A 115343-nucleotide genomic window follows, 5' to 3' on the forward strand; every position below is an offset into this window, starting at 1 on the left:
AGTTTTGCAAAGGAATTAAAAGTATCAAGGCAGACTATAAGTGCTATTGAAAACGGGAAGTATAATCCCTCTTTGGAACTTGCTTTTGAGATATCTCGTTTTTTCAATAAGACTATAGAAGAAATTTTTATATATGAGGAGGGAAAAAATAATGAAAAATAAATATCAGTACTGGTACATCGGGTATATTATTTCATTTATTTTATTTGTCACATTGATTATGACAGACTTTCCTAAAAGCGTGGATATGGGAATGATGATTTTATTTAGTGCTGTATTTGGTGTTTCTCATTTTCAAATTTGGCATAATAAAATGATAGAAAAAGACATTGATTATAAAAATGAAGTTATGGATGAAAGAAATATATTAATCAAAGAAAAAGCAGGTAATATTGCAAATATGATTACATTGATATTGCTTAGCATTGCAACAGTAGTATTTATTTGTTTAAATTTTGTTTTTCCTGCTATTATTACAGCCATGATTATTTTTATTCAGCCTATTATTCTTATTATTATTAGTAATAGCATTGAAAATAAAATGTAGAAAATCCATAGAGTTTTTACGTATTATTAATAAATTAAACTTTTATATATGAGGTTATGAAAAATGAAAAAGAGTAATTTAATTTATGGTGCTATATTTGTTTTGATTGGAATTTTGTTTATAATGCTTGCGGTATTTAAAGAAAGCAGACTGGGGAGTATCTTTATTGGTCTTGGGGGAGGCTTTTTGTTTAACGGTGTAATTAGCATATTTAGGTATTTTTATTATAGTAATGATAAAAACAAGGAAAAATATTTAAAGAAACTTGAAAATGAAAGAATAGAATTGCATGACGAATTAAAAGAAAGCCTTAGAAATAAAAGCGGAAGATATGCTTATATAATAAATTTGATTATACTTTGTATCAGTGCTTTTGTCTTTGCTTGTTTATCTATGATGGAAATTACAATAAGCATAACAGCGTTTATTATTTACTTGATTGTTTTAATTATTTTAAATTATGTTTTTGGGGTATATATTTATAAAAAATTACTAAACAAATACAAATAAAAAGCAGTGGTTAATATGCCACTGCTTGAATTTTTTCGCTTTCTTCATTTGGTTTGTCTTTTGTAAGGAAGTCGTAGAAGAATACATTTTCAAAGCCTGCTTCTTTTAAAGCTTCGTTTATTGTATTTACTGAGAAAATCCTTTGTTTATGTTCTACCTTACATAGTCTTTCTTTAGTGTTTGATATTATGATTGTAGTATTTAACCAGTTATCTTTTTTACTTCTTCTTACATCAAAGGTTAAACCTTCGTTTTCTAAAATTTCATTTTCCGGTTTATAATATTCGCTTATTATATCAAAAGTAAAACTACCGCCTTTATTTAGATATTTCTTTATGTTTTTAAAGGTCTTTAACAAATCATTTTCGCTTTGAAGATAATTTATGCTGTCGCATACGCTGTAAATAAAATCAAAGGTGATGTCTGAAACAAAGTCTTTCATATCTGCTTTCATAAAACGGAAGTCTTTTTCTTCATAGTAAGCATTTTCGTTTGCTTTTACAAGCATTTCACCGCTTATGTCTATTCCGTAAAAATCACCATTTAAAATATCGCTTAAAAAAAGCATCATATATCCGCTTCCACATCCAATATCTAAAATAGTGTTTGGATTATTTATGGTTGAAAGGTCCTTTATATAATCTGCCCACATTTCATAGTCTGCAAGAGCGATGTAATTATCATAGTATTCACTAAAATTTTTATAGCTGTTATTATTTTTCATTTAATAAATTCTCTCTTATAAAGTTTTCTACGCCGTTATCAAATACACTGTCGGTTATATACATAGCGTGTTTTTTTACCTCATCTGAAGCATTATCCACACAGACCGATACACCTGAATTTTCAAACATTGATACGTCTGTTATGCTGTCTCCAAAAGAAATAATGTTTTCTTTATCTATTTTTAAGTAGTCTTTTAAAAATAAAAGTGCGTTTCCTTTTGTTGACGGACCGAACTCAAAGGTTGTTGTAAATGATTTTGTGTAGTTTAATTTATCATGATTTTCTCCAAGTCTTTTTAGTGTATCATGGGTGTTTTTATCACCGACAAAATCAAATGTGCAAACTCTGGTTAGGGGAATATCAAAAGGCATATCCCTTAATTTATCTATTACGTGAAGTTTAAAACCCTCTACTATATTTTCTATTGGCGAGAAGAAGTTTATATTTTTATTTACAATTTCAGGATTATATTTGCTTTTTGTAATGTATAAATCCTCTCCTGATTCGATTAAATAAATTAAAGTATCCTTATATTTTAATGTATTTAATACGTCTTTTTTTGTTTCTTCTTCGATTAATATTTCCTTTAAGATATGTCTTTTTTGGTTTTCGTAGTCGTATTTTACTAGGCTTGCTCCGTTATCGCATATTATATAATCCGGTTTTAATTTATAAGCGAAGTTAAACGCTTGATAAAAGCCTCTTGCGGTTGCGAATGCAGTTATATAGCCCATATCCTTTAACTCATTAAAAAGACTTACATAATTTTCATCGATACTGAATTCATCTTTTAATAAAGTATGGTCAAGGTCAGTAATAATTAGTTTAATGTTTTTTAATTTTTCTTCCTTTTTCATATTTGTAAATTCCATTAATTTGTTATTAATATAATCGTAGTTTTCCTTTTTATGAGGCAGTAGGCAGTTTGAGCAATCCTTTATTCCGTTTTTTGTATAAGTGAAGTTTCCCATACATTTTTCTTCCATTAAATACAAAGGACAATAGCAGAAAAGACAGTTAAAATTATCCTTATCTTCTGTTTTATGGCAGGGGAAAAATTCACATTTGCTGTTATTTATAAATTTATAATTTTCCATAAAATTAATTTTAAATTAAAAACACCCTTTTTGCAAGGTGGTTTGATATAATATTTTATTGAAAAGAGGTAGTATGAAATATAAGAATATAGTTAAAGGAAAATTTATAGATAGACCAAACAGGTTTATAGCAAATTGTTTGATTGATGATAAGATAGAAAAAGTACATGTAAAAAATACGGGAAGATGCAGGGAGTTGCTTAAAGATAATGCAGATGTTTATCTTGAATATATAGATAGTGAGAGCAGAAAGACAAAGTATGATTTAATAAGCGTATATAAAAATGATGTGCTTTTTAACATGGACAGTCAAATGCCAAACAAGGTATTTAAAGAGGGAGTTTTAAATAAGGTTATTACCCTTGATGAAATGGGGGAAGTAACTTTTATTAAAGGCGAACAGAAATATAAAAATTCAAGGTTTGATTTTTATGTGGAAAGTGAGAATAAAAAGGGGTATGTGGAAGTAAAGGGAGTAACATTGGAAGAAGACAATGTAGCGATGTTTCCAGACGCTCCCACAACGAGAGGGATTAAACATGTATATGAACTTATAGAAGCAAAAAAAGAAGGCTATGAAGCTTATATCTGCTTTATAATTCAGTTTGCAGGGGCAAAGTATTTTACCCCAAATCCAGTGCATAAAGATTTTATCAAAGCTTTAAAACAAGCAAGGGATAATGGAGTAAATATTCTTTGTTATGAATGCAGTGTTATAAAAGATGAAATAAAAGCTAAGAATAAAATTCCTTTTATGCTTAAGTAAGTTTTTATTTTAGTAATATTTTGAATAATTTAAGCTTAAAATTATAAGTAGTGATTTTATTATTTTAATAAGAATAAATATATAAAAATTTAGTTAAATAATTTTATAAGCAGTATACTAAATCATTGTTTAAATTGAAAATAACAATATAGTATACAGATTTTATATAATTTTATATTAGGTTATGTTATGTAATATATTTATCATAAATTGTATATTATGTGAATAAAAAATAGTAAAATATTACATATAATTTTATGTTTTTATATAATATCGTGTAAATGATTAATAAATTTATTTACTAAAAAGGAAAATAAATTTATTTGAAAAAAGTATCTGTTTAGTTTTTAATAACTACATATTTTAAGAAAATTAATTTACGTTAAATAATTATTAAAATTTTATTTAACCTACTTTTATTTATATATTAATATGCTATAATACTAAAAGTAAAATTTATGTTATGGGAGTTTTCATGGTTATACAATTTACTTTTTTAAGTTTTATTTTAATGATAGTATCTTATTTATTAGGATGTATAAATGGTGCTTACATATTTTCCAAAAGTGTTAAAAAAGAAGATATAAGGACTTATGGCAGCGGTAATGCCGGAGCTACTAACGCACTTAGAACATATGGATTTTTCTCAGGGGCGTTGGTTTTTGTAATTGACTTTTTAAAGGGGCTTGTAACAGTACTTTTATGTTATCTGTTTAATCAAAGCTCTCTTGTAATTCTAATCTGTTCTCTTTTATGTGTTGCCGGTCATAACTGGCCTGTATTTATGGGATTCAGAGGAGGAAAGGGAGTTTCTGCAAGTGCGGGAATTCTTGTTATGGTTGATTATAAACTTGCACTTTTGGCAATACTTATTGGTGTGATACTTGCGCTTTTAACAAGAATGGTTTCGGTAGGTTCTTTAACTGCTTTAACACTTAGTGCGGTATTTTTTATAGTATTTAAAGTTGATATTTGTTATATAATTTTAGCTTGTATTTTATGTGTTTTAAGCATATATCAACATAGAAAGAATATAGTAAGAATAATAAACGGTAATGAAAATAAACTTACATTTGGTAAGAAAAATAAATAATTAAATTTGAGGATTGACCTATGAGAGAAAGTTCAAAGAAAAATTTAAAAATAATATGGATAGTCATAGTCGTATTCGGGCTTATAAGCGGAAGTACGTTGGTTTCTTTTGCATTGAAGCACAGCTTATGGCTGCTTCCTTTATGCCCTGTAATAGTCGTTTTAATGTATTATCTTTCATTGTTCTTTAGATATAAATCATATAGTATTTTATATGATAAAAAAGGTTATGACACATCTTTTATTTATATGGATCCTTTCTATATTTTATTTAAAGATCCCGATAAGAAGATTTTTGGAAGAGTGCATAATAAAAATTATTTTTCAATAGGTGAAATTGTTCCTAAATTTAATCTTCCTCAAAACAGGGAAGAGTTTGATAAGCTTAAGGCAGATTTTACTTTCACCGTATTTGAAAGCATAGCGGGTAGTTTTATACTTCTTGTACTTTCTTGTCTTGCAGTATATTTTATCTACGTATATGTTTTCTCTGAAGTACTTTTATTCTTCTTTGATGTTGCACTTATCTTTTTGATTTTGTTTTCATCAACTCAAATTTTATTTACTCTTCTTGAAGGGGAAATTTGCCTTGGTGTTCCAAATGATAAAATAGATACAGGTGAAGTTGACGAAGAAGGAAAACATATAATAAAACACGTTCTAACAGATGAACAATATGATTATCTTTTAGCTTGTAAACTTTTGATATACGGAAGTTATAATGAAAGAAACAAAGGTGTAAAAAGAACTTATCTTTTAAAAATCATATCAGATTATTTAAATAAAGAATTAACCATTGATGATGTTTCAAGAGATGATATTAAAATCGTTGATTATATATTAAGAGAATATCTTGATATGAAAATTACAAGATTAAATTCGGGTATTGAAAAATATATTAACTACTTATATTCTCATTTTGATACCATTGCGGTAGAAAAAACTTCAAGATTTAAAGACGATACAAAATCATATTTAACTATTTGTTCTCATATGGTTATGTATTATATTAAAAAAGGTGATACTTCAAAAGCTAAAGAATTATTTGATAAGTTATCAAATATTAATTTTGATGAAAAGAAAGATAAGGATTTAATTTATCTAAGAAGTAAGAATGCAGCCTTTTTAGGTTTGGATAATTATGATATTGATGAAGTTTTAAAAGAAGATAACATAGTTTATAACGGACTTGATGTATTCTCAAAATTCACTGAAGATTATATTGAGGTTGAAAAAGATTCTAAATTCTTCCTTGAAAGCATGGAAGACAGAGAACAAAGATTAAAAAGAAGAGAAGAAAGAAAAACTTTAAGAGAAGAAAAAGAAGAAAAGAAAAAAAATCATTTCTCTAAAAAAGATAAAAAGGATAAAAAAGACAAAAAACACAAAGATGATGAAAGTTTTGTTAAAGAAGAAGTTTCTTTAGAAAATGAATTTGAATATGAAGAAACAGAAGCAGAAACAAGCGAGATTATAGATGATGTAAAAGAAGAAATAAATGAGGATACAAAACTTAGTGAAGATATTTTAGATGAAAAAGATAATGACACAATAGTAAATATTGAAAATGAAGATTCCTATGAAGTCAGGGAAAGAGATACTAAATATGACACAAAAGCTTTCTGGGATGAAGCAGATGATATGTTAAAAAAGAATTTTTTATCTGATTAAAAAAGAGCTTATGCTCTTTTTTTATTGTTTTTATAAGATTAAAATGATAGTTTTGTATTTTAAATTTATAAATGCTATATATTAAATTTTTGTATATGATTTTTATTGTTAATTAGTTCTATTGGTTTTTATATAAACTTTTTTGGTATATTTCTTTTGGATTAATTTATGTTTTGAATGTTTTATTGTTGTATTTTTTTTAGATTTTATTATTTAATATTCTATAATATTTTGAAAAGTAATTGTTTTGTTGTTATAATATGTAATTATCTTATAATAAAAGGAGGAAATATGGGAGGATATTTGGATATAATAAAAGAGTCTATTTTTGCATTTCCTTTGATTGCTCTTTTGTTTACTCTTCCTTACATAATATATAATTACAACAAATATGGTTCTCTTTGGTCTGTCAGGATAGTTATAATATATTCTTTTATATTATATTTAATGACGGCTTATTTTCTTGTTATTCTGCCTCTACCGTCGTTTTCTGAGGTGGCATCTCTCACAACAAGATCGGCTCAGTTAGTTCCTTTTAATTTTATAAAGGATATTATAAGTCAGTACCATAATATGTCTTTAAGCTATAATAGCCCCATTACCTGTATTGTAAATAATAAAGCATTTTTACAGGTTTTATTTAATCTACTTATGACAGTGCCTTTTGGAATGTATTTAAGATATTATTTTAAATTCAGCTTAAAAAAGACAATTTTATTTTCATTTTTATTATCATTGTTTTTTGAGCTTACACAGTTAAGCGGGCTTTATTTCTTTTATCCGAGAAGTTACAGACTTTTTGATGTTGATGATTTATTCATAAATACCCTTGGGGGTGTTATTGGTTACTTCGTTATAAAACCATTTTATAAGGTTCTGCCGGATAGGGAAGAGATGGATGATGAAAGTTACAAAAGAGGAATTAAGGTTTCTTTTTTAAGAAAACTTATAGCTTTTATTATTGATATGCCTTTTATATGGGGATTATATTATATTGTAAGGCATATAAACATTGATTATGGCATAGATGATTATTATATATTTTCTCTTTCCGTGTTTATGTATTTCTTTGTTTTATGCGTATTCTTAAAGGGCAGAAGCATTGGAAAAGCCTTAATGAAACTTAGGATTGTGGCAGTAGGGAAAGAGGATATAAGAATTTATCAATATTTTATAAGGTATTTTTCTTTGTTTTTCGTATTGTTACTGCTTCCTTATGAAATAAATGAAATTTTAAATAATTGGTTTATAAATACAGATGCTTTTGTATTTTTAAATGCCATTTTAAGCGGAGTATATTTCTTTTATTTCTTCTTTGCCTGTATAATGATAATAATAAGAAGACCTTTGTTTTATGAAAAGCTATCAAAAAGCGAAATAATAAGCACAATAAAAAGAGAAGAACAAGAGGAATAATAAATAATTTTATTAGTTTAAATTGTTATTTATTTAATATTTGCTAGTTATGAAAATGTTAAAAGTGTATTTATATTTTACTAAATTTGAATAAATACATAGATAACATTTTCATGGAAAAAAATGAAAAAAGTAGTTGACATATTAGAAATTAAGTGTATAATAGATAAAGTATCAAGCGTTCCTCAGTAGCTCAATCGGTGGAGCAGTCGGCTGTTAACCGAAAGGTCGTAGGTTCAAGTCCTACCTGGGGAGCCATTTTTTTTTGCCAAAAATATTTTTTATAAAGACTTTGTATAAGTCTTTTTTTTGTTTGTAGACTTATTTTAATTTAAGTTTCTATTTGATTATTTTAAAGGACAGTTTATCAAGAAGAAATTTAATGTTACCTTTTATCTATTATTTTTATTCTAACATTAAAACTAATAAGTTATAGGATAGAGGCATTTTTGTTTTACTTTATATAGTAACATTTTATAGAACCTATATAAAAAATTTAAGAAAGAAGAATATATTTTTTTATATGTCATATAATAAATAAACACATGTTAACCTTTATTTAAAGGGGATACATCTTTATATAAAATTTTATTTGAAATATTTTTAATATAATGCTGGATTTTATAATCAAGTTAGAAAAATTTTTTCTAACTTGATTTTTTAGGCTGTTTTTCTTCATATTTCAATGATTTAATTGATTTAATGTTAGGAAATTGATGTAAGAATAGATGTTTATTATAAAAATAAAAGGATAAATGCCTAACCATATATTCTTATTCTTACTTTTACTCTTGTTATAAAAATAAAAAATAAAAATTAAAAATTTTTGTGGTATAATAAAATTAAAGAAATGGGTAAAATGTTCGTTCTAAGGAGATTTTGTTGTACATTATAAAATATCTACTAAATGCAAAAAAATCTTCACATAAGCGAAAATTTAAACAAATGTTCATATAATAGACCGTAGTAAAAAATATAAAATAGAGAAAAAAGGAAACTAATTTTATAAAAAACGTTAAAATTGTATTGACGATTATAATGCTATTAGTTCCTTGTTTATGACTTGCTTCTTTTGAATAGATCGTAAAAGAAGAAGCATTGCAGTAAGAAAGCATCAAGCAAGCTAAACTTCGGAGAAATATCTTCTTTAAAATCATCACATTCGCATAACTGGACACCACATGATGACACAAAATATAGGACTAAGACTTACACAGTATGTTATTGTAGATTACATAATATGGAGTTTAGCTCTTTTATAGTTACCAATGCTTATTATTTGTGCTATGTATGATGTAGGTTATTCGTGCGGATATAAGGCAGTGAAAAGAATAGGTATCGTATGAAGATATAGATAGACTACTACTATTACAGCTGTAGATATAAAAATATTATAAAGGAGTTGGAATAATTGGAATTTTTGAAAGTTTTGAAACAGAAATTTATAGAAGTTAATACTTCAATAAAGGAGCATTTAAGTGAAAATTATAGGAAACAATTTATAATAAAAAAGATCGTAGGTTGTGTATTGTTATTTTTATTTATGCCACCGATGATATATTTTCTTGAAAAACACTTTTTCCCTATTGTTTTTTTAGGAGCATATATTCCATACTTTGAGATTGAGATTACTTTATTATGGATTGCTCTTTCGTGGAGATTTTGGCACTATGCTTATTGGAATTATCAAGGAAAGTTTTTAGATAGATTTTTTAGTAGTTTGATAATCTTTGGTGGGATAATAACGCTTCCATTGAAGCTGATATTATGTAATACAATAATTCTTCTTTGGATTGCATTAATTGCTCCAATTACAGGAATTATGACTTGGAGAAAAGCTGTTAAATATGAAAAAGTCTTATTTATAAATAATGAAAAAAAAACGATGTTTGGGCATAACCTATCTTTATATTTCAACAAAAGGAGTATTTCGTAATGCTCCTTTTTTAATATATATTTTATTTAATGACTGCGAAAACGATCTATGTTTATTTCAGAGCAAAGTTTAAAAGAGAAGATTTTTAAAATAATTGCATTTTTTTGTTGACATTTTCTCAATAAAGTGTATAATAGATAAAGTACTAAGCGTTCCTCAGTAGCTCAATCGGTGGAGCAGTCGGCTGTTAACCGAAAGGTCGTAGGTTCAAGTCCTACCTGGGGAGCCATTTTTTTTTGCCAAAAATATTTTTTATAAAGACTTTGTATAAGTCTTTTTTTTGTTTGTAGACTTATTTTAATTTAAGTTTCTATTTGATTATTTTAAAGGACAGTTTATCAAGAAGAAATTTAATGTTACCTTTTATCTATTATTTTTATTCTAACATTAAAACTAATAAGTTATAGGATAGAGGCATTTTTGTTTTACTTTATGTAGTAACATTTTATAGAACTTATATAAAAATTTAAAATGAAGAATATAATTTTTTATATTTCAAATAATATATAAAGACATGTTAACCTTTATTTAAAGGGGATACATCTATATATAAAATTGTACCTAAAATATTTTTAATATAATTGCATTTTTTTGTTGACATTTTCTAAATAAAGTGTATAATATATAAAGTACTAAGCGTTCCTCAGTAGCTCAATCGGTGGAGCAGTCGGCTGTTAACCGAAAGGTCGTAGGTTCAAGTCCTACCTGGGGAGCCATTTTTTTTTGCTAAAAATATTATTTTTATAAGGACTCTTTAGAGTCTTTTTTTATTTGTAAAAACTTTTGAAAGATTTATTGTTAATTTAGTTTTCTATTTGATTATTTTAAATGTAAGTTTATAAAGAATAAATTTAATATTATCACTTATCTATTATTTAATTATATTGTTTTTCTTCTAAGCATTAAAACTAATAAATGATAGGATATGGGTATTTTATTTTTGTAAAATGCAAGTATCAATGTTTTATAAAACCTATATAAAAAATTTTAAAATGATAACTTCCATTTATTATGATGTTCTACTCCTACCATTAAGATTGATAAACGGTGGGGTAGAGGTAGCACTGCTTTGTAAAATTGGAGTAGCAATGTTGTATAAAATTTATATTAAAAGATAACTTATATCTATTATGATGTTCCACTCCAAACATTAAAGCTAATAAAGGGCTGGGTAGCTTTTCTGACAGTAAAACTCGGGTAGAGTTTTACGTAGGCATCGAAAAGCGTTATAAGCCATCACGGCGTTTGAGTGAAAGAATTTTGTCCAGTATTTTTTTCTTCGGAAAAATACTGGTCGCTCTTTAGAGCGAAACCCTAAAATGCCACGCCTAGTGGCGCCCTTTTATTCGACTTTTTTAGGCGAGTAAAAAAGTCGTGGGGTTTATAAGGGGCAACGCCCCTTAAGAAAGGGTTGTTAAGGGAGAATCCCTTAAAGGTGTTAGGGGTAACACCCTTAAATAATATTTTTGTTTAAAAAAATAAAATTTTATGTTATACTTATTTTGTTATATAAGGTAGAAATTATGGTAAATTTGGATATAAGATTAAAAGCGGTATATGACATGGTTGGGAAAAGCGAATCGGTTCTTGATGTTGGTTCTGATCATGGATATTTACCCATACAATTATTTAAAAATAATATGATAAAAAGAGCCGTTATAAGCGACGTAAACGAAGGACCTCTTTTAAATGCAAAAGAAAACTTCTCTAAGATGTTTAAAGAAGAAAAAGATGTTACTTTTGTTTTAAGCGACGGCATGAAAAATATAGATACAAATAATATTGAAACCCTTTGTATATGCGGAATGGGCGGAGAGCTTATTATCGATATACTAAATGATGATTTAGAAAAGACAAAAGGTTTTAAAAATATTATTCTTCAGCCTATGAACAGTGTTGATATGGTAAGGAAATATTTATATGATAATTCTTTTACCATTGTTGATGAAGATTTGATAAGAGACAGACATCATTTTTATAATGTTTTAAAGGTTTTACCTAAAAAAGATGATGAAAAATATGAAGATGTGTTCTTTGATTTAGGTTATAAACTATATGAAAAAGGGAATGAAAATTTTCTTGATTTTCTAAATTACAAAATAAAGGTAAATGAGAAAATCGTTGAAAATTGTAAAAATATAAATACTGAAAATGCAAAAGAAGCATTGAATAAAGCGAAAGATTATATAACTTTGCTGGAAAGGGTAAGAGAAAATTATGAAAGTAAAAGATATAATAAAGTACATTAACGTATTCGCAAATGAAAGTTTTCAGTACGAATGGGATAATTCCGGATTTCAACTTGGAAACAGACAAGCTCAGGTAAGGAGAATTTTGCTTGCTCTTGATATTACAAACGAAGTAATAGACGAAGCAATAAGAGAGCATTGTGATATGATAATATCTCATCATCCTTTATTTTTTAGTAAAACAATGAACATTGAACAATCAAGCATTAAAGGGGATATGATATTCAAACTTATTAAAAATAACATCAACGTATATTCTGCTCATACTCCTATGGATGTGTCTACAATCGGGCTAAATATGTTTATGGCTAAAAAACTTGGTTTAAGCGATATTAAACCACTTGAAAGAGTTGTAAGCGATAAATGTGAAGATGATACAAACCTATTTGGTCTTGGTGCTGTTGGTCTTCTTGATTCAAGAACTCCTATGAACATTGACGGTTTACTTAAAAAAGTAAAGAAAGCTTACAATACAAATGTTTTAAGAGTAACAAACAATTACAACACTCTTGGTATATTAAGTAAAGTTGCTTTATGTACCGGTGGTGGTAATGACTTAATAGATAAAGTTAAAGAAAAAAATGCCAAAGTATTTATTACATCTGATACAAAATATCATGAAATGCAAAACTACGTTGATAACGGCATTGTATTAATAGGTGTTGGACACTACAATGCAGAAATATGTTTCCTTGACATAATGTACGAACTTTTAAGACTTAAATTCCGTGAAATCGAAGTTATAAAATCAGAAGAAAAGAACGTGGAAAGTTTTGCATATTTCGTATAGAATATGTTAAAAAACAAGAAGATAACGGCATACATAACAGGGGTATTATATTCCTTTGTTTTTGGCACAACATTTGCTTTTACAAGAGAGGCTTTAACCGTTTTAAAGCCTCTTGATTTACCCGGGGTAAGATTTTTGTTTGCAGCCTTATTTATGACTATACTTTATTTTCTTAAAGTATTTAAGCTTGACTATAAGGAAAAAAACATAAAACTTCTTATTCCTCTTTGCATATGTCAGCCTTTAATGTATTTTATATGTGAGACTTACGGTGTAAGCCTTACAAATTCGGCACTTTCGGGAACGATGATTGCCACTATTCCCGTTGTTATGTGTGTTCTTGCAATATTTATTTTAAAAGAAAAGCCTACTATTAAGCAGTGGGCTTTTGTAGTTCTTTCCGTTCTTGGAGCCATAGCGGTTGTGTTTGGGTCTTATGTTTCTGATGTGGGATTTAATTTTGCGGGATTTTTATTTTTGTTTGGAGCAGTTTTTGCTTCAAGTATGTACGGTATTTTAGCAAGGAAATTATCAAAGGAATTTTCCGTTATGGAGATAACATTTTTCATGATGTGGTTTGCGTGTATATCCTTTGGAATTATATCTTTGATTACAAATCAAGGTTTTAGCGGATATATTCTCGCTTTTTCAAATACTAAAGTTTTACTGTGTATGATGTATCTTGGTTGTATTGCTTCTGTTATAGGATTTTTTGGCAATACTTACACAGTATCTCATCTCGATATAGCATCAGCTTCTGCCTTTTCAAATTTAACTACTGTTGTTTCGGTTCTTATAGGTATATTTGTTATGGCGGAACCTTTTAGCTTAATGCAGATTATTGGTGCTATTGTAATTATAATTGGAGTATTTGGGGTTAATTATTATGGAAATAGGGATTAAGGGGATACCCCTTAAGAACCCCATATTTAAGGGCTGTCTGCCCTTAACAACCCGAAATCAAGGGGCTTTGCCCCTTAAACCCCGTATTTAAGGGTTTTCAACCCTTAACAACCCGACCATATTTTTGCCAAAGCCCAAAAATATGGGAAAAAGGCTTTCACTCATACGCCGTGAAGGCTTATAACGTGGTCGGATTTTCTAAAAATCTCTACCCGAGATTTTTGAAACGACCACTACCGTTACCCCGACAGGTTTGTAAGTGTGGTGGTCATGGTGGTGAAATGTAGGGAGTGGTTTATATATTTTTATATTGTGAATATAATAAAAAAGGGAGCATATAAGCTCCTTTTTTTATAGAATTTCCGTTTTATAAATTGCATTCATTTGGTTTATGAAAGTTTCGCCGTTATTTGTAAATGTGGCACAGAGGTTTTTATCTACTTTTGTTTTAAAGCCTTCTTTATATGCTCCGTAAACCGTATTGAATACGCAAATGTCGGTACATACACCACATACTAACACTTCATCTACTCCGTTGTTTTTTAGCCTTTCGGCTAAATCTGTTTTATAAAAGGCATCGTACTCGCTTTTATCAAGCCATATTACATTATCTTTATTTTTATTTTCCTTATACCAGTCGTTTAAGCTACCATAAAGCTCTTGTCCCCATGTTCCTTTTACGTTATGTTTTGGCCATAGGTTGAAGTGCTTATCATTTTCTTCATGTGCGTCCATCGCAAAAACGATTATTTTATCTTTTTTATCAAATTCTTTTACTTTATTTAAAATGTTATCCACTATATCCTGTGCCGGTTTCCCTGCGGTTAGTCCGCCTTTATCGTGAACAAAGTCGTTACTCATATCTACTACAATTAGTGCGTCCATTGTTTTTCTCCTTTTTTTCTTATTATATCATAAAGTTAAAATTGTTATATTTATATCTTTATATTTAACTTAGATATTTTAAAAGGGGATTTTATGTAATAGGGATAACAAACATTTGGTTTTACATTATATTTTAAATATATTGTTTTATGTTCGATGGTTATTGAGGTGGTTTTGTGGTAAAATTGTTTTAATTAAGGGTTTTAAGGAGAATAAAGTATGTCAAAATTGAATATTGATCAACAAACGGTTAGAGAATTATTTGAAAATAAAAAATCAGATTTTCTTATTCCTGATTATCAAAGACCATATGCATGGAGTGAAGAAGAATGTGGAACTTTATGGGATGATATTTTCCTTTTTGCTTTTCCAAATGAAAATTGTGATGATTTTGATGAAAATAATGATGAATATTTTCTTGGTCCAATTGTAACATTTAAAAATAATAGTGATAAATTAGAAATTATTGATGGACAACAAAGACTTACAACTTTAATGATATTGCTTAGAGCGTTTTATTCTAGATTTGAAAATATAAAAGATAATCGTACAAAGAAGATTTTAGAAGATATTGCAAAATGTATATGGAAAACGGATGAATTTGGGACTCCAAATAAAAATAAACTTAAAATAAATTCAGAAGTTGCGACTGATGATGATAAAGAGGAATTTTTACATATTTTAAAAGAAGGAAGTGTTAATAATAGCCATAAAAGTAAATATGCAACGGTATTTCGTTTTTTTCAAAATAAAATTGATATTTTTGTAAAAGAATATCCGACTTATACTCCATATTTACCAGTTAGAATACTTAATAATTGTATTTTACTTCCTATTGAGGCAGAATCACAGGATACAGCTCTTAGAATTTTTTCTACTTTAAATGATAGGGGGAAACCTTTATCTGATACAGATATTTTTAAAGCACAGTTATATAAATTTTATTCTTTAAGAGATGAAAAGGAAGTATTTATTGATAGATGGAAAAAATTAGAGGAAATATGTGATGATATATTTAGGGTTTCATCAGGATCTCCTATGGATGAACTTTTTACTAGATATATGTATTATGAAAGAGCAAAGCAAGGAAATAAAAATACTACAACAGAAGCTTTAAGAAAGTTTTATGAAAAAGATAAATATGCACTTCTAAAAAAAGAAGAAACTTTAAATAATCTAGAGTCTCTAGCAAATTTTTGGAATGATGTTGAAAATCAAAATGAAAATGTATTTTCACAAAGAATTTTGAAAAAACTATTTGTTTTACATTATGCACCAAATAGTATGTGGACTTATCTTGTATCTGTTTATTTTTTACATTATAAAGATAAAGATTGTATGTTGAATGAAGATAACTTTTATTTATTCTTAGATAAAATTACGGCTTATATTTTAGGGTATGCTTTTGTAAATCCGGGTGTTAATGCATTAAGAACACCTGCTTATCCTGAAATGATAAAAATAGTAAATAATTTACCAGTAGATTTTTCAAAAAATAAGATTGAAAAAAATAGATTGCGAAAAATTATTGAGGATTATAGCTTTACAAATGTAAAACCAATAACAAAATCTATTCTAGCATGGTGGATGTATTACAAAAAAGAACAAGATTTAATCAACCTAGAAACAAGGTTTGAAATAGAGCATATTTATGCAAAAAAAAAGACAAGAAGTTGAAAGTAGCTCGATAGATAAAAAGAAGTTGGATGCGATTGGAAACAAAGCTTTTTTAGAAAAATATGTAAATATAAGAGCTGCAGATTATAGATTTTCCGATAAGAAAAGATATTATAGGGGTTTTACAAGTAATAATGGAAAAGAAAAAAAAGGAACTCAAAATAAAGAATTATTGGATTTAGCTGATATAACTCTTGATTTTAACGAAAATAACATAGATGATAGAACAAATGTAATTATAACAAATTTTATAAAGTATTTGGATGAAAACAATTTATTTGAATAATATTTAATTTTACACAAAGGAGAAAAAATGCAAGGTAATTTTTTTGATGATATAAGAGAAGAACAGGTGAAAAGTAAGGCTCCTTTAGCGGTTAGGATGAGACCTGAGAGTTTAGAGGAGTTTTACGGTCAGGAGCATATTGTATCAAAGGGTAAGTTATTAAACAGAATGATTGAAGCTGACAGAATAAGTTCCATAATACTGTTTGGTCCTGCCGGGTGCGGTAAAACTACCCTTGCGAAGATAATCGCAAATAAGACCAGTTCTTATTTTTATTCTCTTAATGCAGTAACCTGCGGAGTAAAGGATGTAAGGGAGATAATCGAAAAGGCAAAGAATAATCTTGGGTTAGAAAAGAGAAAGAGCATTCTTTTTATAGACGAGATACATCGTTTTAACAAATCACAACAAGATGCACTTCTTCCAAGCGTTGAGGACGGAACGATTATTCTAATTGGTGCTACAACGGAAAATCCTTTCTTTGAAATAAATTCTCCTTTGATTTCACGTTCTACTTTATTTAAGCTTAAGAAGATTGACAAGGACGATGTAAGAAAGATTATAGAAAATGCACTTTCAAACAAAGAAAGAGGACTTGGGAATTATGAAATAAACATAACGAATGAGGCTATGGACTATTTATGCACTATGTGCAGTGGGGACGCAAGGGTATCACTTAACGCATTGGAGCTTGCTTATCTTACAACTCCAAAGGATGAAAAAGGGGTAATAAACATAGACCTTGATGTGATAATAGAATGTATGCAAAAGAAAAAAGTTACATACGACAAAGGGGACAACGAGCACTACGACACAATAAGTGCATTCATAAAAAGCATGAGAGGTTCTGATCCTGACGCAGCGATTTATTATCTTGCAAAGATGATATATGCCGGAGAAGATCCAAAATTTATAGCAAGAAGAATGATTATTTTTGCTTCTGAAGATATAGGAAACGCAAATATAAAAGCTTTGGAACTTGCCGTAAATACCTTTAAGGCTGTTGAAGTTATTGGAATGCCTGAGGCTAGGATAAATCTTGCTCACTGTGTAACTTATCTTGCCTCTTCACCAAAGAGCAATGCTTCATACCTTGCAATAAACAAGGCTTTAGCTGATATAGAAAACGAGCCTAACTATGAAGTCCCTCTTCATATAAGAAATGCAAATTATAAAGGGGAAAAGGAGTTTGGTATTGGTGTTGGATACAAATATCCTCACGATTTCCCAAACGATTATGTAAAGCAAGATTATCTGCCTGAAGAAATAAGGGGAAGAGTTTACTACGAGCCTAAGGAAAACGGAGCAGAGGGGAATTTGAAGAAATATCTTAAAAATTTAAAGGGGTAGGTTAAGGGGCGTTGCCCCTTTAAAATCCCCATATTTAAGGGCTGTCTGCCCTTAACAACCCGATATTAAGGGGTTTCACCCCTTAAGAACCCCACGACTTTTTTACTCGCCTAAAAAAGTCGAATAAAAGGGCGCCACTGGGCGTGGAGCCTTTGACGCTTTTCGATGACTGCGTAAAACTCTGCCCGAGTTTTACTGTCAGAAAAGCTACCCCGACCCGACTTGGTTTGTGGTCAGGTTATAAGTTTGATTGGGAAAATGGAATATTTAATGGGAGCACCCCTTAAGCCCCCCCATATTTAAGGGCTGTCTGCCCTTAACAACCCGATATTAAGGGGTTTCACCCCTTAAGAACCCCACGACTTTTTTACTCGCCTAAAAAAGTCGAATAAAAGGGCGCCACTGGGCGTGGAGCCTTTGACGCTTTTCGATGACTGCGTAAAACTCTACCCGAGTTTTACTGTCAGAAAAGCTACCCCGACCCGACTTGGTTTGTGGTCAGGTTATAAGTTTGATTGGGAAAATGGAATATTTAATGGGAGCACCCCTTAAGCCCCCCCCATATTTAAGGGCTGTCTGCCCTTAACAACCCGATATTAAGGGGGTTCACCCCTTAAGAACCCCACGACTTTTTTACTCGCCTAAAAAAGTCGAATAAAAGGGCGCCACTGGGCGTGGAGCCTTTGACGCTTTTCGATGACTGCGTAAAACTCTACCCGAGTTTTACTGTCAGAAAAGCTACCCCGACCCGACTTGGTTTGTGGTCAGGTTATAAGTTTGATTGGAAATAAAATGGAGTTATTGGGAAAAAGGTTTATAACGTGGTCGTATTTTCTAAAAATCTCCACCCGAGATTTTTGAAACGACCACTACCGCCGCCCCGACCTAATTGGGTTTTGGGGAGTGTGGATTGGTTGATAATAATATAAGTTTGCGATGAGTTGTAGTCTTATGTTTTTTTTGATTAAAAACGGAATTAGGAAATAAATATAAATTATGATTATATTATTTTATGTAGTTTTATGAGTTTTGTCGGAATTTTTTTTAAAAAAGATTTTGTAAAATAAAATGTATCTTAATACTATGTTATTAAAAAAATTTATGTAAAATGAGAATAAAAATTTACTCTTAGAATAAAAAGTATCTATATAAAATAGATACTTTTTTATTTAGTTATAAAGCATAAAACCTATTTGTCTATTGATTATGTTTTAAAAATATAATGAAAAATGTTGGTTTCAATTTAAATTAAAATTAAAATATACTATGTCTTTTTATATGTTATTTTTAATACAATTTTATTATTACAGATATACATTTTATGTTTCTAAAATTTTGTTAAATTTAGGAATAGTTCTCAAATTTATTGAAAAAGATTATTTTTAATGATATAATTTACAAAATATTATCAAATTGAGAATAGTTCTCATTTTTGTAAGGGGCATGTTTATGAATTCACATTATAATACAAAACAAAGAAAGATACTTATTGATTGTTTTGAGAATATGGAGAGAAAACATTTTACGGCAAGTGATGTTTTGGATTATTTGCAAAGTAAAAATTTAGATATAGGAAAATCCACCGTATACCGCCAGCTTGAAAGTATGGTGAACAGTGGAATATTAAATAAATATATTATAGATAGAAATACTCCTGCCTGCTTTGAGTATGAGGGGAGAAGCAAGCATGAAGATATGCTGTTTCACTTAAAATGTGAAAAATGTGGAAAACTTATACATCTGCACTGTAATGAAATAGAAGGGTTTCAAAAACATTTATATGGTAATCATAATTTTAAATTGAATCCTAAGAGAACAGTTTTTTATGGGATTTGTGATGAGTGTGAAAAAAATAATAGATAAAACTTTATTTTTAGGTTTTTAAATATTATCTTATTGAAAAAAATTTAATCATATGAAAGAAATATTTTAATTTAGTAATAAGGAATTTATTTAAAGTTTTAAGATTATTAATTCTTAATAGTAATTTTATTAAGCTTTTTGTTTTAGGTTTACTGTGTTTAGGTGTTGTAAGTTAGGTTATAAGAAAGGCTAAGTAATTAAAAATTTTAAAAAAATAAAAAGTTGCTTAGTTCTAAAGGTATATTTGAAGTTTAAGAAAAAAATTGCTTAGGTTTTAAAGGTATAAGTGTTTATAAGGAAACATAAAAAAACTATTGTGTTTTAGGGGTATATTGTGTTTATGTTGTAAGATAGCTTATAAGAAAGGTTAAGTAAAAATAAAAGGATGAAATTTAAAGGTTTAAAGGTATAAGTGTATATAAGTAAATATTACTAAAATATTTTGCTTTAGGTTTACTGTGTTTAGGTGTTGTAAATTAACTTATAAGAAAGGCTAAGTGACTAAGAATTAAAACAAGGATAGTGCGATACTTGTTTATAACGATAATTACGTAGAATAATAATTGCTTAGAACGATAGTTGCTTATAATAACAGTTACTTAACACAATAAAAATATTATAGGTTAAGTAATTATAAAAAGCTGAGTTAATATGTAAAATCTTTGATAATTAATTTATTTATAACTAAAGAATAAACTTATTTTTTATTGGATTTATTAAGTGTATATAAAATAAATGTATTAAAAAATAAACTTATTTTATATTTGCAAATGACAGTATTTATATGTTTGATTTTGTAAAAATTAATGATTAAAAATTAAGATATTAAAGAAAAGGAGGGAACGGCAATGCTTTATTATACGGATAAATTAAAAAAGATAATAGCTTATATTATAATTTTTATGATGCTTTCTTTTTTGCTGTTTTCTTCGATATTTATAATAAAAAATGCAGATCATGATTGTATCGGAGATGACTGTCCGGTATGTCATTTTATTCATGTATGCGAAAATATATTAAAAAATTTAGACACTGGAAAAACTGCTCAGAGTTTTTCTTTATTTAATATTTTATTTTGTTTCAATTTATTAACATTTGTTTTTTATTCTATTCTTAAGACAACTCCGATTATTGAAAAAGTAAGGCTTGATAATTAAAATAAACCTTTTATATGGGTAGTCAATAAAAGTTAAATGATTACCTGTTATTTTTGTACGAAAAATAAAAAAATAGAAAGAGGTTTATTATGAAAAAAATATTATGTGCTTTATTAGTTTTGGCTATGTCTTTAAGCTGCTTTTTTGGGTGTAGTTTAAAGAGTGATGAAAAAGGAAATGATTCAAAAATTAAGATTGTTACGACTATTTTCCCTGAATACGACTGGGTTATGAATATACTTGGAGATAAAAAAGATAATGCAGAAGTTACTTTATTGCTTGATGATGGAGTGGATTTGCACAGTTATCAGCCTACTGCCGATGACATGTTAAAAATATCAAACTGCGATTTGTTTATATATGTAGGAGGAGAGTCTGATGAGTGGGTTAGTGAGGTTTTAAAGAAAGCTGATAACAAAAATATGAAAGTTATAAATCTGCTTGATGTTTTAGGGGATAAAGCAAAAGAAGAAGAGGTTATTGAAGGAATGCAAAGTGATCATGAGCATGAAGAGGGTGAAGAGCATGAACATGAACCAGACGAACACGTTTGGCTTTCTTTGAATAATGCAAAGGTTCTTGTAAATAAAATAGGTACTACCTTAATGGAAATTGATTCAAAAAATAAAGATGTATTTAGTGATAACACAAAAAATTACATAACAAAGTTAGATGAGTTAAACGAAAAATATCAAGAAACAATAAAAAATGCAAATAAAAAGACTCTTATTTTTGGGGACCGTTTCCCATTTAGATATCTGCTTGATGATTACGGGCTAAAATATTATGCAGCATTTGCAGGATGCAGTGCAGAAACTGAAGCAAGTTTTGAAACGGTTAGTTTTCTATCAAAGAAAACAGATGAACTATCACTAAACTATATTATAACCATAGAAGGTTCTGATGGAAAACTTGCAAAAACCATTATTTCGAACACTAAAAGTAAGAATCAAAAGGTTTTGACCATGGATTCAATGCAGTCTACTACTTCAAAGGATATTAAGTCAGGAAAGACTTATATTGATACAATGGAAAAAAATCTTAAGGTGATTGAAGAAGCCGTAAAATAAGGAGGTCAATATGTCTTTTATAACCATAAAAAATCTTTCAATTGGATATAATACAACCCCCATAAGAGAAAATATAAATTTTAATATAGAAAAGGGAGATTATCTTTGTATTTTCGGAGAAAACGGAAGTGGAAAGACGACTTTATTAAAGACACTTTTAGGTCTTAAAAATCCAATAAAAGGAGATATTATCTTTGGGGATAATCTAAATAGGAATGAAATAGGTTATCTTCCTCAGCTTGATGAAATACAAAAGGATTTCCCGGCATCTGTTTGGGAAGTTGTACTGTCCGGGTGTCAGTCAAATCTTGGCTTTAGCCCTTTCTATTCTAAAGAAAACAAGAAAACGGCAGAAAAGAACATGGAGAAAATGGGAATAAAAAATTTAAAAAGGTGTTGTTTTAGCGAGCTTTCAGGAGGGCAGAGACAGAGGGCTTTATTTGCAAGGGCTCTTTGCGCCGCAGAGAATGTGCTTTTTCTAGATGAACCTGTAACGGGACTTGATCAGGGAGCCTGCAGGGATATGTATGAAATGATTTCAATGTTAAATAAAGAAGGCCTTACCATAGTGAGTATATCTCATGATATTAAAAATTCAATTAAATACTGCAGTAAGGTTTTATATCTTGGTAAAAAAAGTTTATTTTTATCTAAGGATGATTATGTTGATTTAGTATATAAGAGTAAAACGCTTAAAGATGGAGGGGTAAGGAAATGATTGAAAAGTTGATATTTTACCTTGATTATCCATTTGTTGTTTATGCGTTAATAGTGGGGGTGCTTATTGCTCTTTGCTCTTCTCTTTTGGGAGTCATTCTTGTATTAAAAAGATTTTCTTTTATAGGTGATGGACTTTCCCATGTAGCTTTTTCCCTTATAACTGTGGCTTCTGTTTTAAATCTTACTAACGATATGCTTCTTGTTCTTCCGTGTACAATAATATGTGCTGTATTCTTACTAAAGTCCGGAAAGAACACTAAGGTGAAAGGGGATGCAATGATAGCAATGCTTTCTGTTTCTTCTTTAGCATTTGGATATTTAATAATGAATGTATTTTCTACATCTTCAAATTTAAGCGGAGACGTCTGTACAACTCTTTTTGGTTCAACATCAATACTTACTTTATCACATTATGATGTTTTAATGTGTATAGCATTATCGGTAGTTGTGGTATTGTTTTTCATTTTATTCTACAACAAGATATTTGCGGTTACTTTTGATGAGGATTTTTCAAAGGCTGTGGGAGTAAATGCAAACAGATATAATTTAATGATAGCAATAATAATTGCAGTAATAATAGTTCTTGCAATGAATCTTGTAGGTTCGCTTTTAATATCTGCTCTCATTATTTTCCCTGCACTTTGTGCAATGAGGTTATTTAAAAGTTTTAAAGCTGTTACCTTATGTTCTGCTTTTATATCTGTATTTTGTGCATTGTTTGGGATAATAATATCCATCCTTGCAGGCACACCCGTAGGTTCGACTATTGTTGCTGTTGATGTTTTGTTGTTTATAATATGTTATTTTCTTGGAATGATTAAAGGAGGAGTTTAAGATGAAGAAGTTAATTATGATTTTAATGTGCATTATGATATCAGTTTCTTTAATTTCATGCAAAAATGAAGAAGAAGTAAGTCAAAGTACTTCTCAAAATAATTTACAAAACAGTGAAGAAAATATAATAGATGAAAATAAAGAAAAAGAAAAAGAAAAAGATAATGAGATAATAGACTTAACGAAATTATCCTCTACAATGGTTTATTCCGAGGTTTATAATATCATGGTAAACCCCGATGATTATGTAGGTAAAACTTTAATAATGAAAGGACAGTTTACTGTTTATCACGATGAGAAAAAGGATAAAAATTATTATTCATGTATAATTCAAGATGCGACTGCCTGTTGTGCTCAAGGTATTGAGTTTGTTTTGGCAGGGGATTATGAATATCCACAGGATTACCCAAAAGAGGGGGAGGAAATTACCGTTATGGGAGAATTTATCCGATATAGTGAAGGAAAACACGTTTACTGTACTTTGAAAGATGCGAAATTATTATAAGATTATATATGGTTAATTTAAGACTAAAAGGACGGTTTTATGCCGTTCTTTTTTTTTAATTGTTGACCAATTATGATAAAGAAAAAATAATTAAAATATATTTATATGAAAGAAGGGGAAAGTATGAATAAAGTTGTTTATGTTAAGGTTTACTTTAAGCTAAATTACAAAGAAGTTACAGTTAAAGTTCCAACATGTGAAAAAAGAACAAGTATTTTCGGAAATGAAAAAGATGTATATGTAAAAAAGAAATAACTTGTTGAAGACGGAATGTCTGACTTTATTATAGACGGAGAACGTTTTGCAAAAGATACTCAAAGTGAAGTTGAAAAATTGAATGCAGAAAACTATGAAGTTGTATCAATTTCTCCTATTACTTCAGGAAAATGGGTATGTGACTTTAAAGAGGGAGATGTTAGCGGTAATATCAGAGAAGGGGAAGGAATGATAAGAGGTAATTCAGGTTATGGTTACGGTTATGGGTATAGCTTTACCGAAGGTATGATGATTATTGCAAAGAAAGCAAATGATTAATTAATTTGTAAATTATAATATATTTATTATGAAGACAGGGAAATATTTCCCTGTCTTTTTTGTGTTTTGATATTTTATTGTCAAAATTTTGGATTTATTGTAAAATAAAAATAATATAATTTATGCTTTAATTTTATATTAGCATATATACAATGGGGGATATTATGAAATTAAAAAAAATTCATATGTTGCATTATAGACAATTTTTTGATGCAGAAATACATTTTGATGATGATTTAACTGTTTTAGCAGGTGCAAATAATAGTGGAAAAACATCTATTATTGAGCTTTTTAAAATACTTTTTCAAGACAAGTATTTTTCAAAAGATGATATTTCTGTTGGATTTTATAATGAAATAAAAGAAAAGATTATAAATAAAATAAATGAAATATATGATGCAAATAATGAAGTTGACTTTAAACAAAAAATAAAAGAAACTTTTGAACCAAATGGAGAGCCTGTTATTAGCATTAAAATAGAGGTACGATATAATAAAGATGAAAGTATTGCTTTATTTTCAGATTATTTAATGGAGTTAGGTGATAACTACCAAAGTTTCTTTTTTTTATTTAATTATGAAATAGATTATTTAGAGTTAATTAAAGAATTATCTTTAATATCTTCAAAATTATTTGCATTAAAACAAAATATATCTTTGGGAAATAAAAATAATGGTGAATATGAAGATATTTTAATTGATGTTATTTCTAAAGTTTTTAGAACCAATGTATATTTTACAGATAAAAATTATGAGAATAAAAGTAAAATAAATTTAACAGAATTTAGAAAATGTTTTAATTATAATTATTTAAGTGCAACAAGAGTGTTAAATGATGAAAAGACAGATAACCATTTTTCAATAACTAAAGAATTGCTTAATCAATTTAAAAAAAGTGATGATTGGGATGAATTAAAAAAACAAATAATTGAGCACATAAAAAAGAGTCTTAATGAAAGCAAATTAAATGAAAAGGTAAAAGAACATTCTTTAAAAGAAGTTGAAAAATCTTTAGCTGATATAGAAAATTATTTTGATTATAATAAAGGAGAGTTTTTTTTACAAACAGATATTTCTGATGAAATGCTTGTTAAATTTTTATCCGCATCATTACATACTTTTTATCAATTTAAAGATCATATAAAATTAAAAGAATTTTCACAAGGTTTAGGTATAAGCAATTTAATATTTATGTGTTTAAAAATTCAATCATTTGTGGGAAATGTAAAACCGGATTTAGTTAATGTATTTGTTATTGAAGAGCCGGAAGCTCATATGCACCCTCAAATGGAGAGGCATTTAATAAATTTCATAAAGGATTCTTTAATTAAAAAAAATACTCATATACAAGGAATTATTACGACACATTCAAGCGAAATCATAAAGTGTTCTGATTTGGAAAATATAAGAGTTTTAAGACTTGATATTGAAAAAGAATTACAAAGTAATATTTATGATATGAATGTTTTTAGTGAACAATTAAAAGGGAAACATGAAAGAAACTTTTTTTCTTTTTTGTTTTCAGTAAATTACTCCAATTTGATTTTTGCAAATAAAATTATAATGTATGAAGGTGATACAGAAAAATTATATATTGAAAAGCTTTTGTTAAATGATTTTAAAGAATTATCCAATCAATATATATCATTTGTTCAAGTTGGCGGTGCATATTCTCATTTATATAGAAAGTTAGTGTATTTTTTAAGAATAAAAACTTTAATTATTACTGATATTGATTATGATAAAGATAGTTTAACAAAAGAAGAAATATTGGAAAGTAAAACTACAAATGCAGGGTTATATGCGTATTATAAAGATTATAAATTTCTTAGAAAAGTAAAAGAAGAAGTGTTTCTTGAATGTGATAAATGCCAAGGACAAAATGGTTGTTTTAAGGAAAAATCAGATTTTGAAATTTTATTAAGTTTATTAAAAAAGAATTTTTCTTGTCAAAAGATAGAAGAAGTATATTCTTCTGTTTTTGAAAAAAAAGATAATGAAGATAATAAAGATAAATGCGTATCTAATATTTATAAAGAAATAAATGGAAAGTCTTGTGGTTTGATTAAAGTAGTTACTCAAGGAGAAAAAGATGGGTATAGCAGAACTCTTGAAGAAGCAATGCTGTGTAAACTTTTTAAAACTGATGTTTTTGAAAAAAAAGATAGAGAATGCTGGGATAAGATAATTAAAGAAAAAAAACTTGATTTGCGTATTTGTAGAAAAAAAGAGTTTACTGAGTTTACTGTTAGAGATCTTGTAAACTCCAATAGTCGTCGTAAAACAGATTTTATGTATTCTATAGTTTTAAATGATTTACAAAAAGATTCTTTGCCTAATTATATAGAGGAGGGGTTAAATTGGTTGACGACAAAAAATTAAATAATATGTTTTTAATCAATGCTCCAGCAGGAAGCGGTAAAACAACATATATTGAAAATGAAATATTTGACTTAATAGCTAAATTCCCTAATAGGGAAATATTAGCTATAACATTTACAAATAGGGCAAAAGATGAATTAAAAAACAGAGTAGACAATAAAAATGTTACGATTGATACTATTCATTCTTTTTTATCAAATTTTATAAAAATATATTTTTCAAAGAGTGAAGTTTTGAATTTATATTTTGATATATATAATAAAAAAATTAAGGAAGCAATTATTAATGCTACAGAGGAAAGTAAACAAAAATATATTGACAAATATGGTAAGTTTGATTTTGAGACTGTAAAACAAAACATAAAAACAATTTATTATAATGAACAACCTTTTAGTACTTATTATTATGGTGGACTTTCTCATAAGGATATTATTATATTTGCAAGAAAGATGTTTGAAAATTTTCCTAAATTAAAAAAAAGATTAACAGATAAATATTCATATATTTTTATTGATGAATATCAAGATACATTTGATGATGTTTTATGGCTTTTTTATAATTCAGTATTGGAAACTAATACACAACTAATTTTATTAGGAGATAAAATGCAGGAAATTTATGAAAATTATGAAGGTACATTTAACAAAAATTTTGATAAATTTAATAAAGAAAAAAAATTAGAAATAAATTATCGTTGTTCAAAGAAAATAGTTGATGTATTAAATAATTTATATAATGATAAGAAATACAATCAACAGGCGTTTTATGATGAAGGGAATAAACCTATCCTGCTAATAACAAATGACTTTCATGATTCTATTCTTAAATATAAAAATTATATGTGTTTATATCTTTTTAATAAAGAAAGGTTTGAGGAAATAAACGCTAAAGAATTATATGATGCTGTATGTAAAATTAGTGAATATGGTTATTATAAAAAAAATAGTGTAGTAGATGTTTTAACAAAAAATTCTACAGATAATCCTGATAAAATGTTTAGAATTCTTTTTTGTATATGTAAGTTTGCCAAATTGATACAAAATAAATCTTATGGGGATGTTATACAATTTGCAAAGAAAAATAAAGATATATTTGATTATAGTTTGACAGATATTTCATTTCATAATGATAAAATTGTTTTTTATAGAAAAATAATGGAACTAATAGATCAATATGAATCTACAGAAATTAGCATAAAAGAATTTTGTGACTATTTAATAGATGAAAAATTTTGTAACGAAGATTTATTTGACTTTGCTTATAATAATAGCGAGTATGATAATATGTTTGAAGTTCCTTTTTTACAATTCCGTAATTTGAATGAACATCTGGAAAAACCTTTTATTTCTACACAGCATGGGGTAAAAGGAGAAGGATATGATAAAATTTGTTTTATTGCAGAGGAATCAAAAAATAATCCTATTGTATATATGTATGATTTTTTTAGATTATATTGTACGAAAGATATAAATTTAACGGGATTTCAAGAATTTTATTATGATTATAATCAGGAATTGAAAAAAGTAGATTATAAATCTTTAGATAATAAAGATTTATTTGAGCCTAAAAAAGAAGAATGTCTTAAAATGGCAAATGAAATAAAAGAAAAATATGCAAATAATAAGTATTTCTCTTTTTTTGAATTGGGTAAGTACGATAATTTTATAGAACGTAATAACGTAACAAACGGGAAGAAATGTTTTAAAATTAATAAAGTAAAAGGTGCATTATGGGCATATAAATTATTTTATGTTGGATGTTCAAGAGCAAAAAAAGAATTGGTTGTTATAGTAGATTCAAAGAAAATTTCTGATTTCGAAAAAGTGTTTAAGGAAAAAATGAAATCAATAGGATTTGAAATATTGTGCGATAAATAATTCTTCCTTGTTAACTAAAAACTAAACAAAGTGTTTAGACTATTGTAATGTCTTTTATAAAATCTATGAAAACATATTCATAAGATTTTGACGTGTATTATTACATTTGTAATGAAATATTTTTAACAAGATAATTGTAATAATCTTTGAAAAGTTGAAAAAGTCCCTATTTACAGGCATGTATTCAAATGTAAAAAAAATGATGAATTTTTGAAAAAATTTTTAAATTATCCTTTATTTTTTAATTATTATTTATTATAATGGATTAGATGTAAAATATATATAATATAATTTTTAGATAAATTTTTGGGAGGATATATTATATTATGGCTAAAACAATGAAAACAATGGACGGTAATACTGCCGCTGCTTATTGCTCTTATGCATTTACTGAAGTAGCTGGTATTTACCCAATCACACCATCTTCTCCAATGGCTGAATGCGTTGATGAATGGTCAGCTGCTGGAAAGAAAAACTTATTTGGTGAAACTGTTGATGTTATTGAACTTCAATCAGAAGCTGGTGCTGCAGGTGCAGTTCACGGTTCTTTAGCATCAGGTGCTCTAACAAGCACATACACAGCATCACAAGGTTTACTACTTATGATTCCTAACATGTACAAAATCGCTGGTGAATTACTTCCAGGCGTTTTCCATGTATCAGCTAGATGTTTAGCATCTCACGCTCTTAACATTTTCGGGGATCACACAGACGTTATGGCTACAAGACAAACTGGTTTTGCTATGCTTTGCTCTAACTCTGTACAAGAAGTTATGGACCTTGCAAGTGTTGCTCACTTAAGTGCTATTAAAGGTAAAGTTCCTTTCGTACACTTCTTTGATGGTTTCAGAACAAGTCATGAAATTCAAAAAATCGAAGAAATGCCTTATGAAGAATTAGCTAAATTAGTTGATTATGATGCAGTTCAAGAATTTAAAAATCATGCACTAAATCCTGAACATCCTGTAACAAGAGGTACATGTCAAGGACCTGAAATCTTCTTCCAAGCAAGAGAAGCTTCTAACAAATTCTATGAAGCTATCCCTGGTATCGTTGCTGACTACATGAAAGAAATCAGCAAAATCACAGGAAGAGATTACAAACCTTTCAACTACTATGGTGCTGCTGACGCTGAAGACATCATCGTAGCTATGGGTTCTGTTTGTGAAGCTGTTGAAGAAACAGTTGATTACTTAAACGCAAACGGCGAAAAAGTTGGTTTATTAAAAGTTCACTTATATAGACCATGGGCTCCAGAATACATGTTCGAAGTTCTTCCTAAATCAGTTAAGAGAATTGCTGTATTAGACAGAACAAAAGAACCTGGTGCTTCAGGACAACCACTTTACTTAGACATCAAAGATGCTTTCTATGGTAAAGAAAACGCTCCTTTAATCGTTGGTGGTATTTACGGTCTTGGTAGTAAAGATACTACACCATCTCACATTAAAGCAGTTTATGACAACTTAAAAGCTGACGAACCTAAAAATGATTTCACAATCGGTATCGTTGATGACGTTACTAACAAATCATTAGAAGTTAAAGAAGATATTATCACAGTTCCAGAAGGAACAGTTTCTTGTAAATTCTGGGGTCTTGGTTCAGACGGTACTGTAGGTGCTAACAAATCTGCAATCAAAATTATCGGTGATAACACAGATATGTATGCTCAAGGTTACTTCGCATATGACTCTAAAAAATCTGGTGGGGTTACAGTATCTCACTTAAGATTCGGTGAAAAACCAATTAAATCAACATACTTAATCGCTGATGCTGATTTCGTATCTTGTTCTACACAAGCATATGCTGAAAACTATGACTTAGTAAGCGACATTAAACCAGGCGGAGTATTCTTATTAAACACTGTTTGGGATATGGACGACCTTGAAAAACATCTACCAAAAGAAATGAAACAAACTATTGCTAACAACAATATTAGGTTCTACACAATCAACGCTACAAAGATTGCTGAAGAAATCGGTCTTGGTAGAAGAACAAACATGATTATGCAAGCTGCATTCTTCAAATTATCTGAAGTTATGCCTTACGATAAAGCTGAAGCTTTACTTAAAGACTCAGTTAAGAAAACATATGGTAAAAAAGGTGACAAAGTTGTTAACATGAACATCGCTGCTATCGAAAACGGTGTTAGCGAATTAGTTAAAATCGATGTTCCTGAAAGCTGGAAAACAGCTGACAACGAAGCTCCTGCTAAACCTGAAAGAACTGAATTCGTTGAAAAAGTATGTGACGTTATGAACGCTCAAAAAGGTGATACACTTCCTGTATCTGCATTCAACGGTTATGAAGACGGTACATTCCCAGCTGGAACAGCTAAATACGAAAAAAGAGGTGCTGCTGTTAACGTACCTGTATGGGAAGCTGAAAAATGTATCCAATGTAACCAATGTTCATATGTATGTCCACATGCAACAATCAGACCTTTCTTATTAAATGAAGAAGAAAAAGCTAACGCTCCTGAAGGATTTGATACAATCGCTTCTAAAGGTCCTGGAGTTGAAGGTTATGAATACAGAATCCAAGTTTCTTCTTATGACTGCTTAGGTTGTGGTCAATGTGTTGAAACTTGTCCAACAGGTGCAATCAAAATGGTACCTATCGGAGAAGTTCTTGAAGAAGAAGGTAAATGTTGGGATTACGCTATGACTCTTTCTAAGAAAGATATTAACGTAAACAAATTTACTGTAAAAGGTTCTCAATTCGAACAACCATTACTTGAATTCTCAGGCGCTTGTGCAGGTTGTGTTGAAACACCGGTTGCTAAATTAGTTACACAATTATACGGAGATAGAATGTATGTTGCAAATGCTACAGGTTGTTCTTCAATCTGGGGTGCATCAGCTCCTACAACTCCTTACACAACAAACGAAAAAGGACAAGGTCCTGCATGGGCTAACTCATTATTCGAAGATAACGCTGAATTTGGTTTCGGTATGATGCTTGGCGTTAAGAAAATGAGAAAAACAATCGCTCATAAATTAGAAGCATTAATCGCTGACGACGCTGTAAAAGCTGAAGTTAAAGATGCTGCTAAAGCTTGGTTAGAAGTTAAAGACCAAGGTGAAGAAAGCAAAGAAGCCAGTGCTAAATTAGTTGAAGCATTAGAAGCTTGCGGATGTGACAATGAAAATGCTAAATATGTATTAGCAAACAAAGATCAATTAGTTAAAAAATCATTCTGGATTCTTGGTGGAGACGGTTGGTCATACGACATCGGTTACGGCGGACTTGATCATGTACTTGCATCAAACGAAGACGTTAACGTATTAGTATTCGATACAGAAGTTTACTCAAATACAGGTGGTCAATCTTCTAAAGCTACTCCAGCTGCTGCAATCGCTGAATTCGCTGCTTCTGGTAAGAAAACTAAGAAGAAAGATTTAGGTATGATGGCTAAAACATATGGTTATGTATATGTAGCACAAGTTTCAATCGGTGCTGACAAAAACCAATTAATCAAAGCTATCAAAGAAGCTGAAGCTCACAACGGTCCATCTTTAATCATCGCTTACTCTCCATGTATCAACCATGGTATTAACATGACTAAAGCCGGAAGTGAAGCTAAAAAAGCTGTTGAAGTTGGATATTGGCATCTATTCAGATACAACCCAGATCTAATCGCTGAAGGTAAAAATCCATTTATCTTAGACAGCAAAGAACCTAACATGGAAGGATTCATTGACTTCCTTAAAGGTGAAAGAAGATACGCTAACCTTGCAAGACAATATCCTGATAAAGCTGACGAATTATTCGAAAAGAATAAAGAAGATGCTTTAAACAGATACTTAGGTTACAAACAATTAGCTGAACAAGAATAATATATTCTCAAAAATTAAAAGGCACTGCTTATGCAGTGTCTTTTTATTAGGGGTTTCACCCCTAAAACCCGATATTAAGGGGCTTTGCCCCTTAAAAACCCCACGACTTTTTTACTCGCCTAAAAAAGTCGAATAAAATGGCGCCACTGGGCGTGGAGTTTTAGGGTTTCGCTCTAAAGAGCGACCAGTATTTTTCCGAAGCAAAAAAATACTGGACAAAATGCTTTCACTCAAGCGCCGTGAGGGCTTATACGCACTCGGATTTCATGAAAAATCTACCCGATTTTTTTATGAACGAGTGCTACCGCTATCCCTACTAATTTAGCTTTTTATGTAAGGTAGTGGGGCATAGAAGTGAAATAAGGGTTATATTTTGATGATGTTTATGTTAAGTTATAGGGTAGGAGTGAAATAAAGATTTAATTTTTTATATTTCTTATGTAATGAAGTAGTATAGTAAATTTAAGTTTAATTGTTTTTATGTGAGGGAGTGGGGGATTGTGGAGAAATGTAGTTTCTAATTAAAATGTTTATATAATCTATTATTATTAAAAAAAAGACCGGATTTTATACCGGTCTTTTTGTGTCTACAAATATATAACTTTTATCAATTTATTAAATTTTATTATGGATTTATATAACAATTACAAGTTGCTTTTTATATTAATCGGAGTAGTGTTTTAGTTATATATTTGTATTAATACATAGAGTGTTGTTAGATATGTTTTTATTATTTATTAATATAAGTTTTGATATATCATACATTAGAGTTTTATATCGTATTTTTAAGTTTATTATGCTTTTTTATATCCACATTTTGGACATATGCCTTTTTCGTTTAGTGCTATTCCGCAAAGTGGGCAACGTTCGATATTATTTTTAGTTTCAAATTCTTCGCTTGCTGCATTTACACCGCTTGTAAATGTAATTTTTGCAATGTTAAGTTTATCTTTTAATAAATCGTATACGATTTTTATCATTCCTTCAACTGTCAATGTTTCCTTAGTTACAACTAGGCGACATTGTGGATATGCTTTTGCAAGCTCAGTTTCAAATTTAGGTCCTTTCATTTGATTTTGTGGTGAACCGTCTTTTATACCTTGTTTTTCATAAACGTCCAAAACTGCAGGTAAAAGCGGGTCATCTTCTCTTAGAATTAGTGCATGGTCAAAGTTTTTTAAAACTTCCCAAGCTGTTTTTTGGATTTCGTTACAAGGGAAAACCATGTTTACTCCTTCTTCGATTGAATCTTCAACTTCTATTGTTAAAACTCCTGTATGTCCATGAAGATATTGTGCCTCTCCTTTAAAACCGTAAAATCTGTGTGCGTACTGTAAGTCTAATGTTGTAATACTTCTCATTTTTTTACCTCCTTTATATGTTTAAATTTTTTCTCATGGTTTAATCATGAGTTTTATTATTTGTAACACTTTCGCTATGCTTTATATAAATTCTATTTTTTTGTTTTTACCTTAAAAGTTAATATTAGATTTTATTAAATGTTATGTTTATCATTTTTACCCATTAATTTATTTATATAAACATACATCAAAAGTGTTTTTAACGAATATATTTATATATTTTGCTCTTAAATTAGAATGATTCTAATTACAACTTGAATATATAATATTTTTGATTAATTGTCAACGAATTATCGTTTATTTAATTAACTTGTAATATTTGTAATAAAGTTGTAAGTTTTTGTTTTAAATAGAGAGTTATTTCAAAATAGTATTTAAAATGAAAAGTTTGTATAAAAAACTAATAAATATATTAAGTATATTAATTCTTAAAAGTATATTAAGACTTTTTTACAAAAGGAGAATTCATCTTTTATTATGGTATAATTTGGGAAATTGTAAAAGGTGAGTTTAATAAATGAAATGTCTTGATTGTGGATTAGAAATGGAAGAAGGAATTGTAATTGCTTATAGTTTAGCCCTTGGAGTATGGAACGAGTTTATTTCAAAAAAGGAAGCGGAGAAAAAAGGATTTAAAGCCATGTTTAGAAAAACCATTACAATTCCTTTAAAAATGGAAGAGCAAAAAGCATGGCACTGTCCAAATTGTAAAAAGGTTTTAATGTGGGTAGATTCTAAAGAGTAGTAAAATCTGCTCTTTTTTTTATAAAGTTAATTGAATAATATGTAATGAAAACATTAATACATATAAGATAATATTAAATATTGGTATATGATTGTTAGGATGTTATAGATATTGATAATTACAAAATAGTATAAAATTAATAAAATATTTATATTATATTTTATAAAAATAGATTTACTTTATTTTTTTAAGGGGTACAATATATTTATAGAATAGGAGAAAAGTATGAATTTTAATTCTTATGTTGTAGCTTTAATACTTATAATACTTTTTATCTTTGCTCTTTATAAAAGCATAAAAAACAAAGGTAAATGCAGCGGCGGGTGTGAAGGGTGTATGTATAAGGATAGTTGTCATAAAAATAAATAAAAGGGGCTTTGCCCCTTAAAACCCAAATTTAAGGGGTGCTACCCCTTAAGAACCCCGCCATATTTTTGCCGAAGCCCAAAAATATGGAAAAAATGCTTTCACTCAAACGCCGTGAATATCAAGGGGCTTTGCCCCTTAAAAACCCCACTCTTTTTTTGCTTGTCCAAAAAAAGAGGTAAAAAGGACACTTCTCGGCGAAGAGCCTTATAACGCTTTTCGATGACTGCGTAAAACTCTACCCGCGTTTTACTGTCAGAAAAGCTACCCTAAGCCTGACCTGTTTATATGTTTTATTAAAGGGTGGGGGAACAAAGTTGTAAAATTATAGATTTATTTTTATGGTTTTATGTTAGTGTGTGGGAAACTTAAGGGATTCTCCCTTAACAACCCGACCAAATATTTGCTCGCCCAAATATTTGGATAAAAGGACGCCACTGGGCGTGGAGCCTTATAACGCTTTTCGATGACTGGGTAAAACTCTACCCGAGTTTTACTGTCAGAAAAGCTACCCCGAACCGACCTAATTATTCGGTTTTATGTAGTGGGGTGGGACATATAAGTGAAATTTAAGTTTAGTTTTTTAATGTTTCATATTATGTGATGGGGTATGACATGGAAGTGAAATAAAGGTTTAGTTTTTCTTTTTAATGTTAGAGCGTGGACATGGAAGTGAAATAGAGGTTTAGTAGTTTTATGATAATTATATTAGATAGTTTTTTTAGAAAAGTAATTAATTTATTGTTTTTAGTAATGTGTTTTTTTTGAAAATACATTTAAAATTATTTTATTCTAAAATTTTTAATTAAAATCTGTACGTTCTTGTATTTTATTTCACTTATTAATTTGAAATACAGTTAAAAATATTTAAATATACATAAAAAAAGGAAACTTTTGTTTCCTTTTTAAGAGTATTTATGGGGTATATATTTTAACGGGTTAACCGATAAAATCGTTATTTATTAAAAATATTTTTGAAAAAGTCCGTTAGTTTGTTATTATTTTCTTTTTCTTTTTTATATGTTTTAAGGGAATTATTTAAAAACCAATCTTGTGAGTCTATCATTTCCATTCCGAATGGGTCTTTCTTTCTATATGTGTCGTCTGTTTGAAGTACTCTTGCTTTTACGTTATCCCTTAGTATTATTTCAAGTATTTCATCAATTTGATTTCTTATGTTATAGTCAAATATCGGGCAGGCTATTTCAACTCTTTTATCTAAGTTCCTTGTCATGAGGTCCGCAGAAGATATAAACATTCTTTTATCTTCTCCACTTCCGAAAACATAAATTCTAGAATGTTCCAAAAATCTTCCTACAATGCTTGAGATGGAAATATTGTCGGTTTTATTGTATATTCCGGGTCTTATACAGCATATACCTCTTATGATCATTTGAATTTTAACTCCTGCCTTAGATGCTTCTATAAGTTTATATATTACATCAATATCCGTTAGGGAATTGGCTTTCATTATTATTCTTCCATTGATTCCTTTTTCTATCTCTTCATCCATAAATTTAAGTATATTTTGTTTTAGAGAATTTGGAGCAACAAGCAATGTTTCATAGTTACCCTTTAAGTTTCCGATTAGCATATTTTGAAAGAAGTTTGTTGCATCTTTTCCTATATCCTTATTCATTGTTATAAGGCTTAAGTCTGTATACATTGCTGCTGTTTTTTCGTTATAGTTTCCCGTTCCGATTTGAGTAATATATTCAATTGTGTTTTTATCTTTTCTTGTAATAAGGCATATTTTTGAATGGCATTTAAAGCCCTCTTCTCCATATATTACCCTGCATCCTGCTTCGCTTAATCTTTCTGCCCAAAGTATATTATGCTTTTCGTCAAACCTTGCTCTAAGCTCCATTAATACTGTTACTTCTTTTCCGTTTTCAGCGGCTTTTAAAAGCAAATTAGCGACTTTTGAGTCACTTGCAAGACGATATATGGTTATCTTTATTGAAAGCACGTTTGGGTCTTTTCCTGCTTCTTCAAGGAGTGCTAAGAATGGGTCTATTTTTTCAAATGGGAAGAATAGTAAAACGTCTTTATGTCTTATTTGCTCTATTATGCTTTTTTTAGGATTTAAACTTTCCCACTGTCTTGCGTTTAATTTGGGGTAAGTAAGTTCGCTTTTTAACAGAGGTGAAACCATATGTTCTATACCGTATACATATTCAAGTTTAATAGGGTAAAGGCTGTAGAAAATTTGATTTTTTTCTATCTTTAAAAAGCTTCTTAAAATTTCCGTTAGGTTATCGTTATATATACCTTGAATTTCAAGTCTTACTGGTAACAGCCAATCTCTTTTTTTAAGAAGTTTATTCATATGGTCAAGATAATCATGTTCGTTATCTTCAAATTTATCATCATCATAACTTATATCGGCATTTCTTGTAACAGAAATAATATTGCTTGAAACCACTTCATATATATCAAATATTTTATCAATATGTTCCATTATTACGTTTTCTATTCGTATATATCTATTTTTGTTTTCTTTACTAGGTAATATTCTTGGAAGAGATGACGGGATTGGGATTATTCCAAGTACGGTTTTGTCTTTCTTTGTTTTTAATATTGAAGCTATGTATAGTCTTCTGTTTTTAAGATGTGGGATAGGGTGTCTGTTATCTACAATTTGAGGAGACAAAATAGGGTTTATGTAGTATTCAAAGTATTTGTTTATATCCTTTTCTTCTTCTTTTGAAAGTTCATCAAAAGAAAGGTCATAAATGCCTCTTTGTCTTAATTCCATGGATACTGTTCTAAATGCTTCGTCTCTTTTTTCCATTAAAGGAGGTATTGAGTTAAATATTGCTTCAAGCTGTTCTTTGGGACTCCAGCCGGTTTTATTGTCAATTGTATCTTTATTGCTAAGTAGCATTAAATCTACAAGGCTGCCTACTCTTACCATGAAGAATTCATCCAAGTTACTTGTAAAAATGGAAATAAATTTTAGTCTTTCAAGAAGGGGAACGGTTTCGTCCATTGCTTCTTCCAAAACTCTTTGATTAAATCTAAGCCAGCTTAGTTCTCTGTTTTGAGTACAGGTTGTATCTTTTATAATTTTTTCTACTGCATAATCTTTTGACATAGGTACCCCTCTCTTACTCCGTATTTGCTTACTACAATTTCTTTTGCGTTTGTTCTTTTTAGTATTTCATCAACTATTAAAATGCCCGGTATTATTGTATGAACTCTATCGGGACAAGCTTTTATTATGATATTTTTTGCTTTTTGCGGTTTATTTAAAAGTATTTTTTTTATTTCTTCCATTTGTTCTCTTTTTATGATTGTGTTATCCTTATTTAATTTAAAATAAGAATTTGTTAATTTTAATGCTGCTTTTATTGTTCCGCCTACACCACAGATAGTATTAGTTTGTTTAATATCAACATCTTTTAAAATTTTTTGTATTTTGTTTTTTATGTTTCTTTGTTCTTTTTCCGTCGGAAGAAATTCGCTTACATACATTGAATATAGGTTTAGGGAGCCTATTGGAAGACTTTGTGCATAATTTACTTTATCTTTTTCAAAGTCTACAATTTCTGTACTTCCTCCTCCAATATCTATAACAATTCCGCTTTTAGCCTTAACTTTAAGTTTTGCACCTGTAAATCCGTATAAAGCTTCATCTTCTCCGCTTATTACTTCTATTGTTTCACCTGTAAGTTTTTCTATTTCCTCTACCACAAATTCTGTATTTGTTATATTTCTGAAAGATGCGGTTGCGAAAATATGGAAATTTTCTATATTGAAATTATTTACCAGTTCTTTAAATTCGTTTATGACGTTGCTTGCTTCTATTATTCCTTGATTTGACATTTCATCATTTTTCACATAATAAGCAAGTCCTGCCATTACTTTTTTTGTAAAAAGTGTTTTAAAATTATTCTTTGTTCCTTCATAGACGCATAGTCTTATTGAGTTTGCGCCGATGTCAAGTATTGCGTATTTCATTTTTCTCTCCTTTATCCTTAATATTTTATAGAAAAATAATTTCTTTAAATAGCTTTATAATGTATAACTTATGTAAAATTTTGGTAAAAGTATTTTTATATTTCGCTCTAAAGAGCGACCAGTATTTTTCCAAAGCAAAATTAATAATTATGTCATTCGCAATTTTTTCTTAAAAAATCGCTCATGTTGTTTAAAGCTTTCAGCTTAATGAGTTTTATAAGAATAAAACTCATCTGTTTCTTTGAAACAGTAAACAGTCAAAATGCTTTCACTCAAACGCCGTGAGGGCTTATAACGTGGTCGGATTTTCTAAAAATCTCTACCCGAGATTTTTGAAACGACCACTACCGCTGCCCAACCTTATTATTTTCTATATAGTGGGGGACATTATGGTGAAATAGAGGGATAGTTTTTCATGATTTTTTTGAGGGAGTAGGATATTTAAGGGATTCTCCCTTAACAACCCAAATTTAAGGGGTGCTACCCCTTAAGAAACCCTCTTTAAGGGCTGTCTGCCCTTAACAACCCGACCAAATATTTGCTCGCCCAAATATTTGGATAAAAGGGCGCCACTGGGCGTGGAGCCTTATAACGCTTTTCGATGACTACGTAAAACTCTACCCGAGTTTTACTGTCAGAAAAGCTACCCCGAACCGACCTAATTATTTGGTTTTATGTAGAGGGGTGGGACATAGTAGTTAAATGTAGAGGGAGTAGTTTATGATATTTATATAATTGGGTATATTAGAATTTATAGTTTTGTATTTGGTGTTATGTATTTATGGTATAATTTTATAAAGAGTTTGGAGGAATTTTTATGGAAAGAAGTTCGATTATAAAAGATTATTTTATTCTTTTACTTGATAAAAAAGGGAATATGCCTTTATTATATCAAAAGGAATCCAATGCGGGTTTTGTTGCTGCCGGGATTATGGATTTATTATTTTCGGGAATAATAAAGTTAGAAAAAAATGAAATTATCGTTATTAATCCTCTTTACGGGAAATTGACATATCTTTATCCTTTATATGATTATTTAAAAGAAAAGCCAATGAAAATCGAAAAAGCAGTAAATGATTTTTGCACCGGAAACGACTTTAAGGAACTTGTAAGCTGTGTGTCAGAATCTCTTTACAGCGAAAAAAAAGTCGTAAAAACAAAGGGTGGTTTCTTTGGTAAAAAAACTCTTTACATACCAAAAGATGATTATAAAACTTATCTTATAAATAACATTAAAAATGTTATTACAGGTAAGAAAAACATAAATATGGAAGATGTTTATCTTATTTGTGTTTTAGATGAAACGAAAAACTTAACGAAATACTTTTCAAAATATGAAATGGCAGAGTTTAAAGTAAGACTTAAAGAGATTAAGAAAAATGAAGAAAATAAAGAATTAATTGGTGTAATAAACACTATTTCTGATACGATTTCCGCTATTGCAAATGTATCAAGGGGCGTTGCCCCTTAAACCCCACTCTTTTTTTGCTTGTTCCAAAAAAAGAGGTAAAAAAGGACCCTTCTCGGCGAAGTGCCTTATAACGCTTTTCGATGTCTCGCAAAATACTGCCCGTATTTTACGGACAGAAAAGCTACCCCGAGCCGACCTAATTATTCGGTTTTATGTAGAGGGGTGGGAATTTTAAGGGATTCTCCCTTAATAACCCAAATTTAAGGGGTGCTACCCCTTAAGAACCCCGCCATATTTTTGCTAAAGCCCAAAAATATGGGAAAAAGGCTTTCACTCAAGCGCCGTGAGGGCTTATAACGTGGTCGGATTTTCTAAAAATCTCTACCCGAGATTTTTGAAACGACCACTACCGCTGCCCAACCTTATTATTATATTGTGGAGTGGGACATGGGTGTTAAATTGAAGTTATGACTTTGTTTAATATGTTTTATATAATTAATAGAATACAGAATTGAAATGTGGATTTCCTTTTTGACACTTTTTATATGAGGGAGTGGGATATCGTTGTGAAATAGGGATTAAGTGTTTTATCATTTTTATATTAAATAGTTTGAGTGTTATGATGAAATTTAAGTTTATATTATGTTGATATACTGTTTTGTTTTATTTAACTTTTAATATTATTAAAAAAGACTTGTTTTCAAGTCTTTTTTAATTTACTATATGTTCGCTTTCTTTTTCTTTATTCCACAAATACCATGGTGCGAATGCTACAAAAGCAAGGGCAATACATATAAATGTAATTATTGCTACACTTCCAAAGTTACCCGCAAAGGCATTTATTTTGGCAGGGATATAGCACATTATTTCGTTTATGTAGTTCTTTTGGCTTACGAAAGAAAGTAGTCCATTTAATAAAAGCACAAAGAATATAAATACACCGTAATGCACAACGGATTTTATATGTTTTATGTTGTGGTAATCCACAAATGTAAAATAGATAAGTGAAAACACAACGAAGATATTACATATAAAGAACTGGTAAAATCTAAAGTGTGTATATCCATATCCTCCAAAGTCTGCAAAAATAAGATTTATTATTGAAAAGAAGGATATGAAGTAAAACAAATCGTAAAAAATTTGTTTTCTTGAAAAGAACAGTAATATAGAAAGCACCATTGCAATAAATGTAAAATCAAAGGGGATTGCATAAATGATGTTTTGTTCTCCACTTATGGCATATGCCCAGACGATATATATCATCTCAAAGAAAAATGCAAAAAATGCCATAAAAATATAATACCATCTTCCTGAAAAATTTCTTCTTATTGTTCTTCTTCTAAGAAACATAAAAAGACAAATTAGAATACATACCCCTATCCATATAAAATGAAAAAGAGAAAATCTTGTAAATATGTTTGCAGTATTTTCGACGCTTAAAAAATTCATATTTTTCTCCTTAAAGTTCAAGTTGAATGTTTTAAATAATTATAACATATAATATAAAATTAAAAAAATTTTTATTGCAATTTTATTTTATTAGTGTAAACTTAAATAAAAAGGGCATTTTTAGGGAGGTGCGACATGAACAAAAACACTATTTGGCATAATATCGATCCAAAAAGGATTAGTGCCGACGATTTTATTGCTTATATAGAAATTCCAAAGGGAAGTAATGTAAAATATGAACTTGATAAAGAAACAGGTCATATTATTGTTGATAGAATTTTATACACATCAACACATTATCCGGGAAATTACGGTTTTATTCCAAGAACATACGGAGATGACGGAGACCCTCTTGATGTAATAGTTCTTTGCAGCGAAAACATCTATCCTACAAGTTTAATAAGATGTTATCCTATCGGTGTACTTAATATGATAGATGACGGAGAAAACGACGAAAAAATTATAGCTATACCATTTAATGATCCTACTTATAATTTCTGTATGACTTTAAATGATTTACCAAGTCATATATTTGATGAAATACAACATTTCTTCAGCGTTTACAAAACACTTGAACATAAAGAAACTACTGTTGAAAAAGTGCTTGGTGATAAAGAAGCAAAAGAAGTAATAAATAAAGCAATTGAAAATTATAAAGATAAATTTGAAAAATAAACCGTTATACGCGGTTTATTTTTTTATAAAAAATTTTATAATTAAAAATAAAAGGTTATATTAATGATAACGTTTGAAGTAAAATTTAAGAAAAAAATTTAAATTTTTTTTATAATATTTTTTTTAATGTTTATAAAAATAACGTTAAAAATAAGAAAAAAAACAAAAAAAATTTTCTTTAAAATCCTTGTTATAAAAGGGTTTTGAAAGGGGAGAAAAAAAAAGAAAAAAAGTTTTTAAATTTGCTTGACATTTTTAATGTTTTACTGTATTATATCTCTTGTGTTCAGTCGAGGTGTAGCGCAGTTGGTAGCGTACGTGGTTTGGGACCATGGGGCCGGGGGTTCGAGTCCCTTCACCTCGACCATTAATTTTTAAAGGACACTGACAAATTTTCTTTTTTTTATTTATTTATTGGTAAGGGCCTTTAGCTCAGTTGGTTAGAGCATCCGGCTCATAACCGGACGGTCCGGGGTTCGAGTCCCTGAAGGCCCACCATTTTTTAAGAAGTATTGATATCAATACTTTTTTTATTTTGTCAAAAATATTTTATCGGTATTAAAAGGCTTATAAAGCCTTTTTTTATTTTTATGTATTTGTTTCTGTTTTTTTGTAAAAAAGTTGTTGGGAATGGATTTGATGTGGGTATATAAGATATATTTTTATATATTGAAGTGGTGTGAGTTTTAGATTATGGTTTTGATGATTTATATATTGATTATTTATATTTTTAATTTATATAAATATTTTTTAATTTCATAAATAAAAAAAATTCTAACTAACTATACATTTGGTAACATAACATATTTAAAATTCCAGTGAATAAAATAATACTTAAATATTCAATATGTTATTTATATATACATTATAAACTACTTTATTTAATAATATCATAAGTGTTACAAAAAGTATGCATTTAGTCATATTATTTTAATTTTCACAAGGGGAACATATTATGAAAAAATTAAATAATTTAAAGAGCAGAGCATTAAACAAAGTAAAGAAACCTTTTTATAAGAGGTGGTGGTTTGTAGGGATTGTCTTACTTTTAGTTTTGATGTCTTTTGGGATTGAAAATGATTATTCACAATACGGAAATAATATAAATAGTAATGTATCTACAGAAGTGGAAGATAAAAAACAAAGTGACAGTGAAGTTGATATAAAAGAAGATAATAAGGATAAAGAAAAACAGAAATCAGAAGAAGTGAAAGAAATGCCTACAATTAAATCAAGCCAAGCATATGATATAGTTCTTAGTTTGGAAGAAAATGGTATTCCAAAACCTAAAACACAAAGTACAGATGATGGGTACTCTTGGAGCAGTTTTACAAACAATTATTCATATTATATTGTATCAAATAAAAAACATGAGGTTGCTTATGCTGAGTTTATGGTTTTACGAGGAGATGGAGAGGATTATTTAAAATATTGTGCAACATTACCATATAAAAATTCTCAACCAGATAAAGCAAAAAAATGGATAGAAGATAATATTGGTAAGGAAGCAAAAACTATAATTTCAGATGTTGTTTTTGAATTATCAAATGGAAAGTCGGGTCCTATTTTAATAATAAAGTCAAAAGATTATGATAAATATTTAGATTATAAAATAAAAAATGAATTAAATAAAGATTAAAACACCTAATAAAAGGTGTTTTTTTATTAGTTTAATTTTAAATAAAAGTTTTAAAACATTATAAAAATACTAAACTTATATTTTATTAATATGTCCTATTTCATTATATAAACCCCAATTAAACAGTTTGGGGTGGTGGTAGCTTTTCTGTCCGTAAAATACGGGTAGCATTTTGCGAGACATCGAAAAGCGTTTAAGGCACTTCGCATAGAAGTGTCCTTTTTGCCTCTTTTTTTGGACAAGCAAAAAAAGAGTAGGGTTTAAGGGGCAACGCCCCTTTGTCTTTGTTATATAAAACCAAATAATTAGGCAGGCTTAGGGTAGCTTTTTCGCCAGTAAAACTCGGGTAGAGTTTTACGTAGGCGTCAAAAGCGTTAAGGCTCCACGCTTAGTGGCGCCCTTTTATTCGAGTTTTTTAGGCGAGTAAAAAAGTCGTGGGGTTTAAGGGGCAAAGCCCCTTTGTCCTTAGTATAAAACATCACCAATCTTTTTAACGGCATTATTTTTCATTCGGTAATATGTAGACTTTGAAATACATAAATCATCATAAATCTCATAATCCAAATACCTGTCAAAATATTTCTTTACAACTATATCCCTTTCCGCTTCCTTTAACACTTCAAGAGCCATTTCAACTCTCTTAGCTTTAAGAGAGTTTTTCTTTATTTTTTTATTTAAGTAAGCCTTGTCACTTATTAAATCAAGAGCTTCTCTTTGAGTATTATTGCTTATATCACTTTTATCTACCTTAACTCCATCATACTTAACGGCTTGAATATCTGCTTCATAATCTTCTAACATCCTTAGTGTTTCTCTGTCTATGTCAATGCTTTTTTTTATTATCGGATAAGCATATAACAGCCCTTCAACATTTTTAAAATCAAACATAATTTATCAATCTCCCATCATCATTTCTTTTATTAATTCATCACTGTAAGTTTCATATTCTCTATCGGCCTCAATCTCGATTTTAGATGATTTGTTTATGTTTTTGAATTTATCCCGCCTTGACCATGAAAGTATGGTCATATAATGGCTTTTATACTCTCTTCCAGTACTTCCTATATAATAATCAAGGTCTTTTATTTTATTTTTATAATCATTAACATTCATTCTTAATGCGTTATACTCATTATCTGTTAAAAGAACATTGCCGTAATCACCGTATTTTTTCTTTTCTTCTTTTACTTTACTTTCTTTACTTTTATTTACTTTACTTTCCTTTACTTTACTTTGTTCATTTTTGCATGCATTTTCCTCATTGTTGCATACATTTTTATCCTTTTTGTTAGCATTTTTGTCATTTTTGCATGCAATTTTTTTATCGGGCTCCATAAGTTTTTTTAGATTAAGCTCTTTTATTTCTTTTTTGTTAAGCAGGATATAATCCCATTTAACATCGCTTTCTTTGCGCCTTTTTGTAATAGTAAAAAATCTCTTTTGAATTCCTTTGGATGTAAGAATAGAAAAATTATCGTACATATCTTTTGAGAAAATATCCCTTTCGATGCACTTTTCAACTATCCTTTTAAGCCTTTTTATATCAATGTTTATTTTAGAAGAAAAAAGCATTTCCACTTCATTATCCCAAAGGGTAAAATAACCACTTCCGCCGTAAATCTTTTGATAGAGTTTTATTAAAACGGCAAAACCCGTAAGTCCAAATTCTGCTTCAATTAAATTTACTTTGTCTTCCAAATGCACATCCAACGGAAAATAATTTACACCTTCCATATCCCAACTCCTTTAAATTTTTTCTTTAACTATATTTTACAATGTTTTACGCAAAAAAAATTAACGGCTTTTTTCAAATTTTTTAAATTTATTTAAAGAAATATTTAAGGGATTTTCCCTTAACAACCCTTACTTAAGGACTGTCTGCCCTTAACAACCCGACCATATTTTTGCCAAAGCCCAAAAATATGGAAAAAAACGCTTTCACTCAGTCGCCGTGAATGCTTATAACGCACTCGGATTTCATGAAAAATCTACCCGATTTTTCTATGAACGAGTGCTACCGCTACCCCTGCCTAATTATTTGGTTTTATGTAGTGGGGTGGGATATGGTCGTTTAGTGTGAGATAGTATTTTAATGATGTTTATGTAAGGTAGGGAGTCATTGTTGTGAAATGTAGGGATAGTTTTTCGTGTTTTTATGTAATGTGGTGGAAACTTAAGAGATTCTATCTTAATAACTCGACATTAAAGGAGGGAACCCCTTAAACCCTATTTTTAAGGGCTGTCTGCCCTTAACAACCCGACCATATTTTTGCCAAAGCCCAAAAATATGGAAAAAAACGCTTTCACTCAGTCGCCGTGAATGCTTATAACGCACTCGGATTTCATGAAAAATCTACCCGATTTTTCTATGAACGAGTGCTACCGCTACCCCTGCCTAATTATTTGGTTTTATGTAGTGGGGTGGGATATGGTCGTTTAATGTGAGATAGTATTTTAATGATGTTTATGTAAGGTAGGGAGTCATTGTTGTGAAATGTAGGGATAGTTTTTCGTGTTTTTATGTAATGTGGTGGAAACTTAAGAGATTCTATCTTAATAACTCGACATTAAAGGAGGGAACCCCTTAAACCCTATTGTTAAGGACTGTCTGCCCTTAACAACCCGACCATATTTTTGCCAAAGCCCAAAAATATGGAAAAAACGCTTTCACTCAATCGCCGTGAAGGCTTATAACGCACTCGGATTTCATGAAAAATCTCTACCCGAGATTTTTGAAACGACCACTACCGCCTCCTTAAACCTATTTAGTTTGTGATTTCCTGTTAGGTGGGGAATATTCAATTTTTTTCTTAAAGAACTAATCAAGTTTTGTTAAAATATTTGGATAAAAAGACATCACTGGGCGAAGTGCCTTAACGCTTTTGACGCCTACGTAAAACTCTACCCGAGTTTTACTGGCGGAAAAGCTACCACGAGCCTAACTAATTATTTGGTTTTGTGTAGTGGGGTGGGATATGGTTGTGAAATGTAGTAGTAGTTTTTTAATGATTTTATGTAAGATAGTGGAAGATAGAAGTGAAATATGGGGTTATTGTTTTAATTATTTCATGTAAGGAATAGGAACATTGTAATTAAATATAAAATTAGTGTTTTAATGTTTTTTTGTAAGATAGATAAACATAGAAGTGAAATATGGGGTTATGTTTTTATGATATTTATGTAAGAACATAAAACATAATTACTAAGAAATACACGATTTTTAAACAATAAAAATATCTAATCAAACTTATATAATGAAGAATGTAAAATATTTAATTGAAATTATAAAAATCTTGAAAAAATAATGTGTTTTTTGATAAAATAACAATGCATTGAATTTCAAAATATTTTAATTAAATAATTTTATAAATTTAGTTGGAGGAAGAGGTTTTGGTTAAGAAGATTTTTGCGGTATTGGTTTCATGCCTTATTGTTTTAGGTGGACTAAATTTAAACAGTTCTTTTGTTAAGGCTGATGATTTAAATTGGAGTGATGATAGTATTCGTGCATCTGCTTATACAAGTAAAGATGAGGATGCTAAGACAATAGAAATTACAAGTGCTGAGGAACTTGGACTTCTTGCTTATGAAGTAAATAATGGTATTACATATGAAGGATGGACTATAACCCTAAAAAATGATATTGATTTATCCGGACATAACTGGGAACCTATCGGACACTGGAATGGAGTTAATCTTGAATATAATAATGAGAACTTATTTAGAGGTACTTTTGACGGAGATAATCATACCATAAGCAATATGAATATAAATATAGAAAGTATTACTAACGGCAATAAAGCTGTTGGATTTTTTGGTGGTGTGTTAAAAGGATGTGTAAAAAATCTAAAGTTTGAAAATAGTAATGTTGAAATAGGAAATTCTTCTGATTCTATATGTGTCGGAACAGTTGCAGGATTTTTTGCAGGAAGTGAAGTTTCAAATATAACAGTAGATAATTCTATTATTAAAGGAAATGGAAGTAGTTCTGTATTTGTTGGAGGATTATGTGGTAGTTTATATAGTAGTACATCATTATCATATAATTCTAATATCAGCAATATTATAGTTTCAAACATTACCTTGTCTGCAAACACTAATGATTGGAAATATAGAGGCGGTATGATCGGTTATATAAATGAATTTAATTCAGTTATAAATAACTGTTATTCAAGTAATATTACATTTATGGAAGAAGCCGCTCAAGATAAACATGATTATTCAGGTGGATTAATTGGATATGAAAATGGGGGGACAAAACAATATTGTTATTCTGATAAATTGGATATTGTAGGTGGACAAGGTCCTTATCCCGGAACTATCGCTAATTCAAGCAAAGTTATTGACGGAAAACTTGAAACACCTGTTACAATAGATGGTAAGACTTATGATTCCCTTGTAGGAGCTATGAATGCTTGGGTAGAACAAGCTGGTGGTGATTTTATAACATGGGATTGTGATTCTTTTGGTGTAAGTCATGATTTAGAAGCTGTTTATGTTGATAATACATATCATAAATTATCATGTACGAATTGTTCTTATAGCACAGATGAAAAACATACTCTTACTTTAGAAAACAAGAAAGAAGCAACTTGCACTGCTGAAGGATACACCGGAGATGAAGTATGCAGCGTATGCAATGAAGTTGTTAAAAATGGCAGTGTTATAGAAAAAACAGCTCACAACTATGTTGACGGAAAATGCAGTGTATGCGGTGCCGTTGATCCAAATTATAACCCGAATCCAGATGAAGGAACTTCAGATGATTCTTCTCAAAATGCTTCAAATGTGAATACTCCTGGGACTGGAGATAGTTCAAATATGGTGATGTGGGTAGTAATACTTATTGTATGTGTTGTCGTTATTGGTGGAAGTATCGTTTATATGAAAAAGAAAAAATAAAAATTATAAATAAAAAGCCTTAAGGATGCTTAGGGCTTTCTTTATATCAATCTTTCAAAGTATTTAATAGAATTTTATTGCATCTATCAAAATATTTTATATACATTTTTTGCTTTTTACTTTGGTGTATTATTGTTTCATCCTTATATATTAGTTCATTAATTTTTAGTTGATTAGATAATTCATTTATACTATCTTGAATACTTTTTTGTATATTTTTTACCATAGCGATGTTATTTTGTTTTTTTACTAAGATTAGACTGCAATAAGTTAAAAATTTTGCACATTCGCTTAATACCAAATCTTTTGAGGAAATTGAGTTTAATGTAGAAAATGTAGTTATTCCTCCACTTAACGAACCTATAAATACACCGCCTCCTGTAAGTATTGTCGTTCCTCCTGCCATTCCTAAACCTCCTGCGGCAAGAGAACCACCACCGATAAATGCCAAACTTGCATTTGTTAAGGCTGCTCCAGATAAATTAGCAAAAGATGATCCAGCTATTAAAACTGCAATTTGAGGTGAAAAGTAATAAATAACTCCTCCTGTTGCTATTCCTAGTACTGCTGTTATACCTGCTCCTGTGATTATTTTTTTTGTTTTATTATCTAACTTTCCAATATTTTTATTATATTCTTTTAATATTGCTTTGTAATCTTCATAAGATATAATCATTTGACATTTGCAAAATTCTTCTTCTTCAAAATTACTTTTATATTTTATTACTTTATTCCATTTTTCTTCTTTTGATTTTATTGGATAATAAGGAATAAACAAAGATAATTCCATTGTAATAAGATAAAGCCAGCCAATATCAATACTTTTTCCAACTTCATTTGATATTTGATTATAAGTTTCGTCTTTGTTTAGTAAAACTAATTCATTTTTATAATTTTCATTAATATCTTTTTCCCATAGTTGAAGCCATTTTTGTTTTATTTTTCTTTCTACATCATCTTTTGTTGTATTTATATCATATTGAACTTTTTGTTTTTTTAGAGAAAAGAGTATTTGCATTTGTTTTTCATTTAATGAAAAGTAATCATATATTTTAAAATCAAACGTTTCTTTTAAAAGTACATCTTGTCTTTGTTTATATATTTTGTATGTTTCTTTTAGATCTTTTAATATATATATTCCTTCACTAAGAAGTGCAAAAGTAAAACGTCCTACTCCAACATAATTTATATTTAAAAGGAAATGTCTTGTAAAATTGTTTTTTCCTTTATATGCTGCTTTTACTGCAGCTGTTGCAGTTGAAACCGTAAAGAAAACACCAGAGGAAATAGTAATCATATGTGTTAAGTTTCTGTTGTTTATAGGCAGAAAAGTTTTAGGGTCTAATTTTTTTAAATCTTTTAGTGATTTAATATTGTTTATTTTAATTTGTATATAAAGTCTTTTTATAAAATAAAATCCTCTTACTATACATTCATTAATAATTACCGGTATGGCTTGATTTGATATTTGAAAAGCAATTCCCATTTCGGTTCTAAGGTCAAATTTAATTATATCGTCTTTAGATTTATGTTCAAAATATGTTCCATTAAATAATTTAGATATAAATTTTGAAAATTCTATTTCATCGTCTTTATATTTAATTTTTATTTCATGTATTAAAGGCAGAGTTGATACTTCTTTTAGAAAAGATAAAATCGGTCCCGGAATTCCTGTTCCTTCTCCCGGTGTATTACTTGAGCCTGCCATATCACTTATTAAATGGAATGCCCATTTTATAGTTGCATAGTATATTTTTTCATATATATTTTTACCTATATATTTTGTATCTGTAATTTCTTTAAAAATAAATTTACCATCTGGGTCTGTTCCAAAGCTATATTTAAAAAACTGTTCGATAATTGAGAAAATAAGTCCGGTAATTGTAGGGTGGTGCGTAAAATCTCTTAAGTGATGTTGTCTGCCTCCACCATATATATTAGTATGGCTGTCAGATGCAAATGGATAAGCTTTTTCTAAAGTTCTTATTGCTCCGGCGATATCATCTTTATCACCTTTAAAGCCATTAAACTTAGCTATTTTAATAACGATATCTATTGCTTTTTCTTTTCCCATAGTTTGAGCATTATCTAAAGAAAATTCTTTACAAATAAAGGCACTTATTCCACCTGAAAAAAGACCACTTGCGGCAGATAGTATATAATCTGTTTTGGTAAGGTTATCTATATATTCTAAAAATTCACTATCAATATAATCATTTTCGGTTTTGTCTTTTAAATTAAAATTTTCATTAAAATTTGGATTTGTTTCATCTTGAATGCTATATTCATAGTTAAAATCATTTTCTTTTTCAGGAATAACAATTTCATATGAAAAAGGCATTATAAAATCGTTGTTTTGCTTTGTTATTAAAGTATTCATTTTTTTCTCCTCATTTTATCGTTAATTAAATTATAAGTTAGTATTTTAAAATAAACAACAAATTTTATTATGGTAATAAGCATTAGATTTATAATTGGTAAATATTTCCTTACCTCAAAAATAATAAAGAAAAAATCGTAGATAGGTTTTTAAAAATATGTTAAATTTAGAATATAAATTTGGGAGTATGTTGGTACGTAAATATACTTTTAATATGGTATTATAGTAAATGAATAAGTGAGGTAATGTGTGATGATAAGGAATTTAGAAACTAACATATTTAAAATTTTAGGGGTGGAAAGTAAAGAAATCGTTATGAGTCGATTTTTTGCAAACTGTATAAAAAAAGATATACGTTTTCTTGATATGATTGCAAAAGAGGCTTATGAAGATTATGAAGAAATAGCGGGTAATGAAGAATTGGATTTAGAGGGGATAAAGGTCGAGGTTGAAAAGGAACTTAATAAAAAAAATAAGGCAGATATATTTATAACGGTAAAAAAAAAAGATGGAAGTAAGTATGCTGTCTACTGTATTGAAAACAAAGTCTATTCCTTAGAGGGAAACAATCAGACAGGCAGATATTTAGATTGCATAGAAAACGAAGACGAAGACAAAAACGATTATAAAGATTATGAGCATAAATATTATATTTATCTTACAGCAGATAAGTCATTTTATGAACTCACAAGTGATAAATTTAAAAGAGTTTATTATTGGCAGCTTAAAAAAATGGGTGATTCACCTTTGGAAGAAGATTTTTTTGATTTATTTGGTAAAAAGAATGCAGAAGAAGTGGAGAAAGAACACGAAAAAATATTTTCTTCAAATACCATTGAAAATTATATTGAATATTTACTAAAAATGATAAACGGATATTATCCAACTTTTATTCAAAATGATGAAAACATTTATGCCTGTTTGGGTAATTACTATAAGAAAAAATTCTGTCAGATTTCACTTCGTGATTTAAAATTTAAAAGTGATTTAATATTGAAAAAAAAGGATGATAATGGCAGTAATAAATACAAAGAAAACAATGAAGAAAAATTAGAATTTAACATACATTTGGAAGTAGAAGAAGGCAAAACTTTTTTACATTTTGAAACTTATCCTTATTTTTCAAAGAGAACAATAAAATCAAAATATGCTAATGGTGAAAATTTATATAAAAAATATCAAGATATAAGAAAAAAAATTAAAAATAGTAAAGTTATTGAATCTTTAATAGACATAATAAATAATTCTTTAAAGGAAGAAATAATAAAATTTTTAGTAAATGAAAAAAACAAGTTATCAGATGAGGTAATAATAAAATTACTGGATAATGATATAAAGGAATTATCAAATGCAGATTTGAAAAGGGAAATTACAGATAATATAAAATGTAAAATAGAAGATACAACTCTTACATTGGTAAAATTTAGTACAGAAAATAATAAGTTAAACTATAAATTATATTTTTACTTTTTGATTTATGTTATAAACTACATAAAGTCAAAAAAAGAAGAAATAAATAAAATAATTCAGGAAACAGAGCTTTAGGCTCTGTTTTTATATTAGGAGGAAAAAATGGAGAAGAAAAAGGAACTTACAAAAAGACAAAAGGCTTTTGCCGATGAATATTTAATATCATTAAACGGATATAATGCAGCATTAAAGGCAGGTTACAGCAAGGAATGTGCAGGGAGTATTGCATCGAGAAATCTTAAAAACCCCCTTATAAAAGAATATATGAACTCGGTTTTAAATAAGACAAAGTCAGATGATGTGGCAGATATAAAGGAAGTAATGGAATATTTAACATCGGTTATGAGAAGGGAAGAGATGGAAGATGTTGTAGTGACTTACAAAGAGGAAAAAGTTGATTATAGGGAAGTTGAGCCCGGGGAATTTAAGCAGGTAAAAGAAAAGACAGAAACACCTAAAGTAGTTCAAATTCCAACAAAGCTTAGTTATGCCATGAAGGCTGCGGAGTTACTTGGAAAGAGATACGGAGTATTTAAAGACGAAGAGGATAAGGAAGTAAATAAGACTATTAAGGTTACGCTGACGGATTAAAGGTTAGTAAGGGGCTTTGCCCCTTAAACCCCTTACTTAAGGGCTGTCTGCCCTTAACAACCCGTATTTAAGGGGTGTTACCCCTTAAGAACCCCACGACTTTTTTACTCGCCTAAAAAAGTCGAATAAAAGGGCGCCACTAGGCGTGGGGTTTTAGGGTTTCGCTCTAAAGAGCGACCAGTATTTTTCCGAAGCAAAAAATACTGGATAAAATGCTTTCACTCATACGCCGTGAGGGCTTATAACGCACTCGGATTTCATGAAAAATCTACCCGATTTTTCCATGAACGAGTGCTACCGCTGCCCCGAGCTGTTTAGGTTATAGTTTTTTTTATAGGGGTGAGATAAATGGATAAATAAAGGTGTTGTGTTTTTATTTGTCCTATAGATGTAAAAAAGACACTTCTCGGTGAAGTGCCTTATAACGCATTCAAAAGCTTACTAAAAATACTACCCGTATTTTTAGTGCTGGAATGCTACCCCAACCTGCCTTATTATCTGCTTTTATTTAGAAGGGGTAGGACATTGTTGTTAAATGGGAGTTTAGGGTTTGAATGGATTTTATGAAAATTTGCAAGTCATGGTGGTAAAATATAAAGTTAATGGTTTCATTACTTTATGTAATGCTGTGGAATATGGTATGTAAATTAAGATTATGGATTTTGATGTGGTTTATTGTTAGTTTATTTAATATTTTTTTGAAATGATACTTATTACTATAAAAGTAATTATTTTAGTTTTATTTATTGATGAAATAGCAAGTATTATAACTTAAGATTTATCATGACAGTTTTTTGTTGTTAGAATATGATTCATAATATTGGTTTTAGGCAGTAGAATATGATTTAAGTTTGTAATTAAGTTTGATAATATAATTTTATTTTAGGAGTGTTTTGCTCTTTTTTTATTGCTAGGTTTTATAAAAAAATTAAGTATTTAAGGAGGTAAAAATTTTGAAAGATACGTAAAAATGAAGTTTATTTTAGAAATATAGAAATCAAATTTATTTAAAAATGATAAAAAAGGAGGGAAAAATGAGAAATAAATATATTGATGAAATATTAAAAAAATCGGCTGGAACAATTAGTAATTCTATAAAAACAATAAATAAAGAAAGCCTTGAAAAGGCAAGAAGAAATAATAATTGGAATGTAAATAATAAGGCATATAAAAGTGCAAACAATGTTGCAGGTGCACTTAAATCAGGAGTTAAGAGTGCTTTTAATAATAAAAATTTTAGTAATGGTAATTCTGGTTCAAGTATTAATACGAAAGACTATGCAAATTCTGATTTTAAAAATAGTGGTTTAAATAAGGGAAGTACTCAATTTAAAGATAATAATATTAAACCATTTAACCAAATGGGTTTTGAAAATTATTATAATATACAAAAACAAAAAGAACAAAAGGAACAAAAACAAAAAGAAGCGATAAATAAAAGTGTAGCAGATATTTATAAACAAAGTTATAATTATATAAATAAAGGATTACAAAATAGTGCTAAAATATTAAAACAAAAGAGTGCTCCTATATATTCAAAAAGCGGTTTAAATGGTAATATGTATAATTCGACAAATAATGACAAAAAAGTCAATACTGACAGCATAGTATATAAAGGGGATAAAAATTTAAAATCCAAAGTCTATACTCAAAATTCAAATGTAAATAAGGATTTTATGACTTATCAAAATACATATACTCAAAATAAAAAATTGGGAATGGATTTTATAAATCAAAATAATAATAAAACTTATATAACCTCTTATGACCCAAAAACCATAAGGGAGCCGGAAGAAAAGAAAAACCAAGAATTACAAAACTTAATTTTAAAAAACAGTGGTTTGAATATGGGTGGTAAAAAAGATTTACATAGTTTAAAGAATCCTACGTTAAGAACCCATATGAGCTTTGATGAATTTCAAAGTAGAAATAAAAATAAGCAGAAAGCAGATTATTCTTCTGTTATTAATAATGCAAAGCCTATGAACAGCACCAAAACTTATGCCGAGATTAATAGTGCCCCTAGAAGACCGGGGGATCTTACAAAAAGGTTTTCGACAGATATATACAATGAAAAAGTATTTGAGCCTTATATACAAAAGAAAAGGGCAGAAGAAGAAATTCAAAAACAAAATAGAGAAAACCTTTATGATAATTTTGATAAAGTTGTACAGTCGGCAAAAGGTGCTCCAAGATATGGAGATTTTAGCAAAAAACAGTATTATGGTGAGGCTGGAGGTGCCATAGATGATTATATAAGCCGTAAAGTTAGCGAGGAAACAAAGGAATTATTGAAAGAAGAATATGGAGAGCCAGGTGCTGTAAATATTATGCTTGAAAAAAAAGGAGCTGAAAACTTAGATTTTAGTAATATAGAAGCATTAAAGAAAAATCCTGTTTTAAAAGATGTTGATATTTCTCTTATGCAGAGTATGACAGAAGAAGAAAGAAAAATGCTTTATGTTGCAATGAGTGATCATATGGCAGAGGATAAAACTGGATATAATGATGTAATGAAAGCTAAGATTCCTTATGCAATGGCTCTTGTTGTTTCTGACAGGATAGAGCAAGAGACTCTTGACGATATTGCCACGTATGGTAATGATTATCTTATAAAAATAACTATAGAGGAATCTTTATATAGAAATTTTGAAGGTGGGTTTCAAACGGGGCGAGTTATGGGCACGAATTTTAATCCCTTTTATAAAAGAGGGCAAAGTGCTGCTTTGGAACGTTTAAAACATGAGGGAACAGAAGAACAAAAAATCATTATATATGGTTTTGAAGGAGTAGCAGATACTATAACAGATTCTTGTATAGATGCAGGTAATACATCTTTTCCATTAATTGGAAAGTTTGAAGCTTATAATATTGCTTGGGGAAAATCTTATAGCCATTCTTTGAATTATGATTATTATGATTTAGATATATCTATAAAAGAAGCACAAGATAAAGCTTTTTATGATGCAAATAAAAGTTTAGCATTAGGAATGATGCCTGATATTGCTGATGCATGGGTTAAATATAATATTTCTGATAATTTGCTTACATATTTAAATCAAATTGATTATATGGATATGAAGACTATTTTTAAACAGTATGGAATAGATATTGGTAAAGATACTTTATGGTCTACAGTTGTAAATGCTAATAATAAAATAAATGAATATATGGCAAATGAAGAAAAAGATAATAAAAAATAATTATTATGATATAATTAAGCTATAAAAATTTCGAGGGAATATTATGAAAAAATTTTTAGTGAAAACAGCTTTTAATTTGTTTTTTATATTTTTAATTGCATTGGTAGTTTTAAATAATCCAAATATAATAGAGGATTTATTTTTTGGAGGGGATATAGATGCAAGTTATTGTAAAAGTATAAAAGTAAATGCAAAGGAAATGTACTGGAATTTTGGAGATGAAGTAGAATATCCTGAGCTTAACGAGTCAAGAGAGATTTTAAAGAGATTGTTTGGTGAGAATTGGCTGGAAATAGGACATGAAAACATAACAATAGAGCCTACTTTAAATAAACATGATATTAATGACCATGAGCCTGGAGAAGATTTTGAAAATGGAGAAGTAACTTTAAAGATATATGCTTACAATTATGGAAAAGTATATAAAAATGCAAAAGAGAAAACCGATAAGCAGATAAGAGAAAGAAACATAAAAAACAAAAAAGAAAAGAATGATTTGTTAAATAAGAATTTAAAAGAAGAATACAGAAATGTAATGGAAAATGATAAAATTACAGAAAATGTAGTATATAAAAATATGTCAGATAAATCTTCAAGCAGAGGGATTGGAGCAAATATGACCGTAGTACCTCTTAAGAAGCAAAATGGTAATATGGATTTATATAGTGCACTAACAGGCGGGTTAGTATATGAGATAGAAAAAAATCCATGTGATTATCTTATAGTAAGTGATGAGTTTAAATATTATGAAGAATTAAAGGGACTTATTGAAGATGTTAAAACCGATATAGTAAAAGGAGATATGCCGAGTGATTACGAAGAAGCAAGGGAGGTTATGTCTGTTTTAGTGGATCCTGAAGACGAAACTAAGGAAGAAGAAGATATTGAAATTATAATGGAAAATGTAGGTTTTAGTATAGAAGAAGTTAATAGGGATAAGAAAAAGATAAAACTTATATTTGATAGTCCTGATTTTGAGTATATTTATAATCAGGCAATTATAATGACTGAAATTGATATTGATAATGAAAATGATTTAAATGAAAAAGAAAAAGGAAAAATCTTTACTGAGAAACTTAACGAAATGTATATAAAATTCTACAAAAGCAATAGAGTGAATCCAAAGAAAAAAACGACAATAACTTATGAAACCTATTATGACGAAAATGGAGAATGTCACTATAAACTTAATATAGATAATTATTTTTATAGTTATTTCTTTGGGAATTTGGAAAAGGCTGTTGGAAGTGAAGCTGATTATATGATAATAAAGTAAATTTCGCTCTAAAGAGCGACCAGTATTTTTCCGAAGCAAAAAATACTGGATAAAATGCTTTCACTCATACGCCATGAAGGCTTATAACGCACTCGGATTTCATGAAAAATCTACCCGATTTTTCTATGAACGAGTGCTACCGCTACCCCGAGCTGTTTAGGTTATAGTTTTTTTATAGGGGTGGGATAAATGGATAAATAAATGGGTTGTGTTTTTATTTGTCCTATAGATGTAAAAAAGACACTTCTTGGCGAAGTGCTTTATAACGCATTCCGAAGCTTACTAAAAATACTACCCGTATTTTTAGTGCTGGAATGCTACCCCTCCTCACCTAATTTAGTGTTGTATGTAAGTGGGTGGGACATTTTTTATCCAAATATTTGGATAAAAGGAAACCACTGGGCGTGGAGCCTTTGACGCACTCGGATTTCATGAAAAATCTACCCGATTTTTCTATGAACGAGTGCTGCCGCTGCCCCGAGCTGTTTAGGTTATAGTTTTTTTATAGGGGTGGGATAAATGGATAAATAAATGGGTTGTGTTTTTATTTGTCCTATAGATGTAAAAAAGACACTTCTGGGCGAAGTGCCTTATAACGCATTCCAAAGCTTACTAAAAATACTACCCGTATTTTTAGTGCTGGAATGCTACCCCGACCTGCCTTATTATCTGCTTTTATTTAGAAGGGGTAGGACATTGTTGTTAAATGGGAGTTTAGGGTTTGAATGGTTTATGTTAGTTTGTAGGTCATGGAGGTTAAATGTTAGGTTAGGGGTTTCGTGATTTTTATGTAAGTGGATTGGATATTATAACATGTAGATTTCTGCTAGAGTTCTTTTGTTATACAGAATATTTATAAATGCGTAATCATCTTTTAAGTATTGCTTAGAAGGTGATTTTTTATGTTATAATAAAGTCATGAAATAATCGAGGGAATATTATGAAAAAATTTTTAATGAAAACAGCTTTTAATTTGTTTTTTATATTTTTAATTGCATTGGTAGTTTTAAATAATCCAAATATAATAGAGGATTTATTTTTTGGAGGGGATATAGACGCAAGTTATTGTAAAAGTATAAAAGTAAATGCAAAGGAAATGTACTGGAATTTTGGAGATGAAGTAGAATATCCTGAGCTTAACGAGTCAAGAGAGATTTTAAAGAGATTGTTTGGTGAGAATTGGCTGGAAATAGGACATGAAAACATAACAATAGAGCCTACTTTAAATAAACATGATATTAATGACCATGAGCCTGGAGAAGATTTTGAAAATGGAGAAGTAACTTTAAAGATATATGCTTACAATTATGGAAAAGTATATAAAAATGCAAAAGAGAAAACCGATAAGCAGATAAAAGAAAAAAACATAAAAAACAAAAAAGAAAAGAATGATTTGTTAAATAAGAATTTAAAAGAAGAATACAGAAATGTAATGGAAAAAGATAGAATTACAGAAAATGTAGTATATAAAAATATGTCAGATAAATCTTCAAGCAGAGGGATTGGAGCAAATATGACCGTAGTACCTCTTAAGAAGCAAAATGGTAATATGGATTTATATAGTGCACTAACAGGCGGGTTAGCATATGAGATAGAAAAAAATCCATGTGATTATCTTATAGTAAGTGATGAGTTTAAATATTATGAAGAATTAAAGGGACTTATTGAAGATGTTAAAACCGATATAGTAAAAGGAGATATGCCGAGTGATTACGAGGCATCAAGGGAGGTTATGTCCACTTTTGCAGATCCTACGGGTGATAAAGAGAAAGATATTGAAGTTGCTTTTAGGAGTGTAGGCTTTAGTATAGAGAAAATAGATAGGGATAAGAAAAAAATAAAACTTATATTTGACAGTCCTGATTATGAAAAAATTTATAATAGAGCCCTTGAAGAAACCATAAAAGATATTGAAAGTGAAGAAAAATATCTTACGGAAGGAGAAAAGGGAGAAATATTTACTGAAAATCTTTATAGAAACTATGTAGATATGTCTACAAAAACCAGAGTAGACCCAAAGAAAAAAACGACAATAACTTATGAAACCTATTATGACGAAAATGGAGAATGTCACTATAAACTTAATATAGATAATTATTTTTATAGTTATTTCTTTGGGAATTTGGAAAAGGCTGTTGGAAGTGAAGCTGATTATATGATTTTTGAAAGAGAAAAGCCACCAGAGAAAAAGAAGGGACCTGATATTGTAAAAGAAATGATGGAAGAAGAGGAGAATAATAAATAAGGGGCATCCTCATATTTAAGGGGTGTTACCCCTTAAGAACCCCACTCTTTTTTTGCTTGTCCAAAAAAAGAGGAAAAAAGGACACTTCTGGGCGTGGAGTTTTAGGGTTTCGCTCTAAAGAGCGACCAGTATTTTTCCGAAGCAAAAAATACTGGATAAAATGCTTTCACTCATACGCCGTGAGGGCTTATAACGCATTCCGAAGCTTACTAAAAATACTACCCGTATTTTTAGTGCTGGAATGCTACCCCGAGCCCATATAATTTAGCGTTGTATGTAAGTGGGTGGGACATTTTTTATCCAAATATTTGGATAAAAGGAAACCACTGGGCGTGGAGCCTTTGACGCACTCGGATTTCATGAAAAATCTACAAGGTTTTCTATGAACGAGTGCTGCCGCTGCCCCGAGCTAAACATTTAGTTAGTGGTGTTTATTTTAGGGTGTGGGACATGGTAGAAAAATGTAGGTTGTGTTTTTATTTGTCCTATAGATGTAAAAAGGACACTTCTGGGCGAAGTGCCTTATAACGCATTCCGAAGCTTACTAAAAATACTACCCGTATTTTTAGTGCTGGAATGCTACCCCGAGCCCATATAATTTAGCGTTGTATGTAAGTGGGTGGGACATTTTTTATCCAAATATTTGGATAAAAGGAAACCACTGGGCGTGGAGCCTTTGACGCTTTTCGATGTCTCGCAAAATGCTACCCGCATTTTACGGACAGAAAAGCTACCCCGACCTGCCTTATTATCTGCTTTTATTTAGAATGGGGTAGGACATTGTTGTTAAATGGGAGTTTAGGGTTTGAATGGATTGTATGTAAGTTTGTAGGTCATGGTGGTTGTTAAATGTTAGGTTAGGGGTTTTTTAGTGTTTTATTGTTACTATATTTAAGAATTTTGTAAAATGATACTTATGACTACAAAAGTATTTATGCGAGTTTTATTTATTGCTGAAATAGTACATATTTTATAATTTACTATATTAGTTTTAAAGCTAAAATATGATTTGAGTTTGTATTTTAGTTTAATAATACATTTTAATTTTAGGAGCGTTATGCTCCTTTTTTATTACTCATTTTAAATTTTGTTTACAAAGAGCTTTTTGCTCTTTTTTTATTTTATTTTAAGGAGGTAAGGTATGTAGAAAAATTTTGAAACAGATTTTAAACATAACAAAAAAAGGAGGAAGAAAATGAATTTAATTATTATATGTTTAATTATTTACGGATTTATTAGCATGGCTATGGTGCTTTTTGCTTATAATCTAGGTTTAAAAAGTGTTAGTGAAAAGAAAGAAGAAAAGAGAAACAGTATTAAGCCTTTTTTAAAAACAAGCAAGGTAAAGATGACAAAGGAAGAAAAAGAAGCTTTTAACAAAATGAATATTGCACTTAGCAATATTGAAAATTATGACGGTACAAGCAGGGGGCAGAAGAAAGTTTAATATAAGGGGCTTTGCCCCTTAAGAACCCCACGACTTTTTTACTCGCCTAAAAAAGTCGAATAAAAGGGCGCCACTAGGCGTGGGGCCTTTTACGCTTTTCGATGACTGCGTAAAACTCTGCCCGAGTTTTACTGTCAGAAAAGCTACCGCTACCCCGAGCTGTTTATGTGAGGTGGGGGATATTTTCGTGAAATGTAAGGTTAAGGATTTTTCAAAATCTCTACCCGAGATTTTTGAAACGACCACTACCGCCACCCCGACTAATTTAACTATGTTAGGGGGATATATTTAAGGGATACTCCCTTAACAACCCATATTTAAGGGGTGTTACCCCTTAAGAACCCCACGACTTTTTTACTCGCCTAAAAAAGTCGAATAAAAGGGCGCCACTAGGCGTGGCGTTTTAGGGTTTCGCTCTAAAGAGCGACCAGTATTTTTCCAAAGAAAAAATACTGGACAAAATTCTTTCACTCAAACGCCGTGAATACAAAGGGGCTTTGCCCCTTAAACCCCATATTTAAGGGGTTTTACCCCTTAAGAACCCCACTCTTTTTTTGCTTGTCCATTCGCAATTTTTTTTAAAAATCGCTCATGTTGTTTAAAGCTTTCAGCTTCCTGAGTTTTTATAAAAACTCAGCTGTTTCTTTGAAACAGTAAACAGTCACAATAAGAGGTAAAAAGGACACTTCTAGGCGAAGTGCCTTATAACGCTTTTCGATGACTACGTAAAACTCTGCCCGAGTTTTACTGTCAGAAAAGCTACCGTTACCCCAATATGTTTGAGGTGTTTGTATAAAAGATAAATAAAGGCGTTGTATTTTTTATGTAAGATATTTGAACATTAATTTGAAATGTTGGTTATGGCTTTTGATGTATTAGATGTAAGGGGGATATGGATGGAGATTAGAAATATTATAACAGGTAAAAAAAGAGTGTGTAGATTAAAAATATAACAGAAGTTTAGCAGTTTATTGAAATTACAAAAAATAAGAGATTAATACTAAGAATAAAAAATAAAGGAGAATAAATTATGTATGAAAATGAGAATTACAAAAAGACAGGCGAATGGGCCTTATATGAAAAAGGAAAGGATTTTTTAAGCAAGAAAAATGTATATGAAGAAACAGACAAGGTTTATCGTTTTTACAACGGAGATCAGTGGAAAGGTGTTGAAAGCGGAGTTATTTCTCCTATAACTTACAACATAATTAAACCGATTGTTAAATACAAAACGGGGGTAATAAACGGTAACGGATACGGTGTTGTATTTTCACCCAACAACTTTGAAGATGCGAGATTTCAAGTGAAGATGTCTGATCTTTGCTCTAAATTAAACGAATATACTTCGATTCTTTGGGAGAACAAGAAAATTAACGCAATTTCAAGGGATATATTAAAAGATGCCTGCATTAACTCAGAGGGTATACTTTATTTAAACTATGATGTAGAGGAAAATGAGATTGTTCCGGAAGTTGTAAACAAGACAAATATTTATTATGAAAATGAAAACAACTCCGATATTAACGATCAAGAGTACATATTAATTACAACAAGACAGAGTGTTGCCAGTGTAAAAAGGCTTGCAAGAAAAAACAAAGAGCTTGGTCTTAACAAATTAACGGAAGATGACATTCAAAAGATAATGAGTGATAACAAAACAAAAGAACAAGCCGGGGATTATGCAAAAGAAGAATTACACAACATGGTTCTTGTAATAAGTAAATTCTTCAAAAAAGACGGTCACATTTGGTTTAAGAAATCCACCGAAAATGCAGTTATTGAAGAAGAGAGAGATTTAGGACTTAAGAAGTATCCTATTGCTCATTTTGTTTGGGAGGAATTAAAAGGAAGTGCCAGAGGAATGGGTGAAGTAATAAACCTTATACCAAACCAAATCGAGATTAACAAGACAGCTACAAGAAGGTCTCTTGCGGTAATGATGGGGGCTTATCCGAAACTTGTTGTTGACAGCAAGAAAATCAGTAACCCTGACAGTATTACAAAAGTAGGCAGCGCAATATTTACCGACAATCAAACTGTTGATGATGTAAGAAAAGTAGCGGGATACTTAAATCCTGCTACCATGAGTCCTGACAGTAAGTCACTTCAAGATGAGCTTATACAAAATACAAAAGACCTTGCAGGTGCCGGAGATTCTGTTACAGGGGATGTTAACCCAGAAAGAGCCAGTGGTCAAGCTATTTTGGCGGTTCAACAAAACAGTGAACAAAACTTAACGGAACAACTAATCAGATTTAAAGATTTCCTTGAAGATGTTGCAGGGATAATTTTCGAGATGTGGCAGGTATACACACCAAAAGAGGGAAAAAGAATAATAATAAAGAAACCTTTAAGTGAAGTTAAAAACGAAGAAAAGAGAAATAATTTTATTGTTGGAAGAGATGACGACATAGAGAACATGGAAGAAAACGAAAAGGACCAAAAGGGAGAAGACAAAGAAATATATGTAAGCAGAATTATTGACAAAGAGACAATAGAAAAATTAAAAGTAAGCATTAAAATAGATATTTCTCCAAACACTCCTTTTGATAAATACGCAAGAGAAACAGCTCTTGGAAATATGCTTAACAGCGGTCATATAACCTTTGAAGAGTATGCGAAAAATCTTCCTGTTGACAGTGTTATACCAAAAGAAGCATTAATGAACATAGTAAAAGAAAGGAAGAAAGAAGAAGACAAGATAATGAAAATTCAACAAAAGGGAGAACAAGAAAAAGCCATGATGGATACTTCTGTTATGGATAAAGATGAAAGTATGGCTGATTCACCTCAAGGTTTGTCTTCTTCTGCCCTAAACTCTGCACTTTTAAAGGCTGCAAGTTTAAAGGGAATGGGTAGTAATGGTATGGATAACATGAACAAACTTGGCAGTATGGGGAACATAAATGCAAATACAGGAAGTAAACAGCCAAGAAGAAGTTTAAATTTATCACCTGATAAAATACATCTGAATAATTAATAATAATTAAGGGGCTTTGCCCCTTATAAACCCCTAATTTAAGAGATACTCCCTTAAAAACCCTTATTTTAAGGGGTTTCACCCCTTAAGAACCCCACTCTTTTTTTGCTTGTCCAAAAAAAGAGGTAAAAAGGACACTTCTGGGCGAAGTGCCTTATAACGCTTTTCAATGACTGCGTAAAACTCTACCCGAGTTTTACTGTCAGAAAAGCTACCCCGAGCCGAACGGTTTAGATTATGTTTTATAGAGGGGTGGGACATGGTGGTTAAAATCTGGTTATGGTTTTTAATGTTTTTATTTAAGAATGTAGGGCATGGTAGTGAAAGGTGAGTTTAAGAGTTTCATAGTTTTATTTTAGGGGGTGGGGTATATTTAAGGGATACTCCCTTAAGAACCCTTATTTTAAGGGATAGTCCCTTAAGAACCCCACTCTTTTTTTGCTTGTCCAAAAAAAGAGGTAAAAAGGACACTTCTGGGAGAAGTGCCTTATAACGCTTTTCAATGACTGTGTAAAACTCTACCCGAGTTTTACTGTCAGAAAAGCTACCCCGACCTAAGCTGTTTAGGTTGTGATTTTTTATAGTGATATGGAACATTATAGTAAAATGTTAGGTTAAGAGTTTCATAGTTTTATTTTAGGGGGTGGGGTATATTTAAGGGATACTCCCTTAAGAACCCTTATTTTAAGGGCTGTCTGCCCTTAACAACCCGACCATATTTTTGCCGAAGCCCAAAAATATGGGAAAAAGGCTTTCACTCAAGTGCCGTGAAGGCTTATAACGCTTTTCGATGACTGCGTAAAACTCTACCCGAGTTTTACTGTCAGAAAAGCTACCCCGAGCCTAACCAATTTGGCATTTTATGTAGGGTAATAGAACATGGTGGTTAAATAAACGGTTATGCGTTTTATGGTTTTGATTTAAAAGAGTTGGATATGGTGGTAAAAAGTAGACTATAGATTTTTAGGGTTTCGCTCTAAAGAGCGACCAGTATTTTTCCAAAGAAAAACTATTAATTATGTCATTCGCAATTTTTTCTTAAAAAATCGCTCATGTTGTTTAAAGCTTTCAGCTTTCTGAGTTTTTATAAAAACTCAGCTGTTTCTTTGAAACAGTAAACAGTCAAATTACTTTCACTCAATCACCGTGAGGGCTTATAACGCTTTTCGATGACTACGTAAAACTCTACCCGAGTTTTACTGTCAGAAAAGCTACCCCGAGCCTAACCAATTTGGCATTTTATGTAGGGTAATAGAACATGGTGGTTAAAAATAGAGGAATGTGTTTTTATAGGTTTAATGTTAGGGGTTGGGGCATTGAAGATAAAAGCAGGTTACGATTTTTAATGTGTTTTAAGTTGTGAGATATGGTGTTAAATGCGATGGTGGATATTTTGAAAGAGTGGTGGATTGTTTCATTTGAATTTTACAATTATTCATTTGGAGCATACATTTTAAAATATTACAAAAAATAAAAAATTAATTAAATTTTCGACACATTTCGTGTCTTTTTTTATTTAAGGAGGAGTAAAATGAGTAACAAAAAAGATAAATATAAGATAAATTATAGCACATATGTATCAGGAGGGAGAGCCATGGGGAATAGTGGCTCGGCTATTAGAGGAGGATTAAGCTCTGCGTTTTCAAGAGTAAAATCAACATCAAATAAAGAAAATACATCTTCAAATAAAAGTTCTTCCGGTGGTGTTTCGGGGTTAATTAAAAGCAGTGTTGGTTCTACAGTGACTTCAAATAAAAGTTCAAACAGTTACGATAGTTCTTCTAAAAGTAACACAAACCTTGATTATAATGTAAAGAAATATATGGGACAGAGAGGTGGAACTTTTGGGGATAAATCATATACGAAAATAGGAGATGATTTTTATTTAAAGGCAAATCCATATTCCGGTATTGATATGAAAAAGAATAATAAGCCTAAACTTCTAAAGGAAAATCAATATAACGTATCGGAAGAAAACAGAGAAAAGATAAACAAGGGAAGAGTAGAAAGTTACATAAAAGGCATAAATCCTTATAGCGCACCGCCGAAAAACATAAGAGACGCAAAAGCGAAGGAAAGCGTGGAAAGTCTTATGAACAGCATACAGAAGAGGAAGAATGAAGCAATAAATAAAGGGAATTCGTTATTGAAAACTTCAACATTAGAAAAACAAAGAGATAATATGAACAGAATAAAAAACGTTCCTTTAAATGTTAGCAATATAAAAGCAGATAAATTAGGGTATGGATTTAAAGAGAATAATACAACAGATACAAATAAATTAACATTAAATAATAACATAAATTCAATAATAAAACCTATGAATAATAAAAGTATGCAAAATAAGAATTTGTTAAGTATAAAGGAAATATCTAAAAATGTAAATAATTATGGTTTTAATCAAGATAATAAAAAAAATATTCTCAGTAGCAAAAATAGTCATGTAAATGAAAGTAACGATAATAGTTCAATAATGTTAGAAAATGAAAAAATGAAAAATTCTTCTCCTTTTCTACAAAATAAATCTGGATTTAATGAAAAAACAAAAAGTATAAATAAAGTTTATGATAATGCTAATAAAGTTCGTAAAGCAACTGAAAGAATTAATAATATTTCGGATTTAACAATTAAAAATATTAACAATAAAATTAACAAACAAAATGAAGAAATATATAAGCAAAAAGAACTTGAAAAACAAAAAAATAAAAAGGTAGCCAATGTAGGTGACTTTAGACAGTATATCGAGAATATAGGAAAGTTAAATAAAAATCCAGTTTATGGAAGTAAAATGTCGATAAATGATGTAAATTTATTAAATAAAAAATATGATGATTTTATAAAAGCAACACCATATGAGGCCCAAAAATATAAAGATTCATTATGGGCGGCATTTAAAATTAAAACTTTATATGATTATTATAATAGAAAAAAATACCAAAAAGATCATACAACGACAGCAATTCCAAAGTCAACGATAGATAGCATTATGAATAATGCTGTTGATTATGGTAACTATAAAGATGCAATTCCTGATGATATTATTGGAAAAAATAAAATAGAAAAAATTGATAATATGAGTGATAAACAAAAAGCAATGATAGTTGAAAAATTTGAGAAAAAATATGGGGGAGAAAATATTGAAAAAAATCTAAAAAAATATGGAGGTGAAAACTTAGCATTTGATAATCCTTTAGCATTAAGTACTAATCCTGCATTTAGAAACCAGAGTGTAGAAAAAATTCAAAATATGTCTATATATGAAAGAAAAATTGCATTTATTATTTCAAGAGAAAATGGACAAAAGGCTGCAGATATTTTTATGAATTATTTAAGTTCTAAGATATCACCAAGAAATAATTTACAAGCAATGGATTTAACAGAAAATAGTTTAGCTTCATTATATGGATTTGCAACAGTTGATGATATGAATGGTAGAATAGATAATTATAAAACGAAAACAAGATCTATTTTTGGTATGGATAATCCTGAATATAATGATTCATTGAATTATGCAGTATCTAATAAAAAGAAAAACGGTACCGCTTTAGAAAAGTTAGCAATAAAAGCTGCGGAAGAACAAAATGATTTAATATTAAAATTTTTATATAAAGTATTTGGTTTTTAATATATCGTATAAAATATAACTAAATAAAAATTAATTTAGAAGAATCGATGAAAGAAAATCCTTGTGAATTTTTTGAAGAATAGAAAAGACACCGAGGGGTGTCTTTTCTATTGTGTTATGTTTAAATAATATCGATATAGCTTATATTAAAGAATAATGTGTTATAATTAAATCAATAGTTGTATTGTAGGGGTTTTTATGAAAAAAGAAAGAACAAAAGAACCATTAAAAAATAAAAAATATATTTATTATATATATTTTATTATAATAATTGCATTGGTAGTCTTATTTCCCTTGTATAAGAATTCGGCAAAAGGGGATTTGCGTGGAAAATGTTATGAATATTTAACATTAGAGGATGGCAGCACTAAGGAATATAGAATGTTATTAGAAATAATGTATCCAAATCCAACATATGGAATTCAATACGTAAATAGCAAAGTTGATTATGATATTGTTGAGAAAACTAAAGAAATTGAAAAAAAGAAAGTTAAAGACCTATATTTAGGATTAAAAGAAATTGAAAAAGAATATGATAAAGTGAAAATAAAGGTTACTTCATATAATTATGCTGATGCATATAAAAATGCGGTTATGGCAACAAATAAGTATATAGAACAAAATAAAAACATAAGTAAAGAAGAAATACAAAAATACTTTGCAAAGCAACTTTAATATGAAGGTAGTAAAATAATAGACAATAAAGAAAAGACTGTAATGTATGTATACAAGAAAGAAGAAGCCGTATCATATGATAGTAGTAGAGGTGGTCATGTTGCTTTTGAAATAATGGAATTACCGGGGCAAAAAGATAACCTTGATTTCTTAAACGCAATGCTTGGTGGACTTGTTGAAGAAATGGACAGGACGAAGCTGCCTGAGGGGGTTGACCTTGAAGAGACTTTGCAGTTAATGGGGGTAGAATAGATAAATAGATTAAGAATAAAAAGACACCGAGGGGTGTCTTTTTTTGTTAAAAAAATATTTATTTAAGGAGGGATAAAATGAGTAACAAAAAAGATAAATATAAGATAAATTATAGTACATATGTATCAGGAGGGAGAGCCATGGGGAATAGTGGCTCGGCTATTAGAGGAGGTTTAAGCTCTGCGTTTTCAAGAGTAAAATCAACATCAAATAAAGAAAATACATCTTCAAATAAAAGTTCTTCCGGTGGTGTTTCGGGGTTAATTAAAAGCAGTGTTGGTTCTACAGTGACTTCAAATAAAAGTTCAAACAGTTACGACAGTTCTTCTAAAAGTAACAATAACCTTGATTATAATGTAAAGAAATATATGGGGCAGAGAGGTGGAACTTTTGGGGATAAATCATATACGAAAATAGGAGATGATTTTTACTTAAAGGCAAATCCATATTCCGGTATTGATATGAAGAAGAACAATAAGCCAACACTTTTAAAGGAAAATCAATATAACATTTCAGAAGAAAACAGAGAAAAGATAAACAAAGGGAAAATAGAAAGTTACATAAAAGGCATAAATCCTTATAGCGCACCGCCGAAAAACATAAGAGACGCAAAAGCGAAGGAAAGCGTGGAAAGTCTTATGAACAGCATACAAAAGAGAAAGAATAATGTTTTTAAAAATCAAAGTGAAGATAATGAAAGGGGTATTACAGAAAGAGGAATATCTCAGGTAACAAGTAATATTAAACCTTATGGAATGGACCAAAGAAGTGCTGTAAATACAAAGAATAATAGTTTATATCAAGCTTATCCAGGTTACGGAAGCAGAGTGACAAGTGAGGATATACAAAGAATAAATTATAATGCAAACAATTTTGTAAAACAAAGAGATGAAAAAGCTGTATTAAGAAAACAGATGCAGGCAAATAAAGAAAAGGTGAGTAATACAGTAAATTCTGTAATGTCTAATTATTATAAACCATACAATGAAGCAAACAATGTAAAAATAAATGGAGGATACCCAGCTTATGGAAGCATGGTAACAAATGAAGATATACAAAGGATAAATGCAAACTCTAAAGCTTTTGTTGATAGAAACAAATCAGATTTCCAAGCAGGGCAAGCTATAAAAGCTCAGAAAGAAGCAGCAAAAAAAGCTGAACAAGAGAAAAAAGCAAATGCAAAGCCAATTGAAAATGTAAGTGATGTTTCAAAATATGTAATGGATAATTACTATAAACCATATAATGAAGCAAACCATGTAAACATAAATACAGGATATCCATCTAATGGAAGCAGAGTAACAAACGCAGATATTCAAAAAATAAATGCAAATACTCAAACATTTGTTAATAGAAATAAAGCAGATTTCTTAGCAGGGCAAGTTCTAAAAGCTCAGAAAGAGGCAGAAAAAAAAGCAGCACAAGAGAAAAAAGCAAACGCAAAGCCAGTGGACAATTTAAGTGATGTTGCAAATTATTATTATGTACAAAATGGAAATTTTGACAAGGATAAATTTAATCAACAAATGACTGATTATAAAAGTTATTTAACAGAAAAAGAAAATTTAAAGAAACAAAATAAAACAAAAGAAGCAGAAGAGTTAGAAAAACAAAATGAAGCTAATGTTAATGATCTTTTGTATTCAAATAACAGTGTTCCAGGACAACCAACAAGTGGGAACTTCACACAAGAACATTTAGGAAAAGCTGTGCCTGAATATAAAGATTTAACAACAAAAGAAAACGAAGCAGTTTCAATAGAACAAGAGTATTCGTCTGATCCTGATAGAGAAAAATATATAAAAGCAGGAGAGAATACAGCATCAGATAATACTAATGCAGGATATAGATATGATACTAATCCTTTAAAAGCATATAGGGATGACAGCTGGTATTTAAAAAGAGATATTGATCAAGATACAAGATATAAAAAGGGATTAGATTATATGAATCAAGAAGAAATAGATACTGCAAATTATATACTTGGAAAGTATGGTGCAAAGGCACAAGCTAAGTATTTAGAAAATATTGCTTTTAGAATGGAAGAAAGACGAGCAAAAGAAGTATATAATAGGTTAGAAAATTCCGGACCTTTACAAAAAGGTTGGCATGCACTTGCAAATGGATTTATGAGTAAAGGAAAAGATACAATTCAAGGAATAGTAAATATGGGAGCAAATAAAAACTCTTTTACACCTTCAGGTTATGAAATGGCGGTAGATAAAGCCAGAGATAACGCAAGCGGATTTGAGAAATTATATTTAAATGGTTTGAATGATTTAGGTGAGTATAGTTTTGATTATATAGTTAATCCTTTTAACAAAGTAAAAAAAGGAAAAACGATATTGACAAAAGGTGCAAGTATTGCAAGGAAATTGGATTATGCAAATGAAGGTAAAAAAGCTGAAAAAGTGATAAATACATTAAAAAAAGTGGATAATGATATTATAAGTTTTGAAGATATGTATAATATTACAGGAAATACTTTTCATGTTAGTGCAAAAGGGAAGAAAAAAGCTGAAAGAGAAGCTTTTAACAATGGTGAAGTTATAAGCAAAGATAAAGCTATTTCCGAAGGGAAAAAATATGCAGGTACGGACTTAGTGGCAAGTATTATTACAAAAGGAGGGTAATATCCAGTAAAAAAAGTTATTAAGAAAAGTAAATTAGATGATATTGTTAAATCACTAAATTTAAATAAAAATGTAGAGAAAGAATTAAAAGATTTAACAAAAGATAAATTAAATAATATAGTAAAAGATAAATTAAAAAAATCTATGCTTTATAAATATAGTGACCCTGATATTCATTATAAAAAAGATAAAGATGTTGATATAAAATAATTTAATGTGATAAAATTTATTTAGGTGAAAAATATGGAAGAAAATAGTAATAAAAATAAACGAAAAGAAATTATAAACACAACAATTTTTCTTATTTTGATTTTTATAGGTTTGGTTGTATGGTATTTATTTTTTTCAGGATATCATAATCCAAATAAAGGTGTAGAAAAGAGTTTAAAAAATAGTTGTGTAGAAAATTTGTCAAATGAAGAAGGAAATGAATATGCACAAGAATACAGAATGATAATGGAGTTGATGTTTTCATCAAAAAACAGTAAGCTTGCTTTTTCTGCTCAGAAAAGCAGGCTAAAATATATAGATAAAAATACTGACTATAAAATCGTAGGAGAAAAAGAAGTATATAATCCCCCAAAAAGTATTTTAAATAGAAAAGATATAGATAAAGATATCTATACATATGTTAAATTAAAAATTAAAGTTATTGCACCTAATTATGCGTTAGCATATAAAAATTCAGTGGATGCAACAAATAAATATATAAAAGATAATAAAGAAGCTACAAAAGAAGAAATAGAAATGTATTTTGCTAATCGTCTTAAAATTGAAGGTGAAAAAGTAGTTACAGAAGATAAATCAGTTAATTATATATATAAAGCAAGAGGAGAAATAGACTCAAGTGTTTCTCCTGATATATTATCATCTATAACTTATTATGCAGGATTACTACCAGACCAAGAAAATAATTTGGATTTAGTAAACGCAATGCTTGGCGGTCTAGTTGAAGAAATGGACAGGACGAAGCTGCCTGAGGGGGTTGACCTTGAAGAGACTTTGCAGTTAATGAGGATAGAATAGATTAAGAATAAAAAGACACCGAGGGGTGTCTTTTTTGTATTAAAAAAAGGAAACCTATATTATGATTATGTGTATAAATTTTGTGATATAATTATAATAAATTTAGTGATAAAATTGAGGAACATTATTATGTCTAAAAAAGAGAAGAAGAGTATTTTTCAAGAATTAGCAATATGTATACCAATATTATTAATCTTTGCATCAGTTATTCTTATTAATATTTATGATAATTCTGTAACAGGAGATTTAAGTAATAAATGTTATGAATATTTAACGGCAGAGGACGGAAGTGGAGAAGATTATAAAAGTATATTGCAGATGATGTATCCAAAACCAACATATGGAATTAAATATGTAAATAAGAAAGTCGATTATGATATAGTTGAAAAGACAAAAGCAAAAGAAAAAAAGAAGATTGAAGATTTATATTTAGGTACAAAAGAGATTGAAAAAGAATATGACAAAGTAAAAATAAAAGTGACTTCATATAATTATGCTCTTGCCTATAAAAATGCAGTAAAAGCAACAAATAAATATATAGAAGAGAATAAAAACGCAAGTAAAAAAGAAATTGAAAAATACTTTGCAACCCGCCTTGAATATGAGGGAGGGAAAATAATAGACAATAAAGAAAAAACCGTTATGTATGTTTATAAGAAAGAAGATTCTGTTATTTATAATAACAGTAGAGGGGGGCATGTTTCTTTTGAAATAGTTGAACTTCCGGGGCAAAAAGATAACCTTGATTTCTTAAACGCAATGCTTGGCGGACTTGTAGAAGAAATGGATAGGACGAAGTTGCCTGAAGGGGTTGATCTTGAAGAAACAATGGAATTAATGGGGATAGAATAGATTAAGAATAAAAAGACACCGAGGGGTGTCTTTTTTGTTTTAAAACACATTTGAAAAATTTACTGCCAATATTATATAATTATCTTGAGGAGAATGATATGAAAGAAAAGATAAAAGAAATACTTATAATTATTGGTGAAAAAATTTCTTTTCCAATTATTTTAATTATATTTTTTCTATTTTTGTTTATGCTTTCAAGTATAATAGATTTTATATTCAACAGTGAATTTAAAATGGAAAGAAGGTTAGATAGCTTTGGGTATGAGATTTTATTTAATGAAAGGGATACATATGCAAAAGAAATAGATATTATTGAATTAATGTGTCCTGATAAAAGCTATGATGTAACTGTTATATTTAATAAGCCAGTGTATAAACATATAAAAGATTGGCAGTTTAAATATAAAAATCCGGAATATGAAGATGATAAAACAGGATTTGCAAGTGAATATAATTATGATACGAAAGTAATGTTTGAAGTAACATCATATGATTATTCTTTTGCATATAAAAATGCAGTAAAAGTTACAAATAAATATATTGAAGAAAATGAAAATGCAGGTAAAGAAGAAATAGAAAAATACTTTGCAAACCGCCTTGAATATGAATGGAAATATATAAAAAAGAACAATATAAAAAAATCAATTTATATTTACAGAATGAGTTATTTTTACAATATCGTAAGAGGAGGTTATGCAGTAGGAGTATCATTATTACCTTATCAAAATAACAATGACGATTTGGCAAATGCTGTTTTTGGCGGACTTGTTGAAGAAATGGACAGGACGAAGCTACCTAAGGGGGTTGACCTTGAAGAGACATTGCAGTTAATGGGGGTAGAATAGATTAATAGATTAAGAATAAAAAGACACCGAGGGGTGTCTTTTTTGTTGTTATGTTTAAATAATATCAATATAGCTTATATTAAAGAATAATGTGTTATAATTAAATTAATAGTTATATTGTAGGTGATTTTATGAAAAAAAAGGGAATATTGTATTCATTAGCTATGTATACACCAATATTTTTAATTCTTGTAGTAATTTTATTTCTAAATTTTTATGACAATTCTGTACAAGGGGATTTAAGTAGAAAATTTGATGAATATATAAATGCAGAAGATAATAGCGCGAAAGATTATAAAATGGTTTTAGAGATAATGTATTCAAAACCAACATATGGTATTAAATATGTAAATAAAAAAATAGATTATGAAATTGTTGAAAAAAAAGAAGAAACAGAAAAAAAGGTTGAGTATACTATTATAGGTGCTGACGAATATGAGAATACATACTACAAAGTAAAGATAAAAGTAACTTCATATAATTATGCTGATGCCTATAAAAATGCGGTTATGGCAACAAATAAGTATATAGAACAAAATAAAAACATAAGTAAAGAAGAAATACAAAAATACTTTGGTAAGCGACTTGAATATGAGGGTAGGAAAATAATAGACAATAAAGATAAGACTGTAATGTATGTATACAAAAAACAGGACGATATTAGATATAGTAGTAGTAGAGGGAGTCAATTTATGGATAAAATAATGGAATTACCAGGGCAAAAAGATAATCTTGATTTCTTAAACGCAATGCTTGGCGGTTTAGTTGAAGAAATGGACAGGACGAAGCTACCTAAGGGGGTTGACCTTGAAGAGACTTTGCAGTTAATGGGGGTAGAATAGATTAATAGATTAAGAATAAAAAGACACCGAGGGGTGTCTTTTTTTGTTTGTGAAAATGAATATTAAGAATTTTTATTGTGTAACTAATAAATATTATATTATAGAATTTGAATATATAAAATATTATTATATTGTGTTATATTTAGATATAAAGTAGGTTAAATTGATATATAAAATATTTATTAAAATAAATTTATAAATTTAAAGGGAAAATTGATGAGTTACAAAAGCAATAAAAAATTAAAAAAAGCAATAAAAATTATACTTTTTTTTATTGTTGCCATAGTATTATTTGTTATTTTAAATCCAAGCGAAGAGGAATATCTTATAAACGATTTGAATAAAAAAAGCAGTATCTATTTAGAAGAATGTAATAATGTTAATGATAATTATTTAAAAATATTAAAGATAATGTATCCAAATGAAGAGGATATAGAAAAGTTCATTAAGAATAATATTACATATACAATTACAGATAGAGAAGTTATTGATAGTAATTCTATGGATATATCTTATATGTCATTTTATGTAAAAGTTAGTATAAATGTAAAAAGCTATAATTATGCAAACGCATATAAGAATGCAGTTTTAAAAACAAATGAATTTATAAATAAAAATAATTCTTTAAACCGTGAAGCAATACAAAAATATTTTTATGAACAGTTAGAAAAAGAAGGACAGCTAATTATAAAAAACAAACAGATGACTACAAATATTGTATATAGATGTAGTAAGGAACATGAGGTTGGCGGTTCGAGAATGGAAATAAAAACTTATATTATTTATCCTCTTCCTGAGCAAAAGAACAATATGGACTTAGTAAACGCAATGCTTGGCGGACTTGTTGAAGAAATGGACAGGACGAAGCTGCCTGAGGGGGTTGACCTTGAAGAGATAATTATACATAAAGAATGATAATAGTATAATAAAATATATAATGATAAAGAAAGGAATATGTTATGTATAATAAAAGTCAATATAATTTTAATAAAATAAAAACAATAATTTTTAATATATGTTTTTTTATTATATTAATCTTATTATTATTATTTTTCTATATGTATGATAAAATTCCTACAAATGATTTAAAAAATAAGTGCTATGAGTATTTAACCTCAAAAGATGAAGATGTAGTTGAATATAAAAATATGATTATGTTGATGTATCCAAAAGAGGTATATGTAATAAAAAAAGTAAATAAAAACATTGAATATAATATTATTGAGGAAGAAGAATGTTTTGAATTAATAAATCAAGGAAGTATATTAGAGCAAAAAAATAGATATTTTAAAGTAAAAATAAAGGTTACTTCTTATAATTATGCTGAAGCTTATAAAAATGCGGTTATGGCAACAAATAAGTATATAGAACAAAATAAAAACATAAGTAAAGAAGAAATACAAAAATACTTTGCAAAGCAACTTGAACATGAAGGTAATAAAATAATAGACAATAAAGAAAAAACTGTAATGTATGTATACAAAAAGCAGGATGATGTTGATATTGGCAGAGGTGACTATAGTGTTGTTATTAGCAAACTACCAGAACAAAAAGATAACCTTGATTTCTTAAATGTAATGCTTGGCGGACTTGTAGAAGAAATGGACAGGACGAAGCTGCCTGATGGGGTTGATCTTGAAGAGACAATGAAGTTAATGGGGATAGAATAGATAAATAGATTAAGAATAGAAAAGACACCGAGGGGTGTCTTTTTTTATAAATTAATAATAAAGGAGGAGATGTTTATTTTGAAAGATAAAAAAAGAAAGGACAGTATAGAAAAATTAAAAGAAGAAATCAGAAACAGTGAACTTGAAAATATGGAAAGTCCATTTAAAGAAAAAGTAAATGATGAGTGTTACAGTATTGAAATATCTAAAAAGGTATTTAACGAGGTTTATATACCATATTTGGATAATGATGACAGGTTACTTATATTCTACGGTGGAGCGGGGAGTGGAAAGAGTGTTTTTGTTGTTCAAAGATATATTTATAAGATTCTGAAAAACAATCTTTGCAATATACTTGTTGTAAGAAAGACCGGAAACACAAACAGAACTTCCACCTTTGCACTTTTTAAACAGATAATAAACAAGTGGAACCTTAGGGATTTATTTTTGATAAACAAAAGCGATTTTACAATTACCTGTAAGGTGAATTTAAACCAGATTATATTTAAAGGACTTGATGATGTAGAAAAGATAAAATCAACAACCTTTGAAAGTGGTGAATTAACGGATGTATGGATAGAAGAAGCCAGTGAGGCAGAGGAAGACGACTACAAACAGCTTAATGTTCGTTTAAGGGGTGGTAAAACAAAGAAGCAGATAGTAATGAGTTTAAATCCCATAGACATAAACCACTGGATTAAGACTTCTCTTATAGATACCGGAAGAGCAACTTATCTTCATACTACCTATAAAGACAATCATTTTATAGATGATGAATACAAAAAGGAACTCGAAAGCTACAAGGATACGGATATATATTATTACAATGTGTACTGTCTTGGAATGTGGGGCGTTTTGGGGGATAGTGTATTCGATGTATCCATAGTAACAAGGCAGTTAAAGAAGAATATAAAACCCATAAAGACAGGTTATTTTAAATATGATTATGACGGAAAAGAAATAAAAAACATAGAATTTATAGAAGATGGAAATGGCTTTATAAACATTTACGAAGATGTGGATAAAAGCTCTTTTTATGTTCTTGGAGGAGATACGGCAGGAGAAGGCAGCGATAATTTTACGGCACACGTAATAGATAATATTACCGGAAATCAAGTTGCTGTTTTAAAAAACAAGTTTGATGAAGATTTATATGCAAGGCAGGTTTACTGTCTTGGAAAGTATTATAATGATGCGCTTATAGGGATTGAAACAAACTTTTCAACCTATCCAAACAAGGAACTTGAAAGGCTTGATTATCCTAAACTTTATGTAAGGAAAAGGGAAGATACATATACTGGAAGAATGATAAGTTCCTTTGGTTTTGTAACAACAAGGATAACAAGACCGATAATAATAGCAAATCTAATAAAGATAGTGCGTGAAGAGGGAGAAAAAATAGTTGATAAGGCTACTTTAGAAGAGATGCTTTCGTTTGTAAGGAATGAAAAAGGAAGACCTGAGGCGGCAGCCAATGCTCATGATGATTTGGTTATGGGGCTTGCTATTACTTATCACATAAGAGAACAACAGGAAATGGTTAAAAAGAAAATAGTTAAACCGAGAACTTTCCACTTTAAAGCCGAAATGCCCGGTAAAAGCGGCGGTGATTTTGGTGGGGAAATCAAGGTTATATAAGGGGCTTTGCCCATTAAACCCCTTATTTAAGGGCTGTCTGCCCTTAACAACCCTATATTAAGGGGTTTTACCCCTTAAAAACCCCACGACTTTTTTACTCGCCTAAAAAAGTCGAATAAAAGGGCGCCACTCGCCGTGGGGGCTTTAACGCATCGGGATTTCATGGAAAATCTACCCGATTTTCTCATGAACCGATGCTACCGCCGTCCCGCCTATTTATTGACTTTATGTTATGAAAAAGAGCATGGTAATAAAATGGAATGTTTCGCTTTTTATGGTTTGTTATTTATAGTTTGGGAAAATGTAGTAGCATTAATATTATATATTTTAATATTAAATAATACGTAATAAATTTTATTATATTGTAATTTATTTTAGAAATAATACTATATAAGTAAAAATATATTATGAATTAAGAAAAATATTGAATATTTTGTAATAAATTTTAAACAAGAATATCCTAACAAAATAATTATAAATATAGTTTAAAAATATGGGAATATGTTGGGATTAAAACTTTGAAAAGTTATGTTATTATATATTATGGAAAAATAAATAAAATGTTTTGAGGGTAATTTCATTTTATCTTAAAACTTTAAAGGCACTTAAAAAAGTGTCTTTTTTTTTATGGGTGGTTTTGGGTGGGAATGCTTAAAGTGTCAAGTCTTCATAAGACTATAAATTATGCGCCTTACCTGCGTTAAAGGTAAAAGTCCGGACAAAAGAAAAGGAGGAAATGATATGGAAGAAAATTACGAAGGACAATCATTTTCACAAGATGATTTAAATCAAGAAGATTACTATGATAGTTATGACGATTCATATGGTTACGATTCATCTGAGTATGATGAGGGCTTAAGTACCGAAAAAGAATATTATGATGACGAGCGGGAACAAGAGGAAGATACTTATTTTGATGAAGAGCCATATGAAGATTACGAAGAAGATTATGAACAAAAAGCTGATGAGTTTTCTGATATGGAAAACTTTATGGATGAAGAGATCACACATTCTAACAACGACACTTTAAGCCAGACAAAGCTTGGAAATTATTATGCTGATGAAATCATATCTTTAGGAGATGAAGATATGAACGAAGTATTAAATGAACTTCTACATTCAAATAATTTGGATACTACATCGGAAGTTCTTTTAAACAGGCTTTCAAGTGAGTTATCCCTTAGAACAAATGAAAATGAACTTAGAAATATTGGTAAAGATCCAAGCGTACTTAGAAGTGATGATTTTATAAACTTTGCCAAATATTTCAGAGATGATGTTCCATTAATGGATGTCTACAATGTTTATGAAAGCCGTGTGCTTAATAATGAAAAAAACACTTATTCTCCTGCGGGAAGTCTTAAAGATAATAAAAAGCCCGGAGGTATTAAGGATTATTACACTGCCGATGAAGTGGACGATTTTACGGTTGAGGACTTTAAGAGAAATCCGAAGTTACTTGATATTGTGAATAGGTCTATTGAGAGATGGTAAGTTTAAGGTTTCGCTCTAAAGAGCGACCAGTATTTTTCCTAAGCAAAAAATACTGGACAAAATGCTTTCACTCAAACGCCGTGAAGGCTTATAACGTGGTCGAATTTTCTAAAAATCTCTACCCGAGATTTTTGAAACGACCACTACCGCCACCCCGACCGGTTTAGTTATAGGTTTTATGTTAAATGATGTTTATGTTAAAGGGTGGGACAATGTAATAAAATCAAATTTATACTTTGAATAATTTTTAGGTGAGTGTGTTGGACATGGTGATGAAATGGGGAGTTTCACTTTGAATGTGTTTTATGTAGGGAGTGGGACATGGTGATGAAATGGGAAGTTTCACTTTGAATGTGTTTTATGTAGGGTGTGGGGCATGGTGATGAAATGGGGAGTTTCACTTTGAATTAGGTTTATTTAGGGAGTTTGGTGTGGGGATGAAATGCAGGTTTTGTGTTTCATGGTTTTTTAGTTGAGGGTAAATTTTATTATATCAAAGTTACTTTTCCATAAACGAGGTTAGGTGTGGGATGAAGGTATGAGGAGTTAAGTTTAAGAAAAGTAAAAATTTAAAACATAAATTATTAAAAACAATTAAGATATATTTGATAAATACAGGATAAAGAGAAATCATGGGAGGGAAAGGGAAAATGTTTATCAAAATATCTAAAAATGAGGGAAGTAACATAAGTTACTTCTTTTTTAATAAAAGAAAGAGAGGAAAATATGAGTTATAACAATTTTAAAGCGACAGTATGGAGTGCAAACATACTAAGAGATTTGGAAAAAATGGCAGTACTAGACAAAGACTGTTGTCATGATTTTGATGGAGACATTAAACAAGCAGGAAAGGTAAAAATTCTGGGAGTTGCAAGACCAACAATCGGAGATTATGACGGAAGCGACATTCACGATCCTGAAGATGTAAAAGATACAAGCATTTATCTAGACATCGACAAGGCAAAATATTTCAACTTTGGAGTTGATGACATTGACAAAGCACAATCAAGAAAGGGCTTAATGTCATCTCTTAGAGCTGAAGCAACAGCAGGGCTAACTGAAGCATATGAATATGACATTGCCTTAGAAGCAAAAAATGCAGGTAAATTTTCAGCGTCAACAGCTGTATCAACAGAAGATGATATGAAAAAATTAGTAGACAAAGGTCTTGTATGGTTAAGAGATAACGGAGTTCCTATGACACAAAGAGTAGTAATCGAGCTAACTCCATGGGCTTATGATATCTTTGAAAACAAGATTATTGAACTAAAAACAAGAAACGACAAACTAATCGAAGAAGGTATTCTTGGTAAATACAAAAATGCTTACGTAAAAATGAGTAACAACTTATACAACGACGGAAAAGATGATTACTTAATGATTAGAACAAACAGAGCCATTGCAGCAGGAAAACAGATTGATAATGTTGAACCATTCAGACCTGAAAAGAGATTTATGGACGCTGTAAAAGGGTTACTTGTTTATGGAACAAAAACAGTAAGACCAAAAGAATTATATACAATAAAAGCTCACGAAGCAGAGTAAGAAGGGAGAATAAAATATGTCAGTAACAAATATTGAAAGAATAAAAATAAAAAGAAACACTCCTGGAGAATATCCTGAGTTAACACCAATTGACACAACAGACGGAGCGTTAATCGATTTTGACGGATGCGATGATAAAACACTTATGATTTTTTCAGCGTCTTCAGAAGGTGCAAAAGTAAAAGTACACTGTGGCAATGGTATTCAAGGAGTAGAAGCGGCAGAATTTGAGTTTGATATTCCAAACGGAGAAATGAGAACACTTGTAATCGAAAGCGGTAAATACAAAGACGTAAAAGTAAACAAAGGAAAAGTTAAAGTTACTGTAACAGGAACTGTTTCTATTGGGGTAATAGAGTTACCTTAAGGGGAGTCCCCCCTTAAAACCCCCAAACTTAAGGGTTTTCAACCCTTAACAACCCGACCATATTTTTGCCGAAGCCCAAAAATATGGAAAAAAGGCTTTCACTCAAACGCCATGAGGGCTTAAACGCATTCCAAAGCTTACTAAAAATACTACCCGTATTTTTAGAGCTGGAATGCTACCCCTCCCATTTAACTATAACCCCAAACCAAAATTAATGGGAATATGGTTAAATACTACTCTGACCAATAATAAGGTAGGGTGGTGGTAGTGGTCGTTTCAAAAATCTCGGGCAGAGATTTTTAGAAAATCCGACCACGTTATAAGCCTCCACGGCGAGTGGCGCCCTTTTATTCGACTTTTTTAGGCGTGTAAAAAAGTCGTGGGGTTTTTAAGGGGCAAAGCCCCTTAGAGAGAAAGGAGGTAAATAATGAGTATAAGAAGTATAAAAGAGATAAAAAGATATATTCTTGCGATAATTGAAGAATACTCTACAAATGATTTATATACTTCCGATGATGAAGATATAAACAAAAGACTTATTCCTCTTATAAACATTCATTATCAAATGTTATTTAATCAAAGCGAAAATATAAAAGCAAAGAAAATCGAAGTTAAAATTGATAATGAAATGTCAAGAGATGAATATAAGCCCTATTCTCTTGGTTCACTTTGTGCCAAGTTTCTTGGAATAAGGGTAATAAAGTCAGATTATAAAGATATAGATTATTATTTCTTAAATAAAAAGTTATATATTAAAAATAATTACGAAGGACTTATTGAAGCACAGTATAAGCCTTACTGCGAAGATTTAAGCGAAATACCAAATGAGAAGCTGGATGAAACGGAACTTGACCTTGATGTAAATTCGGTTATTGTTCTTTGTTATCATGTTGCAAGTGATGTTTTAAAAACGGATGTTGGAGCAGATTATACAGCCTTTGACCAAAAAGCAGCAAAAGTTATATCGGCTCTTGATATAACGAAAAACGGTGTGATGGGAATAGTAAGACCCGTAAAAATTTACGGCGGAGGTTTATAATGGCTAAAGCAGAAACCATAAAAAGAACCTATAAGAACATAAAAGGAGTGGATTTTTCAAGGGAGGCAAGAAACGTTAGCGACAATCGCTCTCCAATGATGGTAAATATGTGGAAAGATTATCTTGATGATTCTCAGTGTGTGGTTACAAGAGAAGGTTATAAGTTAATCGCCGATTTTTCTTCCTTAATAGATAATGATTTAAACAAGAGAATATACGGTATACATATCTATACGACTCTTTCGGATAATCTTGCATTAGTGCATATAGGAAAATTTTTATATCTATATAAAGAGTTTCCTAGTCAAATAAATTTAGAAAACACTGTTTTACTTTCGGATAAAATGAACGAATGTAAGTCAATGAGTTTTATGTATAACGAAAAATTATACATAAATGACGGATTAACTTATTACAGATTTGACGGAGAAAAACTTATTGAAGTAGCTAATAAAGAAAGGATAAACGAACAGGTTCTTAAAATTGACAGTGAAAATTCTGAAAGTAGTTTTGATATTCCTTTCATCCCTACAACTTCAATTTCAAGACTTCCGGACGGAGGGGGAGAAAGTTATCAAGGAGTAAATGTTCTTACGGGCTTTAGAAAAAATTCTTTTAGCGGAGATAATAAAACAAAAATTTATGCTCTTGATACTACGGACCTTACAAATAGCGATATTAAATATCTAAAGGTATGGATAAATGATACTTATATTGATTTAAAAAACGGAACAAGTCTTACCTATGATGTGAAAGATTCTGAAAGTGGTGAAGTAACTACAAAGACCGATACATTTAAATTAGCAGAAGACGGAATTGACATAAAAAAAGGAACAATAACCTTTAATGTAGCCCCTCCAATGGCTGCAACTCTCGGTCAGGATAATGTAGTGATAATGTTTTATAAAGAAGTGGACGGGTACGCTGACAGAATAAACAATTGTAAAATTAATGCGGTTTTTGATAACAGAGTATTTTTCAGCGGTAGTAAAACATATAAAAATGGACTTTTTTACAGCGAACTAAACGACCCTGAATACATCTCTGACCTTAATTATTATCAGGATGGAAGTGATAATGAAGATATAACTTCTATTACAGTTGCAGGTAATGTTCTTTGGGTATTTAAGGAATCAAAAGAGGGCGGCAATAATTTGTTTTATCATAAGCCTGACACAGAGCAGATAACAATAACAAATACTTTAGGTAAATCGGAAACAAAATACTATAAAACTTATCCCGTAAAACAGGGCAAAAGCAGTTTTGGAAGTTTTGGATGCAGCATTAACTTTAAAGATGACGTATGTTTTTTAACAAAAGAAGGAATGTATGGGCTTAAATATTCAGACTTAAACAGCGATATTTATGCTTCGGACTTTGTATGCGAAAGGTCCAGCCTTGTTAATCCTAAAATGACAAATGAAGATAAATACCTTGATGCATCTATGGATATATACAAAGGGTATTTATGTATTCTTATAAACGGAAATATGTATCTTGCAGACAGCAGAAAGACTTTTGAAGTAAATAAAGGTTATGAGTATGAGTGGTTTTATTTTGAAGGGCTTAGAGTATTTGATGAACAAAGAAACGAATATAAGGGTATATATCTAAAATCTTTTGACAATAAACTTTATTTTGCAACTGACGGAGGGCATATATGTGTATTTGATGAAACATTGTATAAGGACAACGAAGAAAATATGGAAAACTATATTTTATTAAAATCCGATAATTTTTCAGATATAAACCATTTAAAGACAACTTCCAAAAGAGGTGGAATAGCAAAGTTTAAAGTAATGGGAAATTCCAGTGTGGGTATATATATAAGAACCAACAAAAGCAAAGAATATAAATATATAACAACATATAAAAATGCCGGATTTTCATTTATAGATTTAGATTTTAGGACAGTAAGTTTTTTAATAGATCAAGATAACAACTATGGTGTAATAAAAACGAAACAAAAGAAATTTAACGAACTTCAAATAAAACTAAAAGGTGAAACAATTGACAAAAAAGAATCGAGACCTTTCGGATTTTTCTCTTTCACATTGGAAGGTTACAAAGGAAACTATATTAAAAGGTAGGTGAATGGTTGATGGATAAACTGATTGGATTTGATGAAGATGTAAGAAATATAGAGCCTCTTGGAGATACACCGATGATTTCCGGTGAGGAGTTAAGACAGGCTTTTGATAAAGCTGGTGTAGACATAAAAGAGTATTTAAACTCAGTTTTACTTCCTAAAGTAAATGATGAAATTATAAAAGGAATTGATGAAAATACTTCGGCTATTGATAAAATAAGCAATAATTTGGTTAATATAAATGATTCAGCAGAAAAAAGTTATCCTAAAATATACTTAGGTGAAAGTGCTGCTTTCCCTTTAAAGACCTCCCCAAAAATTATTTTTTCAAAGACTGTTCCTACAACTTCAAACTACGGAGCTAATCTTCCAATTGGTTCTATTGTGTTTATATATTAGAGGTAAAATATGGCAAGCAGCGGAAAAGTAACTGGAAAATATTCTAACAATAATGACGTTTATATATCTTTGGAATGGTCAGTAAAAAGTCAAGATAAAGAAGCAAATAAAACTGTAATACACTGTGAATTATGGCTGAGGGGAAGTGATAGTTACAGACACTGGAACTTTTATGACCATATAAGCTATATAACAGTAGACGGAGTAAAGAAAACAAATACTAAAACGAATTTTGATACTTACAAAAATCCATGTAAACTTATGAGTGCTGATTTTACTATAAAACACAGCTCAAACGGTGCAGGGGATTTTAGTGTAAGTGCTAAGCATTATAGCGGTGTTGCAATTGGGACGGCGACAATTAGTTCAAAAAACTTTACTCTTCCTTCAATAAAGAGAATATCGGTTTTAAACTCATTAAGTATAGTAAATGAATATAAGGGGATTAAGGCGAGTTATACAAAATATAATTCTTCTTTTAGTGATACATTAGTTATAAAATGCAAGACATTTACAAAGAGCGTAAGTAATTATAAAAGCGGGAATACCGTATCTTTTACAAGCAGTGAACTTGCTAAACTTGAAGATATTTTAGGGGAAGATAAGACTATAACATTTACTTGTTATTTAAAGACTTACAGCGGTTCAACTTTTATTGGAAATAGTAATTCTCTATCTAAAAGCGGAACTCTTACTTTTAATCAGGGACCTAAAGTATATATAAAAGTGAGTTCTTCTAATATAGCGAAAGTTAAAAGTGTTTACATAAAACCCTCATCAATTTACAAGGTTAAAAGTTCGTATTTAAAAACTTCATCAAGCAGTATAGTAAAAAGTTAATATAAAAAGGAGGTAAATTATGGCAAGCAATCCATATAGTGGTTTAAGTTCGTATGCGAATAAGTATTATAAAAATACTAATGATGCTGTAAATAATTATTATAATTCGGCAAAAACAAACATAACGAATGATACTAATCAACAAGTAAAAGAATATCAGCAAAAGAAAGTACAAGCAGACAAAGATGCATTCCGTGATGCAAGAGCTGCAAATGCTGATTACTTAAAAAGCATTAATCCCTATGGATACAATGCAGAAAAACAGGCAAGCGCCGGTCTTGGCGGAAGCGGTTTTTCCGAAAGCAGTAAAAGTGCAAACTTTACAACCGCACAAAACAGAATATCACAGGCAAGAACAACGGCAGAACAGGCAAAAATGAATTTTGACAATCAAATTGCTCAAGCATATAATACAAAAAACTCTAAACTTGCAGAACTTGCATATAATACTATGAATACAAGAAATAAAGCTTTAGATACTCTGCTTAGTAAAAAACTAAGTATTGCTTCAGGATTAAAAGATTGGTATTTGGGAAAAGGAAATTTGGATTTAAACAGAGAAGAATTCAAATTCAGAAAATCCCAAGCATAATAAGGAGGCATTATGCAGATAAAATATTCAAACAGCGGATATTTATTTTTTAAAGTAAGCGAAAAAAGCATTTTAGATTTAAGCATTATATCTAAGGTGCTTTTTTCTTTTGGGAAAGGTTCAAGACAGTTAATAAAAGAATATCCGGGAGAAGTAACGTATTTTGAAAAAGAAAGAGGATTTCTTGTTCCTTTCACGCAAGAAGACATGACGAGATTTAGAGAAGGTGATGATGTGGAATATGATGTGAAGTTTATTTATAAAACAGGAGACAGTTATTCTACAAGTATGGGCAATTTTGAAGTTGGGGAAGTTGTAAACAAAAATACTTATAACGTATAGAAAGGAGAAAATATGGCAGCAGAAATTACTGTTGATATTCCTATATTAAAGGGAGAAAAAGGCGACAAGGGTGATACGGGAAGTTTTGATTATACTCACCTTGAAGAGATAGTAGATGAACATCTTAACAATAGGTTTGAAGATGTAAATGCTAATCTTGAATTAAAGGTTGATAAAGAAGTAGGAAAAAGCCTTGTTGATGACGAATATATAGAAAAGTTAAACAATCTTGAAACGCTCGATAAAACCGTTATAGAAAAGTTTAATGATAAAGTTGAACAAAAGGACTTTGAAGATAATTTGGTACAAATGGAAAGTCAATTGCAAAACTATATTGACGGTAAGCTTGTTACTTCAGGAAGTGGTGATATGCTAAAGCGTATATATGATACTGATGGTGACGGCATAGTTGATAAGGCAGAGAATGCCAATAATGCTGATAAGGTAAACAACTTAACAGTTGAAACAGCCGTACCACCTGATGCAGTATTTACCGACACGACTTATGAAACTGTTACAACGGAAACTGATGGACTTATGAGCTTTTACGATAAAGTAAAACTTAATGGGATTCAAAGTGGAGCTAATTATGTAGAAGTAGTTGATAATCTTGAGAGTGATATGTCTGATAAGGCTTTAAGTTCTGTACAGGGAAAAGTTTTAAATGAAAATATTAATGTTTTAGAATCAAAAGTAAAAAATTTGGAAGATATAAAAAGAGTTCAGCTTTTTAAAGGTAGCATATCAAAAGGAATAATTAATTTATCAGATAATGTTACTAACTATAGATTTTTAATGATAGGGTTTAATAAAGCTGAAAGTATCATTCCTTATGCAAGCTGGGCAGTTGTTCCTGTTTTGTATAAAATAACAGGATATCAAAGTTTTACAAGTTTTTTAAAAAGTGGAGATGAAGAAACAAGGTCTATAACTTCATATCTTGGGACAATAGCATATATATCAGAAAATCAACTGGAAGTAAAAGACGAAATTACGAACTTATATCATATTGGTAATGCAGGGCATAGTGGAACATTTGTATATGAAATTAAAGAAATATGGGGAATAAAATAACAAATAATTAAATGATTATAAAAAATATATTATGTAAAGGAGGAATAAAATGGCAATAGAACTAATTGTCGAAACTCCTATACTTAAAGGAGAAAAAGGCGACAAAGGAGATACGGGAAGTTTTGATTATACTTACCTTGAAGAAATAGTAGACGAACATCTTGATAACAGATTTTCTGATGTAGATGCTAATCTAGATTTAAAAGTTGATAAAGAAATAGGAAAAAGCCTTGTTGATGATGAATACATTGAAAAACTTGATAAACTTGAAACACTTGATAAAACAGTTGTAGAAAAGTTTAATGATAAAGTTGAACAAAAGGACTTTGAAGATAATTTGATACAAATGGAAGGTCAGTTGCAAAACTATATTGATGAACAACTTGTTACTGCCGGAAGTGGTGATATGTTAAAAAGTGTGTATGATACAGACAGTGATGGTGTTGTAGATATTGCACAAAATGCAAATAATGCTGATACAGTAAACAACTTAACCGTTGAAACAGCAGTACCACCTGATGCGGTGTTTACCGATACGACTTATGAAACTGTGACAACAGAAATAAACGGACTTATGAGTTCTGTTGATAAAATTAAATTAAATGGAATTGAAAATGGAGCTAATAATACAGAAATTATTAATAATCTTACAAGTACGGAAATAGATAAAGCATTAAGTGCTGCACAAGGGAAAAATATCAATGATACTATTACAAGTGTAAAAGAAGAAGTTTTAAATATTCAAAATAATATCACAGAGCTAAAAAAAATTAAAAGAACATTACTTTTTCAAGGAGCTATAAAAACAGGCGACATCACGTTAACTGACAATATGTATAATTATAGATTTTTATATATTAAAGTTAGCTCTGGTACAACAGGCTTTACGTACGGCGGGGGAATGTACACAATAATAGACCCGACACTAAATAATTCCAACAATAAAACGCAAGCATTTGTTGGCTACGAAGTACCTGAAAATGACGATCCAAATACAGTAATCACATACAGCGGTCAGTTTGTCAATAAAAATGAAACTACATTGACTGTGTTTAGCCAAATTGGAAACGTAACACATAAATCAGGTTCAAATCATACTGGTGGCACTAAATATTATGTTCGAGAAATTTTTGGAATAAGGTAGGTGGATAGAATGAAGATAAGTTTAGATGAAAATAAATATATTGTTGCTTATGCAACTGTAGGTGATGTTGAAAACAGTATTGAAGCTAATTTGAGTGTTGAAGATTTTAATAATTTACCATGTTTTTTATATAAATTTGAAAATGGAATATTGACACTTGATGAAGAAAAGAAAAAGCAGTGGGAAGACTCTCAAGTTGAACCCGAACCAGAGCCAAGCGAAAACGATTATGTAACATACGATGAACTGGCAAAGGCTATTAAAGAGGGGGTAAACAGTTATGGAATCTAAAGAATATGTATTAAGCAAAATGCGAGAAGTTGGATTAAATTCAGCAACATTATTTCAAGAGAAAGCACCGGAAATGAACGGGACACAAATAATTGATAAAGAAGAAAGTATCCCCGATTTTAATCCCGAATTACATCAATATTTAAACTGGTTAAAAGGTCAGTGCGTAAGGGATAATGGACAGGTTTGGCAACTTATACAACCATATGACAGTACTACTTACAAAGACCACCCCGAAAATTTAAGGGCACAGTGGAGTTTATGTCATACAAAAGATCCGTTAAAAGCAAAACCATATGTTGCACCTATGGGGCAAAGTGGTATGTATATGATTGATGAGTGTTGTATTGCTTCTAATGGAAAAGTTTATAAGTCAAAAGTTGATAATAATGTTTGGGAGCCGACAGGGTATCCAACAGGTTGGGAAGAAGTAACACTTTAAGGGATTCTCCCTTAACAACCCTTATTTAAGGGGTATTACCCCTTAAGAACCCCACTCTTTTTTTGCTTGTCCAAAAAAAGAGGTAAAAAGGACACTTCTTGGCGAAGTGCCTTTAACGCTTTTGACGCCTACGTAAAACTCTACCCGAGTTTTACTGGCGGAAAAGCTATCGCTGTCCCGACCTAATTATTTTGTTTTATTGTATGGGGTGGGACATTGTTGTTAAATGTAGGTTTTTATTAAATGATTTTTATGTTAGGTTGTGGGGCATCATAATGAAATTAAGGTTTTACTTTGAATAGATTTATGTCAGGGAATGGAATATTGTTTTGAAATTAAAATCAATACTTTCAATGGGTTTGTAAAAGGTGGTTAAAATAGAGGATGGTTAGGTTATAGATACTAATTAAAAAATCGCTTAAAAAGGGCTTAATATAAGTCCTTTTTTTTATTATGAAAATTTAAAAAGGAGTGATTTTATGAGATGACAGAAGGACAAATAACAATAATTATTGCTCTTATAGGACTGATTATAACCGTGATAATAAATATAAGCAGATTTGCAGGAGCGGTTACAAAAATAGAAACATCTTTAAATCATTTGAATGATGTATTAAAGGAATTAAAGGAAGAATTTAAAGACAGTAGAGAAGAAATGGCAATGAAGAGAAAAAGGCTTTGGGAGCATAATGAAAAGCAAGACAAGATACTTGATGAACATGAATTAAGAATAATAAAACTTGAAAATAAGGAGGGACATTAGTGTTAAGCGTAAAAAATTATCAATCTAATTTAAAATACTATTATGGATTTTATACCGGAAGTGTTGACGGAAAAGTCGGAAGTAAAACGACTTCTGCAGTAAAAAGTTATCAAAAATTTAAAGGATTAACACAAGACGGAATTTACGGAAGTAAGACTGATAGTGCATTAATTTCAGATATAAAAAATTTACAAACCTTACTTAATAAAAATGGAGCAAAACTTACAGTAGACGGAATAATTGGAAATGCGACCGTTTCGGCAATTAAGTCATTCCAAAAGAAGAAAGGTTTATCTCAGGACGGTATTGCGGGAAGTAATACTATTAAGGCTTTGAAGAATACATCTTCTTCAAGTTCTTCATCTTCAAAAGTAAATTGGAATAAAGTTAAGTATTTTAAAAAATCAGAGTTTAAATGTCAGTGCGGGGGAAAATATTGTAACGGATATCCAGCTGAAATGAGCCCAAAACTTATTAATATTTTGGAAGAATTAAGAATTTACTTTGGCAAACCTATAACTATCACTTCTGGGCTTAGATGTAAAAAACATAATGCGGCTGTTGGCGGTGTATCAAACTCTATGCACCAATACGGAAAAGCAGTAGATATTTATATTGCAGGAGTTGATAAGGCGAAAATAAAATCAAAAGCTTATTCTTTGGGGGCAGCTTACAGCTATTATGGTACTTCGAACATGGGTAATGCTGTTCATATTAATGTGTAATTTATAAGGGGCGTTGCCCCTAATCCCATATTTAAGGGCTGTCTGCCCTTAACAACCCGACATTCAAGGGGCTTTGCCCCTTAAGAACTCCACCAAATATTTGCTCGCCCAAATATTTGGATAAAAGGGCGCCACTCGCCGTGGAGGCTTAGACGCATCGGGATTTCATGGAAAATCTACCCGATTTTCTCATGAACCGATGCTACCGCCACCCAACCTAATTATTTTGTTTTATTGTATGGGGGACATTGTTGTGAAATGATAATAATTATTTTGAATGAGTTTTATTTAGTATGGTGGAACATCATAGTGAAATTTAGGTTTTGTTTTTAATGGTTTTACATAAGGAGTGGGACATGGCAACAAAATTAAATTTATACTTTTAATGCTTTTTATTTTAGGGTGTTGGACAGGGTAGTGAAATTAAAATAATTACTTTGAATGGGTTTTATGTTAGGGAGTGGGGCATGGTGAAGAGATAAAGATATATAACTAAGATTTACTAAACTTCACCTATTATCATCATGACAGCGTATGGAGAGGTTTAAAGTTAGTTTTAAAGTTTAATATGAATTATAAAATATAACAGGAGGTAATAATGAAAAATATTGATTTAAAAAATGTTTCAAGCGGAACTATTGCAAGGACGCTTTTTTTATTTGTAAGTTTGGTAAACAGTGCTCTTGGTATGTTTGGTTTTACATCTTTGGATATTGACGAAAACACAATTTATACAGTTGTAACGGGAGTAACTACAATTGTTTCAGCTGTTCTTGCATTTTGGAAAAACAACTCTTTTACAAAAGAGGCTATTGAAGCTGATAAGTATAGAGAAAATCTTTTAACAGATGAAAAAATTGAAGAAACTTCAAAAGAAGAGATTGAACTTGAAGAGGTTAAATAAAAAGGGGGCTTTTGCCCCCTTTAAATTGCTGTTATTGTCATTTTTACTTTGCCGTCTTTTATTGTATATAAAAAGTTTGATTTTTCATTTTTAATATTTTTTTCAAAATATTTATTTTTATATTCTGTCGGGTTAATATTATATAGTTCTTCCCATAGCATATCGTAATCATAATCTAAAAGTTCATCATTTTCATATAGTGTAAGATAAACAAGATTTACATATGCACAAAATACAATATCATTTTTTTGTATTTCTTCATTTGATAAATTTGACATATCATATTCGATGATAATTTCTTCTATTTTATTTGAAGAATATACATTTGTTTTAAAATATACCGGATTTTTAGTATCAGAAACTTCTTTTGTATAGTCTGACTCATTGTTTATTGTTTCTTTTGTGGGATTTAAGTAATATACTTTTTCTTCATCAAAATATGTATATAAATAATCTGAACTAAAACTGTAATTTATTGAGTTTTGTTCATCTATTGAAGAAATAAGATTAGTATTATTTATTGAAAATATTCCATTTTTTGTTTTTATACTGATTTCTTTTGTAAAAAATAAAAAAAGAATTATTGATATTAAAGAGCATGCTATAATTGATGCAATAATTTTTGCTTTCTTTTTAGATTTATTATTTGTTTGTGAATTATCTTTTTTTACCGTAATTTTATTGTCTTCTTTTTTTATTTTAATTTCATTTTTATTTTCTTGTACTGTTTGGTTTTTATCCTCTTTATCTTTTTTTTCTGATTTGCTTTTGTTTTCATTATCTTCTTGTACTGATTGGTTTTTATTCTTTGTATCTTCTTTATTTTCTTTATCTTTCAATAAATCTTTTACGTATATTTCGCCTCTAATGGAATCATTAATATTAATTTGTTCCTTTGGTTTTTCATCTTTAGAAGTTTTTACATATATTTCATTATTTATAGGATTACTAATGCTTATTTGTTCTTTTTGCTGTTCTTCTTTAATTTCTTTTACTTCTTCGTTATTTCCTAAATTATAAAAATCTGTACTATTAATATGTTTTTTATTTTTTATATTTTCTTTTAGTTCATTTACGGATTCATTGTATTTTTCTTCGTAGTATTTATCGTCTTTTATAACCAAATCATCTAAGTCAATTTTTAATTCATCTTCTATACTATCATAATCGTTTCTAAAGTAATTTTTTTCTTCGCGAATGATTTTTCTTGGAAGTCTTTTCATTTTCTATATTTCCTTTTATTGTTCTATTGGTAAAATATTTAATGTGACATTTCCTTTTTTGTCATATTCAAGAATATATTTTGCATTGTCGGTTTTTATTTCATTTTTACCTGTTTTTATTTCATTATTGTAGTCTTTAAGTTTTATATCATTATATAGTTTCGACATATTAATATAATAATCATTGTCTAAATTGTTATATCCTGATAATAAAATATAAAGAAATTTATAAAATTCGTTAAAGTATTCTTCGTTAGTTAAGAGAGATGAATAATTCCAGTCATAATTTAGATAATTATATGTCATTTGTATTTTTGTGATATTATTATCATTATTTACATAAACTTTTAAAATTAAAGGGGATTTTTTGCTTTTTGTTAGAATTTTTCTGTAATATGTATTACCATTTTCATTTAATTCTTTCATAGCATTCATGCTTATATTGCTTATTCCACCTTCATTGTCTATTATATACTCCATGCTTGTAGCAAAATCTTCAATTTTAAATTCAAAATAATTACTGTTTGAATAAACTCCTGAGTAAGACATATCACTGCCATTGGAAAATGTTTTGTTTTCTGAATAATAATTTTCACTTGAAGCATTAATGTTACTACTATTAAATGTAATAACGAAAATAAAAAATAAAATAAAACAAATTGCTAAAATTAAAATATGTGTTCTCTTTTTTAGTATCTTTTCTTTCATAATTTTCACCCTGATAATAGTTTATACATTTTATGCATTTTAGTCAATAATTTAATTACTATATAGTAGCTTTAGCATACATAAAAAATGTAGATGATATAAAAAAAATATGTTAAAATACAAATATAAATAATAAATAAGGGAGAAAAGGGAAATGGCAAAGAAAATATTATCTGCACCGGCGTTTATTGTTGGTTTATTGTTAGTTTTAGCTCAATTTATGGGGAAATATTTTGTTGAATTAATTTATATAGATATATATTATACAAAAGGTCCTGTTTTTTTTGTTAATATAATGGAGTTTTTTGACTTTTATATTCTTTTATGGATTGGAGCATTACTTATGATTGTAAGTGCAATTTTTACTGTAAAGAATAATAAAAGTAGTAAAATTAATAAATTAAGTAAAGAGAATGAAGAACAAAATATTGTTGAAAAAAATACTGATTTAAATGCTCAAAGTGGGGAACTTGACTTAAATAAAGTAAGACAAGAGAGAAATATAGAAAAAGAAGCTTTAAGTAAGTCAGTTGATTTAAGCAGCGAAAGCGGAGAAGTTGATTTAAACAAATTAAGAGAAAATCAATTTATTAATGAAAGTGATGCTAAAAATGAAACTCAAAAAAACAAAAATAAAAGTGATAAAAAATTTAGAGCATTAATAGCCGGTCTTGTTATTATAGTTTTTGCATGTGGAATGTTTATGAATAGTTACTACAAGAATTCAATTTCATATTATCAAAAACATGGAGTTCCTATTCAAGACGGAAAAATTCAAATTGATAAAGATGATTTTATTGCAATTATTAATCATAACATTACAATGATTGATAATAAATGGGGAGATTATGAAATACCTAATCTAAAAGATTTTTCCATAGAAGATGCAAGCACTGCGGGAGAGGGCTACCATTTTTATCACTGCACAGTAAAAATGGATAAAGAACCTGATATTAATATTGTATTTCTTTTAGATGCAGAAAATAAGATAGAATATATTAATATTGGTTATAACTGGATAGAAGTAAAACCAAAAGATGAAGATGATATAGCAAATCAGCTTTATGACAGGGATAGTACGATGGCTGCTTATTGTAATATAATTTACGGAAGCTTATCGGGTTTTTATAGCCATGATGTAGAATATTATGACAATATAATAGCTGAATTATATGACCTTGAGTATGATAATAATTTTGTCGCTGAAAATGAATATAAAGGCGATAATGCTGTAATAACATGGAGTTATACTGAGCAAAGGCAATCTATGATTGAAATTGATAAGTTAGTAGAAAATATGTATTAAAAAAATTATACACTTAATTGTTTTTGGTTATAAAATGAGGGAGGGAAATATAATATGAAAAAATTTAAAAGTATTATTTTATTAATTTTAGTTTTTACGTTTGCTTTGATAGGTTTTGGGTGTTCAAATTCAAATGAACAAACAAATTCACCTAAAGGTGTTGCAGTTACCTTGCTTGAGGGGTATAAAAATTTTGACCTTACAATGTTAGACGATGTATTAAATATAGACTATTCTATAGAAGAAGAATTTAATAAGATGATAGAACAAGGGGTATTAAACAGCACTGACGTTTATGCACGTACTACAAAAAATATGCAATATAAAATTATAGATGTAGAAGAAAAAGGTGATACAGCAGTGGTAAAGGCTGAGATAACAAATGAAAATATTGGCGAAGTAGTTGCATATGCAGTGGTAAAAGGCGCAAAAGAACAAGCAAATAATTCTTCAATGACGGATGAAGAAACAAAGCAATATATTGAGGATTGTTTTTTTGAATCATTAGAAACTTTTAAACCTGATGTTTATACTGAAGAAATTGAGCTTAATCTTGTAAAAGTAGATGGAAAATGGAAAATAGAGCCTCTTAGCGATGAAGATCAAAACATTATTATGGGAAAAATATATGAGGGAATCATAAATATGATGGAAGAATATGGTATATATTAAATATATTGTTGATTTTTCATAATTAAAAAAATTAATAAAATGTAATGAAAACAAATCATTTTTTGTTATATAAAAAGTAAACTGTATGAAAAAATTTCATAAATTTACTAAATATTCTTGACAATTAAAAACAATAAGTGTATTATATCAAACAAGAATACAAAGGAGAAGATTAAAATGAAAGGTTTAAGAGAACTAAATAGCTTTAAATTTTATAACTATTTTAGCTTTGCAAACTTTTATTTCTTTGCAGGTTCTTTTTCACGTACAGATAAGCCTTTTAGTGAGTATAATCTTTAAATGTATTTAAAAAACGCAAAGTAAAGAATTTGGGGAACTCATTAAAAGGAGTTCCCTTTTTTATTTTACAAAACTAAAAAATTAACTTAAAGGAGAAAATCAAAATGATAGTAGTATTACAACCCAACTCAGACAAACTTGAAGTAGCCAAATTGGTTGCTCAAATCGAAAGCAAAAATTTAAAAATCCAACCAATCGAAGGAGAAGAACTTACTGTACTTGGTTTAGTAGGTGATACATCTGTTTTAGATGCAAAAACACTTGAAGCAAACTCAATCGTAAGAAGAGTTTTACATGTTGAAGAACCTTACAAAAAAGCAAACAGAATGTTCCACCCAAACGACAGCGAAATTAAAGTTGGAAACCAAGTTATAGGAGGAGAAAAACTTGCAATTATCGCAGGACCTTGTTCAGTTGAAACAAGAGAACAAATTACACAAGTTGCAAAAGATGTAAAAGCTTCAGGTGCAAATTTCTTAAGAGGCGGTGCTTTCAAACCAAGAACTTCCCCATACGCTTTCCAAGGTCTAGGATACGATGGACTTGAACTTTTAAAAGAAGCAAGAAAAGAAACAGGACTTCCAATCGTTACTGAATTAATGTCTACAAACGACCTTGAAAAATTTGTTGAAGACGTTGATGTAATCCAAATCGGTGCAAGAAATATGCAAAACTTCGATTTATTAAAAGAACTTGGTAAAATCAGAAAACCTATTCTTTTAAAAAGAGGTTTAAGTGCAACAATCGAAGAACTTTTAATGTCAGCTGAATACATTATGGCAGGTGGAAACGAAAATGTTATCCTTTGTGAAAGAGGTATTAGAACATTTGAAACATACACAAGAAATACTCTTGATTTAAGCGCAATTCCGGCAATCAAAAAATTAAGTCACTTACCAATTATCATTGACCCATCACACGCAACAGGTAAATGGTGGATGGTTGAATCTTTAGCTAAAGCAGCAATCGTTGCAGGTGCAGACGGACTTATTATCGAAGTTCATAACGACCCATTAAACGCTTTATGTGACGGACAACAATCTCTAAAACCTGAAGCATTCGACGATTTAATGACAGATTTAAGAAAACTTGCTCCAATCGTTGGAAGAACTCTATAAGGAAAAAATTATGGCTAAGAAAATTCATGTAAATCTTAATGAAAAATCTTACGATATTATTATTAAAGAAGATATTTTAAAATCATTATCAGAAGAAATAAAAAAAGTATATAAGGGAGAAAAATTATTTATAATAACCGACGATATAGTTGCAAGATTTTATCTTGATAAAGTTATAAATAACCTTAAAGACGGCGGTTTTAGTGTTGATTATATTATTCTTCCAAACGGAGAGAAAACAAAATCCATAGAATCTCTTGAACCTATATATAATGCTCTTATTGATTTTAACATGACTAGAAAAGACATGATTATAACTTTGGGGGGCGGAGTTATAGGTGACCTTGGCGGTTTTGTTGCATCTACATTTCTAAGAGGAGTTGGTTTTATTCAAATTCCTACAACTCTTTTATCTCAAGTAGATAGTTCTGTTGGTGGAAAAGTTGCAATAGACCTTAAAAAAGGCAAAAACTTGGTTGGAAGTTTTCATCAACCAAAGCTTGTGCTTATTGATACAAATGTTTTAACAACTTTGTCCCTTAGAAACATAAAAGACGGTTTGGCTGAGGTAATAAAATACGGTCTTATATTTGATAAAGATTTCTTTGAATTTTTATCTAATCTTAAAACAAAAGAAGATATACTTAATAATATAGAACATATAGTATACACAAGCTGTAATTTAAAGAGAATTGTAGTTGAAGAAGATGAAAAAGACACAGGGGAGAGAATGAAGCTTAATTTTGGTCATACTATTGCTCATGGAATAGAAGCTCACTTTAACTATGAAAAATATACTCATGGTGAAGCTGTGGCAATAGGGATGTATGAAATAACAAAACACAGTGAAAAACTTGGTCTTACATCTAAAGGCGTAAGCGATAAAATAAAAGATATTTTAATTAACTTTTATATGGAATACGATATCGGGGCTATAAATAATGACAGTATTCTTTCTCATATTTCTTCCGACAAGAAAAACGAAGGAAAAGTTTTAAACGTAATTCTTTTAAATGAAATAGGAAAATGTTATATACATAAGACAAATACACAATTTTTTAAGGATGAGTAAATGGACAATATTTTAATTAAACCAAGAAAATTATCAGGGGAAGTAGTTGTTCCTCCTTCAAAAAGCATGGCTCACAGGGCAATTATATGTGCTGCTCTTTCAAAGGGTAAGTCTATAATAGATAATATAGACTTATCCGATGATATAATAGCAACCATAAACGCAGCAAGAAGCATGGGAGCAAAAATAGAAATAGATAATAGAAAAGTAGCGGTAGAGGGGATTTTATCATCTCCAAATAATGAAGATTTTATAGTGGACTGTAACGAATCAGGCTCTACTTTAAGATTTTTCGTTCCAATAACAATGCTTCTTAATCAAAAAAAGACTTTTATCGGTAAAGGAAACTTAGGCAAAAGACCTCTTAATGTTTTTTACGAAATATTTGACAAACAAGGAATAAAATATTCTTATAAAAAAGATATTTTGGATTTGCAAGTAGAGGGAAAATTAAAGCCTGATACGTTTTATGTAAGAGGAGACATAAGCTCTCAGTTTATAACTGGACTTCTTTTTGCTCTTCCTCTTTTAGGTGATGATAGTAAAATTGTAATAACTTCAAAACTTGAATCAAAAAGCTATTTGGATTTAACTCTTTCAATGCTTGATAAGTTCGGTATAGAAATTGAAAATAAGGACTATAAAGAATTTATAATAAAAGGAAACCAGGAATATAAGGCAATGGATTATACCGTTGAAGGAGACTATTCTCAGGCAGCATTCTTCCTTAGTGCGAACTATATTGGCAATGATATAGACATAAAAGGTCTTGATGAAAATTCTCTTCAAGGTGATAAAGAAATATTAAAATGGCTTGAAGTACTTAAAAATGATGAAAACAAAGTGATTGACGCAACAAACTGCCCTGATATTATTCCTATCCTTACGGTGTGTGCAGCTTTAACTAAAGGAAAAACAGAAATCATAAATGCAGGAAGACTTAGAATAAAGGAATGTGACAGATTAACTGCAATTTCAACTCAGTTAAATAAACTTGGTGCTGATATTATAGAACATGAAGAAAGCCTTACAATAAACGGTGTTGATTCTTTAAATGGAGGGTGTGTGGATTCTTTTAAAGACCATAGAATTTCAATGAGTCTTGCCATTGCATCAAGCAGATGTAAAGATGATATCATAATAAAAGATTATATGTGTGTTAAAAAATCTTATCCGCATTTTTATGAAGACTTTAAGAAACTTGGAGGAGAAATAAATGAGTGCGACATTTGGAAATAAATTTAAAGTAACTATATTCGGGCAGTCTCACAGCGAAGCAATCGGTGTTGTTATTGACGGAATTCCAGCAGGAGTAACCCTTGATTTTGATAAAATAGATTTTGAACTTAAAAGAAGACAAGGGGGCGATAAATTTTCAACTCCAAGAAAAGAAGCCGATACTCCAAAGATAATAAGCGGTTATTTTGATAATAAAACAGCAGGTTCTCCTCTTTGTGCAATATTTGAAAACAGCAATACAAGAAGTAAAGATTATAGCGAGCTTAAAGTAAAAATGAGACCTTCTCATGCTGATTATCCCGCATATGTAAAACATCACGGAAGCAATGATTACAGAGGAGGAGGAAACTTCTCCGGCAGACTTACTCTTCCTTTAACCTTTGCAGGTGCAATTGCAAAACAGCTTTTGGAAAAAGAAGGGGTATATATAGGTGCACATATAAAAAAGATAAACAAATTCGAAGATTTGAGTTTCGATTACACCAATATTAACAAAGATATTCTACTTGGATTGAAAAACGAATCATTCCCACTTCTTGATAAAACAAGGCAAAAAGAGATGGAAGATGTAATTTTAAATGTAAAAAATGAAAAAAATAGCATTGGAGGAATAGTAGAATGTGGTATAATAGGTTATCCGGCAGGTATTGGTTCTCCGTTTTTTGATAGTATTGAATCAAGAATGTCCCATATTCTATTTTCCATTCCAGCCGTTAAAGGCGTTGAATTTGGCGAAGGTTTCGCTTTTGCTGATATGCTTGGAAGTGAAGCAAACGATGAATATTATTATGATGAAAATGGCAATGTAAAAACTTTCACAAATAACAACGGCGGAGTTCTTGGAGGAATATCAAACGGACAGCCTATATGCTTTAGTGTTGTAATAAAACCAACTGCAAGCATCGCAAGAAAACAAAGAACCATAAATGTCGAAACAAAAGAAAATACAAGTTTGGAAATAGTGGGAAGGCACGATCCCGTTATTGTAAAAAGAGCTGTTCCTGTAATAGAAGCAGCAAGTGCAATTTGTTTATATGATTTTTTGTTATGTGATTAGGAGTTATGTATGAAAAGTTTGGAAGAATCAAGAAGAAGAATTGACGAAATAGATAAAGAGTTAGTTAAACTTTTTGAAGAAAGAATGAATACTGTCGTAGACGTGGCGAAGTATAAAAAAGAAAATAATATCGAAGTATTAAATACCAAAAGAGAAGCACAAGTAGTTGAAAATGCAATAAACAATCTTAAAAATAAAGATTATTCAGAAGAGATTGCCGACTTTTTCAATCATATTATGGATATAAGTAAGAATTTTCAAAGAAAAGCAATTGCCGATAAGGCAATAAACATAATAAAAGAAAAATATACTATTGATTTGGTTGAAAGTGCTAATAAGATAGGTTACATAGATAAAATAAATCATTTGTCAATAGATGCAATGAATTTATATTTTAACAAAGACCTTGAAGTAATTAAATTTGAAGAATACGAAAATATTTTAAAAGCTGTTTCAAACGGGGAAATAGACTTTGCCTTTTTAGCTTTAGATAATGCCGGAGACGGGCATATCGCAAAAATGTATTCTCTTCTTGAGACTTATGATAATGTTTATATAAAAGATAAGTTTATTGTTGATGATAGTTTAAACGTAATAAACAAAAATAAATCTGATAAACTTGAAGATTTAAACAAATTTATAATTCTTGGTAAAGATAAATATTTCTGCAAAGATTGTACTAAAGTAGATTTACTTGTTAAAATCGACAATAAATCGAAATCATTAAGTCATTTAATAAGATACTTTGCAAATTATAATATCCACATTAATAAAATAGATTCAAAAGAAACAAATATATACAGAAAAGAATTTACGATTTACATTAATTTTGACGGCAGTTTACAAGATAGCAATGTTTTAAAAATGTTATACGGACTTGACGGTGATTTGCCATATATAAGAATTCTTGGAACATATAAAGGATAGATATGAAAAAATTTGGTTTAATTGGTGAAAAATTACCTCATAGTTTTTCAAAAATTTTGCATAATACGGCTTTTGATGTATTAAATTTAAACTATGAGTATGAGCTTTATGAAATAGATGTTGATACGGCACAAAATATAAAAGATTTTATGAAAAAAAATAATCTTGACGGAATAAACGTAACTATTCCTTATAAAAGAACCGTTATGGATGGTTTGGATTTTATAAGCGAAGAGGCTGAAAAAATCGGTGCCGTTAATACAATAAAAAATGTTAACGGAAAACTTTACGGATATAATACCGATTATTATGGCTTTATGTATCAGCTTAACGTGAACAATGTAGAAATAAATAATAGTAGGGTTGTAATACTAGGCAGCGGCGGCGCAAGCAAGGCCGTTATTTCTTGCGTTAAGGATTTAGGTGCAAAAGAAGTTTATTTGGTAAGTCGTAACAAAAGCGACAAACAATCTAAAAATGACGTTAATTTAATCGACTATGAAGATTTAAAAGAAATAAAAGCTCAGGTAATAATAAATACAACACCTGTTGGAATGTATCCTAAAGTTGATTTTTCTCCTGTTAATGAAGATATAATCAAAAACTTTGATTACGTAATTGATGTTGTTTATAATCCGCTAAAAACAAAGTTTATGGAAATAGGCGAAAACTTAGATAAGAAAACTTGCGGCGGAATTGAAATGCTTATTATGCAAGGTTTAAAATCTGAAGAAATATGGAATGACTTTGTAATTTCAAAAGAAGATACAAATAAGATTATATCCAAACTTAAAAAGGAAATATAAAAATGCAAAAGAATATTTTATTAATCGGTATGCCGGGCTGTGGTAAAAGCAGTATAGGTAAGGAACTGGCAAAAGAGCTTGGTTTAACTTTTATAGATATGGATAATTACATTGAAGAAAAGACAAACAAAAAAATCAGTGAAATATTTAAAGACGGTGAAGAAAGTTTTAGAGATATAGAAACCTTTTATTCAAAAGAGCTTTCAAAATTAAACTCCACTCTTATTTCTTCAGGAGGCGGAATAGTCACAAGGAAAGAAAACATTGATTATTTTAAACAAACAAGCATAATAGTATTTATAAACAGAAGTGTTGAAAATATATTAAAATCCAAAAATCTCGGTAAAGACAGACCACTTCTAAAAAATAACGAAGAACATATTTATAATTTGTATAATAACAGAATTGGTTTATATAAAAAATACTGTGATATTGAAGTAAGCAATAACGGTTATTTTAAAAACTGTATAGAAAACATAATTAAAGAATTAAATAAAAAGAACGTTTTATAGCGTTCTTTTTTTGTTTTTTTGTTATAGAAAACGTATTGCAATTACAATAATAAATGATATACTAATAATTGTATTAATGTATGTAATTTATACTATATGTTGTAGAATATTTTACATAAGAAAGGTGAACTATATGGATAATTTAAGTGTAAACAATATTTTCAAAAGACGTTTTACCAAAAGACTAGAAGAAGATAACAGCATTACGGTTTATGATTTATTTGAATATAAAACCGTAGATGTAGAGATTTTTGATTATAAAACACAAAAAAACATTTTTGAAATGCATGATTTGGAATTCCCTGAATTTTATTCAAAAAATGCATGTAATATCATAGCATCAAAATATTTTAGAAAAGCAGGGGTAGGAAAAGATAACGGACACGAAACAAGCATAAAGCAAGTAGTGGATAGAATGGTAGGATTTTGGGCAGATGCTCTTGTTGATGAAGGGCTTATAACAACTCAAAATCAATATAATATTTTTTATGATGAAGTAGCTTATGCTCTTTTAAATCAAATGTGGGCTCCAAACTCTCCACAATGGTTTAACACAGGAATAAAGAGAAACTATGGCATAAGCGGTGAAAGTGACAATATGTTCTACTTTGACCCTGAAAGCAGAAGTGTAAAGAAGAGTAAAGACAGATACACAAGAACACAAGCATCAGCCTGCTTTATTCTTTCTATAAAAGATACATTGCTTGGTGATAATTCTATTTCTGAACAATACGTTACAGAAACAAAGTTATTTAAAGGCGGTTCAGGGGTAGGAACTAACTTTTCTAATTTAAGAGCAGTAAACGAAAAACTTTCAAGCGGCGGAAAATCTTCTGGTATGATGAGCTTTTTAAAAGGTTTTGACAGAAATGCCGGAGCAATAAAAAGCGGTGGAACAACAAGAAGAGCCGCAAAAATGGTTATAGCCGATATTGACCATCCTGAAATTGAAGATTTTATTTCATGGAAAGCAAGAGAAGAAGACAAAGTAAGAGCTCTTGGCAAAATGGGATATGATACTTCAATGGACGGTGAAGCATATCAAACAGTAAGCGGACAAAATGGAAATAACTCTGTAAGACTAAATAGAGAATTTATGGAAAAAGTCTTAAACTTAAGAGAAAATCCTGATGCTACTTTTGAACTTAAAGGAAGAGTTGATGAAGAAGTAAATAAGGAAGTTAAAGTAAAAGACTTATGGGATTTAATTTGTAAATCAGCATGGAACTGTGCAGACCCTGCGGTTCAATTTGATGATGTTTTCAATGCTTGGCATACTTGCCCTGCAGGTGAAGACGGAAACGTAGGTGCAAAATACAACAGAATAAACGCAACAAACCCATGCAGTGAATATGCTTTCCTTGATAATACTGCTTGTAACCTTGCGTCAATCAATATTTACAGATTCTATAACGAAGAAGAAGGAATCTTTAAATTAAATGATTATATTCATTTGATTTCTTTAATACAACTTGTTCTTGAAGCATCAATTCATTGGGGACAATTCCCAACTGAAGAAATAGCAAGAAAGAGTTATATGTTTAGAACAACAGGTCTTGGACTTGCAAATATGGCTTCTCTTCTTATGGTATTCGGTTACCCATACGACAGCGACGAAGGAAGAAACTTAACTGCAGCATTATGCTCTATTATGACCGCACAATCTTATCTTGTTTCTGCTTTAATGGCAAGAAGTGTCGGACCATTTGAAAAATTTGATATTAATGCTGAGTATGTGTTAAGAGTACTTAGAAACTCTGCAAGATGTTCTCTTGCTTTAGATGATAATTTTGAAGGGCTTGATTATGTTCCTTTAAAACTTGATGAAGATGTAATTTCTGAAATGGGACTTGAAGAAGTTTTAAATGCAAGCAGAATTTTATGGACAAAAGCTCTTGAACATGCCGAAGCATATGGAATCAGAAATGCTCAAACAACTGTTATTGCTCCAACAGGAACAATTTCATTTGCCATGGACTGCGGTGCAACATCACTTGAGCCTTTCTATTCAAACGTTGTTTATAAATCCCTTTCAGGCGGGGGAACAATGGAACTTGTAAATCCAATATTAGAAGTTGCACTTAGAAATTTAGGATATAAAGAAGAAGAAATAAAAGATATTAAAGATTATCTTCTTGAAAAAGATGAAATAGGAAGCTTTATGCACTATTCATTAAATGATGCACCACACTTAAGAGAAGAGGATAAGAAAATATTTGAAACTGCAAACGAGATTTCTCCAAGCGGACATGTTTTAATGGTAGCGGCAGTAACACCTCTTATAAGTGGTTCTGTATCAAAAACAGTAAACATGCCTTCTAACGCAACTTATGAAGACATAAGCGATATATATAAACTTTCTTATATGTCAGGGGTTAAAGCTATTTCTGTTTACAGAGATGGTTCAAAGGCATCTCAACCTCTTAATACATCAATAAAAAGTGAAAGCGATTCTTTGGAAGACCTTACATATCAAGGACTTCTTGATTATGCAAAACACTGTAAGAGAGGAACACTTCACAGAATTAAACCTGACGGAATGAGAAGAAGCAGAACTCATGCTGCTAAGATAGGTGATATTGAATTATATGTAACAATAGGATTCTACCAAGACGGAAGAATGTCTGAAATATTTGTTTCAACAGACAAAGAAGGAACAGTAGTAAAAGGACTGCTTGCTTCTCTTTCAAAATCAATATCTAATATGCTTCAATACAACATTCCTGCAAAGGAAATTTCAAGACTTTTAAGAGGTCAACAATTTGAACCAAGTGGATTTGTATCAAGACATCCATACATTAAAAATGCTTCAAGTATTGCTGATTTGTTAAGTAAGATAATAGATATAGAACTTGGGGATTTTACAAGAGTTGAAGTAAAACCGGAAAAGCCACAAGAAGAAGAAATAAACGACAGCATAAGCAATAAAATAATAAAAGAAGAAAGACAAGAAAAAGAACAGCTTAGCTATGAACAAATAAAAGACGACCCAAACACAACAAGAGTGTATGGAGAGGTTTGTCCGGTTTGTTCATCAAACAGACTTTTTAGAAACGGAACATGTAAAGTATGTGCAGACTGCGGTTCAACAACAGGTTGCAGCTAAAATTTTTTAAATATGCTTTATAAATTAAATAAAAAATGATAAAATAAATTACCCCCTTTTTTAAGGGGGTAATTTGTAATTATTTTACGGAGGCAAAATGTCTGAAACAGTTAAACAGCTTAATATAAACGGTAAAGAAATTACCCTTATAGGTACGGCACACGTATCAAGAGAAAGTGCCATTCAAGTTGAAGAAATGATAAGAGAAATAAAGCCCGACAATGTCTGTATAGAACTTGACGAAGGCAGGTATTCTTCAATTAAAAATAACGAAAGATGGCAGGATACGGACATCGTAAATGTAATCAAGGAAAAGAAAACGACTCTTCTTTTAATAAACCTTATTTTAAGTTCTTATCAAAAAAGAATTGCCGAAAGTTTTGATATTAACTCAGGGCAGGAAATGATAAATGCAATAAATACTGCCGAAGAAATAGGAGCAAAGCTTACTTTAGCAGATAGAGATATTAAGACAACTTTTCTTAGAATATTCAGGAAGATGTCTTTTATGGAAAAGATGAAACTTCTGTACGGTCTTATTATGAGTTTTTTTGAAGATGAAGAATTAAGCGAAGAGGATCTTGAAAATATAAAACAAGGGGATTATATAGAAAATGCTTTGCTTGATATAAGCACATCATTTCCGGATTTAAAAAAATACCTTGTAGATGAACGTGACATATATCTTTCTCAAAAGATAAAAAACGCAAAAGGTGAAAAAATAGTTGCCGTTGTAGGTGCGGCTCATTTAAACGGAATAATAAAAAATATACAAGAAGATATAGATTTAAAGGAAATAGAAGAAATACCAAAACCCGGAAAAACGGGAAAAGTTATAGGATTTGGAATTCCGGCATTTATTATCTTAATGATAATATTCAGCTTCTTTAAAAGCGCTGATACGGGATTTTCTCAAATAATAAGTTGGATACTTTTTAATGGAACATTAAGCGCTCTTGGCGTAGTCCTTGCTTTTGGAAGTATTCCAGCCATTATAACGGCATTTTTAGCTGCTCCAATAACTTCCCTTAATCCGCTTCTTGCGGCAGGGTGGTTTGCAGGGCTTGTGGAAGCATATATAAGAAAACCAAAAGTTTCAGATTTTGAAAACTTAAGTTCTGATTTAGAGAGTTTAAAAGGACTTTGGAAAAACAGAATAACAAAAATACTTTTGGTTGTTACCTTTGCTAATCTTGGAAGTACAATAGGAACGATTATTGCAGGGGCTGACATATTTAAAAGTTTTCTTCAAATTTTTTAAGGAGTGATAACATGAATATAGCAGTAGTGGGACTTGGGCTTATAGGAGCCTCTTTTGCAAAAGCAGTAAAGAAATATACGACAAATAAAGTTTTCGGTTATGATATAGACTCCGAAACGTTGGTTAAGGCAAAAAGGGACGGAGCAATTGACGATATTATTTTAATTGATGATATGAAAGAAATGGATATGGTTGTAATAGCTCTTCATCCTGTTAATACTATTAACCTTGCTTTTAAAGTAATGGAAACAATGAAAGAACATTCTACCCTTATGGACTTATGCGGGGTTAAAGAACAAATAGTAAATAAAATTGAACCTGAAGCATTAAAGAGAAATATAGATTATGTTGGAGCTCATCCTATGGCAGGAAGAGAACTTTGGGGATACGATGCGGCTGTTTCAGATTTATTTAAAGGGGCAAGTTTTATTGTTACCGTAACGGAAAATACAAATAAAGATAAGATAAATATTATAAAACAGCTTGTTAAACAAATGAAGTTTAAAGAATGTGTTTTATCAACTCCAAGAGAACACGATAAGATAATCGCTTTTACATCTCAGCTTGCACACGTTGTTTCAAACGCATATGTAAAAAGCCCTTCAATTTTGGAAGAGAAAGGCTTTTCTGCGGGAAGTTTTCTTGATTTAACAAGAGTTGCAAAGTTAAACGAATATATGTGGAGCGAACTTTTTATCATGAATAAAGATGCCCTTTTATTCGAGGTTGAAAATATAATAGAAAAATTAGAAGAATATAAAGAAGCTCTTGAAAGTGAAGACATGGATAAAATGGAACAGCTTTTAAGAGAAGGAAGAATTTTAAAAGAAAAAAGCAACGAATATCACATTAAAAAATGTTAGGGATGTTGACTTTTTCCCTTTCGTAGATATTGTTTATATAAAATTTAAGAGAATTTAAAGAGGCCAATAATTCATTGTCGGCTTCTTTTTTTATATATCCTTCACATTCCTTTATCTTTACCTCTACGTTATCAATTTCTTCGTGATTTATTATAAGAAACCATACTTTTTTACTTTCTATTGTTTGTTCTTTTAACTCATTAAAACTTTTCTCTACATTTTCATCATCATTTTTGTTTAAGTAATAAACTATCTCGTCAATATTGTTTTCAAGTTTTATTGATGACTCTTTTATAAAGTTATAACAGTAAACATTTATCCCAAGAAGTGTAATCAAAAGTGCCGCCGCAAAACAAAAAGATCTCATTTTAAACTATCCTTTCTTATTATATATAACTGATTTTGGTATACATATGCCCAAAAGACATCTTTATCATTTATGATATTTTTTTTCCTAAGTTCCTTATCAAGTCTTTCATCGGTATAATTTGCAAGGGGAAGACTTTTACTCAGTCTTTTACCATACTTAATGAGACTTATTGGAAGTGAACCGTCTTGTTTTAAGGCAAAACTTGGGTTTCCGTTGGCTTCTAAAATTAAATAGGAAACCTCGTTTAAGTCGAGAATATCATTGTTTCTTAATTGTTCACACAAATCATCAATGCCTATTAACATTTTTGACATTTGCTTTTGCATTATCTTCCCATTGTATATTAGATATTCAGGCTTTCCACATATAAAAGTCCTTATTCTTTCGTTTTTAAATGTTAAAAGAGATATACAGGTTTGAAGAAATATTAAAACTATCAAGGGAATTATTCCGTTTAAAAGGGGGATATTAACGTCGCCGATAGGTTCAGTTACAATATCCGCTATCATTATTGTTATTACAAGTTCAAAAGGCTGATATTCGCTTATCTGTCTTTTTCCTAAAAATCTTATGGCGAATAAAACCAAAAAATATATAAGTGCAACACGAATAAAACAAATTAACATAATTAAAACCTTTCTTTTTTTTTAATTTTAGTATATGATATAATTGTATTTTTATAACATGGAGAGAATAAATATGAATAGTTTTTTGGATTATTTGACTAAAATAATAAATATAATAAATCCTGTTTTATTATTCATGGTACTTGTTTCGGTAATATCATTTTTAGGGTATTTAAAAATAAAAATAGAAGAATATTTTAAGGATATAAAATCAATATCAAATAGCTTAGAGAGAATTGCCGATAGTGAATACAATAAAAGAAACGGATATTATTAATAAAAATTGACGAATTTTTGATAAAAAATTGTCGAGTTTTATAATGTTAAAAAAATAAAAATATTTTGTGATATAATTAGTAGAAATCGGAGGAAATATGTCAAAGAATAAAAAACAAGACGGAAAGAGCTGGGCTATAAAAATTACGTTTTTAACATTCTTTTTATCTATGGCATTTAACGTAATAAGTGAGTCTCTTGTGGGGAATGCAGGCTTGGTTGGCGCACTCTTTGTGCTTTTCGCAATAATATTGATAGGTATAATATGCGATATGGTTGGAACTGCGGTAACGACAGAGGGGGTTGCACCTTTTAATGCAATGGCGGCAAATAAAGTTAAAGGAGCAAGGAAGGCTGTTGACCTTGTTAAAAAAGCTTCTCAGGTTTCAAATATATGTAATGACGTTATCGGAGATATATGCGGTATCATAAGTGGGGCTACGGTTGCAATAATTATAGTTAAAATCGCTAGCATATATAATTTAAAAGAAACCGTTGTAATAAGCGTTGTTTTAAATGGTGTTGTCGCTGCTTTGACAGTTGGGGGAAAAGCCTTTGGAAAACATATTTCAATGAACAATTCCACCGAGATAGTAAGAAAAGCGGCGGTTTTTGTGGAATTTTTCTCTATTAAAAGGAGGATAAAAAAATGAAAACCAAAGAAAGATTAGATGTTTTGCTTTTTGAAAGCGGAATGGCAGAAAGCAGAGAAAAAGCAAAAAGACTTATAATGGCAGGTCTTGTTTTCGTAAATGACCAAAGAGTCGATAAAGCGGGAACAAAGGTGGATATTTATTCAAATATTATTATAAAAGGAAATGATAATCCCTTTGTAAGCAGAGGCGGTTTCAAACTTGATAAAGCAATCAAAGTTTTTGATGTTGATGTTAAAGATAAAATTTGTATGGATGTAGGAGCATCAAGCGGAGGCTTTACAGACTGTCTGCTTCAAAACGGAGCAAAAAAAGTATACAGCATAGACGTCGGATACGGACAGTTTGCCTATAAATTAAGACAAGATGAAAGAGTTGTTTGTCTTGAAAAAACGAATTTCAGAAATATGGAATTTGATAAAGTTGGGGAAATGATTGACATTGCAGTTATGGACGTATCATTTATTTCAATTTTAAAACTTGCAGATAATCTGCTTAATTTCTTAAAAGACGACGGAGTATATATATGTCTTATAAAACCACAGTTTGAAGCGGGAAGAGAACTTGTTGGAAATGGAATAATAAAAGATAAAAACATTCATAAAAAAGTTGTTAAAGATGTGATTTTGGGGCTTAAAGAAAAGGGATTATATGTTGAAAAACTTGATTTTTCACCTATAAAAGGACCTAAAGGCAACAGAGAATTTATTGCATATGTAACAAAAAATGAAGAAAACCTTATAGATATTGATAATATAGTAGATGAATGTGTTGAAAATGCGCATAAGGAGATTGACTGACATTATGGAAAAATATGTAGGCATAATAACAAATTATAAAAAAGACAGATACATGGATTTCACAAGACAAATAGTTCATTATCTGTATGAAAAAAATGTACATATGTATCTTGAAGAACCATTGAAAAATCCCGAATATGACAGCTTTTCAATATTAAACGAAGAAAACATAAAAAAAGTTTCCTTTATTATAATAATCGGAGGAGACGGAACAATTTTAAAAGCCTTATCTCAAATAGGAGAATACGAAAAACCAATTCTTGGAATTAACTTTGGAAAAGTCGGTTTTCTTGCAAATGTAGAAAGAAACGAATGGAAAGAATGTATAGACAAGGCTTTAAATGGTGATTACACACTAGATAAAAGAATGCTTCTTGATGTGTATGACAAAGATAACAACAAACTTGGTTTTGCCTTAAACGATGCAGTGCTTTTTAGAAAAAATCACTACGGAGTTGCAGAATATAAGGTGTTTATAAACGATGAAGTTTTTGCCGACTATCTTGCTGACGGTGTAATAATATCAGGACCTACAGGTTCAACAGCTTATAACCTTTCAAGCGGGGGACCTGTTGTAAACCCAAACTGCGATTTGTTTATAATAAATCCTATTTGTGCTCATACTTTAAATTCAACAAGCATTATCGTTAATTCAAATGATGTTGTAAAAATAAGGTTTAACCCTAAAATAACTAGTGTTTACATAGATAGTGTTGAACCAGATATAAAAGGAAATGAAATATTAGTAAAGAAAAGTGCTCTTAAAGCCAATTTCATAAGATTTGATGATTATAATTTCTATTCTTTACTTGTAAACAAGATAAAAAACCCAATAGTAGAAGGAGAATTTGTTCATGAAGATTGACAGACATTCAAAAATACTTGAAATATTAAACAAATACGAAGTTGAAACACAAGAAGACTTAACAAAATACTTAAAAGAAGCGGGAATAAACGTAACGCAGGCAACAGTTTCAAGAGATATCAGACAAATGAAACTTATAAAGGTAATGACAAAAAGCGGTAAATATAAATATGCTGCATATTCAAATCAAAGTTCAAATTTAGATGATAGAATCGTAAGTGTTTTTAGAGAAGCTGTTTTAACAATTGATTATGCAAACAACTTTGTATGCCTTCATACAATAACAGGAATGGCTCAAGCTGCAGGTGTTGCAATTGATGCTTTAAAATTAAATGAAATTGTAGGAACGGTTGCGGGAGATGATACACTTTTCATACTTGTAAGAAGTGAAGATGACGCAAAAGAATTGGTTAAAAAGTTTGAATCTCTTTTAAAGAAAGGAAAATAAAATGCTTTTATCGCTTAATATAAACAATTATGCAATTATAGATAATTTAAGTATTGAATTTGATGAAGGTTTAAACATAATAACAGGTGAAACAGGGGCTGGAAAGTCCATAATTATTGGTGCTTTATCGCTGGTTCTTGGGGAACATGCAAAAACGGAAAACATAAGAACGGGAAAAGATAAAGCCGTTATTCAGGCTTTATTTACGGTTGAAGAAAATAACCATGAATTAAAGGAAGTTCTTGATGATTTATCTATTGACTATAGCGATCAAACACTTATTTTAACAAGGGAGATTTCATTAAAAGGAAGAAATATTTGTAAGATAAATTCAACCTTGGTTAATGTATCAACTCTAAAGGAAGTTGGAACTCATCTTATTGATATTCACGGACAACATGAACATCAAAAACTCCTAAACCAAAATACTCATTTAAGTTTTCTTGATTCATATGGACAAAATAAAATAAAAGATGATTTAAGAAATGTTTCTTTATCTTATGATGAATATAAAAAGGCTTTAAAAGAACTTACTGAACTTGAAAAAAAATCAAAGGAAAACAGTGATAATTTAGATAATTTTAAAAGACAATTTGAAGAAATAAATGAAGTAGAACTTGAAATCGGAGAAGATGAAGAGCTTGAAAAAAGAGAAAAAATTCTTCTAAATTCACAAAATATATATTCAGATATAGACAGTGCATACTCTCTTTTATATAAATCAGACAGTAACGTTTTGTCAAATTTAACCTTGGCGAACGAATCTTTTTCAAAGGTTCTTGATTATGATGAAAGCGTAAAAGAAAATGTAGAAATGCTAAACGAGGCAAATACATTAATAGAAGAGGTAGTGTTTTTCTTAAGGGATTACAGAGATAATATTTCATTTAACCCCGAAGAATTAAACGATATAGAAAGTAAATTAAATAAGATAAATTATCTTAAAAAGAAATATGGAGTAACAATAGAAGAAATTTTAGAATATAAAAAGGAACTACAAAATAATATCGAGCTTATAGATAACTATGAAGATACTCTAAATTCTCTTAAAAAAGACGTGGATAAAAAGAAAAAAGAATATTTAAAACACGCAAAAACCTTAAGAGAAAAAAGAAAAAAAATTGCAGATGAGTTCTGCAAAAAAATAACCGAAAATCTTCAGCTTCTTTCAATGAAAGGAACGGTTTTTGCTTGTGAATTTAAAGACCTTGAAAAAAATGAAAACTATACTAAAAAAGGAATTGATGATATAGCTTTCATGATTTCAACAAATAAAGGAGAAAGTTTAAAACCACTGAATAAAATAGCATCAGGCGGTGAAATTTCAAGAGTAATGTTATCATTTAAGAGAATTTTATCGGAAAATGATAATATTGATTGTTTGATATTTGATGAAATAGATACGGGAATAAGCGGACAAACTGCTTTAATCGTAGGAAAACAAATGTGGGAACTTTCAAAAAACCACCAAATTCTTGCAATAACGCATCTTCCTCAAATTGCTTCAATGGCAGATACGAATTATTTCATTAAAAAAGAAGTAAAAGATGATAAGACATTTACATCTTTTACAAAACTTAATGAGGAAGAAAAAGTAGAGGAACTTGTAAGAATAATAAGTGGTGAAAACACCAGTGAAAATGCAATTATGTATGCAAAAGACATGATTGAAAATGCTGACAAATTAAAAAATCAATAATCACTTTTGTGCTTCGTTTATATTTTTTGTAATATTGGGAACAATAAATCAAAAAAACAAACGAGGTACTAAGTGTGAATATATTTTCAAGAAAAAAATTACTTTTAGGATTTTTAACTATAATTTTTATATTTTCAGTTTACCTATCTTACTTAAATATAAATACTAAAGAGATTGCTGTGTTATCCTCTCAGACGACCAGTGTTTCTTTAGATTTACCAAAAAACTGTAAAATTGAAAATGAAAGCGAAGATTTAAAAGTAAATGGGACGACTTCTTCAAAAAGTGATGTTGAAGATAATAAAATAGAAGTTTATTCATCTTCGGCTGGCGAATATAAACTAAAGGCAAAACTTTTTGGAATCATACCAATAAATAACTATAACATAAACGTTATACCAAACACAAAGCTTTATCCGTCAGGACAGCTTGTTGGGGTTAGTATGAATACCAAAGGAGCCATTGCCGTTCAGTTTCAATCCTTTATAGATATTAGTGGTAATGAAGTTTGTCCTGCAAAAGATGCAGGGATAAAAACAGGGGA

99 protein-coding genes and 5 tRNA genes (2 of these 104 only partly in view) are annotated in these 115343 nt (G+C 29.8%); 90 read left to right on the plus strand and 14 right to left on the minus strand.

Translation table 11 applies throughout. The features are described 5' to 3' along the window. From V2W16_RS00865 to V2W16_RS00875, 3 genes are all read left to right on the plus strand, one after another. Positions 1-162, plus strand: partial view of a helix-turn-helix transcriptional regulator gene (locus V2W16_RS00865; protein ID WP_329379980.1) — the 3' portion only. Its footprint begins 51 nt before the window's first position; 162 of the gene's 213 nt are visible here — the last part of the coding sequence; its start codon lies off the left edge, out of view; its stop codon occupies positions 160-162. Next, positions 152-547, plus strand: a complete 396-nt coding sequence (locus tag V2W16_RS00870; RefSeq protein WP_329379983.1) for a DUF2178 domain-containing protein — start codon at positions 152-154, stop codon at positions 545-547. The genes V2W16_RS00865 and V2W16_RS00870 overlap by 11 nt, the downstream gene beginning before the upstream one ends. 63 nt (positions 548-610) lie before the next feature. Next, positions 611-1057, plus strand: a complete 447-nt coding sequence (locus V2W16_RS00875) for a hypothetical protein (protein WP_329379986.1) — start codon at positions 611-613, stop codon at positions 1055-1057. A gap of 10 nt (positions 1058-1067) precedes the next feature. On the opposite strand, the gene V2W16_RS00880 is transcribed toward V2W16_RS00875, so the two are convergent. Then, positions 1068-1781, minus strand: coding sequence for a class I SAM-dependent methyltransferase (locus V2W16_RS00880; protein ID WP_329379989.1), 714 nt, complete (start codon positions 1779-1781; stop codon positions 1068-1070). Further along, on the minus strand, positions 1771-2880 hold the full coding sequence (locus V2W16_RS00885) for an HAD-IIB family hydrolase (protein ID WP_425353930.1): 1110 nt from the start codon (positions 2878-2880) through the stop codon (positions 1771-1773). Before V2W16_RS00885 ends, V2W16_RS00880 begins: the two co-directional genes overlap by 11 nt. Before the next feature lie 73 nt (positions 2881-2953). On the opposite strand from V2W16_RS00885, the gene sfsA reads away from it, so the two are divergent. From sfsA to V2W16_RS00945, 11 genes are all read left to right on the plus strand, one after another. Next, positions 2954-3646, plus strand: a complete 693-nt coding sequence (gene sfsA / locus V2W16_RS00895) for a DNA/RNA nuclease SfsA (RefSeq protein WP_329379992.1) — start codon at positions 2954-2956, stop codon at positions 3644-3646. A 475-nt stretch (positions 3647-4121) separates the two neighbouring features. Continuing rightward, entirely contained in the window at positions 4122-4739 is a 618-nt protein-coding gene (gene plsY, locus V2W16_RS00900; protein WP_329379995.1) for a glycerol-3-phosphate 1-O-acyltransferase PlsY, read from the plus strand. Between the two features lie 20 nt (positions 4740-4759). Beyond that, positions 4760-6409, plus strand: a complete 1650-nt coding sequence (locus V2W16_RS00905) for a hypothetical protein (protein WP_329379999.1) — start codon at positions 4760-4762, stop codon at positions 6407-6409. 291 nt (positions 6410-6700) lie between these two features. Continuing rightward, the gene (locus tag V2W16_RS00910) at positions 6701-7825 is read left to right on the plus strand and encodes a VanZ family protein (protein WP_329380002.1); all 1125 of its coding nucleotides are present in this window, start codon (positions 6701-6703) and stop codon (positions 7823-7825) included. A gap of 182 nt (positions 7826-8007) precedes the next feature. Then, positions 8008-8083: transfer RNA gene (locus V2W16_RS00915), tRNA-Asn, on the plus strand. Between the two features lie 1153 nt (positions 8084-9236). Then, positions 9237-9761 (plus strand): hypothetical protein, encoded by a 525-nt coding sequence (locus tag V2W16_RS00920; protein ID WP_329380005.1) that lies wholly within the window; start codon positions 9237-9239, stop codon positions 9759-9761. A gap of 153 nt (positions 9762-9914) precedes the next feature. Next, positions 9915-9990, plus strand: a tRNA-Asn gene (locus V2W16_RS00925). A gap of 411 nt (positions 9991-10401) precedes the next feature. Beyond that, positions 10402-10477 (plus strand) — tRNA-Asn (locus V2W16_RS00930). A gap of 807 nt (positions 10478-11284) precedes the next feature. Further along, complete coding sequence (locus tag V2W16_RS00935) at positions 11285-12010, plus strand: tRNA (adenine(22)-N(1))-methyltransferase (RefSeq protein ID WP_253229391.1); 726 nt, start codon at positions 11285-11287, stop codon at positions 12008-12010. Continuing rightward, positions 11979-12800 (plus strand): Nif3-like dinuclear metal center hexameric protein, encoded by an 822-nt coding sequence (locus V2W16_RS00940; protein ID WP_138268935.1) that lies wholly within the window; start codon positions 11979-11981, stop codon positions 12798-12800. The genes V2W16_RS00935 and V2W16_RS00940 overlap by 32 nt, the downstream gene beginning before the upstream one ends. Before the next feature lie 3 nt (positions 12801-12803). After that, a complete protein-coding gene (locus V2W16_RS00945) occupies positions 12804-13703 on the plus strand; it encodes a DMT family transporter (RefSeq protein ID WP_329380013.1) in 900 nt (299 codons plus the stop codon). Positions 13704-14054: 351 nt separating this feature from the next. Here V2W16_RS00945 and V2W16_RS00950 read toward each other — a convergent pair whose 3' ends face one another. Next, on the minus strand, positions 14055-14588 hold the full coding sequence (locus tag V2W16_RS00950; RefSeq protein WP_329380015.1) for a cysteine hydrolase family protein: 534 nt from the start codon (positions 14586-14588) through the stop codon (positions 14055-14057). A gap of 219 nt (positions 14589-14807) precedes the next feature. On the opposite strand from V2W16_RS00950, the gene V2W16_RS00955 reads away from it, so the two are divergent. From V2W16_RS00955 to nifJ, 14 genes are all read left to right on the plus strand, one after another. Beyond that, positions 14808-16265: a DUF262 domain-containing protein gene (locus V2W16_RS00955; protein ID WP_329380018.1), complete on the plus strand. Its 1458-nt coding sequence runs from the start codon at positions 14808-14810 to the stop codon at positions 16263-16265. Then, a complete protein-coding gene (locus tag V2W16_RS00960) occupies positions 16240-16551 on the plus strand; it encodes a hypothetical protein (RefSeq protein ID WP_329380021.1) in 312 nt (103 codons plus the stop codon). The genes V2W16_RS00955 and V2W16_RS00960 overlap by 26 nt, the downstream gene beginning before the upstream one ends. A gap of 27 nt (positions 16552-16578) precedes the next feature. Beyond that, entirely contained in the window at positions 16579-17901 is a 1323-nt protein-coding gene (locus tag V2W16_RS00965; RefSeq protein WP_329380024.1) for a replication-associated recombination protein A, read from the plus strand. A 1449-nt stretch (positions 17902-19350) separates the two neighbouring features. Then, positions 19351-19764 carry a Fur family transcriptional regulator gene (locus V2W16_RS00970; protein WP_329380028.1) on the plus strand — a complete coding sequence of 138 codons (414 nt, stop codon included), beginning with the start codon at positions 19351-19353 and terminating at the stop codon, positions 19762-19764. Positions 19765-20612: 848 nt separating this feature from the next. After that, entirely contained in the window at positions 20613-20921 is a 309-nt protein-coding gene (locus V2W16_RS00975) for a hypothetical protein (RefSeq protein WP_329380031.1), read from the plus strand. 89 nt (positions 20922-21010) lie between these two features. Next, on the plus strand, positions 21011-21991 hold the full coding sequence (locus V2W16_RS00980) for a metal ABC transporter substrate-binding protein (RefSeq protein WP_329380034.1): 981 nt from the start codon (positions 21011-21013) through the stop codon (positions 21989-21991). A 10-nt stretch (positions 21992-22001) separates the two neighbouring features. Beyond that, positions 22002-22709: a metal ABC transporter ATP-binding protein gene (locus V2W16_RS00985; RefSeq protein WP_329380036.1), complete on the plus strand. Its 708-nt coding sequence runs from the start codon at positions 22002-22004 to the stop codon at positions 22707-22709. Then, on the plus strand, positions 22706-23545 hold the full coding sequence (locus tag V2W16_RS00990; RefSeq protein ID WP_329380038.1) for a metal ABC transporter permease: 840 nt from the start codon (positions 22706-22708) through the stop codon (positions 23543-23545). Before V2W16_RS00985 ends, V2W16_RS00990 begins: the two co-directional genes overlap by 4 nt. 1 nt (position 23546) lies before the next feature. Continuing rightward, entirely contained in the window at positions 23547-24050 is a 504-nt protein-coding gene (locus V2W16_RS00995; RefSeq protein ID WP_329380041.1) for a hypothetical protein, read from the plus strand. Between the two features lie 105 nt (positions 24051-24155). Next, positions 24156-24305 (plus strand): hypothetical protein, encoded by a 150-nt coding sequence (locus V2W16_RS01000; RefSeq protein WP_329380043.1) that lies wholly within the window; start codon positions 24156-24158, stop codon positions 24303-24305. Between the two features lie 15 nt (positions 24306-24320). Next, positions 24321-24584 carry a hypothetical protein gene (locus tag V2W16_RS01005; RefSeq protein ID WP_329380046.1) on the plus strand — a complete coding sequence of 88 codons (264 nt, stop codon included), beginning with the start codon at positions 24321-24323 and terminating at the stop codon, positions 24582-24584. Between the two features lie 164 nt (positions 24585-24748). Continuing rightward, positions 24749-26965, plus strand: a complete 2217-nt coding sequence (locus V2W16_RS01010; protein WP_329380049.1) for an AAA family ATPase — start codon at positions 24749-24751, stop codon at positions 26963-26965. Beyond that, a complete protein-coding gene (locus V2W16_RS01015) occupies positions 26944-28842 on the plus strand; it encodes an ATP-dependent helicase (protein WP_329380052.1) in 1899 nt (632 codons plus the stop codon). Before V2W16_RS01010 ends, V2W16_RS01015 begins: the two co-directional genes overlap by 22 nt. Before the next feature lie 326 nt (positions 28843-29168). Then, positions 29169-32681 (plus strand): pyruvate:ferredoxin (flavodoxin) oxidoreductase, encoded by a 3513-nt coding sequence (gene nifJ / locus V2W16_RS01020; RefSeq protein ID WP_329380055.1) that lies wholly within the window; start codon positions 29169-29171, stop codon positions 32679-32681. Positions 32682-33475: 794 nt separating this feature from the next. On the opposite strand, the gene V2W16_RS01025 is transcribed toward nifJ, so the two are convergent. Further along, entirely contained in the window at positions 33476-34042 is a 567-nt protein-coding gene (locus tag V2W16_RS01025; protein WP_329380058.1) for a 6-pyruvoyl trahydropterin synthase family protein, read from the minus strand. 517 nt (positions 34043-34559) lie between these two features. On the opposite strand from V2W16_RS01025, the gene V2W16_RS01030 reads away from it, so the two are divergent. Then, entirely contained in the window at positions 34560-34787 is a 228-nt protein-coding gene (locus V2W16_RS01030; RefSeq protein WP_329380062.1) for a PF20097 family protein, read from the plus strand. Positions 34788-35012: 225 nt separating this feature from the next. Then, entirely contained in the window at positions 35013-35156 is a 144-nt protein-coding gene (locus V2W16_RS01035; RefSeq protein ID WP_329380065.1) for a FeoB-associated Cys-rich membrane protein, read from the plus strand. 952 nt (positions 35157-36108) lie between these two features. Here the strand turns inward: V2W16_RS01035 and ppk1 are convergent. Continuing rightward, positions 36109-38250, minus strand: a complete 2142-nt coding sequence (gene ppk1 / locus V2W16_RS01040; RefSeq protein WP_329380068.1) for a polyphosphate kinase 1 — start codon at positions 38248-38250, stop codon at positions 36109-36111. Then, the gene (locus V2W16_RS01045; protein ID WP_329380071.1) at positions 38229-39116 is read right to left on the minus strand and encodes a Ppx/GppA phosphatase family protein; all 888 of its coding nucleotides are present in this window, start codon (positions 39114-39116) and stop codon (positions 38229-38231) included. Before V2W16_RS01045 ends, ppk1 begins: the two co-directional genes overlap by 22 nt. 817 nt (positions 39117-39933) lie before the next feature. On the opposite strand from V2W16_RS01045, the gene V2W16_RS01050 reads away from it, so the two are divergent. Beyond that, positions 39934-40587, plus strand: a complete 654-nt coding sequence (locus V2W16_RS01050; protein ID WP_329380074.1) for a GPP34 family phosphoprotein — start codon at positions 39934-39936, stop codon at positions 40585-40587. 651 nt (positions 40588-41238) lie between these two features. Here V2W16_RS01050 and V2W16_RS01055 read toward each other — a convergent pair. Continuing rightward, positions 41239-41976, minus strand: coding sequence for a TMEM164 family acyltransferase (locus V2W16_RS01055; protein ID WP_253229358.1), 738 nt, complete (start codon positions 41974-41976; stop codon positions 41239-41241). Between the two features lie 135 nt (positions 41977-42111). On the opposite strand from V2W16_RS01055, the gene V2W16_RS01060 reads away from it, so the two are divergent. The 4 genes from V2W16_RS01060 (at position 42112) to V2W16_RS01075 (ending at position 44290) form a co-directional block, all read left to right on the plus strand. Then, positions 42112-42651 (plus strand): inorganic diphosphatase, encoded by a 540-nt coding sequence (locus V2W16_RS01060; protein WP_329380080.1) that lies wholly within the window; start codon positions 42112-42114, stop codon positions 42649-42651. Between the two features lie 291 nt (positions 42652-42942). Next, a tRNA-Pro gene (locus V2W16_RS01065) sits at positions 42943-43018 on the plus strand. 54 nt (positions 43019-43072) lie between these two features. Continuing rightward, positions 43073-43149 (plus strand) — tRNA-Ile (locus V2W16_RS01070). A 457-nt stretch (positions 43150-43606) separates the two neighbouring features. Further along, on the plus strand, positions 43607-44290 hold the full coding sequence (locus V2W16_RS01075; protein WP_329380082.1) for a calponin homology domain-containing protein: 684 nt from the start codon (positions 43607-43609) through the stop codon (positions 44288-44290). A gap of 465 nt (positions 44291-44755) precedes the next feature. Here the strand turns inward: V2W16_RS01075 and V2W16_RS01080 are convergent, their stop codons facing one another. Beyond that, on the minus strand, positions 44756-45178 hold the full coding sequence (locus V2W16_RS01080; protein WP_138269413.1) for a DUF1492 domain-containing protein: 423 nt from the start codon (positions 45176-45178) through the stop codon (positions 44756-44758). 6 nt (positions 45179-45184) lie between these two features. Further along, positions 45185-46024, minus strand: a complete 840-nt coding sequence (locus V2W16_RS01085; protein ID WP_138269412.1) for a DUF4373 domain-containing protein — start codon at positions 46022-46024, stop codon at positions 45185-45187. A gap of 1656 nt (positions 46025-47680) precedes the next feature. Here V2W16_RS01085 and V2W16_RS01090 point away from each other — a divergent pair. Then, positions 47681-49192 (plus strand): hypothetical protein, encoded by a 1512-nt coding sequence (locus tag V2W16_RS01090; RefSeq protein ID WP_329380087.1) that lies wholly within the window; start codon positions 47681-47683, stop codon positions 49190-49192. A 46-nt stretch (positions 49193-49238) separates the two neighbouring features. On the opposite strand, the gene V2W16_RS01095 is transcribed toward V2W16_RS01090, so the two are convergent. Beyond that, the gene (locus V2W16_RS01095) at positions 49239-51572 is read right to left on the minus strand and encodes a hypothetical protein (protein ID WP_329380090.1); all 2334 of its coding nucleotides are present in this window, start codon (positions 51570-51572) and stop codon (positions 49239-49241) included. 252 nt (positions 51573-51824) lie between these two features. On the opposite strand from V2W16_RS01095, the gene V2W16_RS01100 reads away from it, so the two are divergent. The 34 genes from V2W16_RS01100 to V2W16_RS01265 all read left to right on the plus strand — a co-directional run bounded on the left by V2W16_RS01100 (position 51825) and on the right by V2W16_RS01265 (position 92892). Beyond that, positions 51825-53117, plus strand: coding sequence for a PD-(D/E)XK nuclease family protein (locus V2W16_RS01100; RefSeq protein WP_329380092.1), 1293 nt, complete (start codon positions 51825-51827; stop codon positions 53115-53117). A gap of 27 nt (positions 53118-53144) precedes the next feature. Beyond that, positions 53145-53633 (plus strand): terminase small subunit, encoded by a 489-nt coding sequence (locus V2W16_RS01105; protein WP_329380095.1) that lies wholly within the window; start codon positions 53145-53147, stop codon positions 53631-53633. A gap of 1034 nt (positions 53634-54667) precedes the next feature. After that, positions 54668-56836: a hypothetical protein gene (locus V2W16_RS01110; protein ID WP_329380098.1), complete on the plus strand. Its 2169-nt coding sequence runs from the start codon at positions 54668-54670 to the stop codon at positions 56834-56836. Positions 56837-56879: 43 nt separating this feature from the next. Continuing rightward, positions 56880-58112: a hypothetical protein gene (locus V2W16_RS01115; RefSeq protein ID WP_329380101.1), complete on the plus strand. Its 1233-nt coding sequence runs from the start codon at positions 56880-56882 to the stop codon at positions 58110-58112. A gap of 940 nt (positions 58113-59052) precedes the next feature. Then, positions 59053-60357 (plus strand): hypothetical protein, encoded by a 1305-nt coding sequence (locus tag V2W16_RS01120; RefSeq protein WP_329380106.1) that lies wholly within the window; start codon positions 59053-59055, stop codon positions 60355-60357. 1195 nt (positions 60358-61552) lie between these two features. Next, positions 61553-61804: a hypothetical protein gene (locus V2W16_RS01125; protein WP_329380109.1), complete on the plus strand. Its 252-nt coding sequence runs from the start codon at positions 61553-61555 to the stop codon at positions 61802-61804. A 1030-nt stretch (positions 61805-62834) separates the two neighbouring features. Further along, positions 62835-64784, plus strand: coding sequence for a hypothetical protein (locus V2W16_RS01130; RefSeq protein WP_329380112.1), 1950 nt, complete (start codon positions 62835-62837; stop codon positions 64782-64784). 1531 nt (positions 64785-66315) lie between these two features. After that, complete coding sequence (locus V2W16_RS01135; RefSeq protein WP_329380115.1) at positions 66316-68409, plus strand: hypothetical protein; 2094 nt, start codon at positions 66316-66318, stop codon at positions 68407-68409. Between the two features lie 198 nt (positions 68410-68607). After that, complete coding sequence (locus V2W16_RS01140; RefSeq protein WP_329380118.1) at positions 68608-69084, plus strand: hypothetical protein; 477 nt, start codon at positions 68608-68610, stop codon at positions 69082-69084. A 42-nt stretch (positions 69085-69126) separates the two neighbouring features. Next, positions 69127-69336: a hypothetical protein gene (locus V2W16_RS01145; protein WP_329380121.1), complete on the plus strand. Its 210-nt coding sequence runs from the start codon at positions 69127-69129 to the stop codon at positions 69334-69336. 77 nt (positions 69337-69413) lie between these two features. Continuing rightward, on the plus strand, positions 69414-71969 hold the full coding sequence (locus tag V2W16_RS01150; RefSeq protein ID WP_329380125.1) for a hypothetical protein: 2556 nt from the start codon (positions 69414-69416) through the stop codon (positions 71967-71969). Positions 71970-72212: 243 nt separating this feature from the next. Next, a complete protein-coding gene (locus tag V2W16_RS01155) occupies positions 72213-72995 on the plus strand; it encodes a hypothetical protein (RefSeq protein WP_329380129.1) in 783 nt (260 codons plus the stop codon). A 129-nt stretch (positions 72996-73124) separates the two neighbouring features. Then, the gene (locus V2W16_RS01160; RefSeq protein ID WP_329380132.1) at positions 73125-73847 is read left to right on the plus strand and encodes a hypothetical protein; all 723 of its coding nucleotides are present in this window, start codon (positions 73125-73127) and stop codon (positions 73845-73847) included. Positions 73848-73945: 98 nt separating this feature from the next. After that, positions 73946-74692 carry a hypothetical protein gene (locus V2W16_RS01165; protein WP_329380135.1) on the plus strand — a complete coding sequence of 249 codons (747 nt, stop codon included), beginning with the start codon at positions 73946-73948 and terminating at the stop codon, positions 74690-74692. 131 nt (positions 74693-74823) lie between these two features. Continuing rightward, complete coding sequence (locus V2W16_RS01170) at positions 74824-75534, plus strand: hypothetical protein (protein ID WP_329380138.1); 711 nt, start codon at positions 74824-74826, stop codon at positions 75532-75534. A 216-nt stretch (positions 75535-75750) separates the two neighbouring features. Then, the gene (locus V2W16_RS01175) at positions 75751-76449 is read left to right on the plus strand and encodes a hypothetical protein (RefSeq protein WP_329380141.1); all 699 of its coding nucleotides are present in this window, start codon (positions 75751-75753) and stop codon (positions 76447-76449) included. 143 nt (positions 76450-76592) lie between these two features. After that, entirely contained in the window at positions 76593-77204 is a 612-nt protein-coding gene (locus V2W16_RS01180; RefSeq protein ID WP_329380144.1) for a hypothetical protein, read from the plus strand. A 78-nt stretch (positions 77205-77282) separates the two neighbouring features. After that, positions 77283-78842, plus strand: a complete 1560-nt coding sequence (locus V2W16_RS01185) for a PBSX family phage terminase large subunit (protein ID WP_329380147.1) — start codon at positions 77283-77285, stop codon at positions 78840-78842. Between the two features lie 741 nt (positions 78843-79583). Then, positions 79584-80336: a hypothetical protein gene (locus tag V2W16_RS01190; protein ID WP_329380150.1), complete on the plus strand. Its 753-nt coding sequence runs from the start codon at positions 79584-79586 to the stop codon at positions 80334-80336. A 726-nt stretch (positions 80337-81062) separates the two neighbouring features. Beyond that, complete coding sequence (locus tag V2W16_RS01195) at positions 81063-81881, plus strand: hypothetical protein (protein WP_253229336.1); 819 nt, start codon at positions 81063-81065, stop codon at positions 81879-81881. 16 nt (positions 81882-81897) lie between these two features. Beyond that, the gene (locus V2W16_RS01200) at positions 81898-82248 is read left to right on the plus strand and encodes a hypothetical protein (protein ID WP_329380154.1); all 351 of its coding nucleotides are present in this window, start codon (positions 81898-81900) and stop codon (positions 82246-82248) included. Positions 82249-82675: 427 nt separating this feature from the next. After that, positions 82676-83287: a hypothetical protein gene (locus V2W16_RS01205; RefSeq protein ID WP_329380157.1), complete on the plus strand. Its 612-nt coding sequence runs from the start codon at positions 82676-82678 to the stop codon at positions 83285-83287. Beyond that, positions 83287-85377 (plus strand): hypothetical protein, encoded by a 2091-nt coding sequence (locus tag V2W16_RS01210; protein ID WP_329380160.1) that lies wholly within the window; start codon positions 83287-83289, stop codon positions 85375-85377. Before V2W16_RS01205 ends, V2W16_RS01210 begins: the two co-directional genes overlap by 1 nt. An 11-nt stretch (positions 85378-85388) precedes the next feature. Then, a complete protein-coding gene (locus V2W16_RS01215; RefSeq protein ID WP_329380163.1) occupies positions 85389-85775 on the plus strand; it encodes a hypothetical protein in 387 nt (128 codons plus the stop codon). Between the two features lie 9 nt (positions 85776-85784). Next, positions 85785-86615 (plus strand): hypothetical protein, encoded by an 831-nt coding sequence (locus V2W16_RS01220; protein ID WP_329380166.1) that lies wholly within the window; start codon positions 85785-85787, stop codon positions 86613-86615. Positions 86616-86634: 19 nt separating this feature from the next. Beyond that, positions 86635-87207: a hypothetical protein gene (locus V2W16_RS01225; RefSeq protein WP_329380169.1), complete on the plus strand. Its 573-nt coding sequence runs from the start codon at positions 86635-86637 to the stop codon at positions 87205-87207. Positions 87208-87219: 12 nt separating this feature from the next. After that, positions 87220-87549, plus strand: a complete 330-nt coding sequence (locus tag V2W16_RS01230; RefSeq protein WP_329380172.1) for a hypothetical protein — start codon at positions 87220-87222, stop codon at positions 87547-87549. Positions 87550-87561: 12 nt separating this feature from the next. Then, positions 87562-88623 carry a hypothetical protein gene (locus tag V2W16_RS01235; RefSeq protein WP_329380175.1) on the plus strand — a complete coding sequence of 354 codons (1062 nt, stop codon included), beginning with the start codon at positions 87562-87564 and terminating at the stop codon, positions 88621-88623. Positions 88624-88672: 49 nt separating this feature from the next. Beyond that, a complete protein-coding gene (locus tag V2W16_RS01240; RefSeq protein WP_329380178.1) occupies positions 88673-89767 on the plus strand; it encodes a hypothetical protein in 1095 nt (364 codons plus the stop codon). A gap of 9 nt (positions 89768-89776) precedes the next feature. Further along, entirely contained in the window at positions 89777-90058 is a 282-nt protein-coding gene (locus V2W16_RS01245; RefSeq protein ID WP_329380181.1) for a DUF2977 domain-containing protein, read from the plus strand. Continuing rightward, positions 90048-90500, plus strand: coding sequence for a hypothetical protein (locus tag V2W16_RS01250; RefSeq protein WP_329380184.1), 453 nt, complete (start codon positions 90048-90050; stop codon positions 90498-90500). Before V2W16_RS01245 ends, V2W16_RS01250 begins: the two co-directional genes overlap by 11 nt. Positions 90501-90984: 484 nt before the next feature. After that, the gene (locus V2W16_RS01255; RefSeq protein ID WP_329380188.1) at positions 90985-91263 is read left to right on the plus strand and encodes a hypothetical protein; all 279 of its coding nucleotides are present in this window, start codon (positions 90985-90987) and stop codon (positions 91261-91263) included. Next, complete coding sequence (locus V2W16_RS01260; RefSeq protein ID WP_329380192.1) at positions 91263-91988, plus strand: peptidoglycan-binding protein; 726 nt, start codon at positions 91263-91265, stop codon at positions 91986-91988. Before V2W16_RS01255 ends, V2W16_RS01260 begins: the two co-directional genes overlap by 1 nt. A 598-nt stretch (positions 91989-92586) precedes the next feature. Next, complete coding sequence (locus V2W16_RS01265) at positions 92587-92892, plus strand: phage holin (protein ID WP_329380195.1); 306 nt, start codon at positions 92587-92589, stop codon at positions 92890-92892. A 20-nt stretch (positions 92893-92912) separates the two neighbouring features. Here the strand turns inward: V2W16_RS01265 and V2W16_RS01270 are convergent, their stop codons facing one another. Continuing rightward, positions 92913-94115, minus strand: coding sequence for a hypothetical protein (locus V2W16_RS01270; RefSeq protein WP_329380198.1), 1203 nt, complete (start codon positions 94113-94115; stop codon positions 92913-92915). 15 nt (positions 94116-94130) lie between these two features. Further along, complete coding sequence (locus V2W16_RS01275; RefSeq protein WP_329380201.1) at positions 94131-94823, minus strand: hypothetical protein; 693 nt, start codon at positions 94821-94823, stop codon at positions 94131-94133. 154 nt (positions 94824-94977) lie between these two features. On the opposite strand from V2W16_RS01275, the gene V2W16_RS01280 reads away from it, so the two are divergent. The 13 genes from V2W16_RS01280 (at position 94978) to V2W16_RS01340 (ending at position 109062) form a co-directional block, all read left to right on the plus strand. Continuing rightward, a complete protein-coding gene (locus V2W16_RS01280) occupies positions 94978-96129 on the plus strand; it encodes a hypothetical protein (protein ID WP_329380204.1) in 1152 nt (383 codons plus the stop codon). Positions 96130-96183: 54 nt separating this feature from the next. Next, positions 96184-96801: a hypothetical protein gene (locus V2W16_RS01285; RefSeq protein ID WP_329380207.1), complete on the plus strand. Its 618-nt coding sequence runs from the start codon at positions 96184-96186 to the stop codon at positions 96799-96801. A gap of 177 nt (positions 96802-96978) precedes the next feature. Beyond that, a complete protein-coding gene (locus V2W16_RS01290; RefSeq protein WP_256476183.1) occupies positions 96979-97101 on the plus strand; it encodes a hypothetical protein in 123 nt (40 codons plus the stop codon). 104 nt (positions 97102-97205) lie between these two features. Beyond that, positions 97206-98219, plus strand: a complete 1014-nt coding sequence (gene aroF / locus V2W16_RS01295; protein ID WP_138269037.1) for a 3-deoxy-7-phosphoheptulonate synthase — start codon at positions 97206-97208, stop codon at positions 98217-98219. Positions 98220-98229: 10 nt separating this feature from the next. After that, on the plus strand, positions 98230-99291 hold the full coding sequence (gene aroB / locus V2W16_RS01300) for a 3-dehydroquinate synthase (RefSeq protein ID WP_329380216.1): 1062 nt from the start codon (positions 98230-98232) through the stop codon (positions 99289-99291). Then, positions 99292-100530, plus strand: coding sequence for a 3-phosphoshikimate 1-carboxyvinyltransferase (gene aroA / locus V2W16_RS01305; RefSeq protein ID WP_329380220.1), 1239 nt, complete (start codon positions 99292-99294; stop codon positions 100528-100530). It begins immediately after the preceding gene. Next, positions 100508-101587, plus strand: a complete 1080-nt coding sequence (gene aroC / locus V2W16_RS01310; protein ID WP_329380223.1) for a chorismate synthase — start codon at positions 100508-100510, stop codon at positions 101585-101587. The genes aroA and aroC overlap by 23 nt, the downstream gene beginning before the upstream one ends. Positions 101588-101596: 9 nt before the next feature. After that, the gene (locus V2W16_RS01315) at positions 101597-102514 is read left to right on the plus strand and encodes a chorismate mutase (protein WP_329380226.1); all 918 of its coding nucleotides are present in this window, start codon (positions 101597-101599) and stop codon (positions 102512-102514) included. A 2-nt stretch (positions 102515-102516) separates the two neighbouring features. Next, complete coding sequence (gene aroE, locus V2W16_RS01320; protein WP_329380229.1) at positions 102517-103320, plus strand: shikimate dehydrogenase; 804 nt, start codon at positions 102517-102519, stop codon at positions 103318-103320. Between the two features lie 2 nt (positions 103321-103322). Then, positions 103323-103832, plus strand: coding sequence for a shikimate kinase (locus V2W16_RS01325; RefSeq protein WP_329380232.1), 510 nt, complete (start codon positions 103323-103325; stop codon positions 103830-103832). Positions 103833-103965: 133 nt separating this feature from the next. Continuing rightward, positions 103966-106938, plus strand: coding sequence for a vitamin B12-dependent ribonucleotide reductase (locus tag V2W16_RS01330; RefSeq protein ID WP_329380235.1), 2973 nt, complete (start codon positions 103966-103968; stop codon positions 106936-106938). A gap of 97 nt (positions 106939-107035) precedes the next feature. Beyond that, positions 107036-108199, plus strand: coding sequence for a TraB/GumN family protein (locus V2W16_RS01335; RefSeq protein WP_329380238.1), 1164 nt, complete (start codon positions 107036-107038; stop codon positions 108197-108199). An 11-nt stretch (positions 108200-108210) separates the two neighbouring features. Continuing rightward, positions 108211-109062: a prephenate dehydrogenase gene (locus tag V2W16_RS01340; RefSeq protein WP_329380241.1), complete on the plus strand. Its 852-nt coding sequence runs from the start codon at positions 108211-108213 to the stop codon at positions 109060-109062. Here V2W16_RS01340 and V2W16_RS01345 read toward each other — a convergent pair. Both V2W16_RS01345 and V2W16_RS01350 read right to left on the minus strand, forming a co-directional pair. After that, entirely contained in the window at positions 109049-109429 is a 381-nt protein-coding gene (locus tag V2W16_RS01345) for a DUF4363 family protein (RefSeq protein WP_329380244.1), read from the minus strand. The genes V2W16_RS01340 and V2W16_RS01345 overlap by 14 nt on opposite strands. After that, positions 109426-110058: a DUF421 domain-containing protein gene (locus tag V2W16_RS01350; RefSeq protein WP_329380247.1), complete on the minus strand. Its 633-nt coding sequence runs from the start codon at positions 110056-110058 to the stop codon at positions 109426-109428. The genes V2W16_RS01345 and V2W16_RS01350 overlap by 4 nt, the downstream gene beginning before the upstream one ends. A 73-nt stretch (positions 110059-110131) precedes the next feature. On the opposite strand from V2W16_RS01350, the gene V2W16_RS01355 reads away from it, so the two are divergent. The 7 genes from V2W16_RS01355 to spoIVB form a co-directional block, all read left to right on the plus strand. Then, positions 110132-110335 (plus strand): hypothetical protein, encoded by a 204-nt coding sequence (locus tag V2W16_RS01355; RefSeq protein ID WP_329380250.1) that lies wholly within the window; start codon positions 110132-110134, stop codon positions 110333-110335. A gap of 97 nt (positions 110336-110432) precedes the next feature. Further along, the gene (locus tag V2W16_RS01360) at positions 110433-110987 is read left to right on the plus strand and encodes a hypothetical protein (RefSeq protein ID WP_329380253.1); all 555 of its coding nucleotides are present in this window, start codon (positions 110433-110435) and stop codon (positions 110985-110987) included. Next, on the plus strand, positions 110984-111787 hold the full coding sequence (locus tag V2W16_RS01365; protein WP_138269023.1) for a TlyA family RNA methyltransferase: 804 nt from the start codon (positions 110984-110986) through the stop codon (positions 111785-111787). The genes V2W16_RS01360 and V2W16_RS01365 overlap by 4 nt, the downstream gene beginning before the upstream one ends. A 4-nt stretch (positions 111788-111791) precedes the next feature. Next, positions 111792-112652 (plus strand): NAD(+)/NADH kinase, encoded by an 861-nt coding sequence (locus V2W16_RS01370; protein ID WP_329380258.1) that lies wholly within the window; start codon positions 111792-111794, stop codon positions 112650-112652. Continuing rightward, complete coding sequence (locus V2W16_RS01375) at positions 112642-113100, plus strand: arginine repressor (RefSeq protein WP_138269021.1); 459 nt, start codon at positions 112642-112644, stop codon at positions 113098-113100. The genes V2W16_RS01370 and V2W16_RS01375 overlap by 11 nt, the downstream gene beginning before the upstream one ends. A 1-nt stretch (position 113101) precedes the next feature. Continuing rightward, the gene (gene recN, locus V2W16_RS01380; RefSeq protein WP_329380262.1) at positions 113102-114799 is read left to right on the plus strand and encodes a DNA repair protein RecN; all 1698 of its coding nucleotides are present in this window, start codon (positions 113102-113104) and stop codon (positions 114797-114799) included. Positions 114800-114873: 74 nt separating this feature from the next. Then, positions 114874-115343 carry the 5' end (the start) of a SpoIVB peptidase gene (gene spoIVB, locus V2W16_RS01385; RefSeq protein ID WP_329380265.1) on the plus strand. Its footprint extends 808 nt past the window's final position, so only the first 470 of its 1278 coding nucleotides appear in the window; its start codon is at positions 114874-114876; its stop codon lies beyond the right edge, outside the window.

The sequence above is a fragment of the Anaerofustis butyriciformans genome, from assembly GCF_036289385.1.
GTDB lineage: Bacteria > Bacillota > Clostridia > Eubacteriales > Anaerofustaceae > Anaerofustis > Anaerofustis butyriciformans.

Bases quoted from the DNA above. Each gene is read 5' to 3' on its own strand.
- V2W16_RS01340 (WP_329380241.1), top strand. From the start codon at position 108,211: ATGAATATAGCAGTAGTGGGACTTGGGCTTATAGGAGCCTCTTTTGCA.
- aroC (WP_329380223.1), top strand. From the start codon at position 100,508: ATGAGTGCGACATTTGGAAATAAATTTAAAGTAACTATATTCGGGCAG.
- V2W16_RS01215 (WP_329380163.1), top strand. From the start codon at position 85,389: ATGGATAAACTGATTGGATTTGATGAAGATGTAAGAAATATAGAGCCT.
- nifJ (WP_329380055.1), top strand. From the start codon at position 29,169: ATGGCTAAAACAATGAAAACAATGGACGGTAATACTGCCGCTGCTTAT.
- aroA (WP_329380220.1), top strand. From the start codon at position 99,292: ATGGACAATATTTTAATTAAACCAAGAAAATTATCAGGGGAAGTAGTT.
- V2W16_RS01025 (WP_329380058.1), bottom strand. From the start codon at position 34,042: ATGAGAAGTATTACAACATTAGACTTACAGTACGCACACAGATTTTAC.
- V2W16_RS01050 (WP_329380074.1), top strand. From the start codon at position 39,934: ATGGAAAGAAGTTCGATTATAAAAGATTATTTTATTCTTTTACTTGAT.
- V2W16_RS01370 (WP_329380258.1), top strand. From the start codon at position 111,792: ATGGAAAAATATGTAGGCATAATAACAAATTATAAAAAAGACAGATAC.
- V2W16_RS01210 (WP_329380160.1), top strand. From the start codon at position 83,287: ATGGCTAAAGCAGAAACCATAAAAAGAACCTATAAGAACATAAAAGGA.
- V2W16_RS01230 (WP_329380172.1), top strand. From the start codon at position 87,220: ATGCAGATAAAATATTCAAACAGCGGATATTTATTTTTTAAAGTAAGC.
- V2W16_RS01235 (WP_329380175.1), top strand. From the start codon at position 87,562: ATGGCAGCAGAAATTACTGTTGATATTCCTATATTAAAGGGAGAAAAA.
- V2W16_RS01165 (WP_329380135.1), top strand. From the start codon at position 73,946: ATGAAAGAAAAGATAAAAGAAATACTTATAATTATTGGTGAAAAAATT.
- V2W16_RS01085 (WP_138269412.1), bottom strand. From the start codon at position 46,024: ATGGAAGGTGTAAATTATTTTCCGTTGGATGTGCATTTGGAAGACAAA.
- V2W16_RS01225 (WP_329380169.1), top strand. From the start codon at position 86,635: ATGGCAAGCAATCCATATAGTGGTTTAAGTTCGTATGCGAATAAGTAT.
- V2W16_RS01105 (WP_329380095.1), top strand. From the start codon at position 53,145: ATGGAGAAGAAAAAGGAACTTACAAAAAGACAAAAGGCTTTTGCCGAT.
- V2W16_RS01350 (WP_329380247.1), bottom strand. From the start codon at position 110,058: ATGTTAATTTGTTTTATTCGTGTTGCACTTATATATTTTTTGGTTTTA.
- V2W16_RS01345 (WP_329380244.1), bottom strand. From the start codon at position 109,429: ATGAGATCTTTTTGTTTTGCGGCGGCACTTTTGATTACACTTCTTGGG.
- V2W16_RS00885 (WP_425353930.1), bottom strand. From the start codon at position 2,880: ATGGAAAATTATAAATTTATAAATAACAGCAAATGTGAATTTTTCCCC.
- aroF (WP_138269037.1), top strand. From the start codon at position 97,206: ATGATAGTAGTATTACAACCCAACTCAGACAAACTTGAAGTAGCCAAA.
- recN (WP_329380262.1), top strand. From the start codon at position 113,102: ATGCTTTTATCGCTTAATATAAACAATTATGCAATTATAGATAATTTA.
- V2W16_RS01335 (WP_329380238.1), top strand. From the start codon at position 107,036: ATGTCTGAAACAGTTAAACAGCTTAATATAAACGGTAAAGAAATTACC.
- V2W16_RS01080 (WP_138269413.1), bottom strand. From the start codon at position 45,178: ATGTTTGATTTTAAAAATGTTGAAGGGCTGTTATATGCTTATCCGATA.
- V2W16_RS01180 (WP_329380144.1), top strand. From the start codon at position 76,593: ATGTATGATAAAATTCCTACAAATGATTTAAAAAATAAGTGCTATGAG.
- V2W16_RS00870 (WP_329379983.1), top strand. From the start codon at position 152: ATGAAAAATAAATATCAGTACTGGTACATCGGGTATATTATTTCATTT.
- V2W16_RS01270 (WP_329380198.1), bottom strand. From the start codon at position 94,115: ATGAAAAGACTTCCAAGAAAAATCATTCGCGAAGAAAAAAATTACTTT.
- V2W16_RS01000 (WP_329380043.1), top strand. From the start codon at position 24,156: ATGAAAGAAGGGGAAAGTATGAATAAAGTTGTTTATGTTAAGGTTTAC.
- V2W16_RS00975 (WP_329380031.1), top strand. From the start codon at position 20,613: ATGCTTTATTATACGGATAAATTAAAAAAGATAATAGCTTATATTATA.
- V2W16_RS01360 (WP_329380253.1), top strand. From the start codon at position 110,433: ATGTCAAAGAATAAAAAACAAGACGGAAAGAGCTGGGCTATAAAAATT.
- V2W16_RS01110 (WP_329380098.1), top strand. From the start codon at position 54,668: ATGAGAAATAAATATATTGATGAAATATTAAAAAAATCGGCTGGAACA.
- V2W16_RS01240 (WP_329380178.1), top strand. From the start codon at position 88,673: ATGGCAATAGAACTAATTGTCGAAACTCCTATACTTAAAGGAGAAAAA.
- V2W16_RS00935 (WP_253229391.1), top strand. From the start codon at position 11,285: ATGGTAAATTTGGATATAAGATTAAAAGCGGTATATGACATGGTTGGG.
- V2W16_RS01355 (WP_329380250.1), top strand. From the start codon at position 110,132: ATGAATAGTTTTTTGGATTATTTGACTAAAATAATAAATATAATAAAT.
- V2W16_RS01155 (WP_329380129.1), top strand. From the start codon at position 72,213: ATGGAAGAAAATAGTAATAAAAATAAACGAAAAGAAATTATAAACACA.
- V2W16_RS00960 (WP_329380021.1), top strand. From the start codon at position 16,240: ATGCAAAAAAAAAGACAAGAAGTTGAAAGTAGCTCGATAGATAAAAAG.
- V2W16_RS01060 (WP_329380080.1), top strand. From the start codon at position 42,112: ATGAACAAAAACACTATTTGGCATAATATCGATCCAAAAAGGATTAGT.
- V2W16_RS01205 (WP_329380157.1), top strand. From the start codon at position 82,676: ATGAGTATAAGAAGTATAAAAGAGATAAAAAGATATATTCTTGCGATA.
- V2W16_RS01285 (WP_329380207.1), top strand. From the start codon at position 96,184: ATGAAAAAATTTAAAAGTATTATTTTATTAATTTTAGTTTTTACGTTT.
- V2W16_RS01140 (WP_329380118.1), top strand. From the start codon at position 68,608: ATGAAAAAAGAAAGAACAAAAGAACCATTAAAAAATAAAAAATATATT.
- V2W16_RS01200 (WP_329380154.1), top strand. From the start codon at position 81,898: ATGTCAGTAACAAATATTGAAAGAATAAAAATAAAAAGAAACACTCCT.
- V2W16_RS01265 (WP_329380195.1), top strand. From the start codon at position 92,587: ATGAAAAATATTGATTTAAAAAATGTTTCAAGCGGAACTATTGCAAGG.
- ppk1 (WP_329380068.1), bottom strand. From the start codon at position 38,250: ATGTCAAAAGATTATGCAGTAGAAAAAATTATAAAAGATACAACCTGT.
- V2W16_RS00980 (WP_329380034.1), top strand. From the start codon at position 21,011: ATGAAAAAAATATTATGTGCTTTATTAGTTTTGGCTATGTCTTTAAGC.
- V2W16_RS00950 (WP_329380015.1), bottom strand. From the start codon at position 14,588: ATGGACGCACTAATTGTAGTAGATATGAGTAACGACTTTGTTCACGAT.
- V2W16_RS01315 (WP_329380226.1), top strand. From the start codon at position 101,597: ATGAAAAGTTTGGAAGAATCAAGAAGAAGAATTGACGAAATAGATAAA.
- V2W16_RS01145 (WP_329380121.1), top strand. From the start codon at position 69,127: ATGTATGTATACAAGAAAGAAGAAGCCGTATCATATGATAGTAGTAGA.
- V2W16_RS00965 (WP_329380024.1), top strand. From the start codon at position 16,579: ATGCAAGGTAATTTTTTTGATGATATAAGAGAAGAACAGGTGAAAAGT.
- V2W16_RS01220 (WP_329380166.1), top strand. From the start codon at position 85,785: ATGGCAAGCAGCGGAAAAGTAACTGGAAAATATTCTAACAATAATGAC.
- V2W16_RS00910 (WP_329380002.1), top strand. From the start codon at position 6,701: ATGGGAGGATATTTGGATATAATAAAAGAGTCTATTTTTGCATTTCCT.
- V2W16_RS00955 (WP_329380018.1), top strand. From the start codon at position 14,808: ATGTCAAAATTGAATATTGATCAACAAACGGTTAGAGAATTATTTGAA.
- V2W16_RS01030 (WP_329380062.1), top strand. From the start codon at position 34,560: ATGAAATGTCTTGATTGTGGATTAGAAATGGAAGAAGGAATTGTAATT.
- V2W16_RS00880 (WP_329379989.1), bottom strand. From the start codon at position 1,781: ATGAAAAATAATAACAGCTATAAAAATTTTAGTGAATACTATGATAAT.
- V2W16_RS01005 (WP_329380046.1), top strand. From the start codon at position 24,321: ATGTCTGACTTTATTATAGACGGAGAACGTTTTGCAAAAGATACTCAA.
- V2W16_RS01375 (WP_138269021.1), top strand. From the start codon at position 112,642: ATGAAGATTGACAGACATTCAAAAATACTTGAAATATTAAACAAATAC.
- V2W16_RS00995 (WP_329380041.1), top strand. From the start codon at position 23,547: ATGAAGAAGTTAATTATGATTTTAATGTGCATTATGATATCAGTTTCT.
- V2W16_RS01170 (WP_329380138.1), top strand. From the start codon at position 74,824: ATGAAAAAAAAGGGAATATTGTATTCATTAGCTATGTATACACCAATA.
- V2W16_RS01250 (WP_329380184.1), top strand. From the start codon at position 90,048: ATGGAATCTAAAGAATATGTATTAAGCAAAATGCGAGAAGTTGGATTA.
- V2W16_RS01245 (WP_329380181.1), top strand. From the start codon at position 89,777: ATGAAGATAAGTTTAGATGAAAATAAATATATTGTTGCTTATGCAACT.
- aroB (WP_329380216.1), top strand. From the start codon at position 98,230: ATGGCTAAGAAAATTCATGTAAATCTTAATGAAAAATCTTACGATATT.
- V2W16_RS01190 (WP_329380150.1), top strand. From the start codon at position 79,584: ATGGAAGAAAATTACGAAGGACAATCATTTTCACAAGATGATTTAAAT.
- V2W16_RS00970 (WP_329380028.1), top strand. From the start codon at position 19,351: ATGAATTCACATTATAATACAAAACAAAGAAAGATACTTATTGATTGT.
- V2W16_RS01365 (WP_138269023.1), top strand. From the start codon at position 110,984: ATGAAAACCAAAGAAAGATTAGATGTTTTGCTTTTTGAAAGCGGAATG.
- V2W16_RS01280 (WP_329380204.1), top strand. From the start codon at position 94,978: ATGGCAAAGAAAATATTATCTGCACCGGCGTTTATTGTTGGTTTATTG.
- V2W16_RS01035 (WP_329380065.1), top strand. From the start codon at position 35,013: ATGAATTTTAATTCTTATGTTGTAGCTTTAATACTTATAATACTTTTT.
- V2W16_RS01290 (WP_256476183.1), top strand. From the start codon at position 96,979: ATGAAAGGTTTAAGAGAACTAAATAGCTTTAAATTTTATAACTATTTT.
- V2W16_RS01195 (WP_253229336.1), top strand. From the start codon at position 81,063: ATGAGTTATAACAATTTTAAAGCGACAGTATGGAGTGCAAACATACTA.
- V2W16_RS00940 (WP_138268935.1), top strand. From the start codon at position 11,979: ATGAAAGTAAAAGATATAATAAAGTACATTAACGTATTCGCAAATGAA.
- V2W16_RS00945 (WP_329380013.1), top strand. From the start codon at position 12,804: ATGTTAAAAAACAAGAAGATAACGGCATACATAACAGGGGTATTATAT.
- plsY (WP_329379995.1), top strand. From the start codon at position 4,122: ATGGTTATACAATTTACTTTTTTAAGTTTTATTTTAATGATAGTATCT.
- V2W16_RS00985 (WP_329380036.1), top strand. From the start codon at position 22,002: ATGTCTTTTATAACCATAAAAAATCTTTCAATTGGATATAATACAACC.
- V2W16_RS01095 (WP_329380090.1), bottom strand. From the start codon at position 51,572: ATGAATACTTTAATAACAAAGCAAAACAACGATTTTATAATGCCTTTT.
- V2W16_RS01075 (WP_329380082.1), top strand. From the start codon at position 43,607: ATGAAAAAATTAAATAATTTAAAGAGCAGAGCATTAAACAAAGTAAAG.
- V2W16_RS01275 (WP_329380201.1), bottom strand. From the start codon at position 94,823: ATGAAAGAAAAGATACTAAAAAAGAGAACACATATTTTAATTTTAGCA.
- sfsA (WP_329379992.1), top strand. From the start codon at position 2,954: ATGAAATATAAGAATATAGTTAAAGGAAAATTTATAGATAGACCAAAC.
- V2W16_RS00875 (WP_329379986.1), top strand. From the start codon at position 611: ATGAAAAAGAGTAATTTAATTTATGGTGCTATATTTGTTTTGATTGGA.
- V2W16_RS01330 (WP_329380235.1), top strand. From the start codon at position 103,966: ATGGATAATTTAAGTGTAAACAATATTTTCAAAAGACGTTTTACCAAA.
- V2W16_RS01100 (WP_329380092.1), top strand. From the start codon at position 51,825: ATGATAAGGAATTTAGAAACTAACATATTTAAAATTTTAGGGGTGGAA.
- V2W16_RS01135 (WP_329380115.1), top strand. From the start codon at position 66,316: ATGAGTAACAAAAAAGATAAATATAAGATAAATTATAGCACATATGTA.
- V2W16_RS01055 (WP_253229358.1), bottom strand. From the start codon at position 41,976: ATGAATTTTTTAAGCGTCGAAAATACTGCAAACATATTTACAAGATTT.
- V2W16_RS00905 (WP_329379999.1), top strand. From the start codon at position 4,760: ATGAGAGAAAGTTCAAAGAAAAATTTAAAAATAATATGGATAGTCATA.
- aroE (WP_329380229.1), top strand. From the start codon at position 102,517: ATGAAAAAATTTGGTTTAATTGGTGAAAAATTACCTCATAGTTTTTCA.
- V2W16_RS01125 (WP_329380109.1), top strand. From the start codon at position 61,553: ATGAATTTAATTATTATATGTTTAATTATTTACGGATTTATTAGCATG.
- V2W16_RS01120 (WP_329380106.1), top strand. From the start codon at position 59,053: ATGAAAAAATTTTTAATGAAAACAGCTTTTAATTTGTTTTTTATATTT.
- V2W16_RS01130 (WP_329380112.1), top strand. From the start codon at position 62,835: ATGTATGAAAATGAGAATTACAAAAAGACAGGCGAATGGGCCTTATAT.
- V2W16_RS01045 (WP_329380071.1), bottom strand. From the start codon at position 39,116: ATGAAATACGCAATACTTGACATCGGCGCAAACTCAATAAGACTATGC.
- V2W16_RS01010 (WP_329380049.1), top strand. From the start codon at position 24,749: ATGAAATTAAAAAAAATTCATATGTTGCATTATAGACAATTTTTTGAT.
- V2W16_RS01150 (WP_329380125.1), top strand. From the start codon at position 69,414: ATGAGTAACAAAAAAGATAAATATAAGATAAATTATAGTACATATGTA.
- V2W16_RS01175 (WP_329380141.1), top strand. From the start codon at position 75,751: ATGAGTTACAAAAGCAATAAAAAATTAAAAAAAGCAATAAAAATTATA.
- V2W16_RS01115 (WP_329380101.1), top strand. From the start codon at position 56,880: ATGAAAAAATTTTTAGTGAAAACAGCTTTTAATTTGTTTTTTATATTT.
- V2W16_RS00990 (WP_329380038.1), top strand. From the start codon at position 22,706: ATGATTGAAAAGTTGATATTTTACCTTGATTATCCATTTGTTGTTTAT.
- V2W16_RS01325 (WP_329380232.1), top strand. From the start codon at position 103,323: ATGCAAAAGAATATTTTATTAATCGGTATGCCGGGCTGTGGTAAAAGC.
- V2W16_RS01160 (WP_329380132.1), top strand. From the start codon at position 73,125: ATGTCTAAAAAAGAGAAGAAGAGTATTTTTCAAGAATTAGCAATATGT.
- V2W16_RS01255 (WP_329380188.1), top strand. From the start codon at position 90,985: ATGACAGAAGGACAAATAACAATAATTATTGCTCTTATAGGACTGATT.